Raw genomic sequence first — 114815 nt, 5'->3', positions numbered from 1 at the left:
CAGCTCCTCGAAGCGGTCCTTCTCGCGCTCGGCGAGCGCCGCGTACCGCTCCTGCTCGGCGGCGAGCTCCTCGGCCCGCTGCTCCTCGGCGGCCTTGATCTCCTCGGCGCGCCGCTCGGCGGCGGCGGCCATCTCGTCCGCGTGCCGGGCGAGGGCGGCCTCGTGCTTCTCGGCCAGCTCGTCGTAGGGCCTGCGGTCGGTGAACGTCATCACCGCGCCGACCAGTTGGTCCCCGTCGCGCACCGGCGACGTCGTCAGGTCGACCGGCACCTTGGCGCCGCTCTTGGACCACAGGACCTGCCCGCGCACCCGGTGCTTGCGCCCGGAGCGCAGCGTGTCGGCGAGCGGGGACTCCTCGTAGGGGAACGGCTCGCCGTCGGCGCGCGAGTGCAGGACCAGCGGGTGCAGTTCCTGCCCGCCGAGGTCGCTGGCGCGGAAACCGAGTATCTGGGCGGCGGCCGGATTGACGAGGACGACCCGTCCTTCGGTGTCCGTGCCGACGACGCCCTCGGCGGCGGCGCGCAGGATCATCTCGGTCTGCCGCTGCGAACGGGCCAGCTCCGCCTCGGTGTCCACGGTGCCCGAAAGGTCCCGGACGACCAGCATGAGCAGTTCGTCGCCGGTGTAGCCGTGGTGGTCGTACGCGGTCCTGCCGTCCTCCAGCGGGGAGCTGGTGACCTCGACGGGGAACTCGCCGCCGTCGGTGCGCCGCGCGGTCATCCGCGTCGGCTTGGTGCGCCCGCGCTCGTCGATGGTGTCGGGACGCCGCATGGAGCCGGGGATGAGCCGCGAGTCGAACTCGGGCAGCAGATCGAGCAGTCCGCGCCCCACGAGCGCGGTGCCGGGCGCCTCGAACGCCTCAAGGGCGATCGCGTTGGCGTTCACGACGGTGCCGTTGGCGTTGACGAGGACCAACGCGTCGGGGAGTGCGTCGAGTATCGCTGCGAGGCGAGCAGCGCCTCGGGATGGCCTGCTGCTCACGACGACGCTTCCTCCCTGATTACCGCTGCTTGCCGACACGCTCAGGCCATCTTGCCCCTCGGCCCGTGGCGTGTCACGGGAGGGAGTCTACGGGGAGTGGTTGCGCGCGCGACGCCGGATGAGAGGGAGGTCGCACGCAGAAGATGTGAGTTTTCGGTACCGCCCGGTCACGGGACGGTAGAGGTCGCCGCAGGTCGGGCGGTTCCGGCGAGGCGGTTCCGAAGGTCATGCCGAGGTCGCGGGGAGCACCGGCACGAGGGCGTCCCAGCGGCCGATCTCACAGCCGTTGCTGCGGTCGTACGTCGCGTCCACGGGCCGCCCCTGCCAGGTTCCCGTGATGTGCGCGGTGGCGGGACCGCCGTACTGCATCGTGCACATGGCGTCGGGGGCCACGGGCGCGAACGGGTCGGTCCCCCAGACGGTGACCTCGTCGAGCCGCGCGCACGCGTCGGCCGCGTCGGGGTGGGTGCCGCCCGTCGGGTGGCAGTTCAGCTCGTACGTCCCGTCGCCGGTGCCGCCCGACCCGGTGACCGTCACCGTGAGCCGGTCGGTCGGGGCGACGACGTCCGTGGCGGCGTGCGCGGTGGCGGGCAGCGCGGACAGCGCGGCGACGGAGGCGAAGGCGGTGAGGGCGAGACGGCGCAGCATGGTGGCTCCACTGGGTACGGGTGGGCGCGGCCGGGTGGGTACGGCCGGGCAGGGCTTCCGGACGGGTGGCGGACAGGGGATCCGCCACCTCCTCTAACGCCGTGGGCCGCGTCGCGTTGCGGGCTGCGGCGGCGCTTTGCCCTCGGGGCCGCGTGACTAGTACCGTGGGGGCCGCGATTGGTGACACACCACCTGGCTGTGTCATCATCTGCACGCACCCCCGCGCTCGCGCAGGTGGTGTGCAAGCTGGAGGCGTCGCCTAGTCCGGTCTATGGCGCCGCACTGCTAATGCGGTTTGGGACTTAAATCCCATCGAGGGTTCAAATCCCTCCGCCTCCGCCGCAAGATCCGAAGCCCCGGTCCTCACGGACCGGGGCTTCGGTGCGTCCTGGCCGTCTGCGCGGAGTGCTGAGGGCGGTGTTTTCGCAGCTCACAACGGGTGCGACTAACGGATTTCACATGGCGGCGGCGGTCATGTAATGTTCTTCCTGTCGCCGCGAACGGGCCGCAAGGCCGGGGAGCGAAGGCGGAAAACAAAAAACAGGCACTCGTAGCTTAACGGATAGAGCATCTGACTACGGATCAGAAGGTTGCAGGTTCGAATCCTGCCGAGTGCACAGCTGATCGAAGGCCCCGACGAGAAATCGTCGGGGCCTTCGGTCGTTCTTGTGTGCCTCCAGGGTCGTCTTGACATGGGCAGCACAATGGTCCGGACCAATTGATGTCCGTACCCGAGGGGTGGTTGCCGATGTCCAGGCGAGGCTCAAGAGGTGTGACGGCCGTGCTGGCCGTGTTGTTGGTGCTGGGCGGGCTCGTGTTCGGCGGGGGGCCGGCCGTGGCCGGCGCCGCTGCCGGGGGCGGGGCGTCGGCGCACGAGCCGCGGTTCGTCGTCAGTGAGCGGCAGTTCGAGCGGATGTTCCCGGAGCGGAACTCCTTCTTCACGTACGACGGGCTCGTGGCGGCCACGCGCGCGTACCCGGAGTTCGCGCGCACCGGGGGCAAGGCGCTGCGCAAGCGCGAGGCCGCCGCCTTCCTGGCCAACGTCAGCCACGAGACCGGCGGGCTCTTCTACGTCGTGGCGCAGAACAAGGACACGTATCCGATCTTCTGCGACGAGACGCAGCCCTACGGGTGTCCGGCCGGGCACGACGCCTACTACGGGCGCGGCGCGATCATGCTGAGCTGGAACTTCAACTACAAGGCGGCCGGTGACGCCCTCGGGCTCGACCTGCTCGACGATCCCTGGCTCGTCGAGCGCGATCCGAAGGTCGCCTGGATGACCGCGCTCTGGTACTGGAACACGCAGAGCGGCCCCGGCACCATGAGCGGGCACGCCGCGATGGTGAAGGGCGCGGGCTTCGGGGAGACCATCCGCAGCCTGAACGGGACCGCCGAGTGCGACGGCGGCAACCCGCGGCAGATGCGGCACCGCGTCGACCTCTACGTGGGGTTCACCGAGGTGCTGCACGTCCGTCCCGGGCGGCACCTCACCTGCTGAGACGTGCCACGCCCGACTCCCAGGCCCAGGCCGCGATGCCGACCCGGTTGCGGACCTTCAACTTGCCCTGGATGTTGGCGATGTGGGTCTTCGCCGTGCCCGGTGAGATGAAGAGCGCCGCGCCGATCTCGGTGTTCGTCAGGCCGTCCGCGACCAGGCGGGCTATCTCCTCCTCCCGGGTGGTGAGGGGGGAGAGCGGGGTGGGCGCGGCGTCCGGCGCGGGTCCGGGAGCGGGTGTCGTACGCAGCAGGCGCAACGTGATCTGCGGGCTGATCAGGAGGTCGCCCGCCATCGCGGCGCGCACGCCCTCGATGAGGAGGCCGGGGCCCGAGCGCTTCAGCAGGAAGCCGCAGGCGCCGTCGCGCAGGGCCGTACGGACGTAGTCGTCGTGGTCGAAGGTCGTGACGACCAGGACGCGGGCCGGGTCCGTGACGTCGGGGCCCGCGAGGCGGCGGGTGACCTCCAGGCCGTCGAGGCCCGGCATGCGGATGTCCGCGATGAGCAGATCGGGGCGCAGCCGGTGCGCGAGCTCGACCGCGGCGAGGCCGTCGGCGGCCTCGCCGACCACCGTCATGTCCGGCTGGGAGTCCAGGATCAGGCGGAATCCGCTGCGGACGTCGTCCTGGTCGTCGGCGAGGACGATGCGGGTTCCCGGGGCGGTCGTCGTCACTGCTGCGGCTCCTGGGCGTGGGCGGGTACGGGGGCGGGCGCGGAGGCGGGTGCGGTGGTTCTGGGGAGGGTCGCCGTCAGGCGCCAGCCGCCCGCGCCGTGCGGGCCCGCCGTGAGGGTGCCGCCGAGGGCCTCGGCGTGTTCCGTCAGGGCGGGGAGGCCGAGGCCGCCGCGGGTGGCGCGCCTGCGGGGCAGCGGTACGCGGGGCGTGCCGGGGGCGTCGTTGGACACCTGGAGCTCCACCGAGGCGGGCGTGGGGGTCAGCGTGATGCGGACCAGGGTGGCCGCGGGCGCGTGCCTGCGGACGTTGGTCAGGGCCTCGACGACGATGCGGTACGCGGCCGCGCCCGCCTCGCGGGAGAGCGCTTCGGCGGTCTCCGGAGGCAGCCTGAGCTCGGCATCGATGCCCCCCGCGGCCGTGAACTCGTCGACGAGGGAGGGGAGATGGTCGAGTCCGGGCAGCGCGGCGGCGGGGGAGCGTGCCGGGCCGTGCAGCATCTCCACCGTGCGGTCCATCGACTCCAGGGCGTTCAGGCCCGCCTTCTCGATGCGTTCGAGGGCGAGCACCGCCTGCGCCGGATCCGTGGCGGCGACGAACCGGGCCGCCTGCGCCTGGACGACGATGCCGCTGATGTCGTGCGCCACGAAGTCGTGCAGGTCGCGGGAGAGCTGGAGCCGCTGGGCGCGGCGCGCCTCGGTGACGGCGGCCCTGCGGCGCAGCTCCACGCGGCGCGGGTAGGCGCCCGCCGCTGCCGCGGCGACGGCGGGCAGCAGCCAGAACGCCGCGGCGCCCGTCCGCTCCAGGAACGGCCCGTCGACCAGCGGGAACGGCCACGCGGCGGTCGCCACCGCGGTGAGCGGGGCGACGATCCTGGCCTCGCGCCACGGTGACCAGCGGACCACGGCGGCCAACAGGACCAGCAGCAGCGCGGCCTCCGCGAGCTTCCAGGCGGGGGCGGTGCGCACGCCGGTCGCGGGGTAGCCGAAGGCGGTCGCCAGGGAGAGGGTCGCGCAGATCGCCGCGGGTGTCGCGAGCCGGTCGAGGCGCCCGCGGGCCAGCGGCACGGCCGACGCGCAGAGCGCGGCCGCGATGGGGAGGGCGCCAAGTGCCAGTGCCTGAGCGGACGTTGTCCCCGCCGCGAGTGCTGCCGTCATCCTCGTCCCCCCTGTCGGCCCCTGGTGGGCCCGCTGGTCAGCGTACGAGGGGGAGATCGAGAGGGGCCCTCTGCCGAACGGCATAGCGGCCGGGGTAGCCCTCCTGATCTCTGTGCTGATCGGCGGATGGGCCGGGGCGGGGGCCGCGGGCGAGGCTGTTCCTCGTTCGGCAAGGAGCCGCGACGACAGAGGAGTTCAGCATGCGAATCGATTCCGTACGGGGTTCCCGTGGGGTCCGTGTCATCGGTGCGGCGGGTGCCGTCGCCGTGCTCGCGGGAGTCGTGGCGGCGGGACCCGCCGCCGCGGACGCGGCGGCACACGGCGCCAAGGGCGAGGCGCGGGCGCAGGCACAGGCACAGATACAGGCACAGGCCCGGGTCCAGGGTTCCGGGCAGATCTCGTACGCCTACTCGCCCGACGACACCATCAAGTTCACCGTCGACGCCAAGGCCGCGCCCTTCACCCGGCCCATGCCCGGGCTCTCCCTGCCGGGGCTGCCCACGGACGCCACGGGCACCGTGAAGTTCTCGCACGCGTCGGAAGGCAGGAAGACCGGCTGGAGCCGGGCGCGCGTGGACTGCATGGTCACCGGCGGCGGGACCGCGACGCTCACCGCGATCGTCACGAAGTCGAACGTGGAGAAGGTGGGCAAGCGGTTCGGGCTCAGCGTGCAGCAGGGGCGGGGCGGCGAGCCCGACCGGCTCGGGTTCGGGTGGGACATCGTGAACTTCGAGCCGCGCAAGACCGACAAGAAGGGGAACGCGGTCGAGCCGAGGGTCGGCACCTGCATGGCGCCCGCGCCGTTCGCGCCGGTCGTCAAGGGCGGGTTCGACGTGGTGCACGCCGACCTGCCGCCGCTGCCCGCCTCGGTGGCCGGGGTGGCCGGGGCGGCCGGTGCGGCGCGTCGTGGCTGAGGCACTCGTCGTACCGCGCTGGGTCCGGTGGGCCGCGCACGGTGCCGTGCTGAGCGTCCTGCCGTCCGGGCTGTGGCGGGTCGCCATCGCCTTCGGGTGGGACTCCGGGTTCGACGGGTTCCTGGATCCCTCCCACTTCCCCGGCGCCGGTTCCTTCTACCTGATCGGTCTCAGCCTCTTCGCGGAGGCGCTCGGGCTGCTCACCCTGGGGCTCGTGCACCGGTGGGGCGAGGTGCTGCCCGACTGGGTGCCGGTGCTCGGCGGGCGGCGGATCCCCACGGCGGCCGCCGTCGTGCCCGCCGCGCTCGGGGCGGCCGCCGTCACCCTCGTCACGGCCCTCGGCGCGGTCACCTGGACCGACTCGGAGAACATGGGGTCACCCGACGCTCCCGACGGAGCATTGTGGTGGGTCATGACGCTCTGCTACGCGCCGCTGCTCGCCTGGGGACCGCTCCTCGGGGCCGTCACCGTGGCGTACGCGCTGCGCCGGCGGCGCGGGAGCACGGCGGCGGGACGCGGACGAGGACGAGGGGAACAGCACGGTGGAGTGGCGTTGCGCGGGGCTCGGCTGGCCGGACGGGAGGCCCGTGCTGCGGTGGGCGGGCGGTAGGCGCAGCGACCTGCCGTACGGGAAGGACATCGGGTTCCGGGCCGTCGGCGAACGGCGGTGCGTGGGCGCGCGGGGGAACCCGTGCCCGCATCGGGCCGTGGTGCCGGGCCGCGCTACGCAGGCGCGCTGTCCGGAGTGCGCGCGGCTCGACCGGGCGTTCTCGGTCGCGGCGGACGGGGTGCCCGACGATCCGCGTACGTACCGGGTGTACCTGGCGTGGTTCGGTCCCGGTCTGCTGAAGGTCGGCATCACGGCGGAGGAGCGGGGTTCCGTGCGGCTCCTCGAGCAGGGGGCGGTGGCGTTCTGCTGGCTGGGGCGCGGGCCGCTGATGGCGGCGCGGCGCACGGAGGAGCTGCTGCGGGCCGCGCTCGGCGTGCCGGACCGGGTCTCGTACGACAAGAAGCGCTCGGTGCGGACGGCGCTGCCCGAACGGGCCGAGCGGGCCGGGGAGTTGGCGGAGCTGCACCGGAGGGCGGTCGCGCTCGACGGATGGGCGGAGACGCTGGAGCGGGTGGCGTTCGAGGCCGTCGACCACGCGGATGCCTTCGGCCTGCCGGGGCTCGGGGCGGCCGCGGGGGTCGTCCGGGAACTCGTCGACGGTGGCACGGTCGCGGGCCGCCTCGTCGCGGCGGCCGGACCCGATCTCCATCTGGCGGGCGACGCGGGGGTGTTGGTCGTGGACGCCCGGGTGCTCGTGGGGTGGGAGCTGGCGCGGGCCGACGCGGGGGCGGGCGTGACGGTGCCGGTGCGGGTGGTGCGGGAAGGGGAGGGCGGGAACGGGAGCGGGGGCGAACAGGAGGGGCTGTTCTGAGACCTCGTCCTCCCTGAGGTCCTCCTTGAGGAGGGTGGACAACATCGTCGCCGGGGGCCGAGGGTGGTGGCCATGTGTGATCCGTCGGGGGCGACTGAATCCAGCACCAGCACCAGCACCAGAGCCGAGGCCGAATACGTCCGCCGCTTCGCCGAGCGCCTCGGCGTGCCCGGCCTGATCGACGTGCACACGCACTTCATGCCGGAACGCGTCCTGAACAAGGTATGGGCGTTCTTCGACGGCGTCGACTGGGCCATCACCTACCGGCACGAGGAGGAGCGCAGGGTCGCGTTGCTCCGGGAGTTCGGGGTGCGGGCCTTCACCTCGATGCTCTATCCGCACAAGGCGGGCATGGCGCGGTGGCTCAACGGCTGGTCCGCCGACTTCGCGCGGCGCACGCCCGACTGCCTGCACACCGCGACGTTCTTCCCCGAGCCGGGCGTGGAGACGTACGTACGAGAAGCCGTCGAGTCCGGGGCCCGGGTCTTCAAGTCGCACATCCAGGTGGGCGCCTACGACCCGAACGACGTGCTCATCGACGGCGTCTGGGGCCTGCTCGCCGAGGCCGGGGTGCCGATCGTCATCCACTGCGGCTCCGGGCCCCACCCGGGCAAGCACACCGGCCCCGAGCCGATGGCGAAGCTGCTCGCCCGCCATCCACGGCTGCGGCTCGTCATCGCGCACATGGGCATGCCCGAGTACGCCGAGTTCTTCACGCTCGCCGAGCAGTACGAGGAGGTGCGGCTCGACACGACGATGGCGTTCACGGACTTCAGCGAGCGGCTCATGCCGTTCCCGCCCGGTGAGGCGGGGCGCCTCGCCGACCTGGGCGACCGGGTGCTGCTCGGCTCGGACTTCCCGAACATCCCGTACCCGTACACCCATCAGCTCGACTCGCTCGAACGGCTCGGCCTCGGGGACGACTGGCTGCGGGGCGTCGTGTACGACAACGGGGCGCGGCTCTTCGGGCTGGAGTGACGCCGGGGGCGCCCTCGGCCCCGGACCCCTTTCTCAGGGAATTCACAGGTTCAGAAAAGGGAGCTCTCAGAGCCGCCCAGCAGTCTTTCGGGCATGACCACGACCTCGCCCCAGGCGCGTACCGAACTGCTCAGGCCGGACGGGAGTCCCGTCCGTGTGCTCGTGGTGGACGACGAGGAGTCGCTCACCGAGCTCCTTTCCATGGCCCTGCGCTACGAGGGCCTGGAGATCCGCAGCGCGGGCGACGGTGCGGGCGCGGTGCGGGCCGCGCGCGCGTTCCGGCCCGACGCCGTGGTGCTCGACATGATGCTGCCCGACATGGACGGCCTCTCGCTGCTCGGCAGACTGCGCCGCGAGATGCCGGACGTGCCCGTGCTGTTCCTGACCGCGAAGGACGCGGTGGAGGACCGGATCGCCGGGCTCACCGCGGGCGGCGACGACTACGTCACCAAGCCGTTCAGCCTGGAGGAGGTCGTGGCGCGGCTGCGCGGCCTGATCCGGCGGGCGGGCGCCGCGGACAAGCGCGGCGAGTCGACCCTGGTGGTCGGCGATCTGACCCTGGACGAGGACAGCCACGAGGTGACGCGGGGCGGCGAGGGCATCCACCTCACCGCCACCGAGTTCGAGCTGCTCCGCTACCTCATGCGCAATCCGCGCCGCGTGCTCAGCAAGGCGCAGATCCTGGACCGCGTGTGGAACTACGACTTCGGGGGCCAGGCCAACGTCGTCGAGCTCTACATCTCGTATCTGCGCAGGAAGATCGACGCGGGGCGCGAGCCGATGATCCACACGCGCCGCGGGGCGGGTTACCTGATCAAGGCCGCCGTGCCCGTGCCTACGTGAGACGTGCCTACGTGAGACGTGCCTGCGCCAGACGCCTCGTCGATGCGCGGCGTGCGCGGCCCGCAGGAGATCGGCACCATCGGCGCCGAGGTGCGGGACGGCTCGGTCGGGCGCGCCCTCGTCAGCACCGAGGCCGACGGCGGCAGCGGGAGCCCGCTGCCGGACGCCACGGCGCTGGACCGGGACCAGGTCGCCGCGCCCCCGACGCGCTGCTCGCACTCCTCGCACTCCTGACGACCGTCACGGTGTACTGCGTGCACCACGTGCCTGGTGTGGGCGGGCGTCGCGGTCGGCTTCGCCTTCCTCACCAAGACGCTCCAGGCGTTCCTGATCCTGCCGCCGCTCGCGGTCCTGTACGCGGTGTGCGCACCGGTGCGGCTCCGCAAGCGCCTCGGTCAACTCGCCCTTTCGGCGGGCGTGATGGTGGTCGCGGGCGGCTGGTGGGTGGCGGTCGTCGAACTGTGGCCCGCGTCGTCGCGCCCCTACATCGGCGGCTCGCAGACCAACTCGTTCCTTGAACTGACCTTCGGCTACAACGGCCTCGGCCGCATCAACGGCGAGGAGACCGGCAGCGTGGGCGGCGGGGGCGGTCCCGGTGGCGGTGGCCGTGGTGGTGGCGGTCAGTGGGGCGAGACGGGCATCGGCCGGATGGTCGACTCCGAGATCGGCGGCCAGATCGCCTGGCTGCTGCCCGCCGCGCTGCTCCTCCTGGTGGCGGGCCTCGTCCTCACCCGTAGGGCGCGGCGCACGGACACCGCGCGGGCGGCGTTCGTCGCCTGGGGCGGCTCGCTCCTGATGACCGCAGCGGTCTTCAGCTTCATGGCGGGGATCTTCCACCAGTACTACACGGTGGCCCTCGCCCCCTCCATCGCGGCGCTCGTCGGCATGGGCGCCACGGTCCTGTGGGAGGAGCGGGCCGCCTGGTGGGCGTGCGGGGTGCTGGGCGCGGCCGTCGCGGGCACGTCGGTCTGGGCGTACGTCCTGCTCGGCCGCACGCCGGAGTACCTTCCGTGGCTGCGCCCGACCGTGCTGGCGGTGGGCCTGGTGGCGGCGGGCCTGCTGCTCGCGGGCCGCGCGGGCCGTCACCTCGCCCTGACGGCGGCGGGCCTCGGCCTCGCGGCGTCCGTGGCGGGCCCGGCGGCGTACACCCTCTCGACGGTGGACAGCGCGCACACGGGCTCGATCGTGACGGCGGGGCCCGCGTCGGCGGGGCGGATGGGCGGGCCGGGGGGCCTGGAGGTGGCCCCGGTGGAGGTCGTCCCGGCGGGGGCCAGCAGGGGGCTCCCCAGGGTGCGCCGCAGGGCGGCTTCCCCGGGAGAGCGGGAACCGGAACCGGAACCGGAAACGGAGTCGGAAAGGGCGGCATGAAGGGCGGCATGGGTGGCCTGCTCGACGGCGCGCAGGTCTCCGCCGGGGCTAAGAAGCTCCTGGAGGCGGACGCGGCGGACTACACCTGGGCCGCCGCGGCCATCGGCTCGCAGAACGCGGCGAGCTACCAACTGGCCACCGGCGACCCGGTGATGGCGATCGGCGGCTTCAACGGCAGCGACCCCTCGCCGACGCTCGCGCGCTTCAAGCGGTACGTGGCGGACGGCGAGATCCACTACTTCATCGCGGGCGGCATGGGCGGCATGGGCGGCATGGGCGGGTCCTCCGAGATCACGTCCTGGGTCGAGGACACCTTCGAGAAGGTCACCGTCGGCGGCGCTACCTTCTACGACCTGACGAGCCCCGAGAAGTAGCGCGCGGAGGCCCAGCCGAAAACTGTCTTGTACGCCGTATGGGAACTGCTCTACGGTGTACGTCGCACAGCCTCGTACACCGTAGAAGCAGAAGTACCCGCAGCCTGAGAAGGAGCGTGCATGACGGCGCCGACAGCCGAGTCCCTGACCGCCTCACCAAGGCACCCGCAGCGCTGGCTGATCCTCGGCGTCATCTGCCTGGCCCAGCTCACCGTGCTGCTCGACAACACCGTCCTGAGCGTCGCGATCCCCTCCCTCACCCGGGAGCTGGACGCGTCGACGTCCGACATCCAGTGGATGATCAACGCGTACTCGCTCGTGCAGTCCGGCCTGCTGCTCACCGCGGGCAGCGCCGCGGACCGCTGGGGCCGCAAGAAGATGCTGGCCACCGGCCTGGCCCTGTTCGGCATCGGCTCGCTCTGCGCGGGCCTCGCGCAGTCGTCGGGTCAGCTCATCGCCGCGCGCGCGGGCATGGGCATCGGCGGCGCGCTCCTGATGACCACGACGCTCGCGGTCGTCGTGCAGATCTTCGACGACACCGAGCGCGTGAAGGCCATCGGCCTCTGGGCCACCATCAACTCCCTCGGGTTCGCGGCGGGTCCGCTGCTCGGCGGCTTCATGCTCAACCACTTCTGGTGGGGCTCGATCTTCCTGATCAACATCCCGGTGGCGCTGATCGGCCTGGCCGCCGTGCTCAAGCTGGTGCCCGAGTCCAAGAATCCGCAGGGCGACCGGCCCGACCTGATGGGCGCGCTGCTCTCGACCATCGGCATGGCGTCGGTGGTCTACGCGATCATCTCGGGCCCCGAGCACGGCTGGACGTCGGCGCAGGTCCTGGTCTCCGCGGCGGTCGGCGTCCTCGTCCTCGGCGCCTTCACGTTCTGGGAGCTGCGCATCCCGTACCCGATGCTGGACATGCACTTCTTCCGCAACCAGCGGTTCATCGGCGCGGTGGCGGGCGCGATCCTCGTCGCGTTCGGCCTCGCGGGTTCGCTCTTCCTGCTGACGCAGCACCTCCAGTTCGTCCTCGGCTACGAGCCGTTGGAGGCGGGGCTGCGCACGGCGCCGCTCGCGGTGACCATCGTGGCGCTCAACCTCGCGGGCATCGGCGCGAAGGTGCACGCGAAGCTGGGGACGCCCGCGACGATCCTGGCGGGCATGAGCCTGACCGCGGCGGGCCTCGCGGTGATCGCGCTGTTCGGCGGCGACGACTACAACGGCATGCTGGTGGGGCTCGTCATCATGGGCGCGGGCATCGCGTTCGCCATGCCCGCCATGGCCAACGCGATCATGAGCGCCATTCCGCCGGAGAAGGCGGGCGTGGGCGCGGGCATCAACGGCACGCTCGCGGAGTTCGGCAACGGCCTCGGCGTCGCCGTCCTCGGCGCGGTCCTCAACTCCCGCTTCGCGTCGCTCGTCACGGTCTCCGCGGTGTCGTTCCCCGCAGCCATGGCGGCGGCGAAGTCGACGGGCGAACGGGAGCGGATCGCCGACGCGTTCGCCTCGGGGCTCGAGACGAGCCAGCTGGTGGGCGCGGTGGCGGTGTTCCTCGGCGGCATCCTCGCGGCGGCGTTGCTGCGCAGGGCGGAGCGGGCAGACTCCGTGCGGGAGAACGCGGCATAGCATCGGAGGCGGGCGGAGGAGCACGTTCCACCTGGCTCTCCCCGCCCGCCGATCCGCTCACCCACCGAGGACCTACGAGGAAGGCGCGCCATGGCGAAGACGGCGGCCGCGCGCACGCAGCGGCAGGCACGGACGAGTGTCTGGCTGCAGGAGAAGACGCCACGCGGCCGGGGCCGCAAGGGCGACCAGCCGAACGGTCTCGACAGGGACCGGATCACCAGGGCCACGATCCGCCTCCTGGACGCGGAGGGCCTCGCCAAGTTCTCCATGCGCAGACTCGCCGGGGAGCTCAACGTCACGGCGATGTCCGTCTACTGGTACGTCGACACCAAGGACGACCTGCTCGAACTCGCCCTCGACGCGGCCTGCGGCGAGATGGCGCTGCCGGAGACGGAGGAGGCGACCGGTGCCTGGCAGGAACAACTGCGTGAGCTCGCGGACCAGTACCGGGCGCTGCTGATCCGGCACCCGTGGGTGTCGCCGCTGGTCGGCAAGTTCCTCAACATGGGCCCCAACTGGCTGGCGTTCGCGCTCGCGGTGCAGCGGGCGGTGGCGAACACGGGGTTGCCGGCGCACCGTCAGAACGGGGCGATCTCGGCGGTCTTCCAGTTCGTCTACGGCTTCGGAACCATCGAGGCACAGGTCACCGCGCGGAGCCGGGAGGCGGGTCTGACGCCGGACGAGTACTACGAGGAGGCGGTCGAGGCCGTCCGGGAGGGCCTCGGGGCGCACGAGATCATGGAGAGCGCGGACCGGCTGATGGAGGCGCGGGGCGGCGCCACCGTCGCGGAGATGTGGGACCGCGACTTCACCACGGCGCTCGACCTCTTGATGGCGGGCATCGAGTCGCTCCTGCGCGCGGAGTCCGCCCGGTAGCGGGCCCCACGACCGACGGCGACGCGACGCCCGCCGACCCGCTCCTCAGACCTGGGGCAACGCGTCCCCCTGCACGGCCTGGATGTCCAGCGCCACCTTCAGCGTCGTCCCGATCGCCGAGATCCCCGCCTGCACCACCTGGTTGTAGTTCATCGCGAAGTCCTCGCGCCGCAGCTCGGCCGTCGCACGGAAGGCCGCCCGGGTCCCGCCCCAGGGATCCGCCCCGGTCCCCAGGTAGCTCAGCTCCAGGTCCACGGGGCGTACGACCCCGTGCATCCCCAGTTCCCCGTGCACCGTCCACCGGTCCGTCCCGGAGGGGGTGAGACCGCTGGAGCGGTAGGTGATCTCCGGGTACTGGTCGACGTCCAGGAAGTCGGGCGACTTCAGGTGGCCGTCCCGCATCCCGTTGCCCGTGTCGATCGACGCCGACCGGATGACCGCCTCGACGCGTGACTTCTCGACGTCCTCGGCGATCTCGACCCGCCCGCCGAACTCCGTGAACCGCCCGTGCACGCTGGTGATCCCGAGGTGCTGCGCGACGGCGCCGACCGTGGAGTGCGCGGGGTCGATGGTCCACGGCCCCGGCGGCGGCAGTTCCGTGCCGCCCTGGCGGGCGAGGACCACGTTGCCGACCTCGGCGCGGCCGCTCGCGGTGACGAGCGCGGTCGAGGCGACGGGGGCGTAGCCGACGGCGGTGACGATCACCGTGTACGGCCCGGACGGGAGCACCGTGGCGTCACGGACGACGCCTTCGTCGTCCGCGTCCGCGCGCAGCACCTGCGTCCCCGTCATGTCCGTCACCGTGACGACGGCGTGCGGCACGGCCCAGCCGTCGCGCGTGCGGATCCGAGCGTTCAGTCCCATCCCGTTTACTCCTTGCCCATGCCAAGCTCAAAAAGAAGGGGGCCACAGAACAGCGACCCCGAGAACCGGGCCGCGACCGCGGCCCCGAAAGTCCCCAAAGAACGACCCCCGGCGGCGATGACCGGCCGTCCCTGCCGTGAACGCCACCGCCGGCCCGGGGGCCCCTCCCGCAACCGGCCCGTGGCCACGCCTCCGCTCGGGGCGCGGCCACGGGCCGGGGTCGGTCACTCGCCCGGGTGGGCGAGCTCGATGTCGTGGTCGTCGACACCGCTTCCGGTCACCGTGAGACCGGTGGCCACCGGCGGGTACCCGGTCGCGATGACCGTGTACTCACCGCTGTCCAGGTCGGTGAAGGCGTAGGCCCCGTCCGCCCCGGTGGTCGCGGTGGCGACGACGTTGCCCGCCGCGTCGACGAGCGTGACCCGCGCGTCGTTCAGCGGCCCGTCACCGGCCCGCACGGTGCCGAGCACCTGGGAACCGGAGTTGAGCTCGACCTCGACCCGGGTGACCCCGGCGCCGCCGACCTCGACGGGCAGGGCCAGCGGCCGGTGTCCCGCGGCGTTCACCGCGACGGTGACCGTGCCGGGGACCAGCTCGGCGAAGGTGAACTCGCCCTGCTCACCGGAGACTCCGGTGGCGAGCACGTCGCCGCGCACGTCGGTGACGATGACCATCGCGCCGTGGACGGGCAGCTTGCTGTCCACGTTGCGCACCACGCCGGTGAGCCCGCTGGTGCCGCTCAGGAGGATGTCGTACGCGAGGGGTTCCGTCCCCACGACGACGGTGGACGCCTGCGGCTGGAACCCGTCGGCGGAGGCGATGAGGACGTACGACCCGGCGCCGGGGGCGTCGATCGCGTAGGACCCGTCGCCCTGGGCGACACCGCGGCCCAGCTGCCGCCCCCCGAGGGAGATCAGCGTGACGGCGGCGCGGGGCACCGGCACGCCCTCGGCGCCACGGACGAAGCCGTGCACCGGGATGCCGCCCGTGACCTGCGGGGGAAGCCCTCCGGCCCCGGCGACGGACGCCACGGCCGCGAGCTTCTGGGTGCCCTCGGGCCCGGCCTCGGTGTGCGAGGCGACGGAGGCGAGGACGGGCTCGTCGGCGACGGCGGTCGCGGCCGGAGCGGCGGCCGGAGCGGCGGCACCCGCGGCGTCGGAGTCGGCGGCGGCCTGGGCCAGCGCGCCGGAGGTCCGCAGCGGCACCTCCTTGATGAACAGCGTGATCAGGAAGGCGATGAACGCCAGCGGCGCGGCGATCAGGAAGACGTCGGCGATGCCGTGCCCGTACGCGCTCTCCATGACCGTGCGGAACGGCTCGGGGATCTTGTCCAGGTCCGGGATGCCGCCGCCACCGGTGCCGCCGTGGCCGAACTGCGCGGCCGCCTTCGGCCCGAGGTCGGCGATGCCGTCCTTGACGTAGTCGGTGATGCGCGTGGCCATGATGGCGCCGAGCGCCGAGACGCCCATCGCGCCGCCGAGGGAGCGGAAGAACGTGACGGTGGAGCTGGCGGAGCCGAGGTCCTCGGGAGCGACCTGGTTCTGCGTGCAGAGGACCAGGTTCTGCATCATCATGCCGATGCCGAGGCCCATCAGCGCCATGAAGATCGCGATGTGCCAGTACTCGGTGTCGTACCGGATGGTGCCGAGGAGACCGAGGCCGGCGGTGACGAGCAGACCGCCCGCGACCAGCCAGGCCTTCCACTTGCCGGTCTTGGTGATGACCTGTCCGGAGACGGTCGAGGAGACGAACAGGCCGCCGATCATCGGAATCGTCATGACGCCGGACATCGTCGGGGACTCGCCCCGCGCCAGCTGGAAGTACTGGCTGAAGAAGACCGTGCCCGCGAACATCGCGACACCCACGAAGAGCGAGGCGAGCGAGGCGAGCGTGATGGTCGGGTTGCGGAAGAGGCGCAGCGGGATGATCGGCTCGCTCGCCCTGGACTCGACGAACACGAAGATCAGCGCGAGCAGGACGGAGCCGCCGACCATGGCGCCGGTCTGCCAGGACATCCAGTCGTACTTGTCACCGGCGAAGGTGACCCAGACGAGCAGCAGGCAGACGGCGGCGCTGATGAAGAAGGCACCGGCCCAGTCGACCTTGACGTCCCGCTTCACGACGGGGAGCTTCAGGGTCTTCTGCAGGACGATGAGCGCGATGATCGCGAAGGGCACGCCGACGTAGAAGCACCAGCGCCAGCCGAGCCACGAGGTGTCGGTGATGACGCCGCCGAGCAGCGGGCCGCCGACGGTGGCGACGGCGAAGGTCGCGCCGAGGTAGCCGGAGTAACGCCCGCGCTCGCGCGGGGAGATCATCGCGGCCATGACGATCTGGGCGAGGGCGGAGAGACCGCCGACGCCGATGCCCTGGACGACGCGGCAGGCGATCAGCATCCCGGCGCTCTGGGAGAGCCCGGCGACGACGGATCCGCCGACGTAGATGACCAGGGCTATCTGTACGAGCGCCTTCTTGCTGAAGAGGTCGGACAGCTTGCCCCACAGCGGGGTGGTCGCGGTCATCGCGAGCAGCGAGGCGGTGACGACCCAGGTGTAGGCGGACTGGCCGCCGCCGAGGTCGCCGATGATCTCGGGCAGGGCGTTGGAGACGATCGTCGACGACAGGATCGCCACGAACATGCCGAGCAGCAGCCCGGACAGCGCTTCCATGATCTGCCGGTGCGTCATCGGAGCGTTCTCGTCGTGATGTGCTCCGTGCTTGGCGTGGCTGCCCCGCACACCGGCTGGTGTGGTTGTTGCCATGGGCTTCCTTTTCTTACGTTCTTACGCGGGTGTACGGGTGGTCTCTGGGGTGGTCTGTGTGTCGTGGGGGGAATGGGGCAGCCGGGCCGAAGCCGCGCGGCAGTCCCCGAAGCTGTCGCGCAGGCGCGCGAGCAGCGTGCTGAGCTGAACCACTTCGTCGTCGGTCCAGTCGTGCAAGTAGTGGGTGAGCGTCCGGATGGAGAGCTCGGAGAGCTCGTCCACCTTGGCCTTGCCGCCGGGTGTGAGGCGCAGGATCCGGGAGCGCTTGTCCGCGGGGTCGGGATCGCGGTGGATCCACTCCCTCTCCGCGACGTGGGCGACGTGCCTGCTGGTCACCGACATGTCGACGGCGAGCAGCTCCGCGAGCCTGCTCATCCGCATCTCGCCGTGCCGGTCGAGCAGGATGAGTACGGCGGCGGATCCGGCGGGGCAGTCGTGCGGCAGGCCCCTTCCGAGTCCGCGCTTCACGGCACCGATGGCGCTGAGCTGTCGGGCCAGCTCCTCATACTGACGCTGCGCGGCCACGGCACCTCCTGTGGATTTGTTTGTTGCTTAGGGCAACGATAGGAGCAGTTGGTTGCTGCAGGCAAACTAAAACGGGACCAAGGTCCTAAAGAGTCGGCAAAGGTCTGGAGCCCTGCTCGTAAAGTCGCTGGCCAGAGGGGGTTGGGCCCGGAGCGGTGGATTCGCTAGGGTCCTGCTCCATGGCACACAACCCCCAGGGTCCCCAGGGCAACCCCGACCCCGCCGGCAGCACGCAGATGTTCCGCGCCTTCGTGGACGAGGCTCCGCAGGGTCGACAGCAGGCCGCCGCAGCCCCTTCCGGGCCGCGCGTGGGCCTCATCGTCGGCGTCGTTCTCGCGATCGTCGTCGTGGCAGGCGTGGCTTGGCTCGCGCTTAGTTAAGGGCTTCGCTGCGCGGCCGGTGCGGGTATTTCGTGGCTGGGCGCGCAGTTCCCCGCGCCCCTGCGGGGCGCCCCCTGCGGAGCCGCCTTACTTCCAGTCCACCGAGACGTCCCGCGTCTCGACGTGCATACCGAGCGGAACGCGCCACGCGTCGACGCAGACCGGCCAGGTTTTCTCCTTCTTCTGGCCCGGTCCGATCGGCGCGGGAAGCTCCACGGTCGACTCGATCGTGGCCCAGTCGACGCCGAGCGCGCCGATGATGTGCGTGCCGAAGGTGACCGTGCCCGAACGCACCGGTGAGCCACCGGTGTTGTGGAAGGCGACGGTCACCTTCTCGCACCAGCGCTTGTCGGCGGGCTTGCGCTCCGGGTCGCCGACGGCGAGCTTCGCGGGTCCGCTGGGTGTCGTGGGCCTGTCCGTCCCCGGCCGCGACGGGGTGCCGGAAGGCTCCTTGGTACGACCGGAGTCGCCGGACCCTCCCGGGGAGCGGCCCGACGAGGGCGCGCCGCCGGTCGGGCCGGCCGGGCCCGCCGGGTCCGCCGCGTCCGAACCGCCCTTGCCGCCGGGCGACTTCCCCTCCGTGTCGCCCGCGCCGCTCGCGCTCCCCGCACCGCCCGCTCCGGCGCCGGACGGCGTTCCCGAGCCGCCGCCCCGCTTGCCGTCGCCCTTCGCGCCGTCGCCGCCCGCGTCGAGCGGCACCAGCTTCACGTCGCCGGAAGGGCCCACCGTCTTCCCCGGCGCCCGCTCGGGGGACGCCCCGGCCGGTCCTGTCGCCACATAGCCGTCTCCGCTGTCGCCGCCGCAGGCGGAGAGCAGGCCGCCGAGGCAGAGCACGGCGGCACCGGCACCGAGCACGTTTCGCACAGCACGTCGCATCGCGCCAGTGTGGCTGACGGTCCGTCAATTAGGAACCCCGTCAGCAACACCGGTCACGTACACGGCTGTTGGCGCTCTCAGGGCGACACCAGGCGGCCCTCAGGCCGACCTCAGTCCGCCCTCAGTCCGCGATCAGCCCGTCCCGCAGCTGCGACAGCGTCCGCGTGAGCAGGCGCGAGACGTGCATCTGCGAGATGCCGACCTCCTCGCCGATCTGCGACTGCGTCATGTTGGCGAAGAAGCGCAGCATGATGATGCGGCGCTCGCGCGGCGGCAGCTTGGCGAGCAGCGGCTTGAGGGACTCGCGGTACTCCACGCCCTCCAGGGCCGAGTCCTCGTACCCCAGGCGGTCCGCGAGGGAGCCCTCGCCGCCGTCGTCCTCGGGGGCCGGAGAGTCGAGCGAGGAGGCGGTGTAGGCGTTGCCCACCGCGAGCCCGTCGACGACGTCCTCCTCCGAGACGCCGAGCGCGGCGGCGAGTTCGGGGACGGTCGGCGAGCGGTCGAGCCGCTGGGCGAGCTCGTCGCTGGTCTTCGTCAGCGCGAGGCGCAGCTCCTGGAGGCGGCGCGGGACGCGCACCGACCAACTGGTGTCCCGGAAGAAGCGCTTGATCTCACCGACCACCGTCGGCATCGCGAACGTCGGGAATTCCACGCCCCGTTCGCAGTCGAAACGGTCGATCGCCTTGATCAGGCCGATCGTGCCGACCTGGACGATGTCCTCCATCGGTTCGTTGCGACTGCGGAAGCGGGCCGCCGCGTACCGCACGAGCGGGAGGTTGAGCTCGATGAGCGTGTCGCGCACATAGACGCGCTCGGGGCTGTCCTGGTCGAGCGCGGCGAGCCGCAGGAACAGGGAGCGGGACAGGGTCCTGGTGTCGATGGCTTCCGGGGCCGTTGAGCTGTGAAGCGCGTCGGGCGCGGATTCACTCGGGCTCTTGGTGAGCGTGAGTGTGAGCACCTTCGAGCTGCCCTGGTCTGCGGACATGCCACCCCCTTGAGGTCGCGGACGGTCGCGGCGGGCGCTCCCGTCGGAGGAACGCAGCCTCCACCTGAATACCGGAGGTGGGGCTACGGCAAACGCGGTTCCAGCAGAATGTCACATGTCGGCAACACGCTGTAGTTACTTGTCGACAAACAAGGGTGACATCCGTGCAGGAAAGAGGGGGTCTGGGGCTTTTAACGAAGGAGTGCCGTCGGGAACAGTCCCGACGGCACACCACTCGATACGGTTACGCCTCGATCCGATTTGCGGACCGGAGCCGCGCGAAGCTCCTGGCGAGCAGTCTCGACACGTGCATCTGGGAAACGCCCAGTTCGGCACTGATCTGGGACTGCGTCAGATTGCTGTAGTAGCGCAGGAGCAGGATCCGCTGCTCGCGCTCGGGCAGTTGGACGAGGAGATGGCGTACGAGGTCGCGGTGTTCGACGCCGTCGAGCGCCGGGTCCTCGTAGCCGAGCCGGTCGAGCAGCCCCGGCAGCCCGTCGCCCTCCTGGGCGGCCTCCAGGGACGTCGCGTGGTACGAGCGTCCCGCCTCGATGCAGGCGAGCACCTCGTCCTCGGTGATGCGCAGGCGTTCGGCGATCTCCGCGGTGGTCGGCGAGCGCCCGAAGGCGGTGGTGAGGTCCTCGGTCGCCCCTGTCACCTGCACCCACAGTTCGTGCAGGCGGCGCGGCACGTGGACGGTGCGGACGTTGTCGCGGAAGTACCGCTTGATCTCGCCGACGACGGTCGGCATCGCGAAGGTCGGGAACTGCACGCCCCGGTCCGGGTCGAACCGGTCGATGGCGTTGATGAGCCCGATGGTCCCGACCTGGACGACGTCCTCCATCGGCTCGTTGCGGCTCCTGAAGCGCGCGGCGGCGTACCGCACGAGCGGGAGGTTGGCCTCGATGAGCGCGCCGCGCACGCGGCCGTGCTCGTGGCTGCCCGGTTCCAGCTCCTTGAGCTGCCCGAAGAGGACCTGCGTCAGGGCCCGGGTGTCGGCGCCGCGGGTGCTCCCGGTGCTCGGCGGCGTCGGTGGCGTCGGTGGCGCCTTCACGGGTGGAGCTTCGGGCGCAGTACTGGCCGGCACGGTCAACGCCACCCCTTCTCAAACAAGCACGGTCAAGCTCGGTCGACCCTGATCAACTCATCCGTCAAAAGCGGTCATAGCATCACAAGACATGTGCACTGTGTGCAAGCACCCGATAACTACGTGTTGAGGGAGGAGTTGGGGACCTGAACGCAGAAAAGCCCCTCACCGTTCCGGTGAGGGGCCGACGTGTCGGAGGGGTCAGAACTCGTAGTCCGCGATCACCCACGTGGCGAACTCGCGCCACAGTGCGACGCCCGCCTGATGGGCCGGGTGCTCGATGTACCGCTTCAGCGCATCGGTGTCCTCGACCGCCGAGTTGATGGCGAAGTCGTACGCGATGGGCCGGTCGGTGATGTTCCAGTCGCACTCCCAGAACGTGAGCTCCGGGATCTGCTCGCCGAGCGCGCGGAAGGCCTCGACGCCCTCGACCACGCGCGGCTCGTCGCGCGTGACGCCGTCGTTGAGCTTGAAGAGGACCAGATGGCGGATCACAGGCACTCCTTGGAGAGGACGGGGGCTTTACGGTGTCGGCGGCCCCGGCGACCGCTCAGTCCTTGCCTCCGTTGGCGACCCAGGTCATGAAGTCACCGATGCTCTGAGCGGCGCTCGAAACGCCTTCGAAGCCTATCTGCACGTAGTCCGCGGCCTTGGCGGGGTCGGTGATGATCACATAGAGCACGAAGACGACCACGACGAAGAGGCCGAGCTTCTTCCACTGCACTGCCACGATCTGGCCTCCCCTTACCCGCGCCCCGTGTGACCCCTGTGACGGCGGTGAGTCTAACCCGGAGCACCCTCACGGGGCTTTTAGGGACCAACGGCCCGGCAGCAGAGGCCCTTTGCCCGGCCGTTCCCGGTGGCGCGCGGCGCAGGATGGGTGGTGAGCCCAGCGGATCTGGCAGGAATCCGCGGGCGAAGGGACTGCCCCTACTGCGGGGTCCGCGCCGTCTGCTTTCCCCCCTGACGGCGGCGCTGACTTGAGGGACAGTCCTCGTCGGGGGAAGCGGCTTGTCCCCCCGATGCCGCTTCCCCCGTCCAAACGGGAGAGAGCCCCGGTGCCTTGTGCGGGCGCCGGGGCTCTTCGCGTGCGCGCGTAGCGGGAGAACGGAGAACGACGAAGGGCCCGTCCGCATGGACGGGCCCTTCGTATCAAGAGCGGTAGCGGTGGGATTTGAACCCACGGTGAGTTTCCCCACACTCGCTTTCGAGGCGAGCTCCTTCGGCCGCTCGGACACGCTACCGAGAGGAACTCTAGCCCAAGGTGGGCCGTGGTCAGAAATCCGATCCGCCGAGGGGCTCCGGAGAGCCCCGGTGCCCCTCCCGGAAGAAGCGCTTCAGCAGCTCCGACGCCTCGTCCTCGAGGACGCCCTGGACGACTTCGGGGCGGTGGTTGAGCCTTCTGTCGCGTACGAGGTCCCAGAGCGAGCCCGCCGCGCCCGCCTTGTCGTCCCTGGCCCCGTAGACGACCCGGTCGACACGGGACTGCACGATCGCGCCCGCGCACATCGTGCAGGGCTCCAGGGTCACCACGAGCGTGCAGCCGGTGAGGCGCCACTCCCCGAGCTCGGCGGCGGCCCTGCGCAGCGCGAGCACCTCCGCGTGCGCGGTCGGATCGCCGGTCGCCTCGCGTTCGTTGTGCCCGACCGCGAGCGTCGTGCCGTCAGGGGACAGCACGACGGCACCGACCGGGACGTCACCGCCCCGGACGGCGAGTCCGGCCTCGGCCAGGGCGCGCCGCATGGGCGCGCGCCACCGGTCGCGTACGGGATCGGTCGTCTCCGGTCGCTCTTCCACACCGGGAACCTACGGCAAGCGCGCCTATCGGACGGTCTCCAGCACCTCCGCGGCCCCGAGGATCTCGGCGATCTCGTTGAGCGCGTCACCGCTCTCCAGACCGATGAGGTCCTTCCGCGGCACACCGAGGTCCGCGAGGATCTCCGTGTCGCCGAGCGGACCCGGGGGCACCGCGTCACCGGTGCCGGCGTCCGCGTCGGGATCGTCGGCGGGGTCGGCGTCCGCCGGTTCCCCGTCCTCCGTGCCGTCGAGGTCGAGGGCGTCCAGGTCGTCGGCCGGGTCGTCGGCCCCCGGGTCCCGGCCGAGCATCTCGTCGGTGAGCAGGATCTCCCCGTACGAGCTGCGGGCGGCCGCGGCGGCGTCCGAGACGTAGATGCGAGGGTCCTCCTCGCCGTCCACGCGGACGACGCCGAACCACGCGTCTTCCTGTTCGATGAAGACGAGCACCGTGTCGTCGTCGTAGTCAGCCGTGGCTTCTCGGGCCAGGTCGGCCAGATCCGCCAGGGTCTCCACATCGTCGAGCTCCGTGTCGCTCGCTTCCCACCCGTCTTCGGTGCGCGCGAGCAGTGCGGCGAAGTACACCGTGACTCTCCCACTGGTCATAGGCAGTGCCGGTTGGCGGTTTTGGGGTCCCCCCGGCGAGGTCGGGGAGCGGGGAGTTGCTGTGCCAAGCCCCGCCCATTCGGAATCGTGGCAGAAACAGCGCCGTCAGGAGAGGTCTTCCGCCCGCTGTGTCCGCGTCGCGTTCCTCCCGAGGTCCCGCGGATCCTTCGCGGGACCTGTCGCGCACGGGTCCCGCTACCAGCGGAACGTGCGCATACGCATCGCCCGACGCGCGCGTGCCGCCCGGGCGCGCCGCGGCTTCACGCGCTCGCGCAGCTCGATGGCCTCGGTGCGTTCGCGCAGGAACTGGGCACGACGCCTGCGGCGCTCCGCGTCGGTCTCGTCTTCCGGCTTGCGCTCCGCCATGGGCCACACCACCTCAGTCCGTACGTCCCCACCTTCCCCCCGTCGGCCCGGTTGATGCCAGCGCGGGGCGAGGGGGCCAGTCCCGGTTACTGTTGACGTCATGCGGATCCACGTCGTCGACCACCCGCTGGTGGCGCACAAACTCACCACGCTGCGCGACAAGCGCACCGACTCCCCGACCTTCCGGCGCCTCGCCGACGAGCTGGTCACCCTGCTCGCGTACGAGGCCACCAGGGACGTGCGCACCGAGCAGGTCGACATCGAGACCCCCGTGACGGGGACGACCGGCGTGAAGCTGTCGTACCCCCGCCCGCTGGTCGTGCCGATCCTGCGCGCCGGACTCGGCATGCTCGACGGCATGGTGCGGCTGCTCCCGACCGCCGAGGTCGGCTTCCTCGGCATGATCCGCAACGAGGAGACCCTGGAGGCCTCCACGTACGCGACGCGCATGCCCGAGGACCTCTCCGGGCGCCAGGTGTACGTCCTGGACCCGATGCTCGCCACGGGCGGCACGCTCGTCGCGGCGATCCAGGAGCTCATCAAGCGCGGCGCCGACGACGTCACCGCCGTGGTGCTGCTCGCCGCCCCCGAGGGCGTCGAGGTCATGGAGCGCGAGCTCGCGGGCACGCCGGTGACGGTCGTGACGGCCTCGGTCGACGAGCGGCTCAACGAGCAGGGCTACATCGTGCCCGGGCTCGGTGACGCGGGTGACCGCATGTACGGCACCGCGGAGTAGTACCCGTACCCGTATCAGTACCCGTAACCGTTCCTACGGGTTCAGCAGTTCTTGTCGCCTGACTTCGCGGGCGTCGACCGGGGCTTGGCGAGTTCCGCCAGGGCCTTGTCGGCGTCCGCTTTCTTGGTCAAGTCCTTGAACTTCGTACCGAGGATCAGATCGACCTCGCCGCCCTTGCGCCCGTCGGTCTTCGGCTCGGCGCCCGCGAGCTGCGTGCCGAGGACGGGGAACGCGGTGTCGGCGGCCGACTTGGCGCCGAGCAGTATCCCGGTGCCCTTCACCTTCTTGTCGAACGCCTTCGTGGCGTTGCCGACCTCGCCGATCGCGAAACCGCGCTTCTTCAGCTCGTCCGCGGTGTCCTTGGCAAGGCCGCCGCGGGGCGTCGCGTTGAAGACGTTGACCTTGATCTGGCCCGGCTCTGGCAGTGGCTTCGGCTTCGCCGCGTCGGACGACCCGGCGGGGGCGGCCTGCTTGCGGTCGCGGTCGCGGTCGCAGTCCTTGGCCGCGGGCGCCGCGGCCGACGCCTTGTCGCCGCCCGTGAAGACGTCGATGAGCTGCAGCGTGCCCCAGCCGATCAGGCCCACGGCCACGGCGGACGCGATGACCGCGAGCACGATCCTGCGGCGCCCGCTGGGTCGGCGCATGCGTGGATATTTGTCCCCCGTGATGCGGTACTTGCCGCCCATGCCGGGGGGAGTGAGCATGCTCATGGGCGCAGCGTAGTGCCGGGCGACGGTGATGCCTATTAAATGATCACGGCCCGTCGTTCAGTCCAACCCAAAAGGGCCAATGCGGACTTGAGGCCGGGCTCGCGCGCGGGAGCGGGGGCGTCAGCCCAGTTCGAGTACGCGCGCGTGCAGCACCTGGCGCTGCTGGAGCGCGGCGCGGACGGCGCGGTGCAGCCCGTCCTCCAGGTAGAGGTCGCCCTGCCACTTCACGACGTGCGCGAAGAGGTCGCCGTAGAAGGTGGAGTCCTCGGCGAGGAGGGTCTCCAGATCCAGCTGGCCCTTGGTGGTGACGAGCTGATCGAGGCGGACCGGGCGCGGCGCGACGTCCGCCCACTGCCGGGTGCTTTCCCGGCCGTGGTCGGGGTACGGCCGGCCGTTTCCGATGCGCTTGAAGATCACACGGAAAGCCTACCGGGCAAGGCTCTCCGGGCGCAGCCATGGCGACGGAGTGCGACTCTGGGAAATGACGCCGTAAAGCGGGGCAAAACGGGAACACTCAAGCCGGGAACAGGGGCCGAAGTGAGCGACAGCCAGCCGATGCCGTCCACGTCCGACGAAGGAAACCGCCCGAACGAGTCAGGGGCGGCTGCGGAGGTGACGCGCGGAGGCGAGGGTTCCGTGGCGGAGGGCTCTCCTGGGAGCGGGAGCGAGAGTGGAACCGGGAGCGAGGGCGGGAGTGGGGGCGGGAGTGCCGCTCTGCCCCCGGAAGCCGTGAAGATCGCCGCCGGGTACGCCTTCACGGGCCCCGCCCTCGATCTGGGCGCGCTGCTCTGGGACGGACAGTGCCTCGCCGACGCGCAGATCCGCATCCCGCTGCCCATGCTCAACCGGCACGGTCTCGTCGCAGGGGCCACCGGCACCGGCAAGACCAAGACCCTGCAACTCATCGCCGAGCAACTGGCCGCGCAGGGCGTTCCCGTCTTCCTCGCCGACATCAAGGGCGACGTCTCCGGCATCTCCGCCCCCGGAGAGGAGGGCGCCAAGGTCGCCGAGCGCGCCGCCGACGTGGGGCAGCAGTGGGCGGCCACCGGGTTCCCGAGCGAGTTCTACGCCCTCGGGGGCATCGGCACCGGGATCCCCGTGCGCGCCACGATCACCAGCTTCGGACCCGTACTCCTGTCGAAGGTCCTCCAGCTCAACCAGACCCAGGAGCAGTCGCTCGGGCTGATCTTCCACTACGCCGACCAGAAGGGCCTCGAACTGGTCGACCTGAAGGACCTGCGGGCGGTCGTCACCTTCCTGACGTCCGACGAGGGCAAGCCGGAGCTCAAGGGCATCGGCGGGCTCTCGACGGTGACGGCCGGGGTGATCCTGCGGGCGCTCACCACCTTCGAGGCGCAGGGCATGGCCGACTTCTTCGGAGAGCCCGAGTTCGACACGAGCGAGTTCCTGCGGACGGCGCCGGACGGGCGCGGTCTCGTATCGGTCCTCGAACTGCCCTCCGTACAGGACAAGCCCCAGCTCTTCTCCACCTTCCTGATGTGGCTCCTCGCCGACCTCTACAACGACCTGCCCGAGGTCGGCGACGTCGACAAGCCGAAGCTCGTCTTCTTCTTCGACGAGGCGCACCTGCTGTTCAACGGGGCGTCGAAGGCGTTCCTGGAGTCCATCACGCAGACCGTGCGGCTCATCCGGTCCAAGGGCGTCGGCGTCTTCTTCGTGACCCAGACGCCGAAGGACGTGCCCGCCGACGTGCTCGCCCAACTGGGCAACCGCGTGCAGCACGCGCTGCGCGCCTTCACGCCCGAGGACCAGAAGGCGCTCAAGGCCACGGTGCGGACCTTTCCCGATTCCCCGTACGACCTGGAGGAGATCCTCACCGGGATCGGCACCGGCGAGGCCGTGATCACCGTGCTGAGCGAGAAGGGCGCGCCGACGCCGGTCGCCGCGACGCGGCTGCGGGCGCCCGAGTCCCTGATGGGCCCCGTGGAGGCCGGCGCGCTCGAACAGGCCGTGCGGTCCTCACTGCTCTACTCCCGCTACGCGGACGCGGTCGACCGCGAATCGGCCTACGAGAAGCTGACCGCCCAGGAGGCAGAGACGACGGCCCGCAAGCAGGCGGAGGCGGACGCGGCGGCGGCGGAGAAGGAAGCGCGGGCGGCGGCCAGGGCGAAGCCTCAGGGGGACGGGTCCGTGGTGGACCAGGTGGTGGGGAGCGGGATGTTCAAGTCGCTGCTGCGGTCCATGGGGACGCAGATCGGGCGGGAGATCTCCCGGTCGGTGTTCGGGACGGCTCGGCGCAGACGCTGAGTCTGGCGGGGCGCCTCGGGCGGCGTCTGCGCCGGGTCGGTCTTCTGTGTCAGTCCTCCTCGGGGTCGAGGTGGCGCGGGCGCTCCTCCGGTGCGCTGTGGTGCGGGTTCTGGAGGCTCTCGGTCTTCTCCGGGGGATCGCTCTTGGCGCGGGTCGCTTCGGCGCGCAGGAGCGCTTGAAGGGCCGCGTACGGGTCCATGGGCATGGGGTGTCCTCTGATCTGCGCTTGCTGTGCTTGCTGCGCTTGTCGTGCTTGCTGTGGCTGACGGGGAGGGCGTGTTGGCCCTCTCTCCTGTCAGCAGCGCAGGACCACCGAGCGGGGGGTCGGGACGTGGGGGCGCAGACGCCGGGGCGGCGGGGGCGTGGCGTGGGTGCGTGCTTCCGCCTGTACGAGGACGGGGGTGTAGCGGAGGCGCGGGGCCGGGGCGGGGGAGGGGAGGCGCAGGGCGGTGACGGTGGCGTCCTGCTGCGTCTCGGGGGCTGTTTCGGCGGAGAGGGTGGTGGGTGGGGTGGGAGTGCTCGGTGCGGAGGGGGTGGTGAGGGTGAGGAGGGCAAGGAGGGCGAGCAGGAGGATGAGCAGGGCGTGGAGCCGCGGGGCGCGGTGGGCGGGGGCGGGGGCGAGGGCGGACGGGGCCGTGCTGCTCATGGGGGCCATGTCCCCCGCCCGGACCGCACCTGGACCGTGTGAGACGCAGATCCGCCCTCATGGGCTACGGGGTGGGTGTCGCCTTGGGTTCGTCTGTGGGGCGGGGCCGCGGGGGTATGTGCGTACTCGCCGTCCCAGATGACCGCTACCGGACTTGCTTCCCTGCCTCGTCCACTGATGTGCTCCGTGCGCACATACCCCCACGTCCCCTCGGGCCGTCTAGGCGACTGCGGCCCGTTTTAGGGGCGCGGGGAACTGCGCGAACCCCCGTGTGCCGTCGCGCTGGACGGGGGGATGATGCCGCCACCTCCCCCACCCACCCACGCGCGGTGGGGTCGCTTTTAGGGGCGCGGGGAACTGCGCGAACCCCCGTGTGCCGCCGCGCCGGACGTGGGGAAGATGCCGCCACCGCCCCCACCCACCCACGCGCGGTGGCCCCTTCAGGGGCGCGGGGAACTGCGCAAAACCCCGTGTGCCACCGCACTGGACGTGGGGATGATGCCCCCACCTCCCCCACCCACCCGGCAGGGAACCGCGCGAAACCCCGGGGGACACCAAGCCGGACGGGGCGCTGCGGCGGAGGGGAGAGGTGCCTGCGCCGCGTCGCTGGACTGGTGGTGACCGTAGGTGCGAGGGATCATCGGGGGATGGAGCGGACTCTTCGACTGGCGCAGCAGCCCGACGCCGACGAACTGCTGGGGCGCAGCCCACTCGCCGCCCTGGTGGGCATGCTGCTGGACCAGCAGGTCCCCATGGAGTGGGCGTTCGCGGGCCCGTACACGATCGCCACGCGCCTGAACGCCGATGACCTCGACGCCCACGACATCGCCGCGTACGACCCGGACGAGTTCGCCGCGCTGCTCTCCGCCAAGCCCGCGGTCCACCGCTACCCCGGCTCGATGGCCAAACGCATCCAGCAGCTCTGCCAGTACCTGGTGGACCACTACGACGGCGACCCCGCCGCCGTCTGGGAGGGCGTCCCCACCGGCGACGAGCTGCTGAAGCGCCTCAACGACCTGCCCGGCTTCGGCAAGCAGAAGGCGCAGATCTTCCTGGCCCTGCTCGGCAAGCAGCTCGGCGTAAGGCCCAAGGGCTGGCGCGAGGCCGCGGGGGACTACGGCCCGGCCAAGTCGTACCGCTCGGTCGCGGACATCACGGGCCCCGAGTCCTTGCAGAAGGTCCGCGCGCACAAGCAGGAGATGAAGGCCGCAGCGAAGGCAGAGAAGGCAGAGAAGGCAGAGAAGGCAGAGAAGGCAGCGAAGAGCACCTGAGCAGGGGCTTCTCGGCAGCGGCAGGAAAATGACGTGCGGCGTCGGAGACCTGCGCGCTAGCCTCGTACGCATGTCTACGCCCCGCATCTCCTAGCCAGGACACACGCCTCCACGTCACCCGTGTGTCCATTCGCTATTGCGGAGCGTTACCCCATGATCACCGTACGAGGCATCGACGTGCGCGTCGGAGCCCGACTGCTGCTGTCCGACGTCAGTTTCCACGTCGCCCCCGGCGACCGCATCGGCCTGGTCGGCCGGAACGGCGCGGGCAAGACCACCCTCATGAAGGTCCTCGCGGAGCAGCTCGCGCCCGCCGCCGGTGCCGTCACCCGCACCGGCACCCTCGGCCACCTCGCCCAGGACCCCGGCGCCGCCGACCCCGCCGCCACCGTCACCGACCGCATCCTGTCGGCCCGCGGCCTGGACGCGGCGGTCGCCGCGCTGCGCGCCGCCGAGGCCCGCATGGCAGAGGCGGCGGGCCCGGCCGCCCAGGAGCGGGCCATGGCCGCCTACACCCGCGCCGACGACCTGTTCCAGGCGCGCGGCGGGTACGCCGCGGAGGCCGAGGCCGCCCGGGTCGCCGCGGGGCTCGGGCTGCCCGAGCGGTCCCTGCGGCGGCCCGTCGGCGATCTCTCCGGCGGCCAGCGGCGCCGCGTCGAGCTCGCCAGGATCCTGTTCTCGCAGCACGACACGCTGCTCCTCGACGAGCCGACCAACCACCTCGACGCCGACTCGGTGGCGTGGCTGCGCGGTTATCTCGCCGGGTGGCAGGGCGGGCTCGTGCTCATCAGCCACGACACGGAGCTCCTCGCCGACACCGTCAACCGCGTCTTCCACCTCGATCCCCGGCGTGCCGTCATCGACGTGCACAACACCGGCTGGCACACCTACCTCGCGCAGCGCGCCGCGGACGAGCGCCGCCGCACCCGCGAGCGGGCCAACGCCGAGCGCAAGGCCGCTTCGCTGCGCGCCCAGGCCGCCAAGATGCGCTCCCACGTCGCGACCGCGACCGCCGCGAAGAACATGGACCGGCGCGCCGAGCGGATGCTCGCGGGGACGGAGCCGGTGCGGCGCGGCGAGAAGGTCGCGCGGATCCGGCTGCCCGAGCCCGCCCCGTGCGGCCGGACGCCGCTCGGCGCGGTCAGCCTCACCAAGTCGTACGGCGCCCATCGCGTGCTCACCGGTGTCGACCTCGCCGTCGACCGGGGCAGTCGGCTCGTCGTCCTCGGCCTCAACGGGGCGGGCAAGACGACGCTGCTGCGGATCCTCGCCGGGCGCGAGCGGCCCGACGAGGGGCGGGTGGTGGCCGGGACCGGACTGCGGCTCGGGTACTTCGCCCAGGAGCACGACACCCTGGACGGCGCGAAGAGCGTCCGCGAGAACCTCGCGGGGGCGGCCCCGCACTTGACCGACGGTGAGGTGCGGCGGGTGCTCGGCGCGTTCCTGTTCGGCGGGGACGACGCGGACAAGCCCGCGGCCGTGCTCTCCGGAGGCGAGAAGACGCGGCTCGCGCTGGCCGGGCTCGTCCACTCGGGCGCGAACGTCCTGCTGCTCGACGAGCCCACGAACAACCTCGATCCGGCGTCCCGGGGCGAGGTGCTCGCTGCCGTGGGGACGTATCCCGGGGCCATCGTGATGGTCACGCACGACGAGGGCGCGATCGACGCGTTGCGGCCCGATCGGGTGCTTGTCCTGCCGGACGGGGTCGAGGACTTGTGGAGTCCGGACTACCTGGGTCTCGTGGGGCTCGCGTGAGGTCCGGCGCCGTTGGCGCGGAGTCCGCTCGCGCGGCCCCCGCTAACGTGGCTGAGCATGGTGATCAGTTCTCCTGCGTACGCGGGTGACGACCCGCCCGTGCCGGGGGCGGGCGCGCGGGCCGTCGCCGCGCGGTGCGAGACGCGCGTGAACGTGCTGGCCCGGCGCATGACGCGGGACGCCTTCGCCCGGCTGCCCGGCTACGACGAACTGCCTTCGGACGTGAAGGACGTCGAGATCGCCGCCACCGCACGGCACGGGCTCCGGCTCTTCCTCGACCGGGTCGCCGCGCCGGGCGAGGCGCCCGGTGACTACGAGTACTTCCGGGAGCGTGCCGCCCAGCGCGCGGACGAGGGGATGCCGCTGCGGCTGCTGCTCAGCACGCATCTGCTGGGGACCCAGGTGCTGTGGCGCGCGCTGCGGGACGTCACCCGGCGCGGCGAGGAGGCCGCGCTCGCCGAGCTGGGCGACTTCCTGTTCACCGCGCAGGAGCGCATCGTCGCCGCCGTCACCGAGACCTATCTCGACGAGCGGGCCGCCATCCTCGCTGAACGGCGCGAGGAGCGCCGGTCGTTGGCCCGCGCCCTGTTGGAGGGCGCTCCGGCGGGCGCCGAGGGGGACGCCTTCGGCGAGGGCTGCGTCGTGCTCTTCCTGTCCTTCCCGTCGGGCGGCGCGCGGTCCGTCGCCCTGCGGCGGCTCGTACGGCGCGTGCAGGCGGTCCTCGACCGGGCCTTCGGCGGTGGGGTGTTGACCCTTCTGGACGGGGCGGGTGGGCATGCCGTCGTGCCCGGGGGCCTCGATGTCACCGGCGTACCTGATGAGTTGGGGGTGCTGCTGCGTGAGGCGTGCGGGGGCGCGGTGCGGGTCGGCGCCGTGGGCGCGGAGGGCGTGGACGGGATTCCCGCCGCCGCTCGTACCGCCGAGGAAGTCGTCCGGGTCGCCCGCGCCTGTGGGCGGCCCGCCGGTCTGCACCGGCTCGACGACGTCCTGCTCGAATACCACCTGTCGCGGCCGAGTGCGGGCAGCGAGCGCATCGCCGCGCTGCTCGAACCCGTCCTGGACCGGCCCGAGTTGACCGAGACCCTGCGCGCCTACCTGGAGCTCGGGCAGGACCGCAGGGCCACCGGGCGTCGGCTCAGTCTGCATCCGAACACCGTCGACAACCGGCTCGCCCGGGTCGCCGCGCTGACCGGGCTCGACCTCACCTCGTCGTACGGCACCGCGCTCGCCCTCGCCGCGCTGCTCCTGCGGGAGGTCGGGGGCGAGCCCGGGGCGTGAGGCCCTACTCGATCTCGATGCCCCGCTGCTTGCCGACCGTGGGGCGCTGTTCCTGCTGGGTGGGGCTCAGGTTGGCCCTGACCGAGTCGAGGATCGTCAGGCCCTGGCCGACCAGGCCCGCCGCGATCTCGCCCAGGCCGTCCGCTCCGTTGAGCACGTTCACATTGGCGCCGGACAGGCCCGTCGCGGCCTCCTTGACGATCTGCGGGAGCTGGTCGATCAGCATCCGGTCGAGCGCCACGCGGTCGTACGAAGCCGCCGCCTCGGCCTGGATCTTCATCCGCTCCGCCTCGGCGAGGGCGAGGACGCGGATGCGTTCGGCGTCCGCCTCCGCGGGCTTCACGACCTCGGCCACCAGCTGCTGCTGGCGCAACTCGGCCGCGCGCTGGGCCAGTTCGGTCTTCGCGTCGAGAACCTCCTGCTGGGCGTGCGCCTCGGCGAGCGGGCCCGCCTGGGCCGCCTTGGCCTGGGCGCGGTCGACCTCCGCGTTGTACTCGGCCTGCACGATCGCCGTGCGGCGTGCGTACTCGGCCTGGTTCCGCGCGGCCTCCTGCTCCGCCTCGGCCGACGCCTGGGTGGCCTGCGCCTGGGCGATCTGCGCCTGGCGCTGGATGGCCGCCTTGTGCGGGGCGGACATGGCCTCGATGTAGCCGGTGTCGCCGTCGTCGATCGACTGGATCTGGAGCGAGTCCACGTGCAGGCCGATCTTCGCCATCTCGGACTTGGAGGTGTCGAGGACCTCCGTGGCGAGCTTCTGCCGTTCGGTGACGATCTCCTCGACGGTCATCGAGCCGATGATGGAGCGCAGGTGGCCCGCGAAGATCCGTCCGGTCAGGATCGACATCTGGTCCTGGTCGGAGAGGAAGCGCTGGCCCGCGTTGACGATGCTCTCCGTGTCGTTGCCGACCTTGAAGGCGATCACCGCGCGCACGGTCAGGGCGATGCCCTGGCGGGTCACACAGGTCTCCACGACCTCCGACTCGCACATGGCGAGCGTGAGGAAACGGGTCTTGCGGAACACGGGGAGCACGAACTTGCCGTGCCCTGTCACCACACGGAACGGTGCGCCCCCGAGTCCGCGCCTGCCACCCGAGATCAGCATCGCCTCGTCGGGAGCGGGAACGCGGTAACCGAACATCTTGTTCTCCTCAATGGGCGCCGCCGACCGCCGGGTCGGTCAACGCCTCCAACGGATCGGCCCACTTGATGACGTCGACCTGGCGGGAGCCGCGGGACTCGGTCACGAGCACGGTCGCCCCGCGCGGGAGGGGGTCCGCCGACCAGGCGAGGAACGTTTCCGTACCGCCGCGGACCCGTACGAGGACCTCGCCGGGTCCCGCGTCGCCGCGCGTGCCGAGAACCAGCTCGCCCGTACAGCCGATCACCGCTTCGTCCGGCCCCATCGGCGGCCGCCCCCTTGCCACTTCGGTCTCGTCGCTGACTTTATCCCCCGGCGGGCGGGATCCCCTCTCCTCGGTCGTGCCGTTGTGCTTCCATGCTCCGATGAGACGAGATCGTTCCGCAGGTTCGGCCGACGCCCACCCCGTTCTGCGCATACGGGAGCGGGACGAGACCCGCGACACGGACGCGTGCGTCGGCCTCCTCGCCGAGGTCCACGAGAGCGACGGATATCCGGTCAACTGGCCCGCCGCGCCCGGTGATTGGCTCGCCGGGGACGCGCCTCTCGGTGCCTGGGTCGCCGAGCTCGACGGCCGGGTCGTCGGGCACGTCAGGCTCTCCCCGGCCGAGGCGGACGACGTGGCGCCCGTGCTGTGGAGCGAGCGCGCGGGCGTGGACGTCGGGGCGACCGCGGTGGTCTCCCGCCTCTTCGTCGCCCCGGGCGCCCGCGGCCACGGCATCGGCGCGCTCCTGATGAACCGGGTCGAGCGGGAGGCGCGGGGGCGCGGACTGCACCCGGTCCTCGACGTCGTCTCGACCGACGCCTCGGCCGCCGCGCTCTACGAACGCCTGGGCTGGGAGCTCCTGGACGTCGTCGAGCGGGAGTGGGGACCGGGGCACCTGGTCGCGCTGCGCTGTTACGCGGCGCCTTCGCGGGACGGGTCGGGCAGGGCCGTGGCCCTCGACGTCACCTCCCGCAGCGCGGCCAGCAGCCCGCGCAGTGCCGGTTGAGCCGGGGACGCGTTGCGTACGGCCGCGTGGATCGACCTGACCGGCTCGGGTCCCGCGACCTTCCGTACGACCACGTCGGGGTGGTGACCGCCCGCCAGGGCCAGTTCGGGGAGCAGGGTGACACCGAGTCCGGCGGCGACGAAGCCCTGCGCCGTCGCGTAGTCGCCGCTCTCCACCACGAAGTCCGGGGTGAACCCGGCCGCCCCGCACGCGTCGAGCACCGCGTCCTGGCAGGGGCCCGGTGACTCGCTGCCGACCCACGACTCGCCCGCGAGGTCGGCGAGTTCGACGACCGGCTCGGCGGCGAGGCGGTGGCCCTTCGGCAGCACCGCGCGGTAGCGGTCGTCCAGCAGGTGCAGGAAGCGGACGCCCTCGGCGGCGAACCCGTCGCCGGGCCTGACCACCAGCGCCAGGTCGGCCCTGCGCGCCTTCACGTCGAGCACCGGATCGTCGAGGTCGAAGAGCTTCAAGTCGACCAGTACGCCCGGGTGTTCGCGCCGCAGCGCGGCGAGCGCGGGCGCCACGAGGGAGGCTCCCGCCGTGGCGAAGTACCGCATCGAGACCCGTCCCCGGTGCCCGGCCCGCAGCTCGGCGAGCGCCGTCTCGGCCTCGGCGACGTGCTTGCCGATGGCCGTCGCGCAGTCGCTGAGCAGTCGGCCCGCGTCCGTCGGGCGCACGCCGCGCCCGGTCCTCTCCAGGAGCGGGATGCCCGCCTCCTTCTCCAGGGCCGTCATCTGCTGGCTGACGGCCGATGGCGTGTAGCCGAGGTTCCTGGCGGCCGCGGTCACCGAGCCACTGGTGACCACCGCCCGCAGGATCTGCATGCGCCGCATATCAAGCATGCAGCACAGCTTAATCCTGAGTGCATATCTTTTCGCTTGTCTTACATCGGCTTCCGGGAGACGGTACGAGGACCCCACCCGGCCCGAGAGAAGCAGGAGGCGACCGTGCCCAGCGGTTCACGCGCCACCCTCGTCCGCATGGCCGTCCTCGCCCTGCTCTGGGGCTCCGGCTTCCTCTGGATCAAGCTCGCCCTGAGCGGCGGCATCGCGCCCCTGCACCTCACCATCGTGCGGTGCGCGCTCGGCTCCGCCGTCCTGCTCGTCCTCGCCCGCTCGGCCGGGCACCGCATCCCGAGGGACCGCAGGACGTGGGGGCACCTCGTGGTCGCCGCCTTCTTCTGCAACGCCCTGCCGTTCTTCCTCTTCGGCCTCGGCCAGCAGACCGTCGACTCGGGCGTGGCGGGCGTACTCAACGCCACGACACCGCTGTGGTCCGTGGCCATCGGCCTGCTGCTGCGCACCGAGCGCCGCCTCGGCCCGCTGCGCCTGACCGGCCTGGCGCTCGGCTTCGCGGGCACCCTGTTGATCTTCGCGCCCTGGCAGCAGTCGGGGCTCGCCAGTTGGGGCACGCTCGCCCTGCTCGCCGCCGCCGTCAGCTACGCCGTCGCCTTCGCCTACATGGCCCGCAACCTGATCGGCCGCGAGACCGCGCCGCTCGCGCTCTCCGCCGCCCAACTGCTCACCGCGACGGGCCTCACCACGCTCGCCCTGCCCGCCGCCCCCACGGGCACCTCGTCCCCCACCCTCACCGGAATCCTCGCGCTCGTCGTCCTCGGCACGCTCGGCACGGGCATCACCTTCCACCTCAACTCCCGCCTCATCGCGGACGAGGGCCCCACCGCGGCCGCCACCGTCGGCTACCTCCTGCCGGTCGTCTCGATCGTGCTCGGCGCGGTCGTGCTCGGCGAGGACGTCGGGGTGCGGGTCGTGGCGGGCATGGTGGTGGTGCTCGCGGGCGTCGGGCTGACCCGGGCGGGGGCGGGGACGGGGACGGGCATGCGCACGGCCCCTGGCGGGAGTCAGCCGAGCAGCGAGCGCACCGCCGCGCGGTCGACGCCGGTCAGGGCGCGGATCAGCTTCGGGGTGAGGAAAACGAGCACGGCGCCGACGAGGCCGACCGCGAGGACCTGAGCGGGAGAGGTGATGTAGTAGTGGTGCCGCTCGCCGCCGGACGTGAAGTCGTAGAGGCGGTAGCCGGGCCAGCCCACGTAGTGGTGGAAGACCCAGGAGTACGTCGGGAAGAGCGCGACCACCCAGCCGGTGACCAGGAACGTCACCGAGAGGGTGAAGCTCAGGACGCGCCAGGGGAACATGACCAGCTGGAAGAGCAGCGCCCGCCAGCCCGCGCCGTCGGCGAGGCGGGCCCGCACCCCGGCCCAACGCCCCTTGTCACGCGGCACGTCGAGCGGGGCGGGGCCCGCGACGTCGAGCCCGAGCCCCGTGCGGGCCCGACGTCGTTCGGCGGCGCCGAGCCCCCGCGCCGCGGCGAGCGCGGCGGCGAGGACCGGCAGCCCGAGCACGGTCACGAGCAGCCCCGCCCCCAGCGCGATCGCCGAGACGGCGAAGCCGAACCCGGCGATCGCGACGGGCAGCGAGACCAGCACATGACCGATCTCCCGGTAGGTCACGGCGGCGAACGGCGCCCGCCAGAAGCCGACGTGCTCGCGCCGGGAGGAACCGCGGTCCTGGAGGGGAGCGGCGGCTGACGCGGTGTACGGGAGGGTGCTGGTGCTCATGACGGGCCTCGAATCTTCACGGCGGGGAGGGGGACGAGCGGTGTCCACCAGGCGGCGGGCGCGCACCTGCTGACGTCCTCAACCCTCGCGGATCAACGGGGCGGGCGGCATACGGCAACGTGGTGTCTCGGGGGTGGTGCTAGCCCCCCTATGACCGCCCTATGACCCCTCTATGACCGCCCTATGGCCCTCCCCTATGACCGCCCGAGCCCGCGCAGCCACGCGGCGACCTCGTCCGCGCCCGCCTCCACGGCGATGTCCAGGGGCGTCTTGCCCTCGTATCCGACCCAGGCGGGGTCGGCGCCCCGGTCGAGCAGGTAGCGGGCGGTGGCCAGGTGGCCGCCGTGGCAGGCGCCCCAGAAGGCGCTGGTGAGGTCCTCGCGGTCCGGCGCGCCTGCGCCTTCGACGAGGGACGTCACGCGGTCGAGGAGCCCGAGCGCCGCCGCCTCGTGCAGGGTCGTCCGCGCCCCGTGCGCCAGGAGCCGCCGAGCCGCCCGCCACTGGCCGAAGGCGCAGGCGTCGGTCAGGGGCGTGCCGCCCGCGATGACGGCGCCGTCCGCCTCGATGTCGGCACCGGCGGCGACGAGGGCGTCCACCGCGGCCACGTCGTCGTTGCTCGCGGCCCAGTGCAGTGGCGTCTCGGCGTGGGCGCCGATGAAGCGGGCGTCGGGGTCGGCGCCCGACGCGACGAGGACGGCGATGACCTCGGGGCCTTCGGGGAAGTGCCCCGGCCAGTCCGTGGCGATGTGCAGCAGGCTGCGCGTCCCCGCTGCCTCGCCGTCCTGCCTGATCGCCGAGGCGGCAAGCCCTGGCCGCGCGGCGAGGAGCTCGCGCAGGCCGGGTACGTCACCGCCCCGGATCGCCCCGGTGACCGCCGAGGCCACCGGGTCCCGCACGTCGAGAACAGCCATGCCCGACCTCCCCATCGACTGCTGCCGATTCTGGCAGCGCCCACTGACAACGCGAGGCGGCGGGAGCGGTCTTGAGGAAAAGGGCGAGAAGCATGGCGGCGGCCACCGCCACGAGGTGCTCGCGCCCCGCGAGATTGGGTTCGGCGACGGAACCCACGACCGTCGGAACGACGGCGGCGAGAAAGAGCAGCGGGGCCCGCAGGGTCACCGCGGCGAAGGCGAAGAGCCCGACGATCGCCGCGGAGGCCCCCGTGTCCACCGCGTGCGCGGCATCGGCGGGCAGACCGAGCAGACCGGGGCCGAGGGCGATCATCACGCGCGCGCCGAGGGTCCCGGCGAGCGTGGCGGCGTAGGCCACCACCAGCGTCCGTATGCGCCCGAAGGCGAGTTCGGCGAGCGCGAACGCGAGGAACAGCCGTGGCAGCCCGCCCCACACCGCCAGGTCCTGCGCGGGCACGAACAACGAGACGGGCGTACGCAGCAGGGACAGCGCCAAGGGCTGGTCCGCCCGCACCTCACTGACCACACGGAGCACGGCCGCACCGGTCTCCGTCTGCTGGTAGGCGTGCAGCCCGATCACGGCGACGGTGGCGAACAACGCCAGCGAGACCCCGAGCGGACCGCGCTCCCACAGAGCGCGGAAGGGCCCGACGATGACCCCACGCCACTCACGGACCAAGCTCTCGACCACGACCCGACGGAAACGGGACAGGAACCGGGCGGCAGCGTGCGTCACCAGATGGCCTACCTCTTCGAGAACGCCTCTTCGAGAACACCGAAGGCCCCAACTGCGAACAGTTGGGGCCTTCGGTTGCCCTGACGGGCGAGTGCGGAGGATACGAGATTCGAACTCGTGAGGGGTTGCCCCCAACACGCTTTCCAAGCGTGCGCCCTAGGCCACTAGGCGAATCCTCCGCCGCAAACAATACAAGACGTTGGGGAGTGCTCGCGAACACGATCCCGAGGTCGCCGTCGTGATCGTCTCCGGAGGTCTCCCCGGCCGGGACCGGCGTCGCTTCCGGCCCGGGGGATCCGCTACTGTGGGGGCCAGCCCCTCACGTGGCGCTATCTGACTGAACTCCCCCAGGGCCGGAAGGCAGCAAGGGTAGGTCGGCTCTGGCGGGTGCGTGGGGGGCGCTTTGCGTTGGGGCGGTCCAGGTTGTCAGTGGTCCCCATTAACCTCGTATGCGTGTCGTCTCTCGCGCTGTACCGCCGCTATCGCCCGGAGTCTTTCGCCGAGGTCATCGGGCAGGAGCATGTAACCGACCCGCTGCAGCAGGCGCTGCGCAACAACCGGGTCAACCACGCCTACCTGTTCAGTGGCCCCCGCGGCTGCGGCAAGACGACGAGCGCGCGCATCCTGGCCCGCTGTCTCAACTGTGAGCAAGGTCCCACTCCGACGCCCTGCGGCGAGTGCCAGTCCTGCCGCGACCTCGCGCGCAACGGACCGGGTTCGATCGACGTCATCGAGATCGACGCCGCGTCGCACGGTGGCGTGGACGACGCCCGTGACCTGCGCGAGAAGGCGTTCTTCGGCCCGGCGAGCAGCCGCTACAAGATCTACATCATCGACGAGGCCCACATGGTCACCTCGGCGGGCTTCAACGCCCTCCTGAAGGTGGTCGAGGAGCCCCCGGAGCACCTCAAGTTCATCTTCGCGACGACCGAGCCCGAGAAGGTCATCGGCACGATCCGCTCGCGCACGCACCACTACCCGTTCCGGCTCGTCCCGCCCGGCACGCTCCGCGAGTACCTCGCCGAGGTCTGCGGCCGTGAGGCCATGGCCGTCGAGGACGGGGTGTTCCCGCTGGTCGTGCGCGCGGGCGCGGGCTCCGTGCGTGACTCCATGTCCGTCATGGACCAGTTGCTCGCCGGTGCGGGTGACGCGGGTGTGACGTACGCCATGGCGACCTCCCTCCTCGGGTACACCGACGGGTCGCTGCTCGACTCCGTGGTGGAAGCCTTCGCCTCCGGGGACGGCGCTGCCGCCTTCGAGGTCGTGGACCGCGTCATCGAGGGGGGCAACGACCCGCGGCGCTTCGTCGCCGACCTCCTCGAGCGGCTGCGTGACCTGGTGATCCTCGCGGCCGTGCCGGACGCCGCGGAGAAGGGCCTCATCGACGCCCCCGCCGACGTCGTCGAGCGGATGCAGGCGCAGGCCGGTGTCTTCGGCGGCGCCGAGCTCAGCCGCGCGGCCGACCTGGTGAACGAGGGCCTCACCGAGATGCGCGGCGCCACGTCGCCGAGGCTCCAGCTGGAGCTGATCTGCGCCCGCGTGCTGCTCCCCGCTGCGTACGACGACGAGCGCTCCGTGATGGCCCGCATCGAGCGCCTGGAGCGCGGCGGGAACTTCGTGGCAGGCGGCCAGGGCGCGGCCCCCGCGATGGGGTACGTCCCCGGGCCCGAGGCCCACGCGGGCGTGCAGCAGCCCGGTGTCGCCATGCCCGCGGGCGGGGCAGAGCCGGTTCCGCAGGGGCCGTCGGTGCCGCCCGGCGGTGGCCCCGCGGCCGCGCGGGCCGCGGTCCGCGGCACGGGGGCGCCGTCCCCGGCTCCCGGCGCTCCGGGAGGCGGTCAGCCCGCCCCGGAGACGGCAGCACCGCCTGCCGCCGCCGCTCCCGCCCCTGTCGCTCCCGCTCCCGCCCCGGCACCCACAGCGCCCCCGGCTCCGGCCCCTGCTGCCGCCGCCGAGCGGCGGCCCGGTGGCTGGCCCACGGCGTCCGCGCCGGGCAGCGGCCCCGCCGCCGCGCCCGCGCCCGCGTCCGCCGCGGCTCCGGAGGCCCCGCGCCCGGGGGGCTGGCCCACCGCCGCGTCGGCCGGTTCCGGCGCCCCGGCGCCCCAGCCGACCCCGCACTCGGCCGCACCTGCCCCGCAGACCCCCGCCGCCCCCGCCCCCCTGGCGGCGGCCCCCGCGGGCGGGCCCGACCCGCGCACCCTCTGGCCGAACATCCTGGAGGCGGTGAAGAACCGCCGCCGCTTCACCTGGATCCTGCTCAGCCAGAACGCCCAGGTGGCGGGGTTCGACGGGACGACCTTGCAGATCGGCTTCGTGAACGCGGGCGCGCGCGACAACTTCGCGAGCAGCGGCAGCGAGGACGTGCTCCGGCAGGCGCTGTCGGAGCAGTTCGGCGTGCAGTGGAAGGTCGAGGCGATCGTCGACCCCTCGGGCGGCTCCGCGCCGCCGCCCGCCGCGGTCAACTTCGGCGGCAGCGCCCCCGCGCCCCCGCGCCCCGTGGCCCAGCCGCAGCCGACCCCGTCCCCGGCCGCCCCCGCCCCCAGGCCCCGCCCCCCTCGGCGCCCCCGGCCCCGGACCCCGCCCCCCGGTCGGCGCCCGCCCCGGAGCACGTGTCCCCGGAGGACGACACCCCTGAGGACGACGACCCGGACCTGGTCGAATCGGCCCTCTCGGGCCACGACCTGATCGTCAGGGAGCTGGGCGCGACGGTGATCGACGAGTACCCGAACGAATAGCCGGGCACCCCGCCCCTGCTCCCACCGCCCGGTGCGGAGACAGGGGTGGACGGGTGGGCACGAATCGCCGCGAAGCGGCGGCTTGTCGTCCACTCCGTCGCCGAGGGACTCGGAGGAACGTACAACAGGCCCAGGGGCCAGACCTGGCAGCCCGTACAAAGCCAACACCGCACCCCGGCTAGGCTGACCACCGTGAAGGTCCTCGTCATCGGCAGTGGTGCCCGCGAACACGCCCTGTGCCGCTCTCTGTCCCTCGACCCCGCCGTCTCCGAGCTGCACTGCGCCCCCGGCAACGCCGGCACCGCAGAGGTCGCCGAGGCGCACCAGGTCGATGCCCTCGACGGCGCCGCCGTGGCCGCGCTCGCCAAGAAACTCGGTGCCGGGCTCGTCGTCGTGGGTCCGGAGGCGCCGCTCGTCGCGGGCGTCGCCGACGCCGTGCGCGCCGCGGGCATCCCCTGCTTCGGTCCCTCCGAGGAGGCCGCCCGGCTAGAGGGCTCCAAGGCCTTCGCGAAGGACGTGATGGCGGGCGCGAGCGTGCCGACCGCCCGGTCCTACGTCTGCACGACCCCGGAGGAGATCGACGCCGCCCTCGACGCCTTCGGAGCGCCGTACGTCGTCAAGGACGACGGGCTCGCCGCGGGCAAGGGAGTCGTCGTCACCGATGACGTCGAGGCCGCCAGGGAGCACGCGCTGGCCTGCGACCGCGTCGTCATCGAGGAGTTCCTCGACGGCCCCGAGGTCTCCCTCTTCGCGATCACCGACGGCGAGACCGTCGTACCGCTGCAGCCCGCCCAGGACTTCAAGCGCGCGCTCGACGGCGACGAGGGCCCCAACACCGGCGGCATGGGCGCGTACTCGCCGCTGCCCTGGGCCGACCCGAAGCTGGTCGACGAGGTCATGCGGACGGTCCTGCAGCCCACCGTCGACGAGCTGCGGCGGCGCGGGACGCCGTTCTCCGGACTGCTCTACGCCGGTCTGGCGATCACGAGCCGCGGCGTCCGGGTCATCGAGTTCAACGCCCGGTTCGGCGACCCCGAGACCCAGGTCGTCCTCGCCCGGCTGCGGACCCCGCTCGCCGGTGTCCTGCTGGCGGCCGCGGAGGGCACGCTCGCCGACCTGCCCCCGCTGCGCTGGAGCGACGACGCGGCGGTGACCGTGGTCGTCGCCTCGCACAACTACCCCGGTACGCCTCGTACGGGCGACCCCATCGAGGGCCTCGGCGACGTCGCGGCGAAGGACGCGCCCCATGCGTACGTCCTGCACGCGGGGACGAAGCGCGACGGCGACGCGGTCGTCAGCGCGGGCGGCCGGGTGCTCTCCGTGACGGCGGTCGGCACCGGGCTCGGCGAGGCCCGTGAGCGCGCGTACGCGGCGCTCTCCCGCATCCGCCTCGACGGCGGGCAGCACCGCACGGACATCGCGGCGAAGGCGGCCGCGGAGGAGTCTCCGGAGGCGGGGCAGGCCGCCGGGAACGCGACTGGGGAGTAACTTCCAGCCAATCTCACGCTCGGTGAAGCCCCGGATCTGACACTGGATCCGGGGCTTTTTCGGCAGCCACCTTTAGCCAAAGCCATTCCATCGAGTGACCGGTGGCCCATCCGGCTGACGGGTCCCCGCACCCCAACTAGGGTGCGGCGCAAGCAGTTCAGAGCGCCCAGAGCCAAACAGACCACCGGCATTGCGATGTCGGTGGCGGGTGCCACAGTGGGGGAGTGAGCAACACCAACGCCATTGATGTGTGCCACCGGCCCCGGCCGGTGGCCGAGGAGTAGGCAGCAGGGGGTGCCATCGGTCGTGTCAGTCATGGGTGTGGAGGTGGGTGCGCAGGCCGCGCGCTCGCGGGCTCTCGCCGTGCTGCGTCTGCGCAGCAGGGCGCTGGCCGTCGCCCTGCTGCCCGCGGCCGTCGCCGTCGTGCTCATCGCGGGCGGGGTCACGGGCCACGTCGGCGGCGGGAGTTGGGACGTCGTGCGCTGGGTCGTGTCGGCCGTGGCCGTCGTCGTGCTGCTCTGCGCGGCGGCCGTCGCGCTCGTCGTGGCCAGGGCCAGGCCCGCCCTGAGCCCCACGGTCCCGATCGCCGAGGAGTCGGCCCCCGATCTGTACCGCCTGGTCCGCGACCTCGCCGACCGCCTCGACGTGCCCGCGCCCTCGGCCATAGCGCTCACCCCGGACTGCGACAGCTGGCTGGAGGACCGCACCCACCCGGCCCACGGGCCGCCCGCGAACCGGGGCGCCAAGGGCCCTGCCACGGGCGCCGACGAGGCCGCCGACGGCGTACGAGGCGGTGGCGCGGCGCACCGGGGGACCACCTCCGCACCCGTGCTCGTCATCGGCTCCCCGTTCCTGTGGTGGATGCGGGTCGGCGAGCTGCGCGCGGTCCTCGCACCCGTCGTGGCGGGCACGGGACCCTCCGCGCACCCCGACATAGCGGCGGCCCGGCGCTTCGTACGGGGCCTCGACGCGGCCGTCGCGGTCGCGTCGGCCCCGGGGCGCGGTCCCCTGGCGCGCGTGGTGCTCGGCGGCATCGGCTGGGTCGCGCGCCTGCTCCTGCGCAGCTGCCGGGGGCACGCGGCCGAGATGGAGCGGGGCGTCGCCGCGGCGGCCGCCGAGCGCGCCCAGACCGTGGACTACGGAGTGCGGATCGTCGCCCAGGAGCAGGTCGGCCTCGCGTACGCCGGATGGGACCGCCTGCTCACCAGGGTCGCGCTGCCCGCCTGGCGCATGGGCCGCTGGCCCTCGCGGCTCGACGCGGGCGTGGTCTCCGCGCTCACCGAGCTCTCCCGCAGGGACCGCCTCGCCGAGGGCTTCGCCTCGCGGCTGGGGGAGCGGCCCGCCTGTGACCTCCTGGAGGAGCCGGGTTCCGTGGACGAGGCGGCCTCGCTGCTCGCCGCCAGGCTCTTCCACGGCGGCCCCGCGGAGAACGGCCCGGACTGGGCGCCGGTGGCCTGGCAGGAGTATCCGGACGAGGTCGTGGACCGCAAGTGGCGCATGGACGCCGCCCGGCTGCACCGCGTCCTGGACGCCCTCGGCGTCAGCCACTCCGCCGACCCGACGGCGCCCGACCCCGAAGGCCCGACCCTCGGCCGTGTCCTCGACCACCTCACGACGGCCGACCCGGAGGGCCCGGAGGCGCGGATCGTCGTCCGGGACGGCGAGGCCCCGGAGCACGCCGGATCGCTCTTCCCCGAGGAGACGGACGACGAGGCCGACACGGACAGCCGAGGCGGGATGCTGGCCGCGGGCCTCACCGCCGAGCTCGCCCGCGAGGAGGCCGCGGCGCCGCCCCGCCCCGCGCCCGCGAGCCTCGGCCCCGACGAGGCGCTCTGGGACGACGGCGCGCTCCCGCTCTTCCCCCTGCAACCACCGCGTACGGGGCGTGAGTTGCTGGCCGACCACGTCACGGCGATGGTGTGCTGCGCTGCCGTCGACACCGCGGACGCCGCACCCGGCCTCGACTGGCTCGACGGTCCCTCCCTGCTGGTCGGCGGCGAGCGCGCGGCGGATCTCGCGCCGCGCGTCCTGAGCCTCGTCGAGGACGGCGACCCGCTGCCCCTGCGGGACTGGCTGACCCGCCTGGGCGTCCGCCCGGAGAAGCCGGTGCGACTGGTCTGACGAGCCACACCGCTCCACCCGGAGCCCGCCCAAAAGCCCCACCCACCCCCCTGAGCCCCACCCCGATCCCACCCCCAATTCCGCGCAGCGCCAGCCCTCCTCCAGAGAGAAACCGCAGGCGAACGCCACCCCCCGCGCCACCCCGTGCGGAAGCTTCCGTTCCGTTCACGTCAATTCGCGACGAACGGTGACGGGATGCGTGCGTAATGTGATGTGCTGGGACCGGTCGCCGGGCCGTGCGCGGTAGGGGCGACGTCGTCTCGGGGGGCGCGAGGGAGGGGCAGACACATGGGGTCGGAGCCGATCCGCCGCTGGGAATCGGGCGCACTCGCGCATGCCGTGTCGGACCCTTTCGGCCAGGGCCCGCTGCCCTGGCTGCGCGGACCCGAGCACTACTTCGACGACACCGGAAAAGTCGTTCCCTGGTACATCGACCACGCCCCGGCCCCGGGCGCGAACATCCCGGCCCCCCGCACCGGAGGCCCGCGCACCGCGGACGACGTGCACTGCCAGATCAAGGGCTTCACCTCCACCGGCGCCGCCGCCCCCGGCGAGGCGATCGACTTCCACGTCACGGTGGACCCGCCCCAGCAGTTCAGCGTCGACATCTACCGGATCGGGCACTACGCGGGGGACGGCGCCAGCAAGATCACCACGAGCCCCCGGCTCTCCGGCATCGTCCAGCCCGCCCCGCTCACCGCCGACCGCACGGTCTCCTGTCACCACTGGTGGCTCTCCTGGCGCCTGCAGATCCCGAGTTACTGGAACATCGGGGCGTACGTGGCCGTGCTCACGACCGCCGACGGGTACCGCTCGCACGTCCCCTTCACGGTCCGCGACAGCCACCCCGCCGACCTCCTGCTGCTCCTGCCGGACGTGACCTGGCAGGCGTACAACCTCTACCCGGAGGACGGCCGCACGGGCGCCAGCCTCTACCACGCGTGGGACGAGCGGGGCGGTCTCGTCGGCGAGGGCGAGGCGGCCGTCACGGTCTCCTTCGACCGGCCGTACGCGGGCGCGGGCCTCCCCCTGCACGTGGGCCACGCCTACGACTTCATCCGCTGGGCCGAGCGCTACGGCTACGACCTGGCGTACGCCGACGCCCGCGACCTGCACGCGGGCCGCATCGACCCCACGCGCTACCGGGGCCTGGTCTTCCCCGGACACGACGAGTACTGGTCGCCGAGCATGCGCCGCACCACGGAGCTGGCCCGCGAGCACGGCACGTCCCTCGTCTTCCTCTCCGCCAACACCATGTACTGGCAGGTGGAGTTGGGCCCCTCCCCGTCCGGCGTCGAGGACCGGCTGCTCACCTGCCGCAAGCGCCGAGGACCCGGCCGCCCCGCCCTCTGGCGCGAGCAGGACAGGGCGGAGCAGCAGCTGCTCGGCATCCAGTACGCGGGCCGGGTCCCCGAGCCGCACCCCCTCGTCGTCCGCAACGCCGACCACTGGCTGTGGGAGGCGACAGGGGCGCACGAGGGCGATGAGATCGAGGGCCTGGTCGCGGGCGAGGCCGACCGCTACTTCCCGCGCACGCCGCTCCCCGAGCACCAGGGCCGCATCCTGCTCGCCCACTCCCCGTACACGGACACGGAGGGTGCGACGCGCCACCAGGAGTCCTCGCTCTACCGCGCCCCCTCGGGCGCGCTGGTCTTCGCGTCGGGCACCTTCGCCTGGTCACCGGCGCTCGACCGCCCCGGTCACGTGGACACCCGCGTCCAGCGGGCCACGGCCAACCTCCTTGACCGCATCTGCAAGCGGGACTGATCCTTCCGCCGTCCCCGCCCCAGCCCGCTCCGCCCAACCCCTGGCCAAGACCACACTCCCGATACGGGAGAATCGACAGCACTTGGCCAGAACCACGGGGAGGAACCGTGTCCGGATTCGTAGAAAAGCCCGAACCCCTTGAGGTTCCGGGCCTGGTCCACCTCCACACCGGCAAGGTGCGCGAGCTGTACCAGAACGAGGCGGGCGAGCTCGTCATGGTCGCCAGCGACCGCTTGTCCGCCTATGACTGGGTGCTGCCCTCGGAGATCCCCGACAAGGGCCGTGTCCTGACCCAGCTCTCCCTGTGGTGGTTCGACCAGCTCGCCGACCTCGTCCCGAACCACGTGATCTCCACGGACCTGCCCGAGGGCGCCCCCGCCGACTGGGCGGGCCGCACCCTGGTCTGCAAGTCGCTCAAGATGGTCCCCGTCGAGTGCGTGGCCCGCGGCTACCTCACGGGATCCGGCCTCCTGGAGTACAACGAGTCCCGCACGGTCTGCGGTCTCGCGCTCCCCGAGGGCCTGGTCGACGGCTCCGAGCTGCCCGCGCCGATCTTCACGCCCGCCGCGAAGGCCGCCGTCGGCGAGCACGACGAGAACGTGGCGTACGAGGAGGTCGCCCGCCAGGTCGGCGCGGAGACCGCCGCCCAGCTGCGCCAGACGACCCTCGCCGTCTACGGCAGGGCGCTGGACATCGCGCGCGAGCGCGGCCTGATCCTCGCGGACACGAAGTTCGAGTTCGGCTTCGAGGGCGAGCACCTGATCCTCGCCGACGAGGTGCTGACCCCGGACTCCTCCCGCTTCTGGCCCGCCGACCTGTGGGAGCCGGGCCACGCCCAGCCCTCCTACGACAAGCAGTTCGTGCGGAACTGGCTGACCTCGCCCGCGTCGGGCTGGGACCGCAGGAGCGAGCAGCCGCCGCCCGCGCTGCCGCAGGACGTGGTGGACGCCACCCGCGCCAAGTACATCGAGGCGTACGAGCGCCTGACCGGCACCGCTTGGTAGGGCGGCACACGAAGAAGGCCCCGGTCCACTGGACCGGGGCCTTTCATCTGGAGCGGACGACCAGGTTCGAACTGGCGACCTCAACCTTGGCAAGGTTGCGCTCTACCAACTGAGCTACGTCCGCACTGCGCCGAAGCGCGACGCCTACTATACCCAACCTCGCTCGCGTGCGAGACGCACTGCCGCATGACGGTTCTCGGCACCGACCTTGGTGGCCGCCGACGAGAGGTAGTTGCGGACGGTCCCCTGGGAGAGCGCGGCGCGTTCGGCGATCTCCGCGACGGGCGCGCCGTCGGCGGCGAGTTCGAGCACCTCGGCCTCCCTCGCGGTCAGCGGCGAGTCTCCCGCGGAGATCGCGTCGGCCGCCAACTCCGGGTCCACGTAACGGTTTCCTGCGTGTACGGAGCGGATGATCTCGGCGAGCTTCTGGGCGCTCACGGTCTTCGGCACGAAGCCGCGCACGCCCACCGCGAGGGCCCTCTTGAGATGTCCCGGTCTGCCGTGACTCGTCACGATCATGGTCCGGCACTCGGGGAGTTCGTCGCGCAGCGATGTGGCCACCCTCACACCGTCGGCGCCCGGCATCTCCAGATCGAGCACCGCGACGTCGGGCCGGTGCGCCCGCGCCATGGCGAGCGCCTCGGGCCCGGTCGCCGCCTCGGCGACGACCACGAGGTCGTCCTCCAGGGCGAGCAGGGCGGCGAGCGCGCCCCTGATCAGATGCTCGTCGTCGGCGAGCAGGACGCGCAGGCTCACCGCAGCACCTCCTTCTCGCGGGGGCTGCCGGCCTCCGCGCGGGACAGCGGCACCTCGGCGCTGAGCCGGAACCGCCCGCCTTCGCACGTGAAGTCCAGGGTCCCGTCGACCGCCGCGAGCCGCTCCCTGAGCCCGGCGAGCCCGGACCCGGTGCCGGGCACGGACACCTCGGGCACCCCGTCGTTCTCGACGACCAGCGTCGTACGCTCCCGCGTCACCGCGAGCGTGATCTCGCAGTTCCCCGCGTCGCCGTGCCGCAGCACGTTCGTCGCCGCCTCCCGGACCACCCAGCCGAGGGCCGACTGCACGGGAGCGGGCAGTCCCGCAGCCGAGCCCGTCACCCGGCAGGTGATCCCTGCCGCCTCCAACACGCCCTGCGCGCCGATGAGTTCCACTCCGAGTTCCACATCCCGGTAGCCCCGCACCAGTTCCCGTACCTCTCGCTGCGACTCCTGCGCGATCCGCTGCACCTCGACCATCTGGTCGACGGCCTCGGGCCGCCCGCGCCGGGCGAGCTGCACCGCGAGCTCGCTCTTGAGCGCGATGACCGCGAGGTTGCGGCCCATCACGTCGTGCATGTCGCGGCCGAACCGCAGCCGCTCCTCGGCGACCGCGAGCCGCGCCTCGACCTCGCGGGCCCGGTCGACCTCCCACATGACGGAGAGCGTCCAGGCGCCGCAGCGCGAGGAGAGCAGCGTCATAAGGCCGGCGAGTCCCACGAGGACGCCGAACGCGACGAGCTGGCCGCCGCGCGCCCCCACGGCGGCGAAGGCGCCCACGATCCCGGCGGCGAGGAGCACGAAGCGGGCGAGGAAGGCCCGGATGGTGACGGCGAAGGCGAGCGACTGGCCGAGCGGAATCACGACATACAGGACCGTGAGCCCCATCATGCCGTCCTTGACGCCGTCGATCGCCTGGAGGGCGAGGGCGAGCCCGAGGGCCACGGCCAGGAGCGCGCACGTCACCGCGAGGTCGCGGCGCGGCAGCGGAGCCCGGTGCAGATAGTGGTCGACCGACCGCCGGACCGTGCGGTTGGCGTGCACGCACTGCGCGGCGGCCACGGCGATCAGCGACCAGCCGAGCACCTGCGCGCCGGTCTCGTGCCGCAGGCTCAGTGCGAGCGGCACCGAGTTCCAGCTGAGGAAGAAGATCCACGGCATGGCGTGCCACACGGCCATGCTCTGGAACTCGACCTTCTCGATCTTGGTGCGGCCGTGCCAGCCACGCTGCCAGGCCCGCATCCGGCCGATCAGCACCCCTACCCCTCCCTCAGTGCCGCGGTTCCCAGCGGAACCACCGTCGTACAGCAAACACCGAGAGCAGGGTCCAGACCACCGCGGTGGCGACGGCGGCGAGCACGTCCCCGCCGGAGAGGTGCCCCGCCCAGCCGCCGCGGACCAGCTCGATGACGGACGAGAGCGGGAGCAGCTCGCAGGCCGCGGCGAGCTTGTCGGGCATGACCTCGAACGGGACGAAGAGCCCGGAGCCGAGCATCGACACGAAGATCATCGGCAGGGCGAGGACCTGTGCGGACTCCACGGACCGCGCGAAGCTTCCGGTGACGGCCGCGAGGGCCGCGAACATCACCAGACCCGCGGCGATGCCGAGGACGACGAGGTGGGGCGCGTTCGGCGCCCCCGCGTCCAGGAGGGCCACGCAGCCCACGACGAGGACCAGGGACTGCACGATCCCGATGACGACGGACGGCAGCGCGGCGCCCATCAGGATCTCGTGGTCGCGCAGTTCGCCGGTGCGCAGCCGCTTGAGCACGAGCTCCTCGCGCCGGGCCGCGTAGACGGCGGTCAGCGCCGAGTACACGGCGAAGAGCAGCGAGAAGCCGAGGGCGCTCGGCAGCACGACGGTGCCGACGGAGAGCCCGGTGCCCTCGAGGTCCATGCCTTCGGCGGCCTGCTTCATGCTGAGCGGGATGACGAACGGCACGAACAGTGCCGCGAACAGCGTCCCCTTGCTCCGCCCGAGCAGGGTCAGCTCGGCGCGGGCGAGCGCCCCCATCCGCCGCATCGGGGTCGTGGTCGTGGCCACCGTGCTCATACCGCCATCTCCTTCTCGGTGCGGTGCCCCTGGGGCCCCGCGGTCTCTCCGCGCTGCGCTTCCTTGGCGATCCGCAGGAACGCCTCCTCCAGCGTGGCCGCCCGTACGTCCAGGGAGCCCAGCTCGACGCGTGCGTCGCGGGCCCACAACAGCAGCCCCGTGGCGGCCCGTTGCAGTTCGTCCGTGCGCAGCCGGACGCGGCGCCCGACCGTCTCGTGCCCGCTGACACCGAGCTCGGCGAGCGGCGGCAGGTCGCCGACGAAGTACCCGTCGGGCAGGTCGAAGGAGATGTGCGAGGGCTGCGAGGCGACCACGTCGGCGACGCGCCCCTCGGCGGCGATGCGGCCCTCGTGCAGGATGGCCAGCCGCTCGGCGAGCCCCTCGGCCTCTTCGAGGTAGTGCGTGGTGAGCAGCACGGTGGTGCCGTTGTCGCGCAGTTGCCGGACCAGGTCCCAGGTCTCGCGCCGTCCTTCGGCGTCGAGTCCGGTGGTGGGCTCGTCGAGGAAGAGCACATCGGGCCGTCCCAGGAGCGCCATGGCGAGGTCCAGGCGGCGCTTCTCGCCGCCGGAGAGCTGCTTCACGCGGACGCCGGAGCGCTTGGCGATCCCGACGATCTCCAGGGCCTCGTCGACGGGCCGGGCGCCGCTGGTGCAGCCCGCCCACATCCGCGCGGTCTCCGCCACCGTCAACTCGGCGGGAAATCCGCCCTCCTGGAGCATGACGCCGATGCGCGGCCGCACCTCGGTGCGTTCGGTGTACGGGTCGTGCCCGAGCACCCGCACCCGCCCCGCGGCCGGTGCCGCGAGCCCTTCGAGGAGCTCGACGGTGGACGTCTTGCCCGCGCCGTTGGTGCCGAGCAGCGCGAAGAGCTCACCCCGTCCCACGGAGAAGGAAATCCCTCGTACCGCCTCGAAACCGCCCCCGTACACGCGCCGCAGATCGGTCACGTCGATCACTTGGTCAGTCATGACGTCAGCGTCCCCCGGCCGGCGGGGCCCGAGCAGTGCGCGCTGTCATCGGCCCTCATGACAAATGTCAGAAGCGGCGCGGGCACGAACGCGGGCACGAAGAAGGCCCCGGTCGAATCGACCGGGGCCTCTCATGTGGAGCGAACGACGAGGTTCGAACTCGCGACCTCAACCTTGGCAAGGTTGCGCTCTACCAACTGAGCTACGTTCGCATTGCCTCCGATCGACTCTCATCGATCGGCGCGGGCACCAGCCTACCGCAACCAGAGGACTGGTCCGTAGGCGATGCAGAGCGGGTGACAGGGATTGCACACTGCGCCTTCCCCCTGGAAGGGGGATGTTCTACTACTGAACTACACCCGCAAGACTCCGTGAGGTCCGGCCTTTCGGCCTTGCCCCTCGGCGTGCTCCAGACTTTAGCTGACCAGGAGGGGTGCAACGCAAGTCGGTTGCCGCGAGGGGCCCGGGACCGCGTGGAGCGCGAGGTCAGTTGGCGGCCTCGAAGGCCTCGTAGACCTTCTTCGGGATGCGGCCGCGGGGCGGCACGTCCATCTGGTGCGAGCGGGCCCAGGCGCGGACCGCGGAGGGGTCGGGGGTCACGGCCGTGTGCCGGAACACCTTCCCCGACTTCGACTGCTTGCGGGCCGCCTCCAGGTACGGGGCAAGTGCCGTGCGCAGTTTCTTGGCATTGGTTTGATTGAGGTCGATCTCGTACGACTTGCCGTCAAGACCGAAGGCGACCGTTTCCGCCGCTTCCCCGCCGTCGATGTCGTCAAAGACAGTGACTACGACACGCTGCGCCACGAATATCGGTCCCTTCGTGCGGCCCCACCGCGTTGACGTGCGGCGATGCCGACTGTCCGGCTGTTTAGAGGCAAAGTATCGACTATTGCCATTTCCTTTGTACAGTGCCCGGCATTGCATTGTGAAGCCCGGCCGAATATCTCCGCGTGTCAGGCCGCAATGTTGATCCGTGATCTTTTCCTGGATTCTTGGTGAAGGTGTCCTGTTCGAAACCTGTCCGGGCACCGGAACGTGACCGTCATCACGTAGGTTTCTACGAATCTACGCGAGTAGAAATTTTGTGCCGGTAGTCTGAAGGAACCTGCTCAGCACCATGCAAGCAGCACACGCCAGCACCACACACCGGGAGTGCCAGTGGCACGCGTCGTAGTCGACGTCATGCTCAAGCCGGAGATCCTCGACCCCCAGGGCCAGGCGGTGCAGCGTGCACTGCCGCGCCTCGGTTTCCAGGGCATCTCCGACGTACGTCAGGGAAAGCGCTTCGAGCTCGAGGTGGACGGGCCCGTCGACGAGGCCGCCCTCGCCCGTATCCACGAGTTGGCGGAAACCTTCCTCGCCAACACGGTGATCGAGGACTTCGTCGTAAAGGTCGAAGACGCCGAAGGATCCGAGAAGGTGGCGGGGGCCGCGAAGTGACTGCCCGAATTGGAGTCGTCACTTTCCCGGGAACGCTCGACGACCGCGACACCCAGCGCGCCGTGCGGGTCGCGGGCGCCGAAGCCGTGCCGCTCTGGCACAAGGACAAGGACCTCAAGCAGGTCGACGCCGTGGTGCTGCCCGGTGGTTTCTCCTACGGCGACTATCTGCGGGCCGGCGCCATCTCGCGTTTCTCCCCGGTGATGGAGTCCGTCATCGAGCAGGCGAAGGCCGGAATGCCGGTCCTCGGCATCTGCAACGGCTTCCAGGTGCTCACCGAGACGCACCTGCTGCCCGGCGCGATGCTGCGCAACAACCACCTGCACTTCATCTGCCGCGACCAGAAGCTGCGCGTCGAGAACGCGGAGACCGCCTGGACCGCCGACTACACGGCGGGGCAGGAGATCTCCGTCCCGCTCAAGAACATCGACGGGCAGTACACCGCCGACGAGCGGACCCTGGACATGCTGGAGGCCGAGGGCCGCGTCGCCTTCCGCTACCTGGACATGAACCCCAACGGCTCGCTCCGTGACATCGCGGGCATCACCAACGAGGCGGGCAACGTCGTCGGCCTCATGCCGCACCCCGAGCACGCCGTGGAGCCGCTGGTCGGGACCGGCCGCACCGACGGCCTCGGATTCTTCACCTCGATCCTGAAGAAGCTGGTCAACGCATGACTCTGGACACCGTCAAGCACGCGGCCGAGACGCCCGACGTCAAGCTCCCCTGGGCCGAACTGGGCCTGAAGGAGGACGAGTACGCGCGCGTCCGCGAGATCCTCGGCCGCCGCCCGACCGGCGCCGAGCTCGCCATGTACTCCGTCATGTGGTCCGAGCACTGCTCGTACAAGAGCAGCAAGGTCCACCTGAAGCAGTTCGGCGAGAAGGTCCCCGAGAACGACGCGATGCTCGTCGGCATCGGCGAGAACGCCGGTGTGGTCGACGTCGGCCAGGGCTACGCGGTCACCTTCAAGGTCGAGTCGCACAACCACCCCTCCTACGTGGAGCCCTACCAGGGCGCGGCCACCGGCGTCGGCGGCATCGTCCGCGACATCATCGCGATGGGCGCCCGCCCGGTCGCGGTCGTGGACCCGCTGCGGATGGGCGACGCGCACCACCCCGACACCAAGCGCGTGCTCCCCGGCGTCGTCGCGGGCATCGGCGGCTACGGCAACTGCCTGGGCCTGCCCAACATCGGCGGCGAGCTCGTCTTCGACGCCTGCTACCAGGGCAACCCGCTGGTCAACGCCGGTGCCATCGGCGTGATGCGGCACGAGGACATCCACCTCGCGAAGGCGTCGGGCCCCGGCAACAAGGTCATCCTCTACGGCGCCCGCACGGGCGGCGACGGCATCGGCGGCGCCTCGATCCTGGCCTCCGAGACCTTCGACGACAGCAAGCCGTCGAAGCGCCCCGCCGTGCAGGTCGGCGACCCCTTCCAGGAGAAGCTCCTCATCGAGTGCACCCTGGAGGCCTTCGCCGAGAAGCTCGTCGTCGGCATCCAGGACCTGGGCGCCGCCGGACTCTCCTGCGCGACCTCCGAGCTCGCGTCCAACGGCTCGGGCGGCATGCGCGTCGAGCTCGACGACGTGCCGCTGCGCGACTCCACGCTCACCCCTGAGGAGATCCTCATGAGTGAGTCGCAGGAACGCATGTGCGCCGTGGTCGAGCCCGAGAAGGTCGAGCGCTTCCTCGCGATCTGCGAGAAGTGGGACGTCATCGCCACCGTCGTCGGCGAGGTCACCGACGGCGACCGCCTGGAGATCTTCTGGCACGGCGAGCAGATCGTCGACGTCGACCCGCGCACGGTCGCGCACGACGGCCCGGTCTACGAGCGCCCCTACGCCCGTCCGTCCTGGCAGGACGCCCTTCAGGCCGACGACGCGAACAAGCTGGCCCGCCCGGCGAACGCGGCCGAGCTGCGCGAGCAGGTCCTCAAGCTGGTCGCCGCGCCGAACCAGGCCGCCAAGTCCTGGGTCACCGACCAGTACGACCGCTTCGTGCAGGGCAACACCGTGCTGGCCCAGCCCGAGGACTCCGGGATGATCCGGATCAACGAGGAGACGGGCCTCGGCGTCGCCATCGCCACCGACGGCAACGGCCGGTTCGCGAAGCTCGACCCGTACACGGGCGCGCAGCTCGCGCTCGCCGAGTCGTACCGCAACGTGGCCGCGTCCGGCGCCAAGCCCCTCGCGATCTCGGACTGCCTGAACTTCGGTTCGCCCGAGGACCCGGACGTCATGTGGCAGTTCGCCGAGGCCATCCGCGGTCTCGCGGACGGCTGCCTGGAGCTGGGCACCCCGGTCACCGGCGGCAACGTCTCGCTCTACAACCAGACGGGCGAGGCGGCGATCCACCCGACGCCGGTCGTCGCCGTCCTCGGTGTGATCGACGACGTCGCGCGCCGTACGCCGATCGCCTTCGAGGAAGAGGGCCAGCTCCTCTACCTGCTCGGCGACACCCGCGAGGAGTTCGGCGGTTCGGCCTGGTCGCAGGTGGTCCACGGGCACCTCGGCGGCCTGCCGCCCAAGGTCGACCTGGCGCGCGAGAAGCTGCTCGCCGAGATCCTCATCTCGGCCTCGCGCGACGGCATGATCGACGCCGCGCACGACCTGTCGGACGGCGGCCTCGTGCAGGCCGTCACCGAGTCCTGCCTGCGCGGCGGGAAGGGCGCCAGGCTCGTCGTGCCCGACGGTCTGGACGCGTTCACCTTCCTCTTCTCCGAGTCGGCGGGGCGCGCGGTCGTCTCCGTGCCGCGCAGCGAGGAGCTGCGCTTCACCGACATGTGCGGGGCGCGGGGTCTGCCCGTCACGCGCGTCGGTGTGGTCGACGGCGAGGCGCTCGACGTGCAGGGCGAGTTCACGCTGCCGCTGAGCGAGCTGCGTACGGCCCACGAGGAGACGATTCCCGGGCTCTTCGCCTGATCCGTCCTTCCTGAAGCCCCCGTTCGGACCTGGTCCGGGCGGGGGCTTCGGCGTTTCCGGGGGACGGTTCGCGGGAGTTCGGGCTTGCACGTAATTACGTAACTACGTAATCTTGGCGTCATGGATCTGGAAGAGCGCGTCGCCGAGCTGGAACGGCGCATGGCGGAGCTGGAGAGCGCGGGTCCTGCCGCGCCCGCCGTGGGGGACGGCGACTTCTGGGCCCTCGACGCGCTGAAGGCCCGCCACCCGGTGTCCGACGACGCGGACGGCGCCGTCCTGTTCACCGGCGCGGTGCGCGTCCCGACCGGGCATCGGTACGAGTGGCAGTACGGGCAGTTGACCGAGACCCTGTTCGACGGCGACTGGTCCGAGACGGCCGACTCGTTCGCCGCGCTCGGCAATCCCGTGCGCCTCAGGCTGCTGCGGGAGATCCTCGGCGGGCTGCGCACGGCGGCCGACCTCGCCGCGCTCGAAGGCGTCGGCACGACCGGCCAGATCTACCACCACCTGCGCCAACTGACCGGCGCGGGCTGGCTGCACGTCGCGGGGCGCGGCCAGTACGAGGTGCCCGCCGGGCGGGTGGTGCCGCTGCTCGTGGTGCTCACGGCCGCACGCCCCGTGACCTGACCGCTTTTCGCACGAGGGGGAAAACATGTCCGTGGGACAACGCAAGATCGCCGCTGTCGTCCAGCGCGTGCTGTGGCTGATCTTCTTTGCCCAGGCCGTCGGCGGGACCTTCGTGGACCTGCCGTACAACTACTGGCTCGGCTGGCTGCCCGCGCTCGGCGCGATCGCCATCAGCGTGACGATGTCCCGCTCCGCCCGGCGAAGGGTGGAGTCGGAGGCGCCGGTACCGGTCGAGATCGAGCCTCCGGTGGCCGGGCGCTGGTCCGCCCTCAACAGCCCCGCCGACAAGGTGCCGAGCCACGGCACGCACCACCTCGGACAGACCTACGCCATCGACATCACGGCCGAGCCGGAGGAGGGGCCCGCCCGCCCCGTGCCCGTGTGGTTCTGGCCCGTGGCCCGGCGCGGCGAGGCGTACCCCGCCTTCGGGGCGCCGCTGTTCGCGGTGGCCGACGCCACCGTCGTGCACGCCGAGGACGGCCAGCGCGATCACCTCAGCCGCAGCTCCCTCGCGGGGGTCCTGTACTTCTGGCTGATCGAGGGCGTCGGCAGGTCCCTCGGCGGGAACCGCCGCGTCGTCGGCAACCACGTCATCCTCGACCTGGGCGAGGGGACGTACGCGGCGTACGCGCATGTGCGGCGGGGCTCACTCAAGGTCCGCGCCGGTGACAAGGTCCTCGCCGGTCAGGTGCTCGGCGAGTGCGGCAACTCCGGCAACTCCACCGAGCCGCACGTGCACTTCCAGCTGATGGACGGCCCCGACCTGGACACCGCGCGAGGCGTGCCCTTCCGCTGGCGCGGGGTCGGCGTGCCCGCGAACGGCGAGGTCTTCACGGCCGGACTCGATGAAAAAGTAGTCTGAGTCTAAAATTCATCCTGGTACAGTGCGACCATGGCTGAGGAACCCATGGGGCTGCGCGAGCGCAAGAAGCGGCAGACCGCGACGCGGATCTGGCGGACCGCGCTCGACCTCTTCGTGGAGCGCGGCTTCGACAAGGTGTCCGTCGCGGAGATCGCCGCGGCCGCCGACGTCTCCAAGATGACGGTGTTCAACTACTTCGGCACCAAGGAGGACGTGCTCCTCGGCCCCATGGAGGAGCACGTCGGGGACGCCGCCGACGCCGTGCGCCACCGCGAGCCCGGCGAGTCCGCGGTCGACGCGATCCGCCGCCAGTTTCTGGCCAAGGTCGCCGAGCGCGACCCCTCGATCGGCCTCTCCGACGACCCGCGCCTGCTCCAGCTGCGCCAACTCCTCAGCGACACCCCCGCGTTGGCGCGCCGCGCGATGTTCTTCCAGTTGCGCGGCATCGAGCTGCTCGCCGATGTGCTCGCCGAGGAGACGGGCGACCGGCTGATGGCGGGCATCGCCGCACATCAGCTCGTCGCGGCGCGGGACGCGGTGATCCTGGAGAACCACCGCCGCCTGGTCGCGGGCGACTCGGCCGATGACATGGCGGACGACTGCGCCGCGCTCGCGGGACGCGCCTTCGACCTGGTGGAAAAGGGCCTACAGGGCTATCCGGCGAACGTTTAGGCTCGGCCCCATGCCCCCGGCCAAGAAGCGCACGCGCTCGTACGACTCCGCCAAGATCCGCACCGCCGTGCTCGCGCAGTTCGGCGCCGTACGGGAAGCGGTCGCCACGCTCACGCCCGAGCAGCTGGCCCGGCCGACGCGGCTCGGGGACTGGACCGTCCACGAACTCTCCGCCCACCTCGCGATGGTGCTCGGCACCGTCCACCGCTACCTGGGCCTGCCGGAACCGGCGACGCACGAAGTCCCCCTCATGGACTGGCCGTTCGCCACTGTCACCGCCGCGGCGCAGGTCGACGTGGACACCAGGGAGATCGCGGAGAACGCGGGCACGGAGCTCGACGAGCTGTTCACGCGCACGCTCACCGGCATCGAGGAGTCGCTGGCCGCCGCCCCGGACAGCCGTCTGGTCCCGTCCCGCTTCGGCGCCATGACCCTCGGCGACTTCCTGGTCACCCGCACCGTCGAACTCACCGTCCACACCGACGACTTGAACGATGCGGTGCCGGGCCTGGACGTCCCGTACGACCGCCAGTGCGTGGCCGCCTGCACCCGACTGCTCGCCGACGCGCTCGCGGTGAAGGCCCCCGGGGCATCCACCGAGGTGCGCGTGCCGCCGTACGCGGTCGTGCAGTGCGTGGAGGGCCCGCGGCACACGCGCGGCACCCCGCCCAACGTCGTCGAGACCGACCCGCTCACCTGGATCCGCCTCGCGACGGGGCGTACGGACTGGAAGACGGCGCTCGACGCGGCGAAGGTCAGCGCGAGCGGCGAACGGGCGGACCTCTCCGACCTGTTGCCGATCATGGGCTGAGCCCCGCCAGGCCCGGCACCTGGGGCGGATGGAACCGACACCCCCACTTGTCCCGTCACATTGCCATGCACACGCAGCGTCTGACCCTCACCCTGACCGCGCTGGCCTCCGCCGGGCTGCTGCTCACCGCATGCGGCACCGAGTCCGGGGCCGGCTCAGAAGGCGGCTCCGGCGGCCGTTCCGCGGACACCGGACAGTCCGTCACCGGCGTCCGGTGGAACGTCGAGAGCCTGACCCTGGGCGGCAAGAAGCACGCCGCCCCCGACGACGCCTATCTCAAGATCGGCAAGGACGGCCGGGCCGGCGGCAGCTACGGCTGCAACCACGTGGGCTCCGACGTGTCGGTCGACGGCGACACCCTGGACTTCGGAAAGGCCCTGATGACGAAGCGGGCCTGCGCCGACGAGGACCGCATGGCGTTCGAGAAGAACCTGCTGCGCGCCCTCGGCGAGGGGAAGTTCACCGCGAAGGTCGAGGGCGACCGGATGACCCTCACCAGCGCCAAGGGAGACCACGTGACCTTCACCTCGGGACCCGCCGAGCCCGACACCCCGCTCACCGGCACCAAGTGGACGGTTCGCACGATCGGCGAGGGCAAGATGGCCGCCTCCCTGCCGAAGGCGCTGTCCGGCAAGGTCCATCTCACCTTCGACGACGGCAAGGTGCGCGGCAACCTCGGCTGCAACGACGTCACGGCCAAGGCCGCTGCCAAGGACGGCGGCATCACCTTCGACGCCCCCGCGACCACCCGGAAGCTCTGCCCGGGTGACGCGATGAAGACGGAGCGCGCGCTGCTCAAGCTCTTCGACGGCACGGCGCGCTACGAGGTGAAGCGGGACGCGCTGACGCTCACCGCGTCCGACGGCACGGTGATCAGCGCGAGTGCCGATCAGAAGAATCCCGAGAAGAAGCCCGAGAAGAGTCCCGCGAAGAGGTAGCGGGGTAGGGCAGCAGCTCCTTGTCCGTCCGCTCCCACGCCGCCTTGAGACCGGCGAGCAGCTCGGGCTCGGCGACCGCGCGGTCGGCCTGCTCGCGCAGGTCGTCCGTCAGGTGGAAGAGCTGGTCGGCGCCGTCCTTGCCCCGGTAGTACTTCCAGTCGCCGCGCCGCAGCGCCCGCTCGCCCCGCACCCGCCAGAACAGCTCCCGCTCGGCGATCTCCTCGCCCTTGAGGAGGTAGGGCGCCAGGCTGGTGCCGTCCAGCGGGTGCGCGGGGCCGGGGCGGGCCCCGCCGATCTCCAGGAGCGTCGCCGTCCAGTCCGGGGTGAACACGGGCTCGTGGCTGACCTGCCCGCCGTCGATCCGCGCGGGCCACCGCACGATGGTCGGCACCCGGATGCCGCCCTCCTTGAGCGAGCCCTTGTTGCCGGACAGCGGCCAGTTGTACGAGAAGCGCTCGCCGCCGTTGTCGGACGCGAAGAACACCAGCGTGTCCCGCTCCTGCCCGGACTTGCGCAGCGCGCGCAGGACTTCGCCGATGGACCGGTCCAGGTCCTGCACCAGCTCCGTGTACTTCTCCACGGACCCGCCGTCCTTGTGCCAGAGCGCGCCCTTCTGACCTGCCTTGATCCGCCGTACGATCTCGGCGCTCTCCTCCTCGTCCCCGTCGGCTATCCAGGGCCAGTGCGGGGTGGTGAAGTTCAGGTTGAGCAGCCACGGCTTGTCCCCGTGGTCCCGCTGGATGTACTCACCGGCCCGCTCGGTGAGGATGCGCGTGTAGTAGCGCAGGTCCTTGTACTCGGCATCGCCTTCGTAGAGGTCGTACTCACCGCCGAGACCCAGCTTCGAGTAGTACTCCAGGGCCCCGCCGAAGTTCCCGAAGAACTCGTCCCAGCCCGACCGCGTCGGCGAGTAGTCCGGCAGGTAGCCGCAGTGCCACTTGCCGATCAGCGCGGTCGCGTACCCGGCGTCCCGAAGCAGCGAGGCCAGCGTCGGATGGGTCGGTTCGAGGCCCACGGACCTGTCGGCGATCGGCTCCGCGAGCCCGCCCTCCGTACGCCCGGGAAAGCGCCCCGTGTAGAGGCTGAAGCGGGTGGGCGAGCAGGTCGCGGACCCGGAGTAGGCGTCGGTGAAGCGCACTCCCTGGCGGGCCAGGCGGTCCAGGTTCGGGGTCTTGATGTGCGGCGATCCGTAGGAGGAGAGGTCGGCCCAGCCGAGGTCGTCGCCGAGGACGAAGAGGATGTTGGGCCGCTTGGCCCGCCGATGCGCGGCCGCGCGGAAGGGCCGCTCACGGGCCTCGGCGGCGGCGGGCAGCCCCACCGCGGCGGCGGCACCGGCGCCCACCGCGCCTCCGAAGGCGCGTCGGGACAGGGCGGAACGGTCGTACGAGGGCATGGCTGCGCTCCTGAACCGGGCACGGCGCGACAGCACGCACCCGAAGGGAAGAAAGGAAAGAGGGAGGGGGGAGGTTCAGGCAGCGCGGCGACAGATCGCGCTCGCGACACGGACCAGGTCGACGTGGCGGCGCTCCACAAGCGTGACCTTCAGGCCACGGAGGGACTGCGGGGGCATGGACCAGGAGCTTCACGGGGCGCACGGGACCCTGTCAACGCGCCCGCTCACCTGTTCACAAGGGCTTCGTACTCCCGACGCGCCCCGCCACCGTGCTCACGCTCCGTGCGGGGCCCGTATCCCCAATTCGGACCAGTGGTCGATCTCGCCTACACTCGGTGCCGTGCCACGTGGTGACGGTCGACTCAATCACGATCTGCTCCCCGGCGAGAAAGGCCCCCAGGACGCTTGTGGCGTCTTCGGTGTCTGGGCTCCGGGCGAAGAGGTCGCAAAGCTCACGTACTTCGGGCTCTACGCCCTCCAGCATCGGGGCCAGGAATCCGCGGGAATCGCGGTCAGCAACGGCTCCCAGATCCTCGTCTTCAAGGACATGGGCCTCGTTTCCCAGGTCTTCGACGAAACCTCTCTCAGCTCGCTCCAGGGTCACATCGCGGTCGGTCACGCCCGCTACTCGACCACCGGGGCCTCCGTATGGGAGAACGCCCAGCCGACGTTCCGTGCCACCGCGCACGGCTCCATCGCGCTCGGGCACAACGGCAACCTCGTCAATACGGCCCAGCTCGCCGAGCTCGTCGCCGAACTGCCCAAGGAGAACGGCCGCGCGACGCAGGTCGCAGCGACCAACGACACCGACCTGGTGACGGCTCTCCTCGCGGGCCAGGTGGACGACGACGGCAAGCCGCTGACCATCGAAGACGCCGCCATGAGGGTCCTCCCGGACGTCCAGGGCGCCTTCTCCCTCGTCTTCATGGACGAGCACACGCTGTACGCGGCCCGCGACCCGCAGGGCATCCGCCCGCTGGTCCTCGGCCGCCTGGAGCGCGGCTGGGTCGTCGCCTCGGAGTCCGCGGCGCTCGACATCTGCGGCGCCAGCTTCGTCCGCGAGATCGAGCCCGGCGAGTTCGTGGCGATCGACGAGAACGGGCTGCGAACGTCCCGATTCGCAGAAGCGAAGCCCAAGGGCTGTGTCTTCGAGTACGTCTATCTGGCGCGACCCGACACGGACATCGCCGGCCGGAACGTCTACCTCTCGCGCGTCGAGATGGGCCGGAAACTGGCCAAGGAAGCCCCCGTCGAGGCCGACCTCGTCATAGCGACTCCCGAATCCGGCACCCCCGCCGCGATCGGGTACGCGGAGGCCTCCGGCATCCCCTTCGGCGCGGGCCTGGTCAAGAACGCCTACGTGGGCCGGACCTTCATCCAGCCCTCGCAGACGATCCGCCAGCTCGGCATCCGCCTCAAGCTGAACCCCCTCAAGGAAGTCATCAAGGGCAAGCGTCTGGTCGTCGTCGACGACTCGATCGTCCGCGGCAACACCCAGCGCGCCCTGGTCAAGATGCTCCGCGAGGCCGGCGCAGCCGAGATCCACATCCGGATCTCCTCGCCGCCCGTGAAGTGGCCCTGCTTCTTCGGCATCGACTTCGCGACCCGCGCGGAGCTCATCGCCAACGGCATGACGATCGACGAGATCGCCACCTCCATGGGCGCCGACTCCCTCTCCTACATCTCCATCGACGGCATGATCGAGGCCACGACCATCGACAAGCCGAACCTCTGCCGCGCCTGCTTCGACGGCGAGTACCCGATGGATCTGCCCGACCCCGAGCTGCTCGGCAAGCAGCTCCTGGAGACGGAGCTGGCCGCAGGCCCGGCGTCCACGGCCGCGGCCGACGCGATCCGTCGCCCGTAGGCATCCGCACAAACGACACGAAAGCTCTCAACACCCATGTCTGAGACCACTGGTGCCAGCTATGCCTCCGCAGGCGTCGACATCGAAGCGGGCGACCGCGCCGTAGAGCTCATGAAGGAATGGGTCAAGAAGACCCAGCGCCCCGAGGTCGCGGGCCTCGGCGGCCTCGGCGGTTTCGCCGGGCTCTTCGACGCCTCCGCGCTCAAGCGCTTCGAGCGTCCGCTGCTCGCCTCCGCGACCGACGGCGTCGGCACGAAGGTCGACATCGCCCGGCAGCTGGGCGTCTACGACACCATCGGCCACGACCTCGTCGCGATGGTCATGGACGACATCGTCGTGTGCGGCGCCGAGCCGCTCTTCATGACCGACTACATCTGCGTCGGCAAGGTCCACCCCGAGCGGGTCGCCGCCATCGTGAAGGGCATCGCCGAGGGCTGTGTCCTCGCGGGCTGCTCCCTGGTCGGCGGCGAGACGGCCGAGCACCCCGGACTGCTGGGCCCCGACGACTTCGACGTCGCGGGCGCGGGCACCGGCGCGGTCGAGGCCGACCGCCTGCTCGGCCCGGACCGTATCCGTAAGGGGGACGCGGTCATCGCCATGGCCGCGTCGGGTCTTCACTCGAACGGGTACTCGCTGGTCCGGCACGTGGTCTTCGACCGCGCGGGCTGGTCCCTGGACCGCCGGGTCGAGGAGTTCGGCCGCACGCTCGGCGAGGAGCTCCTGGAGCCCACCAAGATCTACTCCCTGGACTGCCTGGCGCTCACCCGCACCACGGACGTCCACGCCTTCAGCCACATCACCGGTGGCGGCCTCGCGGCGAACCTCGCCCGGGTGATCCCGGACGGGCTGCACGCGATCGTCGACCGCGAGACGTGGACCCCGGGCGCGGTCTTCGACGTGGTCGGCTCGGTCGGCCAGGTCGAGCGCCTGGAGCTGGAGAAGACGCTGAACATGGGCGTCGGCATGATCGCGATCGTCCCCGAGGAGTCGGCGGACGCGGCGCTCGCCACCCTCGCGGACCGGGGCGTGGAGGCATGGGTCGCGGGCGAGATCACCGAGCGCGGCGAGCACACGACGGGCGCCGCCCTGATCGGTGACTACGCCAAGTAGGCAGGCAGGGCAGCACAAAACCCGGTCCGGTGTGGTGACCACCCCGGACCGGGTGAAGTGCAGTCGTTATGAGAACTGCGAATACTGCGTAGGCAACAGAATCAACAAATGCTGCGTATGCAACGAGGTCAAGCGCCGCGGCGCTGCGACGTCGGACCGGACTCTTCGTCCTCGTCCTCGTCGTCGTTATACAGATCCGCGTACTGGGCGTACGGGTCGTCTTCCTCGTCGTCGTCCTCGAACGGCTCGCCATTCGGCGGCTGTTGCGAAGTCGAAGCGCCCAGCTCATTGGCCAGACGCGACAGGTCAGTCCCGCCGCTGCTGTACTTCAGCTGGCGGGCGACCTTCGTCTGCTTGGCCTTTGCCCGGCCGCGCCCCATGGCTCGACCCCCTCGGATATGGGGCTCGGTGGCCCCAGAGTCTTGACACGCGTTCATGATCGGGAACGGGCTCTCCTCGGAGAGACCGGTCCGTAGGGCTTCCACGGTACCTGCTCCTGCGGCCATACGGTACGTCGCCCGCAGGACGCGCCTCGGCGCAGAACCCGCGAGGAGCCCCTTCCTCGCTGGTCAACTGCGATTTTAACCTCTTCTTGGCGGGCGACCCGCCGACGGGGGTGAGTCTTGTCTCCCGAGGGCGCCGGCGGGGCCCTTCCATGCCGTCTCGCGTGGCCGGAAGATCACATTCCGTGAGTTATCGGCGCGCGTCGGCCATGCGCTGCTCGGCGATCCTGTCGGCCGCCGCGGCCGGCGGAATGCCGTCTTCCTTTGCGCGAGCGAATATGGCGAGCGTGGTGTCGAAGATCTTCGCCGCCTTCGCCTTGCACCGGTCGAAGTCGAAGCCGTGCAGCTCGTCGGCGACCTGGATCACGCCGCCCGCGTTCACCACGTAGTCGGGCGCGTAGAGGATCGCCCGGTCGGCCAGGTCCTTCTCCACGCCCGGGTGCGCGAGCTGGTTGTTCGCGGCGCCGCACACCACCTTCGCGGTGAGCACCGGTACGGACTCGTCGTTCAGGGCGCCGCCGAGCGCGCACGGGGCGTAGATGTCGAGGCCCTCGTACCTGATCAGCGCCTCGGTGTCCGCGACCGCCGTCACCGAGGGGTGCTCGTGGACGATCCCGGCCACGGACTCCTCACGGACATCCGTGATCACGACGTCGGCGCCGTCCTCCAGGAGGTGCCTGACGAGGTGGCGGCCGACCTTGCCGACCCCCGCGACGCCGACCGTGCGGCCGCGCAGCGTCGGGTCGCCCCACAGGTGCTGGGCCGAGGCGCGCATGCCCTGGAAGACGCCGAAGGCGGTGAGTACGGAGGAGTCGCCCGCGCCGCCGTTCTCCGGGGAGCGCCCGGTGGTCCAGCGGCACTCGCGGGCCACGACGTCCATGTCCGCGACGTAGGTGCCGACGTCGCAGGCCGTCACGTACCGGCCGCCGAGCGAGGCGACGCAGCGGCCGTAGGCGAGGAGCAGCTCCTCGCTCTTGATCCGCTCCGGGTCGCCGATGATCACGGCCTTGCCGCCGCCGTGGTCGAGACCGGCCATGGCGTTCTTGTACGACATCCCGCGCGCGAGGTTGAGCGCGTCGGCCACGGCCTCCGCCTCGTTCGCGTACGGATAGAAGCGGGTGCCGCCGAGGGCGGGGCCCAGGGCGGTGGAGTGGAGGGCGATGACGGCCTTGAGGCCACTGGCACGGTCCTGGCAGAGCACTACTTGCTCGTGGCCTCCCTGTTCCGAGTGGAACAGGGTGTGCAGGACGCCGTTGTCTGCTTCGGTCACTGTGGTGACTCCCGGTCGAATAGCGGCGGTTGGGCGGGCTCCCGTGCGGGTGGCGGGGGCCCGATGGGCATGAGACTAGAGCCTGCCCACCGCCCTTGACCGCGCAGTGCCGGAGATCACCCTCTCCCGGAGTACGCCGGAGTGGGGCGGAGTTCGGCCATGGCGCGTTCGACCGTGTTTTCCGGCCGGTAGGAGGGGGAGGGAGCAGCAGTGCCCAAGGTGTCAGCGGTGACGGTCCCGTACGCGTCCTACTTGCGTGTGTACGAACCCTTGGCCGCCTTCCCCGAGCCGGAGCGCGGCCACTGGTCGCGCTATGCCCGCCGCGCCGACCGCCCCTCCTACCAGGACGAACTCCGCCGTTCGCTGGCCGATCTGGTCTCCACGCCGCCGGTGCCCGTGCCGGTGCACGAGAGCGGCGACGCCTTCGTCGTGGAGGTGGACGGCGTGCTGTGCGTCTGCCCGTGGCGGACCCGCCTTCGCGGCTGGCAGGCGATGGGGGAGCTGGCCGAACAACTGCCCGCGCCGGTCCTCGACGCGGTGCTCCCGCCGGTGCTCCGCCGCCAGACCGCCGCGGACTACGAGCAGTGGCTGGCCCGCAACCCCGACGCCCGCCCCTGGATCCGCACGTCGACCTGGCAGGTGCCGCTGCACTGGTTCGTCCTCGTCTCCGACGAGGAGCGCGACTACGAGCCGAGCGCGGGCGGGGGCGGCGCCGCGGAGGGCAGCCCCGCCTCGCCGCCTGTCCTGCGCTACCGGACGCCGATGGTGCAGGCCCGGCGCAGGGTCGCGCGCGGCCTGCGGACGCTGCGGGACGCGATGGACGAGGGACCGCTCATCGAGGGCCTGGTGGACGTCGGCCGGTGGCTGGAGGAGTTCCATCCCCGCTCCCTGGTCGAGATCGACTACGGCGGGCTCGTGCACGCGCTCTCCGCCGAGGACCTCGACGGTGACCACTCCGCGGCGGACGTCGCCGAGGGAATCGAGGCGCTGCGCGAGGGCGACGGGGAGGCGGCCGGCGAGGCGTATGGAAGGCTCGTGGAGCGATGGCGGGCGGTCCGGGACCTTCAGTTCGCGAACTGAAGTCCGATGGCCGATCGTCCTGAGGGTCTCTGGTCACCCCGTGCCGGGACGTAGGTCCCGATCCGGGCCTTTGCCTCAAGCGTGACGGACCGCACTTACTGGGCCCTTGCGCCCATCACCCCTCCTCGTGCCAAAATAGGACAAGGAGTCCGGGGAGGGCTCCTTCCGCCCAAGTAAGGGCGGAATGCTCGACATTGCACGCTATGGGGGGTCTGTTGACTCCTGATCGCTCTGTGACTGATCGTCACTGTGACGTGACTGTCCGCTATGGCATGGTCCATCGGCTTCCGTCGGTGATGAACACCTGGGAGGGCAATTCCATCGGTTTGGCCGACGCGGCTGGACGGATGGTGTAGTTGTAGTGCCGAGGACAAGCCGTTCGTCCTATAACCGACTCGACTCGCGTCCGCCATTTCGGGCAACGCGGGTCAAGGTGCAGAATTTAGAGGAATGAACCGAGAAGGTTCGGTTCTCCCGAGGAGGCCGCTCATGACCGCTCGCACCCCTGATGCCGAGCCGCTGCTGACCCCGGCTGAGGTCGCCACGATGTTCCGCGTCGACCCCAAGACGGTCACGCGCTGGGCGAAGGCTGGCAAGCTCACGTCGATCCGCACGCTCGGCGGACACCGCCGTTACCGCGAGGCTGAGGTCCGCGCACTGCTCGCGGGCATCCCGCAGCAGCGCAGCGAGGCCTGAACTACCGCTTAACCAGCAGTAACCCGCACAACTCGGGCGAAGAGCACCACTGCTGCCGGGTCCCCCAACCTGGCCGTACGTGCGACATATAGCTACACACGACGAGGGTCTCGCCCCAACGAGGCCCACGCCTGAACCTCATGGGTGTGTCGTTCGATCGCGCTGGACTCCGCCGGGTCCAGCGCGATCTTTTTTGTGTGCCGAGGGCCCCCTGGTGAGGGGATCGGTGAGCGTCCTTGTTGGTCGCTGAGGGAGTCGGAGGGGCCTGCTCATGGGGTGGTGCAATTGCACATATTAAATTGGCCCGTTGTAGGAAGGGTGTAAGTTCAGGGGTTCCCAAAACTTGTTCGGTGACACCCGTCACACGACGTGAACCTTGTTGGCCGTGATGCCCCTGCGCTAAAGGGGAATCGGCTGCGCCGGGAAGGCCCGCGACACTCAGCCTCCCACCGGGAGGGCGGGGCGCGCGTCGCCTTTGGTCATGGGTTGGGGGGACTTTCGTCCTCGCTCCGGCCGTCCTGTGCGGCGCTCTCCTGTACGAAGCCGGTCTCGGGCGTCTCGTGCTCGCCGGGGCGGCGCTGTGGGCCCTCCAGGGCGAGTCTCAGCAACTGGTGGCAGATCGGGCAGTGCCGGGTCAGGTGGCGGTAGCTGTGGGCCGCGGCGAGGTGGGCGCGCAGCAGGGCGCGTGTCTCGTGTCGCGGAGACGCCGGAAGAGCGGACATGCGTCACCTCCTGGGGAGCCTCCCTCCGACTCCCTGCTGTCTGGGGTACCGGGGGAATGTGACGCAGTCAAGACGCTGGATCGGCAACGGGCCGCGTCCGCGGAGGGCGGGCGAACGCGAGAGAGGGCCGCATCCTTACGGATGCGGCCCTCTCATCTACGGCGGTCCTGACGGGATTTGCCGTGCTGGATCGCGGCTCCGCCGCAGGCGCGGCCGCGGTGCGGGCGGGGTGGCGTGGTGAACGTGAAAGCGGGCCGCACCATTTCGGTGCGGCCCGCTTTCCCTGTGCGGTCCTGACGGGATTTGAACCCGCGGCCTCCACCTTGACAGGGTGGCGAGCACTCCAAACTGCTCCACAGGACCTTGCTTTGCTGCGCCGAGTCGTGCGTTGCGCTGCGAGATGAGACTCTACAGCAGCGCAGGCCCGGCGGTCGAACTCACCCTGCGTGCCCACCCGGTCACGGCGCCAGCGCGTCGATCGCCTTCACGATCCGCTTGTCCGAGACCGGGTACGCCGTGCCCAGCGCGTGCGCGAAGTAGCTGACGCGGAGCTCCTCGATCATCCAGCGGATGTCCAGGACCTCCCGCGGAACGGGCCTGCCCTGCGGCATCTGTTCGAGCAGCCACAGGTACTCGTCGCGCATCTCCAGGACCTTCTCCATGCGGCTGGTGTCCCGCTGGACGTTGGTCGGCATCTGCTGCAACCGCCGGTCCGCCGCCACCATGTACCGCATCAGGTCCCCGAGGCGCCTGATGCCCGTCTCCGTCACGAAACCCGGCTTGATGAGGGAGTTCAGCTGCTCCCGCACGTCCGAGAGGTTCGCGAGCAGCGTCGGGCTCTTCGTCGACTTCAGGCGGCGCTCAGCGGCCTGCCAGGCGGCGAGGACCTGCTGGACCTGGCCGACCGCGCGCACGGTCGTGTCGACGATCTCCGCGCGCACCTTGTCGAAGAGCTTGCGGTAGGACTCCTCGTCCCAGACGGGCCCGCCGAAGTCCGCGATCAGCTTGTCCGCCGCGGCCATCGCGCAGTCGTCGAAGAGCGCCTGCGTGGAGCCGTGCGGGTTCGCGGACAGGGCGATCTTCTGCTGGTTGGTCAGCTTGTCCGAGGCGAACTTGGCCGGATTCACCGGGATGTTGCGCAGGATGAGCCGGCGGGTGCCGCGCCACATCGCCGCGAGCTGCTCCGCCTCGCTGTCGAAGAGGCGCACGGAGACCGTGTCGCCGTCGTCCACGAGCGCCGGGTACGCCTTCACCGGCTGACCCGCACGACGGGTCTCGAAGACGCGCGAGAGCGTGCCGATCGTCCAGTCCGTGAGGCCCGCGCGCTCGACCGACGAGCCGCCCGTGCGCTCCGCCGTCGCCGCGGCCGCCTGCGAGATCGCCTTGCGGGCCTTCGGCTTCAGCCTGAGCTTCAGGGCCTCCAGGTCCTTGTCCTCGGCGAGCTTCCTGCGGCGCTCGTCGGTGATCCTGAAGGTGATCTTCAAGTGGTCGGGTACGCGCGTCAGATCGAAGTCGTCCGGCGCGACCGGCACACCGACCATCCGCTGGAGCTCGCGCGCGAGCGTGACGTGCAGCGGCTCCTGGAGGGGCACGGCTCGCTCCAGGAACGCCGTCGCGTAGTTCGGCGCGGGCACGTAGTGGCGGCGGATCGGTTTGGGCAGGGAGCGGATCAGCTCGATCACGACCTGCTCGCGGAGGCCGGGGATCTGCCAGTCGAAGCCGTCGTCGGTGACCTGGTTGAGGACCTGGAGCGGGATGTGGACGGTGACGCCGTCCGCGTCCGCGCCCGGCTCGAACTGGTAGGTCACCTTGAACTTGAGCTGCCCCTGCCGCCACGAGTCCGGGTAGTCGTCCTTGGAGACGTCCCCCGCCTTCTCGTTGATGAGCATGGAGCGCTCGAAGTCGAGCAGCTCGGGCTCCTCGCGCTGCTTCTTCTTCCACCAGGAGTCGAAGTGCGCGCCGGAGACGACGTCCTCGGGCACCCGCTGGTCGTAGAAGTCGAAGAGCGTCTCGTCGTCCACGAGGATGTCGCGGCGGCGGGCGCGGTGCTCCAGCTCCTCCACCTCGGTGAGGAGCTTGCGGTTGGCGGCGAAGAACTTGTGGTGCGTGCGCCAGTCGCCCTCGACGAGCGCGTTGCGGATGAACAGGTCGCGGGAGACCTCGGGGTCGATGCGGCCGTAGTTCACCTTGCGGTCGGTGACGATCGGGACGCCGTAGAGCGTGACCTTCTCGATCGCCATCACCGCGGCCTGGTCCTTCTCCCAGTGCGGTTCGCTGTACGTGCGCTTCAGGAGGTGCTGCGCGAGCGGTTCGACCCACTCGGGCTCGATGCGCGCGTTCACCCGGGCCCACAGGCGCGAGGTCTCCACCAGCTCGGCCGACATGATGAAGCGCGGAGGCTTCTTGAAGAGGGCCGAGCCGGGGAAGACCGCGAACTTGGCGTTGCGGGCGCCGATGTACTCGTTCCGCCCGCCGCCGCGCTGTTTCGGGTCCTTGTCCTTGCTGTCCTTCGACTCCTTCACGTCCTTCATCCCGATGTGGGAGAGCAGGCCGGACAGGAGCGAGATGTGGACGTGCTGCTCGGGGGCGTCGTCCTCGTTCAGATGGATGCCCATCTGCTTGGCGACCGTCCGCAGCTGCGTATAGATGTCCTGCCACTCGCGGATGCGCAGGAAGTTCAGGTACTCCGCCTTGCACATCCGGCGGAAGGAGGAGGAGCCGCGCTCCTTCTGCTGCTCCCTGACGTACCGCCACAGGTTCAGGAAGGCGAGGAAGTCGCTCGTCTCGTCCTTGAAGCGGGCGTGCTGCTGGTCGGCCTGCGTCTGCTTCTCGGAGGGGCGCTCGCGCGGGTCCTGGATGGAGAGCGCGGCGGCGATCACCATGACCTCGCGCACGCAGCCGTTCTTGTCGGCCTCCAGGACCATCCGGGCCAGGCGCGGGTCGACCGGGAGCTGGCTGAGCTTGCGGCCCTGCTGGGTGAGGCGCTTCTTCGGGTCCTTCTGGGCGGGGTCGAGCGCGCCCAGTTCCTGGAGGAGCTGCACGCCGTCGCGGATGTTGCGGTGGTCCGGCGGGTCGATGAAGGGGAACTTCTCGATCTCGCCGAGCCCGGCCGCGGTCATCTGGAGGATGACGGACGCCAGGTTCGTACGGAAGATCTCCGCGTCCGTGAACTCCGGGCGCGCCTCGAAGTCGTCCTCGCTGTACAGACGGATGCAGATGCCGTCCGACGTACGGCCGCAGCGGCCCTTGCGCTGGTTGGCGCTGGCCTGGCTGATCGCCTCGATGGGCAGGCGCTGCACCTTGGTGCGGTGGCTGTAGCGGGAGATGCGGGCCGTGCCCGGGTCGATCACGTACTTGATGCCGGGGACGGTCAGGGAGGTCTCCGCGACGTTCGTCGCGAGGACGATGCGTCTGCCCGTGTGCTGCTGGAAGACGCGGTGCTGCTCGGCGTGCGAGAGCCGCGCGTACAGCGGCAGGACCTCGGTGAACTTGTAGTTCTTCTTGTTCAGCGCGTCCGCCGTGTCGCGGATCTCGCGCTCTCCGGAGAGGAAGACGAGGATGTCGCCCTTGCCCTCGGCCTGGAGCTCCTCGACGGCGTCCGTGATCGCGGTGATCTGGTCGCGGTCCGCATCCTCGCCGTCCTCTTCGAGGAGCGGGCGGTAGCGGACCTCCACCGGATACGTACGGCCGCTGACCTCGACGATCGGCGCGTCCCCGAAGTGCCGCGAGAACCGCTCGGGGTCGATGGTCGCCGAGGTGATGACGACCTTCAGGTCCGGGCGCCTGGGCAGCAGCTGGGCCAGGTAACCGAGCAGGAAGTCGATGTTGAGCGAGCGCTCGTGGGCCTCGTCGATGATGATCGTGTCGTACGCGCGCAGCTCGCGGTCCGTCTGGATCTCGGCGAGCAGGATGCCGTCCGTCATCAGCTTGATGAACGTGCCGTCCTGGTTGACCTGGTCGGTGAAGCGGACCTTCCAGCCGACGGCCTCGCCCAGCGGCGTGTTCATCTCCTCGGCCACGCGCTCGGCCACCGTACGGGCGGCGATGCGGCGCGGCTGGGTGTGGCCGATCATGCCGCGCACGCCCCGGCCGAGCTCCAGACAGATCTTGGGGATCTGCGTGGTCTTGCCCGAGCCCGTCTCGCCCGCGACGATCACGACCTGGTGGTCGCGGATCGCCTCGGCGATGTCGTCCTTCTTCTGGCTGACCGGCAGCTGCTCGGGGTACGTGACCGCGGGCACGCGGGAGCCGCGCTCGGCCATCCGCGCCTCGGCCTTCGCCACGTCCTCGGCGATCTCGGCGAGGACCGCGGCACGGGCCTCGGGCTTACGGATCCGGCGCGCACCCTCCAGCCGCCGGCCGATCCGGTGCTCGTCGCGCAGCGAGAGCTCGGTCAGGCGGGGGGCGAGGGTGTCCAGGGCGAGGGCAGGCTGCGTAGACATACGGGTCCCAGGATCTCACCCGCGACTCGGCGGTGGCGAACCGATTTCTCCGCCGGAGCGCCGTGGCACGTACGATTCCGGGCATGTTGTCCCGAGCCCGTACGACGTGGTGCCCCCTGGTGGGGGTGCTGCTCGTCGTGCTCGGCCTGTTCTGCGCGCCCGCCGCGGCGGCGCGGGCGGCGGGCCCGACGGCGGCGGTGGCCAAGGAGTCACTGCCGACGCGGTCGGCGGAGGCCGTGGGGGCCGCGCACGTCGCCGAGGGCCGGGAGGCGCCCGGCTGCGGCAAGGGCGGACAGCACGACGCCGAGCAGCGCCCCGCGTCGCCGCCGCGCCCCAGCTCCGCCTACGAACTGCTGCCCGCGCTCGTCCAGGCGCACGGCACGTCCGGCTCGTGGGGCGCCGACCAGGCCGTTCTCGATCTGCATCCGGTGCGCGGTCCGCCGGAACTCGAACCGCCGTCGCCGGTCGACCTCTCGATCCTGCGCGTGTAGGAGGCCCCTGTCTCAGGGGCCCCTTCATCGACGTACAACAGGACAAGAGAGATCGCTCTGATGCCCAAGAACGACAACAAGAAGAGCAGGAACATCGCCATCGGCGCGGGTGTCGCCGTCGCCGCCGTGCTGCTCGGTGTCGCCTCGTACACCGCCACCAAGCCCGACGACTCCACCGGCACGGTCAAGGAGGAGGCCGCGGGCGCGGCGCCCTCCGTCGAGGAGCAGGCCGGTGTCTACCCCGAGCTGGAGAAGCTCGCCCGGCGCGACGCCGAGGACCCGCTCGCGCAGGGGCGCGCCGACGCGCCCGTCGTGATGGTCGAGTACGCCGACTTCAAGTGCGGCTTCTGCGGCAAGTTCGCCCGCGACACCGAGCCGGGCCTCGTGAAGAAGTACGTCGACGAGGGCACCCTGCGCATCGAATGGCGCAACTTCCCGATCTTCGGCGAGGACTCCGAGCGGGCCGCGCGCGGCGCCTGGGCGGCCGGTGAGCAGGGCCGCTTCTGGCAGTTCCACGAGGCCGCGTACGCCGAGGGGTCCAAGGAGAAGGGCTTCGGCGACGCGCGCCTGAAGGAGCTGGCGAAGGACGCCGGGGTCAAGGACGTCGACCGCTTCGTCAGCGACGCGGACAGCGACGCGGCGAAGGCCGCGGTGAAGAAGGACCAGGAGGAGGCGTACGGCCTCGGGGCCACCTCCACGCCGTCCTTCGTGATCAACGGGCGGCCCGTCTCGGGCGCCCAGCCCGACCAGGTCTTCGACCAGGCGATCGAGGCGGCGGCCAAGAGCGCGAAGGACGCGAAGGACGCGAAGGGCCGGAAGGAGGCGGACAAGTGACCGCCGACGTCGGGTACTTCGCCGCCTTCCTCGGTGGGCTGCTCGCCCTGGTCAGCCCGTGCAGCGCGCTGCTGCTCCCGGCCTTCTTCGCCTACTCGATCGACTCGACGTCCCGGCTCGTCGCGCGCACCGGCATCTTCTACGCCGGGCTCGCCACGACCCTGGTGCCGCTGGGCGCCGCCGGGTCCTACGCGGGACGCTTCTTCTTCGGCCACCGCGACCAGCTGGTGCTCGCCGCCGGCTGGCTGATCATCGGGCTCGGGGTCCTCCAGATCCTCGGCATGGGGTTCGCCTCGCGCAAGATGGCCGAGCTGTCGGGGCGGATCAGGCCGACCACCGCGTTCTCCGTGTACGCGCTCGGCGCGGTGTACGGGCTCGCCGGGTTCTGCGCGGGGCCGATCCTCGGCAGCGTCCTCACGGTCGCCGCGGTGAGCGGGAGCCCGGTGTACGGGGGACTCCTGCTCGCCGTCTACGGCCTCGGCATGGCCGTGCCGCTCTTCCTGCTCGCCCTGCTCTGGGAGCGGTTCGACCTGGGGCGGCGGCGCTGGCTGCGCGGCCGGACGTTCACGGTGGGCCGGTTCGAGCTGCACACCACCTCGCTCCTGTCCGGGCTCTTCTTCATCGGGCTCGGCGCGCTCTTCCTCGCGTACGACGGGACGACCGCGCTGCCGGGGCTGCTCGACGTGGACGACTCGTTCGCCGTGGAGCAGTGGGCGGGCGGCGTCGGCCGCGCCGTGCCGGACGCCGTGCTGCTGATCGGGGTCGTGGTGCTGGTGGGAGCGGTGCTCGGGATCCGGTGGTGGCGGGGCCGGAGGACCGGCTCCGTGGAGGCCCCGGAGGGGTAAGTCCCTTTTGGGTGCTTTAGCGTGGTCGTATGTCTGATCACGGTGCGCACGGGCGGGTTCCTACGCGGAGCGAGCGGTGGGGTGCCTTCAAGGAGTCGCCCTTCCTGCCCGCCACCGTGCTGGTGTTCATCCTGGCGGCCGCCGCCGGGCTCTTCGCGGGGTCGTACACGTACTCCATGGCGAATCCGACCCCGCACCACATCCCCACGGCCGTCGTCGGCGCGCAGGACTCGGCGCGGGGCAAGGCGTTCCTCGGCGGCATGGAGAAGGCGCTGAACGCCTCCCTCGAGGTGCGCGGGTACGACAGCGTGGCGGCGGCCCGGCAGGACGTGGACGAGCAGCAGGTCTTCGCGATCGTCGACGCGCGCCGGGGCGACGGGGTCACCCTCGACGTCTCCGGGGCGTCCGGCGCCTCGGTCGCCCAGGTGCTCGCGGAGACCGCGCCGAAGGTGGGCGCGGAGGTCGGCGTCCCGGTGACGGTGAAGGACATCAAGCCCTTGCAGGAGGGGGACCCGCGAGGGCTCGCCATCTTCTACATCTCGCTGGCCGCCGTGATCATCGGCTTCGTCGGGGCGATCCAGCTGAGCGTGCACGCGCGGGGACTCAACCCCGCCGAGCGGATCGGGTTCACGGCGCTCTACGCGCTGCTCGGCGCGTTCGTCATCGCCGCGGTCGTGGACTGGTGGCTGGGCGCGGTGGACCTGCCGTTCGTGGAGTCCTGGCTGATCCTGGCCCTGACGATGTTCACCTCGGGCATGGTCTTCACGATGTTCAACACGCTGTTCGGGCGCTGGGCGATGATCCCGACGTGGGGCCTGATGGTGCTGCTCGGCAACCCGTCGTCGGGCGGCGCGGTCTCGTGGCCCCTGCTGCCCTCGGTGCTCGGCCACATCGGGCGCTGGCTGCCGCCGGGCGCCTCGGTCAACGCGCAGCACACCACGGTGTACTTCGGCGGACACCAGCACGCGTTCCCGTTCCTGGTGCTCGCGGGCTGGGCGGTGCTTTCCAGCGCCGTCTTCTGGGTGTGGCGCCACCGGCATCCGGGCGGGCGTGAGTCCGCGCCCGCGCACGCGGTGGCTCCTGCGGGATGACACCGGAAACGACGGAAGCCCCGCCTCGATGAGGCGGGGCTTCCGGAAGAAGTGGCTGGGGCCGGGATCGAACCGGCGACCTATCGCTTTTCAGGCGATCGCTCGTACCAACTGAGCTACCCAGCCACGCAGTTCACCGAGGTGATCTGCAAGCGGTCCTGACGGGATTTGAACCCGCGGCCTCCACCTTGACAGGGTGGCGAGCACTCCAAACTGCTCCACAGGACCAAGCATTGTGCGAGCACTAGTCTCGCACAAGGTGTTGCGTGCCCCCAACGGGATTCGAACCCGTGCTACCGCCTTGAAAGGGCGGCGTCCTGGGCCACTAGACGATGAGGGCTAAGAGGCCCGCCTGGGCGCTTTGCAGCGCGTCGGGGACGTGAGAAGCATATGGGATGCGGGGAGGTATCGCCAAAACGGTTTAGGGGGAGGGGCTCGGAGCGGTCGGCGAGGGGGGTGCGCCGGGGCGGTTCTCCTTGGGGAGATGACGGCTGACCTCCGCCTTCGTGAGGCCGAGGCCGCCCAGTTTGATCTCGTCCCAGGCCTGCAGCCGCTTGGTCGTACGGTCCAGGTAGAGCACCGACGCCTGCACCGGGTCGGGGTACTTGTCATCGACCGCGCGCAGTCCGCTGCCGCCCGTCGACCCCTCGATGCGCAGCCGCGTGCCCTCCTCCATGACCTCCATCTCCTGGTGGTGGACGTGGCCCGCGAGGACCAGGGGGACCTCGCCGTCGGTCTCCCGCGCCGCCGTCGGGTTGTGGGCGACGGCCACGTCGACCGGGGTCCCCGCCGCGCGCTCGGCGCGCAGGGCCGACGCGAGCCGGATGCCCGCCAGGTGCTCGACCGTGTCGCCCTCCGCCTTCACCGAGCGGTCGGGGGTGTACTGCGGGTCGCCGATCCCCGCGATGCGCAGGCCCGCGACGGTCTGCGCCCTGCCGTCGTCGAGGACGTGGACGTTCTTGAAGCGCTCCAGGTAGCGCTGGGTGGTGTGCGAGTCGTGGTTGCCGCGCACCCAGACGTAGGGCACGCCCAGGTCGGCGATCGGGTCGAGGAAGGCGTTCTCGGTGGCCGAGCCGTGGTCCATGGTGTCGCCGGAGTCGACGATGACGTCGATGTCGTACTGCTCGACGAGCGAGGCGATGATCTTCCAGCTCGCCGGGTTGAGGTGGATGTCGGAGACGTGCAGGACCCGCATCGTGGTGGGGTCGGGCTGGTAGGCCGGGAGCGTGGACGTCACGTCGTAGAGCTTGGTGACGTTGGTGACCAGGCGCGCCAACTCCTGCTGGTAGACGTCGAATTCGCTGACGATGCTGCGGGCGTTGCCGACGACAGAGGGGGCGCTGCTGAGCAGCCCCGAGAACTTCGGCTCCAGGACGGACTTCGGGTTCCAGGTGGCGTACGCGGCGGTGCCGGACGCCGCGAGCAGGGTGAGGGCGAGGCCGCCCGCCGCCAGGGCGCGGCGCGGGCGGCGGTAGACGGCGAGGCCGAGGGCGGTGGCGCCGGAGACGACGGCGACGCAGGAGCGCACGGCCAGGTCGAGCGTGCCGTGGCCGACGTCGCGCGCCACCTCCTCCTGGAGTCCGGCGAGCCGCTCGGGGTGGTCCACCAGGGCCTGGGAGCGCACCGGGTCCAGGCGGTCCACGTCCACGTCGAGGCGGATCGGGGCCGTGTGCGAGCGGAGTTCGAGAGCGCCCAGCGGGGAGACGTTGATCTTCGTGCCGCCGGACAGGGAGGGGCGCAGCGTCATCCGAGTGTCCATCGGGCCGACCGGCGCGCGCACGCTGCCGACGATGAGCAGGCCGAGCCAGGCGCCGAGCAGCACGACCGTGACCAGGCCGAACGCGCGGGCATAGGGGTGCGGAGGGCTGATCAGTTCGCCCACGGGGTGGGCGCGGCGAGCTCGGTAGTGGCCTACGAGGGCGCTGCCGACCCTGCGTACGCCCTGGAGGACGACGGTGAAGTCGCGGGCCATTGGTCCCGTATGCCCAATTGCGGGGTCGGGTATGCCGGGACGGGGCGGACGGCGTGGTCGACAATGGGGGTGTGCTGGAGATGACGCGTGAGGAGTTCGAGGAACTGGTCGCCGAGGCGCTCGACCGGATTCCGCCGGAGCTGACCCGGCTGATGGACAACGTGGCCGTCTTCGTCGAGGACGAGCCGCCGTCGGACGATCCCGAACTGCTCGGGCTCTACGAGGGGACGCCGCTGACCGACCGGGGCGAGTGGTACGCGGGGGTCCTGCCGGACCGCATCACCGTCTACCGGGGGCCGACGCTGCGCATGTGCGAGTCGCGCGACGACGTGGTCGCGGAGACGGAGATCACCGTGGTGCACGAGGTGGCGCACCACTTCGGGATCGATGACGAGCGGCTGCACGCGCTGGGGTACGGGTGAGGTGACGCGGGGCGGCGGCGCGGACGGTCGCTGTTCGGGTACGGGTGAGCGGGGGCCGTGCTCGGGTGCGGGTGGGCGGCCGGGCGCGGGTGGCGCTCCGTGTCCTCTTGCGGGCCGTGGGAGTTGGGCAGGGCGTCCCGATCCTCAGCGCCTCGGAGGTGCTCGGCCGTGCGCCAGTTGTACGTTTATGCCCGTTGGGCCGCCGTCGCGGTGGCCGTCGCGGCGACCGCGGGCTGCATGAGCGTCAGTGACGACGGGAACGCGCCGGGGCCGGGGCGCTCCGCGGGGCACCGGGGCGGGGCCGCGGCGCCCGACGGCGGGCCCGTGACCCAGGGCGGCGACATCGCCGCGGGCGGCGACCACGAACAGGGCAGCGGCAAGCGGAAGGGCAAGGGCAAGGGGAAGCGCGGGGACGACGACGCGTCGGTGAAGGCCGGTGGGTCGGCGTCGGACGACGCGAAGCCGTCCGCGTCCTCATCTGGGCAGGCATCGGCCAAGCCGACGAAGCCCGGCAAGCCGGAGAAGCCGTCGCCGACGAAGCCGAAGCCGACACCGACGCGGGACACGCCCACGCCCACGCCGCCCAAGCCGACGCCGACCCCGACGCCGGATCCGACCACTCCGGAGCCGTCGTCGTCGGCGCACGAGGAGTCCGGGCAGGACGCGCAGCTCCAGCGGCGCGAGGGGGACGTCGGGGGGCGCGAGCCGTCGCCTCAGGTGGGGCCCCGGTAGCTCGCGGTGGGCTCGCCGGGCGGGGTTGGTGGCGTCGTTTTCGCAGGTGGAGGGGGTCCCGGGGGTAGCTCAGGGGATGGCTGGGGGGAGGGCGGTTTGCCATTTGGGGTGGAGGGTGCGTATGGTGGTAGATCGTTTGATCCCATTTGCCCGGCGCCGACACAGAAGAGCGCCGCGTGGCGCGTACTCTCCCTTGCCGTGGCTGACCGCATAGAGGCGGTCCATTGCGAAATCACGGAGTTGACGGGCGCGTGCCGAGACTCCGGAAGGTTTCGCATTTCGCATGTCCATTTTCAGTTCTGACCACGCCGTCCTGCCCGAGAACGAGTCGGTCGAGGCCGTCGAGAACGACGCCGTAGAGGCCGTCGCCGAGGCCGTCGAGATCGTCGAGTCGACCGAGATCGTCGAGTCGGCCCCGGCCGAGGACGTCACCGAGGTCACCAACGACGCCGACGCCGAGTCCGTCGAGGCCGACGCCGACGCGGAGCCCGAGATCACCTTCGGTGACCTGGGCCTGCCCGACGGAGTCGTCCGCAAGCTCGCGCGCAACGGCGTGCACACCCCCTTCCCGATCCAGGCCGCGACCATCCCGGACGCCCTGGCCGGCAAGGACATCCTGGGCCGCGGCCGCACCGGCTCCGGCAAGACCCTCTCCTTCGGTCTGCCGATGCTGGCGACCCTCGCCGAGGGCCACACCGAGAAGAAGAAGCCCCGCGGCGTCATCCTGACCCCGACCCGTGAGCTCGCGATGCAGGTCGCGGACGCCCTCCAGCCGTACGGCGACGTGCTCGGCCTGAAGATGAAGGTCGTCTGCGGCGGTACGTCGATGGGCAACCAGATCTACGCCCTGGAGCGTGGCGTCGACATCCTCGTCGCCACCCCCGGCCGCCTGCGCGACATCATCAGCCGCGGCGCCTGCTCCCTGGAGAACACCCAGATCGCGGTGCTCGACGAGGCCGACCAGATGTCCGACCTGGGCTTCCTGCCCGAGGTCACCGAGCTGCTCGACCAGGTCCCGTCCGGCGGCCAGCGCATGCTGTTCTCCGCCACGATGGAGAACGAGATCTCCACGCTGGTCAAGCGCTACCTGAACAACCCGGTCACGCACGAGGTCGACGCCGCCCAGGGCGCCGTCACGACCATGACCCACCACATCCTCATCGTGAAGCCCCGCGACAAGGCGCCCGTCACGGCCGCCATCGCCGCGCGCAAGGGCCGCACGATCATCTTCGTCCGCACGCAGCTGGGCGCCGACCGCATCGCCGAGCAGCTCTGCGAGTCCGGTGTGAAGGCCGACGCGCTGCACGGCGGCATGACGCAGGGCGCTCGTACGCGCGTTCTTGAGGACTTCAAGAAGGGCTACGTCAACGCGCTCGTCGCGACCGACGTCGCCGCCCGAGGCATCCACGTCGACGGCATCGACCTGGTCCTGAACGTGGACCCGGCCGGTGACCACAAGGACTACCTGCACCGCTCCGGCCGTACGGCCCGCGCGGGCCGCTCCGGCACGGTCGTCTCGCTGTCCCTGCCGCACCAGCGCCGCCAGATCTTCCGCCTCATGGAGGACGCGGGCGTCGACGCCTCGCGCCACATCATCAACGGCGGCGGCACCTTCGACCCGGAGGTCGCCGAGATCACCGGCGCCCGTTCGATGACCGAGGTGCAGGCCGACTCCGCGGGCAACGCCGCGACCCAGGCCGAGCGTGAGGTCAAGGACCTCACCAAGGAGCTGGAGCGCGCCACCCGTCGCGCCTCCGAGCTGCGCGAGGAGGCCGCGCGCCTGACCGCGCGTGCCGCCCGTGAGCGCGGCGACGACCCGGAGACCGCGGTGGCCGAGGCCGCCGCTGCCGCCGAGGCCGCCGTCGAGGCAGCCGTCTCCGTCCCGGAGCAGCCCGCCGCCGTGCGCGAGGAGCGCCGTCCGCAGCGCGACGAGCGCGGCAACTACGAGCGTGAGCGCCGCGACGACCGCGGTGGCCGTTCCTTCGAGCGTCGTGACGACCGCGGTGGCTCCGGCTTCCGTGGCGGCGACCGTCGTGAGGGTGGCGACCGCGGCGGCTTCAACCGCGACCGCGGCAACGACCGTGGCGGCCGTTCCTTCGAGCGCCGTGACGACAACCGTGGCGGCGGCTTCAACCGTGACCGTCGCGACGACCGCCCGTCGGGTGGCTTCAACCGTGACCGTCGTGACGACAACCGCGGTGGCGGCTCCGGCTTCCGCCGTGACGACCGTCCCTCGGGCGGCTTCCGTGGCGGCGACCGTCGTGACGACAACCGTGGCGGCGGCTCCGGCTTCCGCCGTGACGACCGCCCGTCGGGTGGCTTCAACCGTGACCGTCGTGACGACAACCGTGGCGGTGGCTCCGGCTTCCGTCGCGACGACCGCCCCTCCGGCGGCCACCGCGGCAGCGACCGTCCGTTCAACCGTGACCGCCGCGACGACCGCCCCTCCGGCGGCGCCCGCTCCGGCGGCCACGACCGCCCGTCGTTCAACCGCGACCGCTCCGGCACGGGCACCGGCTCCTTCGGCCGCCGCGACGACAAGCCGCGCTGGAAGCGCAACGGCTGATCCTCGGCCTGAGTGACTGATCGAAGGGCCCGTACGACGCATACGTCGTACGGGCCCTTCGGCGTATGCGGACGTCGGCGCGCGTGCGTTCCGCGTATCGATGTCAGTACGCGCTGTTACCTTCGGGACCGATGGAAGTGGTGGTCCGGTGGGGAGCCGGACCGACAGGGAGGGGATCCCGTGGTTCGTCATGCCTTCGTGCGCTGCGCAGTCGCTGCCGCACTCGCCTCGTCCGCCGTCGTGGCCATGCCGGTGGCCGCCGTGGCCGCGCAGAACAGGGCGCCGGACCAGCCGGTGCGGGCCGAGCTGGAGACCGGTGGCGAGCAGTGCGCGACCGGCGAGGACAGACCTTACGTACGGACGAGACCGCAGCTGAGCGCGGTGCTGCGCGACCAGGACGCGGTGCCGCCCGTATACGTGCGCCTGACCGGTGAGTTCGAGGTCTCGTGGCAGGACGCCGCAGGGGAGCGGCAGGTCCGAACGGGGCAGACGGGCTTCGGGACCAGCGGCCGTCCCGTCACCTGGACCGTTCCCGGCGACGTGCCGCCCGCCACGGAGGTGAGCTGGCGGGTGCGGGCCTTCGACGGCGAGGCGTGGGGGCCGTGGAGTTCCGACGGAGGCAAGGGCGCCTGTGAGTTCGTCTACGACGACGAGTCGCCCGCGAAGCCCTCGGTGTCGTCGCCCGAGTACCCCGACGACACCCAGTGGCGCGACGGCGTGGGCGTGCGCGGCACGTTCAGGGCCGCTTCCTCCTCGAAGGACACCGTGGCCTACGTCTACATCTTCACGGGAGAGTCGCCCAAGACCGTCGAGGCCGAACGGCCCGGCGGTCCCGCCGAGTTGAGCTGGCTGCCGGAGCGGGCAGGCCCGGTGACGGTCTCCGTGCAGGCGAGGGACCGCGCGGGGAACAGGAGCGAGCCGACGACGCACCGGTTCCGGGTGAGCGAGGGCAGTGGGCCCGCCGCCCACTGGAAGCTCGCCGATCGGGCGGGCTCCGCCGAGGGGGCCGACGCGGCGGGCGGCACGGCCGCGAAGGCGGGCGACGGCGTCACGTTCGGCGCCGAGGGCCCGTCGCGCACGGAGGTGAGGTCCGCGGCCGAGCTGGACGGATCGGCCGGTGCGTATCTGACGTCGGGCGCCCCCGCGGTGGACACCGGAAGGGCTTTCGCGGTGAGCGCCTGGGTGCGGCCCGACGAGGTGGGCCGGGGCATGGCGGCGGTGAGCCAGGACGGAGAGGGCGTGGCCGCCTACCGGCTCGGGACCGATGGCGACGGGGACTGGTCCTTCGCGCTCGGCGGGCGGGACGGAACCGTCGTGCGGGCGAAGGGTGGCACTCCGGAGCGCGGGGAGTGGGCGCACCTGACCGGTGTGTACGACCCGGCGGTGAAGACGGCCCGGTTGTACGTGAACGGACGGCTCGTCGACACGGCGGAGAACGCCCCGGCTCCCTGGGGCAGCGGTGCCGCACAGATCGGCCGGGCGCTCGAGGGGAGCGGGCAGGGCCGGAACTGGGACGGCCGGGTGGCGGACGTGCGGGCGTGGCACCGGGTGGTCGTCGCGGACGAGGTGGCGGGCCTTGCGGCGCGCACGGCCGAGCGCCAGGGACAGTGGCGCCTGGACGAGGCGTCCGGGTCAGCGAGCCCGGAGCGGGACGGCGGACAGCCGCTGGCCCTGGGCGGCGACGCGCGGATCCGCCACGACGACCAGGCGTGCGACCCGCTGGACCCCGAGTGCGGTCCGGGCAATCCCCCGATGGTGGGCGCGGGGGAGCTGGTCCTGGACGGCGCGGGTGACTTCGCGGCGACGGGCGCCCCGGTCGTGGACACCGGCGAGAGCTTCTCGCTGGCCGCGCACGTGCGCCTCGACCCGTCGGCCGAGGACCGGACGATGACGGTCCTCTCGCTGCCCGGTGAGCACGCCGGTCTCGCCACCCTGCGCTATACGCCGCAGCGGCAGATATGGGAGCTGGCCCTGGCGCACGAGGATCGGGCGGGCGCGGAGACGACGACGCTCAAGGCGGAGGGCGACTGGGCGACGAGCGGCTCCCCGCACCATCTGGCGGTGGTGTACGACGACGGGGCCGACGAGGTCCTGCTGTACGTCGACGGCACGGTGGCGGCGCGGGCGCCGTTCCACCACGCCTGGCGGTCCACGGGCGGACTTCAGGTCGGGCGGGCTCCGGTGGCGGACGCGGCGGACGGTTGGGGCGAGCATCTGTACGGGGCGGTGGACGAGGTGCACGCCTTCGCCGGTGCGCTCAGTGAGCACGAAGTGGCGGTGCTGAGAGCGGGCGTCTGACGGTCGGGACGACGTCGGTCGGGGCGGGGGCATTTTTTGGCCAGCCCTGGCGCATGTCGTGCCCCCGGCGAGGGAATCGCTGGGGGCATGACAAAAGAATCGCGTGGAGTGCCCAACTCGCCGCCTCCTGAGGCGGGTTCGGACGAGGAGCGGCTCGCTCAGCTCGGCTATACGCAGGTTCTGGCGCGCCGGATGTCGGCGTTCTCCAACTACGCCGTCTCGTTCACGATCATCTCGGTGCTCTCCGGGTGCCTCACGATGTATCTGTTCGGCATGAACACCGGCGGTCCCGCCCTGATCACCTGGGGGTGGGTCGGGGTCGGACTGATGACGCTGTTCGTGGGGCTCGCGATGGCGGAGATCTGTTCCGCGTATCCGACGTCCGCCGGTCTCTACTTCTGGGCGCACCGGCTCGCGCCCGCGCGCTCCGCGGCCGCGTGGGCGTGGTTCACCGGGTGGTTCAACGTGCTCGGGCAGGTCGCCGTGACCGCGGGGATCGACTTCGGTGCGGCGTCCTTCCTCGGGGCGTACCTCAATCTCCAGTTCGACTTCACCGTCACCGAGGGGCGCACGATCCTGCTGTTCGCGGCGATCCTCGTGCTGCACGGACTCCTGAACACCTTCGGCGTACGCATCGTGGGGCTGCTCAACAGCATCAGCGTGTGGTGGCACGTGGTCGGGGTCGCCGTCATCGTCGGCGCGCTCGCGTTCTCGCCGGACTCGCACCAGTCGGCGTCGTTCGTCTTCACCGAGTTCGTGAACAACACCGGGTGGGGCAGCAGCCTGTACGTCGTCCTCATCGGCCTGCTCATGGCCCAGTACACCTTCACCGGCTACGACGCCTCCGCGCACATGACCGAGGAGACCCACGACGCGTCGACCGCGGGGCCGAAGGGCATCGTCCGCTCCATCTGGACCTCCTGGATCGCCGGATTCGTCCTGCTGCTCGGCTTCACCTTCGCCATCCAGTCGTACGACGGCGCCCGCGAGTCCGCGACGGGTGCGCCGCCCGCGCAGATCCTGCTCGACGCGCTCGGTGCGAGCGCGGGCAAGCTGCTCCTGCTCGTCGTGATCGGCGCGCAGCTCTTCTGCGGCATGGCGTCCGTGACCGCCAACTCCCGCATGATCTACGCCTTCTCGCGCGACGGCGCGCTGCCGTTCTCGCACGTCTGGCACTCGGTCAGCCCGCGCACCCGCACCCCCGTCGCCGCGGTGTGGCTCGCCGCGCTCGGCGCGCTCGTGCTCGGCCTGCCGTATCTGATCAACGTCACGGCGTACGCGGCGGTGACCTCGATCGCCGTCATCGGGCTCTACATCGCGTACGTCATCCCGACCCTGCTGCGGCTGCGCCGAGGCGACGCCTTCGAGCGGGGACCCTGGCACCTGGGCCGCTGGTCACGCCCGGTCGGCGTGATCGCGGTGGGCTGGGTCGGTGTGATCACCGTCCTGTTCATGCTGCCGCAGGTCTCGCCGGTCACCTGGGAGACCTTCAACTACGCCCCGATCGCGGTGCTCGTCGTCCTGGGCTCCGCGGCGGCCTGGTGGTGGGCCTCGGCCAGGCACTGGTTCCTCAACCCCGAGCACGAGCGCACCCTGGCCCGCGAGGCGGCACGCTCCGGACAGCCGGAACCGCTGGATCCGTGACCCGCGACGGCCCTCGACGGTGATACCCGATCGGACGGCGGGGTCCCTCCCGCTATGCTCGGGGGTGCACCGACGAGGACCGTTAGCTCAATTGGCAGAGCAGTGGACTTTTAATCCATTGGTTGTGGGTTCGAGTCCCACACGGTCTACCGGAAAGAACGGCCCCTGGCCTGCGCGGAAGCCGCAGGCCAGGGGCCGTTCCGCTGCCTGGGGCGCCCGGTGGGAGGGGGCGCGCCGGGCGCGCGTCGGGTGGCAGGGCGCGCCCAGTGCATCAGTACGCGAAATTGCCAGGTGTGATCGCGCCGATAGGGGAGAACCCGGGGTAGCGGAGTAATAGCAAGGTGTGTCCAGCGTCCGCATGTGGAACTTCGAACCGCCCGAGGGGTGTGGCCATGTCTCTTGCCGTGCATGACCTCTCCATGGCGCCGGCCCTGGTCGCCCTGGCCGCCGCGTCGCCCCATGGGGAGAGCGACGAACAACTGCTGCGGCGCCTGGCCGCGACGGCCGCCCGCATACCCGGGGTGGACGCGGCCGGTTGCAGCACCGTCGACGAGACGGGGCGGCCCGAAGAGACGGCCGCGTCCAGTGATGTCGCCACCGACCTGGAGCGGGTGCAGGGGGAGCTTTCGGAGGGGCCGGGGCTCGACAGCCGGCGGATCCGCAAGACCCTGGCCAATGTGGAGATGCCGCATCCGCACAGCCGCCTGCGCTGGCCGCACTTCGCCCCGCGGGCCCTCCAGGCGGGCTACCCCTTGGTGACCACGCTTCCGCTGTGCCATCACGGCCGTGCCATCGGCTCGCTCACCCTGTACTGCCGGGGCGGCGCCCTGCGGCCCGAGCAACTGCGCTGGAGCGCGCTGCTCGCCGACGCCACCGCCGCGGGACTCGGGCACCGGGACGCCCTGCGGCAGGCGGACATCCGGGAGCAGCAGCTCCAACACGCCCTGAAGAGCCGGGTGTTGATCGAGCAGGCCAAGGGTGTCCTCGCCGAGCGGCTCGAATGCACCGTCGACGACGCGTTCGACCTGCTGCGCCATCACGCCCGCCGCAACCGGCTCAAGCTGACCCAGGTCGCGGGCGAGATCGTCAACAGCCCCGCCACCGCTGGGCCGTTCCCCCGTCAGGTGCGCTGAACCAGGGCCTTCCCCGAGCCGCCGACCACCCCGTAGGGCACGAGCATCGGTGAATGGTGTTCGCGTATTGCGCACACCGTGCGCTGTGCGTACAGTGTTCGCAACGAGAGCACGCCGTACGCAGCGGGTGTGCCGTCTAGGTCGTGAGGGGTCCCACGATGGAAGCCGTGCTGGAAGAACGCCGTCATCCGCGCCGCTGGCTCATCCTGATCGTGCTCTGCCTGAGCACGCTGGTCCTGGTCGTCGACAACATGGTCCTGACCGTGTCGGTGCCGCCGATCGCCGAGGACCTCGGCGCGGACGCGCAGGACATCCAGTGGATCATCGAGTCGTACATCCTGGTCTTCGCCGGTCTCCTGCTCACCGCGGGAAGCCTCTCCGACCGGTTCGGGCGGCGCCGGATCATGGTCGTCGGGCTCGCGCTCTTCGGCGCCGCGTCGCTGCTCGCCACCGTCGCCCAGAACCCCGAACAGCTCATCGCGGGGCGGGTGTTGATGGGCGTCGGCGGCGCCCTGATCATGCCGAGCACGCTGTCGATCCTGATCACCGTCTTCGATGACGAGGAGCGAAGGAAGGCGATCGGCGCCTGGAGCGCGGTGGCCGTGGTCGGCCTGGTCGGCGGGCCCGTGCTCGGCGGGGTCCTCATCGCCCACTTCTGGTGGGGCGCGGTCTTCCTGATGAACGTCCCGATCGCGCTCGTCGCCATCGTCGCCGCGCTCGTCCTGATGCCCGAGTCCAAGGGCCCCGCCCGCAAGGCCGATCCGCTGGGCATGGTCCTCTCGATGATCGGCATGACCGCCCTGGTGTGGACGATCATCGAGTCCGCGGAGGTCGGACTCGGCGACCCGAGCACGCGGCTCTCGCTCGGTGTGGCCGTCGTCGCCCTGGCCGCCTTCGGTATCTGGGAGCTCCGCACCGAAGCGCCGATGGTCCCGCTCGCCCTCTTCCGCGACCGCGTCTTCAGCGGCGCCAGCTTCTCCCTCGTCCTGCTGACCTTCGCCAACGGCGGCCTGATGCTGGTCCTGACCCAGTACCTGCAGTTCGTCCTCGGCTACTCGCCCTCCAAGACCGGCATCGCCTTCGCCCCGATGGCCGTCGCCACGCTCGTCTTCAACGGTCTCGGCGCCACCCTCGGCAACAAGATCGGCAACCGCGCCATGACCGCGGTCGGCCTCACCGTCATCGCCGCCGGGTTCGGCGCGCTGGCCTCGCTGCCCTCGGACGCCGGGTTCGGGATGCTCGCCTCCGCCATGGTCCTGATCGGCATCGGCGGCGGCCTCGCGATGCCCGCGGCGACCGCGGCCCTGATGAGCGCGGTCCCCGCCGAGCACGCCGGGGTCGGCTCCGCGCTCAACGACACGGTCCAGCAGACCGGCGCGGCCCTCGGCGTCGCCGTACTGGGCACGGTCCTCTCCCGCACCTACACCGGCTCGATGCCCGAATCGGCGCCCACCGCCGCGAGCCACTCCGTCTCCGACGCGCTCGCCCTGGCGGGCACGACCGGCGACGGCGCGCTCGCCACCGCGGCCCGCGAGGCCTTCACCGACGCGATGTCCGCCGCCTTCTGGGCCGGTGCGGCGGGCGTCCTGGCCGCGGCGGTCCTCGCCCTGGTCCTCATCCGGGACCGCAAGACCCCCGCGGGTGACGGGGAGCCGGCCGATGAGACCACCCACACCGGTGAACTGACGACGGCGGCCTGACCTCTCCCCGGGCCTTGGACAGGGGTCTGGACACGGCGTACGACACCACGGCGCCCCGCACGGCTTCGGCCCCGCGGGGCGCCGTGGTGTTGACTGGCCGACTTCCGCCCCGAGTCAGGAGTGATCGCCGTGCCGCAGCCGCCGCGCCTGGGCGTCGTCGTCATCACGATGGGCGACCGTCCCCGAGAACTCGACGCGCTGCTCGCGTCCGTGGCCGCGCAGGACGTGCCCGCGGACCGCGTCGTGCTCGTCGGCAACGGCTCGGTCCTGCCCGCGCTCCCCGTGCTGCCGGGCGAGGTGACGACTGTGGAGCTGGACGAGAACCTCGGCTGTCCGGGCGGCCGCAACGTGGCCATCGAGCGGCTGATGGCCTTCGGCGACGTGGACGTCGTCATCGAGCTCGACGACGACGGGCTGCTCGTCGAACGCGACGTGTTCCGGCGGATCCGCGATCTGTACGCCGCCGATCCGCGCCTCGGCATCGTCGGATTCCGCATCGCCGACGAGACGGGGGAGACCCAGCGCCGCCACATCCCCCGGCTGCGTGCCACCGACCCGATGCGCGGGGGCCCGGTGACCGCCTTCCTCGGCGGCGGGCACGCCTTCTCCATGACCATGCTGACCCGGACGGGGATCTGGCCCGCGCAGTTCTTCTTCGGCCACGAGGAGACCGACCTCGCCTGGCGGGCCGTGGACGACGGCTGGCAGATCCTCTACGAGCCCGCCCTGCTGCTCCAGCACCCCCGGACCTCCCCGGCCAGGCACGCCGTCTACTACCGCAACACCGCCCGCAACCGCGTCTGGCTGGCCCGCCGCCGCCTCCCGCTCCCGCTGATCCCGGTCCACCTGGGCGTCTGGACCCTGCTCACCCTCCTGCGCACCCGCTCGCTGCCGGGCCTGCGCGCCTGGGCGGGCGGCTTCGCCGAAGGAGTCAGGACGCCGTGCGGCGAGCGCGGACCCATGCGGTGGCGCACGGTGTGGCGACTGACGCGCCTGGGGCGGCCGCCGGTGATCTGAGGCCACCCTCCCGCCCGAACGGAGCACCTCCGCCGTGCGCCCTCCCGGCCCCCGGGCCACGCTGAACTGTCAGGGCAGTCGGCCCGACCCGGAGGTGCAGCAGTGGCAGCAGCCGTGTGTGGCAGAGGGCGGCGCGTTCTCGTGCTGATGGCCGTGCCCCTCCTCGTGCTGGCCGTCGCCTGTGGTGGCGGATCCGGGGATTCCGGTGGGGCGGACACCCGGACCGCTGCCGCCCGGCCGCTCGACCGGGCGTTCAGACACCCCGGCGTACTCGTCAGCGGGGCGCAGCTCAAGCGGGTGCGGGCGCGCGTCGAGGCCAAGGAGCAGCCGTGGCTCGCCGCGTTCGAGCAGATGCGCGGGAGCAAGTACGCGGCGGACGACTATCAGGCCACTCCGTACGCCGTGGTGGAGTGCCCGCCCGACACCCGGCCGGGACGGGGGTGCGTGGAGGAGCGGGAGGACGCGCTCGCCGCGTACACGCAGGCCCTGCTCTGGAACATCACCGGCGAGCGCGCGCACGCCGAGAAGGCCGTGCAGATCATGGACGCCTGGGCGAAGGTGATCACCGGGCACACCGAGGCCAACGCCGGGCTCCAGACCGCCTGGGCCGCCTCCTCGTGGGCGCGGGCCGCCGAGGCCGTGCGGTACACCTACGACGGCTGGAACGACGGACAGCTGCTCCGCTTCGAGCGGATGCTGCGCAACGCCTATCTGCCCCAGGTCCGGGACGGGTCCGCCGACTTCAACGGCAACTGGGACCTGGTGATGGCCGACGCGACGATGGGCATGGCCGTCTTCCTCGACGACCACGCCACGTTCGAGAAGGCCGTGCACCACTTCAGGACGCGGGTGCCCGCGTACTTCTACCTGAAGTCCGACGGGAAGCTGCCCGTCTCGCCGGAGGGCAGTGACATCGACACCGCCGCCGAGCTGAAGAAGTACTGGTTCGGGCAGGGCACCTTCGCCGACGGGCTCTCCCAGGAGACGTGCCGCAACTTCAAGCACGCCAGTTACTCGCTCGCCGCGACCGCGCACATGGCGGAGACCGCCCACCACCAGGGCGTCGACCTGTACGGCGAGGTCGAGGACCGGCTGCGGGCCGCCTTCGAGTTCCACTCCACGTACCAGCTGGGCGCCAAGGCGCCGGACTGGCTGTGCGGCGGCAAGGTGCGGCGCGACATGGGGCCCGACACCGAGGTGGGCCTGAACCACCTGCGGGGGCGGCTGAAGCTGGCGATGCCGCAGACCGAGAAGTACACGGAGCAGCGGCGGCCCGAGGGGACGGACGACCTCTTCGTGGCCTGGGAGACCCTCACGCACGCGGGCAACACGTAAGTGGTTCGAACCACCCCTCCGGATGGCGTAGAGTTGTGTTCACCGACGCGGGGTGGAGCAGCTCGGTAGCTCGCTGGGCTCATAACCCAGAGGTCGCAGGTTCAAATCCTGTCCCCGCTACTGAAGGCCGAAGGCCCGGAACCATGAAAATGGTTCCGGGCCTTCGGTGTTTTCCCGCGCCGCCGATTTGGCGCATTGTCGCCTTTGCGCTGACACGTGTGCGGTGAGTAGTTTCGTGTTCACTATGGGTCGCGTGGGCATGGTGGGTTCGGTGAGGCCGAGGCGAAGGCCGGGGCGAGGGTTCGTCCTCGCGCTGCTGTTCGCCGTGTGCGCGCTCTTCCTCGGCGTCTGCCACGGCCACCTGAACGTCACCCCCGCGGGCGCCCCCGTCAGCGCCGTCGGCCAGCACGAGTGCCCGGGGTCCGGGCACGGCGCGCACGCCGAGGCCGACGGGCAGGTCGCCGCGCAGCCCGTGGACCGTGCCGTGCCGGACGGGGTGGGGGCGGGCCGCGTCGAGGTCTCGTCCGCCCCGCCCGGCGGCGGCCGCTCGCTCGCCACCCGGACCAGGGCAGGACCGCACGTCGCGGGCCACTCACTGCTCATCGCCATCGGGATCGACAGGAACTGAGCGCACACGGAGCCCGACCACTCCGTCAGTGCCCTCATCCGCGTACCCGAAGGACGTCAGCTACATGATCAGCAACTTGCAGCCCGCGGCGGCCGCCGTGGGAAACACCCCCGTGCTCTGGATCGACGAACCGTCGGACGACGGCGGCCGGGGCTTCTGGGCCAAGCTCGAAGGCTTCAACTTCGGCGGCATCAAGGACCGCGCCGCCCTCTACATGGTCGAAAGGGCGCGTGCGCGCGGCGAGTTGAGGCCCGGCGCGCCCATCGTCGAGTCGACGTCGGGCACCCTCGGGCTCGGCCTCGCGCTCGCCGGGGTGCGGTACGGCCACCCCGTGCACATCGTGACCGACCCGGGCCTGGAACCCATCGTGGAGCGCATGCTCACCGCGCACGGCGCCCGCATCCACCTCGTACGCGAACCGAGCGGCCGGGGAGGCTGGCAGCAGGCGCGCGTCGACTGGGTCGCCGAGCTCATGGCGGGGCCCGAGCTCGGCGGCGGCGCGTGGTGCCCGAACCAGTACCACAACCCGGACAACCCGGCGGCCTACGGCCCGCTCGCGGCCGAACTCGTCGGGCAGCTCGGCCAGTTCGACGTGCTCGTGTGCGCGGTCGGGACCGGCGGGCACTCGGCGGGGATCGCGCGGGCGCTGCGCGGCGGCGCGCTGCCGGGGCTCGAACTGGTCGGCGTGGACAGCGTCGCTTCGACCATCTTCGGCCTGGACGCGGGCCCGCGCCTGATGCGCGGCCTCGGCTCCTCGATCCACCCCGGCAACGTCGACCACGACGCCTTCGACGAGGTGCACTGGGTCGGGCCCGCGGAGGCGGTGCGGTGCGCGCGGCGGCTCGCCGAGCGGCAGTTCGCCACCGGCGGCTGGAGCGTCGGCGCGGTGGCGCTGGTGGCCGGCTGGCTGGCCAGGACGCGGCCGCGCGGCACCCGCGTCGCCGCGGTCTTCCCCGACGGACCGCAGCGCTACTTCGACACGGTCTTCAGCGACGAGTACTGCGCGGCCAAGGGCCTGACCGGCGGCGCGGTGCCGGACAAGCCCCGCGAGGTGACCGGGCCCGAGCAGGGCATCACCGAGTGGTCCCGGTGGGCCCGCAGCACCAAGGGTGCGGTGCTGTGACCGGGATCTGGCGCCGGGCCAGGGCGTTCGAGCCCGCGGTGCAGCTGCTCTTCGTCAACCAGTTCACGATCAACCTCGGCTTCTACATGCTGATGCCGTACCTGGCGGCCCATCTGTCGGGCCAACTCGGGCTCGCCGCCTGGGCGGTGGGCCTGGTGCTCGGGGTCAGGAACCTCTCCCAGCAGGGCATGTTCCTGGTCGGCGGGGCGCTCGCCGACAGGCTCGGCTTCAAGCCGATGATCGTCGCGGGGTGCGCGCTGCGGACCGTCGGCTTCGGGGCGCTCGCCTTCGCCGACACGCTGCCGGTGCTGATCGCCGCGTCGGTGGCGACCGGGCTCGCGGGGGCGCTCTTCAATCCGGCGGTACGGGCGTACGTCGCCGCGGAGGCGGGGCCGCCCGAGCGCCGCGTGGAGGCGTTCGCGCTGTTCAACGTCTTCTACCAGACCGGCATCCTGCTCGGGCCGCTCGTCGGACTCGCCCTGACGGGGTTCGACTTCCGGCTGACCTGCGCGGTGGCCGCCGTGCTGTTCGCGGCGCTCTCGGTGGTCCAGATCCTCCGGCTGCCCGCGCGGCGGCGCACCGAGGCCGCGGCGGAGGCGGGCGGCCAGTGGCGCGTGGTGCTCGGCAACCGGACGTTCTGGCTCTTCTCGCTCGCCATGACCGGGTCGTACGTCCTGTCCTTCCAGGTCTACCTCGCGCTGCCGCTGTCCGTGGAGCGGCTGCTCGGCGAGGGCACCGCGGGCACCGTCGCGACCAGCTCGCTCTTCGTGGTGTCCGGGCTCGTCGCGCTGCTCGGGCAGCTGCGGATCACCGACTGGTGCCGACGCACCTGGACGCGCGAGCAGTGCCTGGTCGCCGGGCTCGGCCTGATGGGCGCCGCGTTCCTGCCGCCCGCGCTCGGCGGCTCCCGGTACGTCGGGGTCGCGGGCCTGCTCCTGTGCGCGGCGGCGCTCGCCGCGGCGACCGCCGTGCTCTACCCCTTCGAGATGGACACCGTCGTCTCGCTCGCGGGGGACCGCTGGGTGGCCACGCACTACGGCCTCTACAACACCGTCTGCGGCATCGGCATCACCGCGGGCAACCTCGGCATGGGCGCCCTGCTCGACGCCACCCGTGACCTGCCCGCACTGCCCTGGCTGGTCCTGGCCGCCCTCGGCGCGTGCTGCGCGGTGGCGCTGCGCGGACTCGCCAGGTCGGGGCGGCTCGCACCCGTCCCCGCGGTGACCGGCGCCTAACCCGGTCGGCCCACACCAGGTCGCACCCTCACCGCGCTGCGGGAAGCCTGAGTGCAGCGCGGTGAGGTGCTGGGCGCGCACAGTCGGCGGGAGAGCGAGCGGTGGGGCAGCGAGGAGGACGTGACGGTGGCCGTGGGGGGAGACGCGCCGACCGGATCGACGACAGCGGCGCCACCGCGCACGAAGGGACCTTCGTGCGGGCACTGCCCGTCCTGCTGCTCGTCGTCGGAGTGGTGTACGACGCGCTGACACCGCCCGAGTTCACCGCGGCGCCCCTGTTCACCGCGGCCCCGCTGATCGCCGCCCCCTTCTACTCGCTGCTCAACACCGTCCTGACCGGCGCGGCGGCGTCGGCCGCCGTCCTGCTCCTGCACTACGGAAACTCGTTCGACAGCACGGTCGAGACGGTCACCGAGCTGATCACCGTGCTGACGGTCGCGGGGCTCGCGGTCGTCATCAACCGCGTGGTGCGCCGGGGCAACGCCAGGCTCGCCACCGCGCGCACCATCGCGGAGGCCACCCAGCGCGCCGTCCTGCCCGAACCGGATCCGCGCATCGGCGGCCTGGACATCGCGGCACGGTACGAGGCCGCGCAGGCCGACGCGTTCATCGGCGGGGACCTCTACGCCGTGCAGGACACCCCGCACGGCGTACGGCTCATCGTCGGCGACGTACGGGGCAAGGGCATGGGCGCGGTCGCGGCCGTCGCCGTGGTCATCGGCGCCTTCCGGGAGGCCGCCGAGCAGGAGGCCACGCTGGAGGCGGTGGCGCAGCGCCTGGAGCGCGCCCTCGCGCGCGAGGGCACCCGGCGCGAAGGGCTCGACGCGTTCGAGGGGTTCACCACCGCAGTCCTCGGCGAGATCCGGCACGGCGAAGGCGTCGTACGCCTGATCAACCGGGGGCACCCGGCCCCGCTGCTGCTGCGCGGGGACGGTCGCCTGCGCGTGCTCGCGGCGACCGAGCCCGCGCTGCCGCTCGGCATGGGAGATCTGGGGGCCTGGCCGGACCGCGCGGACGAGTCGGAGTTCCCGCCGGGCGCGACGCTGCTCTTCTACACGGACGGCCTCTCCGAGGCGCGGGACGCGGCGGGCGTCTTCTACGATCCGGCGGCGCGCCTCGGCGGCCGGATCTTCCCGGGCCTGGACGGCCCGCACGCGCTGCTCGCCACGCTCGTGCAGGAGGTGCGGCGGCACACCGGGGGCGGGGCGACGGACGACATGGCGCTGCTCGCGGTGCGGCGTCCCGTCGTACACCAGGCGGAGGTCACCGACGGGGAGGTCACCGACGGTGAGTGAAGCGCGCCCCTCCGCATAACAACTGACGCACTGTCAAGAGAATGTGAAGTTCCGGTGTGGGCGGTTCCGGGGTCAACTCGCCCCGTTCCTCACCCCCGTGTCCCGTTAAGTACAGGCCAAGGGCGTTAACGATCAGTCGGAACGGCTTGGAATCCGCCCCCGCTGTCTATTAACGTTCGATAACGCAGCGCGGTCGTCCCAGCCGTCACTAGAGGCGGCTCCGTGCGCACGCGCCTAATCCCGCAAGGGAGCCGGGGAACCACCAACTTGGGGTGAATCGGACCTCTGCGCATCCGTGCCAGATGTCCGTAGGAGACCTTCCTGCTCCGAACCCGTCAGCTAACCCGGTAGGCGAGAAGGAAGGAAAGGAGTGCGCCCCAGTGGCGTCCAACCGGCCTGCCCCCCAAGCCCCGTATGTGCCGAATGACGACGACTTCGGTGGATACGACCCGGAGTCCTGGGAAGAGTGGAACCCCACCGAGGAGTCCATCCGTCCCGTCCGCGGCAGGCACCGCGTGCACAAGAAGGGCGGCGGGCTCGCCCGTAGCTCCACCGTTCTCGGCGTCGGCGTCATAGCCGCGGTCGGCGCGGGCGGCATCGCCACCGCGCAGGGCGGCAAGCCGCCGGTCGCCATATCCATGCCCGACCTGCCGGGCGTCGGAGCCGTCGCCGACTCGCTTCCCGACGCCAAGTCCCTGCCGGGCGTGGGCTCCTTGATGTCCGACGACTCGTCGGACTCCTCGGACGCGAGCGCCCGCACCGCCGCCGCGCCGCTCACCGCCGCCGGTGTCAGCACCACCGACGCCGAGCAGGGCACCACCGACGCGGGCGAGGCGCTGCGCAGCCGCATCATGCGGCAGGCCGAGAACCAGCAGCACCAGGCGGACGACGCGGTGCGCGCCGAGGCCGAGCAGGCCGCCGCCGAGAAGGCCGCCGAGGAGGCCGCCGCCCAGCAGAAGGCGGCCGAGAAGGAGGTGGCGGCCAAGGCCGCCGCCAAGAAGAAGAAGGAGGAGGAGGCCCGCAAGGCCAAGGCGGAGGCCGAGCGCCTGGCGAAGCTCGCCAAGAGCTACGTGATCCCCACCTCCTCGTACACGCTGACCTCGCACTTCGGCGACTCCGGATCCATGTGGTCCTCCGGCCACCACACCGGCCTCGACTTCGCGGCGCCGACCGGCACGCCGCTCAAGGCCGTGCACACCGGCACCGTCAAGGAGGCGGGCTGGGCGGGCGCTTACGGCTACCGCACCGTCCTGGAGCTCGAGGACGGCACGGAGATCTGGTACTGCCACCAGTCCTCGCTCAACGTCAGCGCGGGCCAGAAGGTCTCCACCGGCGACGTCATCGGCCGCGTCGGCGCGACCGGCAACGTGACCGGGCCGCACCTCCACATGGAGGTCCACACGCCCGACGGCACCGGGATCGACCCGCTCGGCTGGCTGCAGGGCAAGGGCCTGAACCCCTGACGCACCACCAGAACCCCGGAGGTCCTGGCGACAACCCCCCGACGTCAGGGCCCCGGTTTGGTGGGGCCTACACGGAATTCCGTTTCCCGTGGGCGCGTTGAGCAGCACATGACTTCTCTTCGCACACTCGGCTCCTCCGACCTCGAGGTCTTCCCGCTCTCCCTGGGCGGCAACGTCTTCGGCTGGACCGCCGACAGGACCGCGTCCTTCGCCGTCCTGGACGCCTACGCCGCGGCGGGCGGCAACTTCGTCGACACCGCCGACGCGTACACGGCCTGGGTCGACGGCAACAAGGGCGGCGAGTCCGAGACCCTCATCGGCGAGTGGCTCACCGAGCGCGGCAACCGCTCCGACATCGTCGTGGCCACCAAGGTCGGCGCCCACCCCGACTACAAGGGCCTCTCCGCGACGACCATCAAGGCCGCCGCCGACGCCTCCCTCCAGCGCCTCGGCACCGACTACATCGACCTCTACTACACGCACTTCGACGACGAGTCGGTCCCCGTCGAGGAGATCATCGGAACCCTCGACGAGCTGGTGCGGGCGGGCAAGGTGCGGGCCATCGCCGCCTCGAACATCAGCCCCGAGCGGCTCCAGGAGTCCCTCGACCTCTCCGACCGCGAGGGCCTCGCGCGCTACGTCGCGCTCCAGCCGCACTACAACCTCGTCTCCCGCGACACCTACGAGGGCCCCCTCCAGGAGGTCGCCTCGCGTTCCGGTCTCGCCGCCGTCCCCTACTTCGCGCTCGCCGCGGGCTTCCTCACCGGCAAGTACCGCCCGGGCACCAAGGTCGAGAGCGCGCGCAGCGGACGTGCCGAGGCGTACGTCGGCACCGAGCGCGGCGACCGCGTCCTGACCGCGCTCGACGAGATCGCCCGGACGCACGGCGTCCAGGTCCCCACCGTGGCCCTCGCCTGGCTCGCCGCCCAGCCCACCGTGGCCGCGCCGATCGCCTCCGCGCGCACGCTCGAACAGCTGCCCGCGCTGCTCGCGGTGGCGGACCTGGAGCTGACGGAGGCCGAGCTCGCGGCGCTGACCGCGGCCTCCGCGTAGGGCCGCCGTGCCTCAGGAGCGGTAGGGGTTGTACGCCGGGTGCCCGTACGCCGGATAGGGCCCCTGCTGCCCGTACGGGTACCCGTAGGTGGCGTACGGCATCGGCGGGTGCATCGGCAGGACGACCGGTGCCGTGGCCCGCGCGGCGTACGCGAGCGAGGGCCTGGCGAGTTCGCGCCGCTCCCAGAGCTGTTCGAGCAGCTCCCGCTCCCGTACGACGAAGTCGGCCCCGGCCCGGCCGGACCTGCCCCGGTGCCGCAGGCGCGCGAGCGACGTCGCGTACGCCTCGTACTCCACGACGGCGCGCGCCGCGTCCTTGCCCCAGGTGTACGAGGCGTAGTCGCGGGCCAGGCCGCGGGCGCGCATCGAGCCGAGTGCGAACGGCTCGGGCGGGGTGAGCCAGCCCGCCGCCACGTACACCGGGAGCTCGGCACGGATCGTGCGCAGTTCGCGCTGCCGCGTCCAGATCGCCAGCCAGGTGAGCAGCCCGAACGAGGGCAGCATGAACACCGCGTACACGGTGAAGAAGCCGTACTGCCCGAAGACCGCCGAGCCGTTCCACAGCGCGTGCATGCCCATCGCGAGCAGCAGCCCGGCGGGCGGGAGCAGCACCTTGCGCACCCGCTGGCGGTCGGCGCTGAGCGCGGCGATGCCGAAGCCGATGCCGGTGAAGACGGTGAACAGCGGATGCGCGAAGGGCGACATCACGACGCGTACGAAGAAGGTCGCCGCGGTCACCGATGCCAGGCCGCTCTCGCGGCTGAGCTGGTCGGTGACGAAGGCGTTGCCCAGGTAGAGGATGTTCTCGGTGAACGCGAAGCCGGTCGCGGTGACCCCGGCGATGACGACGCCGTCGACGATGCCGGTGAAGTCCCGTCTGCGGAAGAGGAAGACGAGCAGCACGGCCGCCGCCTTCGCGCTCTCCTCGACGATCGGCGCGATGACGGTCGCGCCCAGGGTGTCCGCGCTGGTGGGGTCGGCGGTGGCGGTGGCGATCCAGCGGATCGCGAAGCTGTTCGCCACGATCGCGATGAGCGCGGCCGCGCAGGCCCCCCAGGAGAAGGAGAAGAGGAGGTTCCGCCAGGGCCCTGGCGCCACCCTGTCCAGCCAGCGGAACGCGCCGACGAGCAGCGGCACGGGGACGACCGCGAGGCCGAGCCCCACCAGGAAGCCCTCGGTGCCGGTCTGCTCCCTGACCAGGGCGAGGATCACCAGGCCCGAGAGGGCGAGCAGCGTGACGAGCGCGCCCACGCGTATCGCGCGCCGCTGCCACCAGTGGGCGCGACGGAGCTCCCCCGGGGCGGGTGCCCCGGCGGGGAGGGATATCGGATACGGAGGACTGGTGGCCACGTCGTTGACCCTAACGAGGGATGCGGGTGGCCGCGACGGTGCCTCGGTCCCGCTCGGCCGCGAGGGTGCCTCAGTCCCGCTCGGCCGCGACCTTGCGGAAGAGCAGGTCGTGGACGACGTGGCCCTTGTCCAGGCCCTGGCCCTCGAAGCGGGTGAGGGGCCGGAAATCGGGCCGTGGCGCGTATCCGCCGTCGGCCTGGGTGTTCTCGAAGTCGGGGTGCTCGGTGAGCACCTCCAGCATCTGCTCGGCGTACTCCTCCCAGTCCGTCGCGCAGTGCAGCAGCGCGCCGGGCTTGAGGGAGGGCGCGGCCAGCGTCAGGAACTCCGGCTGGATCAGGCGGCGCTTGTGGTGGCGGGCCTTGGGCCAGGGGTCGGGGAAGTAGACGCGAAGCCCGTCGAGGGACTCGGGCGGGAGCATCTCGCGGAGCAGGATGATCGCGTCGCCGTTGGCCACCCGGACGTTGCTCAGGCCGCCCCGCTCGGCGAGGCCGAGGAGGTTGCCCTGGCCGGGGGTGTGCACGTCGACGGCGAGGATGCCGGTGTCCGGGTCGTCCCCGGCCATCTGGGCGGTCGCCTCGCCCATGCCGAAGCCGATCTCCAGGACGACGGGCAGGCCGGACGGCGTGCCGTCCTCCGCGGCGAACAGCTCGGCGAGGTCCAGCGTGCGCAGTCCGTCGATGTCCAGGCCCCACTTGGGCCAGAGCCGACGCAGGGCGTCACCCTGACTGGTGGTGACCCGGCTCCGCCGGGGCTGGAAGCTGCGGATCCGCCGCTCGTGGTGCGACCCCGCGGGATCGGGCTGCGGCCCACCGGGAAACCGCGGCGCGGCCTGCGGACGACCGGGCGGCCGGGGGGCTTCGGGGGCATGGGATGAGTCAGACACAGTGAGCCGATTTTACGGTGCCGATGGTGGGGCTTCGCCAGGGACGCGGCGCTGGGGCGCCCCGTAAGGGGCGCGGGGAGCTGCGCGCCCGGCCCCATCGGACCCGCAGGGAAGCCGCCCCGGCCCGCCCCGCAGGGGCACTGCGCAAACCCCGTGAATTACGCCCCCCGCAACGCGACAAGCGCCCGCCGCGCGACTTCCCTCCCGATGGGGAGAGACGCCGTCGCCGCAGGCGAGGGCGCGTTCAGCACGTGCACCGTCCGCGGCCCCTCCCGTATGAGGAAGTCGTCCACCAGCGTCCCGTCCCGCAGCACCGCCTGCGCCCGCACCCCCGCGGGATGCGGCACCAGGTCACCGGGATCGACCGCGGGCAGCAGCCTCCGCACCGCCTCGGTGAACGCGGACTTGGAGAGGGAGCGCCGCAGCTCACCCGCCCCGTACCGCCAGTGGCGGCGGGCTATCTGCCAGGATCCCGGCCACGCCAGGGTCCCGGCGAGTTCACGGGGGTGCACGACCGGCCACCGGTACCCCTCGCGGGCGAGCGCGGGCACCGCGTTCGGCCCCACGTGCACGCCTCCGTCGATGCCCCGGGTGAGGTGTACGCCGAGGAAGGGGAAGGCCGGGTCGGGCACGGGATAGACGAGGCCGCGCACCAGCTCGGGCCTGGTCAGTTCGTAGTACTCCCCCCGGAAGGGCACGATCCGCATCTGCGGGTCGTCGCCCGTGCGGCGCGCGATCTCGTCGCAGTGCAGCCCCGCGCAGTTCACCAGGGCCCTGGCCCGCACCACCGCCCCGTCGGCCGTGCGCACCGCGACACCGAGCTCGGGGCGGCGGTCGATGTGGACGGCCTCACCGCCCGCTCCGTAGCGGATATCGGCCCCGGAGGCGTCGGCCAGGTGCGCGGCCACCGCTCCGTAGTCACAGATCCCGGTCGTGCCGACGTGGATGGCGGCGAGACCGCGGACCTCCGGTTCGTACTCACCGATCTGGGCGGGGCCCAGCTCGCGCACCGGAATGCCGTTCTCCCTGCCGCGCTGGACCAGGGCGTGCAGCCGGGGGAGCTCGGCGCGCTCCGTGGCGACGATCAGCTTGCCGGTGACCTCGTGCGCGATGCCGTACTCCGCGCAGAACTTGATCATCTCGGCGGCGCCGCGCACCGCGTACTTCGCCTTCAGGGAGCCGGGGCGGTAGTAGATCCCGCTGTGGATCACTCCGCTGTTGCGCCCCGTCTGGTGCGTGGCCGGGCCCTGCTCCTTCTCCAGGACGGTCACCCGGGTGCCGGGAGCGGAGCGCGTGAGGGCATACGCCGTCGACAGGCCGACGATCCCGCCGCCGATCACCAGCACATCGCAGTCGTACGCGACCTTCTTCACCGCGCCTCACCTCCCACCACAGATAGTGCCCTGCGCCACTGACATCGCCCTCAAACCTGGGAGACCGGATCCTCTCCGGCCGATCCGCGCGGGTTAACTCGGGCCCACCCCTTCGTTCACGTGCGGGCCGGGTCCGCGCCGGGTGCCCGGGGGAGCTTCCCCGGGCACGGCGGCGGCCCCTCAGGCCGGCGCCATCAGCAACGGCCGCGCCCGCTCGCGCAGTTCCACCACACGCGGCTCGTCCCCGTAGGGCTCCAGGCGGTGCAGCAGGTCCCGCACGTACTCCGTGGTCCGCGCGGAGGAGATCCGCCCGGCGACCTCCAGGGCCCGCGTCCCCTGCTCGCACGCCGCGTCGAGGTTCCCCGACTCCAGCTCGGCGACCGCCGACACCACCAGGCGTAAGCCGTGGGAGCGCACGAACTCCTCCGTGGGCCGGGAGAGCGCCTGCTCGGTGAAGCGGCGCACCTGCCGGGGTGCCTTCAGGTCGCGGTAGCACTCGGCGGCGTCGGCCGCGAAGCGGTCGTAGGAGTAGAAGCCGAGCCAGGACGGGTCGTTGTCGCCGTCGCGGGCCCGCTCCAGCCAGCCCTCCGCGGCCCGCAGCGCGGCACCCGCGGCCTGCGCGTCGTTGGCACGCGCGTGTGCCCGCGCCTCGACGAGCCGGAAGAAGCTCATGGTCCGCGCGGTGGCCAGGCCGCGGTTGCGTTCGAGCGCGGCCTGCGCGAGGTCGACCCCCTCGTCGCCGAAGCCCCGATAGGTGGCCTGGAGGGACATGGAGGCGAGCACGTATCCCCCCAGGGGCACGTCCGCCGCCGCGCGCGCGAGCCGCAGCGCCTGGATGTAGTAGCGCTGGGCGGCTTCCTGCTGGCCCGTGTCGAAGGCCATCCACCCGGCGAGGCGGGTCAGCTCGGCGGACGCCCCGAACAGGGCGCGGCCGACCTCGTCGGAGTACGACCCGAGGAGCAGCGGCGCCGCCTCGACCCGCAGGCACTCGGGGACCATCGACGAACGCCAGTCGCCGCCGCCGTACTTGGAGTCCCAGCGCCGCGCGTCCTCCGCCGCCTCCCGCAGCTTCAGTACGTCACTGTGCCCGACCTTGAGGGGCGCTCCGTTGTCGTCGGGGGGCACGGGGTCCTTGGAGACGTCACGGGCGACCGAGCTGTCGGCAGGCGTTATCAACCAGCGTGAGGCGGGCGTCGCGTACGCGCTCACCGCGAAGGATCCGGCGAGGGACTGCCAGATGCCGCCGCTGCCCGCGCGGCGGCCCGCGAGATCGAGGCGGTAGAGCTCCGTCGCCGACTTCACCGCCGCCCCCACGTCACGCGGGAAGGCGAGGCCCACCTCGGGGGCGGGGTCCGCGTCCGCGAGACCGATCTCGTGCAGCGGCACCGGTCGGCCGAGCTTCTGCCCGATGGCCGCCGCGATCAGATGGGGCGCGGCTCCCTGGGGCACCATGCCCTTGGACACCCAGCGCGCCACCGATGTCTTGTCGTAACGAAGCGTCAACCCGCGTTGAGCGCCCAGGTCGTTGACCCGGCGCGCGAGTCCCGCATTGCTGATTCCCGCGAGGGCGAGAACGGTGCCGAGCTTTTCGTTCGGCCCGCGTTGCTCCCTGGACATGCGCCACCCCTCGACACAGACGGCTGCCGGGCAGTGGCTGGACCGCGCGGCATTCGTGCTGCGTTCCCCCGAAGGCAGCGGCACCCGCGGCCACGCGCACCGTGACGTGAGCCCCGGTCGTCGTGGCCGGAATCCCGGCCGCAAGAGCGTTTGGCCGATCCTCCAGGTATATGCCTCCGCGAAAACATCAGCACACACAGCGTAGTTCGCCGCATCCCAAGCGTTAAGAGGCCCAGTTCCGTATGGCGAGATTGTTGTCCGTACGGAAGTGCGGCGTCGTCACTGCGTGCTCCCGGCGTGTGGCCGTGCGCCTGTGTGTGCGCTCTTCTCCGGCCATGACGGGAGCGCTTCCATTGGCGATGCGTGGGTCGGCCCGCTGCGCTGGAGTCAGTGGGCTGGGGGACACCGCCGCCTCCATCCCCGCGGGCGGCGGACCGGTCCGGGAGGCGAACACCGCCTCCCGGACTGTGTGTTGCCTTCGAACGGTCCCTCCGTGGGCGCATCACAGGCCGATTTGGCCGAAAAGCGCCGGTCGAGAGAAGCGGGCATTTCGCCCATTCGTCAGGGGAGCGCAAGGCGAAGGGTATCGTTCTGCCCTTCAACTACTGCTCGCCCAGGGCGCATTCATCGCCGTGCGAGCGGCCCCGCAGGCCCTCCCGCGCGCCTCCTTCGTGGCAGCATGGGACCCCAGTTCTTCGGCGCACTGTCCGGCGCACTGGTCGTCCCGAACTCCGTCGACACCTTCGCCGGTCCCGTCGACGGTTTGTCCACAGCCTGTGGAGGCAGCGATGCGGTGGTTGGTGGGGTGGAGCAGTACCGCCGCGAGGGCCTCGGTGGTGGGCTCGGCCGGAGCCACCGGAGAGAACGGCGAGACCGTGCACCCGGTGGGCTCCCAACTCCTGTGGGGCGACCCCGATCCGCTCTGGGCGGTCGGCGACTGGCGCGCCGACGAGGTGCGGACCGTGACGGCCGACGAACAGACCCGGATCGCGGTGCTCGGCACCTGCGGCGCATCCGACGAGGAGCTCCGGGTGGGCCTGTTCGCCGCGCGCGGCGGCGCCCTGCGGCACCTGACCGCGTGGTCCGGCAGCTACACCGCGGTCGTCCAGGTCGGCCGCCGCATGATGATCGCCGGTGATCTCGCGGGCGCCCGCCCGGTGTTCTACACCCCGTGGGCGGACGGCACGGCCTACGCGACCGCCGCACTGCCCCTCGCGGACCTCATCGAGGCCCACCTGGACATCGGGCACCTGGCGGCCCTGCTCGCCGCCCCCGACGTCCCCGAGGCGCTGCACGACTCGACGCCCTACCAGGGCGTGCGGCGCGTGCCCCCGGGGCACGCGCTGATCCTGCGCGCGGGCGCACGGGAGGTCGCCGGATACGAGGCCGTCGCCTCGCTCGCCGTCGCCGCCCCCTCGGCCGACGCCGACAGCGCGGTGGACGGCGTGCGCGACGCCCTCGTGGAGGCCGTGCGCGCCCGGCTCACCGCGCCGCGCCACGTGCCCGGCATGGACGTCGACCCCGGCCCGGTGCCCGGCATGGGCCCCGCGGAGCGGCGCGCGGCCCGCGGCATGCCGGTGCCCGGCATCGGAGCCGACCTCTCCGGAGGACCAGCCTCGGGAACCCTCGCCCTTCTTGCGGCCGGTCTGCCCGGCATGCCCGGCACGGTGCTCGGCCACGGCACGGGCGCGGGGGAGCGGCTCCTCGCCGTCACCTTCAACGACCTGGCCGTCAACGGCCGCGAGGCCGAACTGGAACGCGCGGGCGCCATCGCCGCCAACCCCCGGCTGCACCACGTGGTGGTCGCCGCTGGCGAGGACGCCCTGCCGTACGCCGACCTGGACGGGCCCCTGACGGACGAGCCGAGCGCCACCCTGGTGAGCGCCCAGCGCCATCGCGCCCGGCTCTCCTCGGGCAGCGCGGACCACTTCACGGGCTACGGGGCCCGGCAGGTGCTCGACGCCCATCCGGCCCGCCTCGCCGACCTCCTGATGGACCGCAAGCGCCGCCATCTGGTCCGCCCCGTGGCCGCGTTGGCGAAGGCCGACGGCTCGGTGATGGTCCCCGCGCGCGTGTACGGCGCGGCCCGCAAGCTCGCCAGGATGCCGCACCGCGCGGGCGTCGAGTCGCTCGCCGACCGCCTTCTGCAACGGCGCTTCGACGAACCGGGGGGAGCCGTGGGGGCCTCGCTCGCCGCCCTCGCCTGGGCCAGACCGGGACCCGCCGCGCGCTGGCTGACCGGCGAGGCCCTCGCTGAAGTATCGGTTCGCCTCCAGGACACCCGGATGCGGCCCGGCGGCAACCCGGGACAGCGCCCCGGCGACTTCCGCGCGCGGGCGGCCCTCGCCCGGCACGCCGCGGACCTCCGCATCCTGGAACAGGCCGCCGAGGTCCGCTTCCAGCGCCTGCACGCGCCCTTCCTGGACAACCAGGTGGTCCGCGCCTGCCGCGCGCTCCCCGAGGCCCTGCGCGTCCAGCCCGGAGCCCGCGCCGCGATCCTGCGTACGGTCCTCGAAGGCGCCGGAGTCGCCGATCTGCCGCCCGGCTGGGGCGCCCCGTCCCACGCGTCGAACGCGGCCGCGGCCCGCACCGGGCTGCGCATGGCGGTGGACGACCTGATCGCCCTCTTCGACACCCCGCTCCTCGCCCAGGCGGGACTGGTCGAGGCCCGGGTCGTCCGCAAGGCCCTGCGCTCGGCGGCCGAGGGCGAGCCTCTGCCGCTCGACGGCCTCGCCGACCTCGTCTCCACGGAACTGTGGCTGCGCCGGCTCCTGTCGCGAAGAGGAACGTGCTGGACGGGGACTCCAGCACGGCAACGGGCGGTTCCTACGGGGACCGTGGTTCCGCAACGAGGGGCCCTGGGGGCCGGGCGCTGAGGGCGGGCCCTAGGCCCTGTCGTCACACTCCCGTCTGCCCGCGACGTCTGGCACGCACGCTCGCGGCGTTGCCGGAATGCCCGAGCAGGCCCACTACGAGGACATCCCGGCGCCTTGCGATCGCACGCACCAGACGCCGCGGGGCCGCCCTTCGGGCGACGACGGGAGTGTGACGACAGGGCCCAGGAGCCCGCGCCACCCGGCAGAAGGGAAACCCCGCGCCCCGGGGCACCGCTCCAGGGAGAATGGGCCGGTGCGGTACGGAATCCTGGGCGCCACCGAGGCGTATGACGAGCAAGGCACCCCCCTGTCGGTGGGCGGCCCGCGGCTGCGCGCCCTGCTGGCCGCCCTCGCGATGCGTGCCGACCGGACGAGCGCCGTGGACGCGCTCATCGACGAGGTCTGGGCCGACACCGACGACCCACCGGCCGACGCCCCCGCCGCCCTGCAAGCCCTGGTCGGCCGGTTGCGCCGCGCCCTCGGCAGGGACGCCGTCGCCTCGGAACCCGGCGGCTACCGGCTCGTCGTCGCCCCCGACGACGTCGACCTGCACCGGTTCGAGCGCCTCGCGCGCGAGGGCGGGGCGCTGCTCGACCGAGGGGAGCCGGAGAGCGCCGCGCGCCTCCTGCGCGCGGGTCTCGCCCTGTGGCGCGGGCCCGCGCTCGCCGACCTGCCCGACCGTTCCGCCGCCACCCGCCCCGAGGCCAGGCGCGCCGAGGCCGTCCGCGCGCGGATCGAGGCGGACCTGTTGCTCGGGCACGCCCCCGACGTCGTACCGGAGTTGCGGGAACTGACCACCGCCCATCCGTACGACGAGCCGCTGCACGCCCTCCTGATCCGCGCCCTGCGCGACGCCGGACGCGGAGCCGACGCGCTCGCCGCCTACGAGGAGGTACGCCGCACGCTCGCCGACGGGCTCGGGGCCGATCCGGGGGCGGAACTGCGGGCGTTGCACGGGGAGTTGTTGCGGCTGCCGGAGGGGGACGGAGCGGGGCGGGCCGCGCGCCCCGGGCGGCCCGAGCAGCGCGAGTGGCGGGAGAGCCCGGATGGCCGGGAACGCCGGGACCACTCGGACCACTCGGACCACTCGGATCACCTGGAGGGGTCCGAGCGACGCGAGCGCCCCGGCCGGTCGGAACGGTCCGGGCGCCCCGGCCCGGCGGAACGGCCGGAGCGCCACGAACGCCCCGAACGCCCCGCGTGGAACGGGAACATCCGCACCCGCTTGACGTCTTTCGTCGGCCGGGAACCCGAGCTCGACGCCATCCGTTCCGACATGCACAGGGCCCGCCTCGTCACCCTCACCGGACCGGGTGGCTCCGGCAAGACCCGCCTCGCCGAGGAAGCCGCCGCCGGGCATCCGAAGGCATGGCTGGCCGAGCTCGCCCCGCTCGACCACCCCGAGGCGGTGCCAGGCGCCGTCGTCAGCGCGCTCGGTCTGCGCGAGACCGTTCTGATGACCAGCGAGCTGGCCGCCCCGCAGGACGACCCGGTCGCCCTGCTCGTCGAGTACTGCGCCCCGCGCAGCCTGCTCCTGATCCTTGACAACTGCGAACACGTGATCGGCGCGGCGGCCGAGCTAGCCGAGACCCTCCTCACCCGCTGCCCGGACCTCACCATCGTCGCCACCAGCCGTGAACCCCTGGGCGTACCGGGCGAGTCCGTGCGCCCCGTCGAGCCGCTGCCGCCCGACCCTGCGCACCGGCTGTTCACCGAGCGGGCCGCCGCGGTGCGGCCGGGCTTCGACCTCGCGCAGGACGCCGAGGCCGTCGCCGAGATCTGCCGCCGTCTGGACGGTCTGCCGCTCGCCATCGAACTGGCCGCGGCCAGGCTGCGGATGCTCACCCCGCGCCAGATCGCCGACCGCCTCGACGACCGCTTCCGGCTGCTCACCAGCGGCGCCCGCACGGTGCTGCCCCGCCAGCAGACCCTGCGGGCCGTCGTCGACTGGTCCTGGGACCTGCTCGGGGAGGCCGAGCGCACGGTGCTGCGCGAGGTGTCCGTCTTCGCGGGCGGCTGGGACCTGGAGGCCGCCGACGAGGTCTGCACGGGCCCGGCCACCGACCTGATCGGCGCGCTCGTCGACAAGTCCCTGATCGTCGCCACCCCCTCGGACGAGGCAGAGGGCGACGGCATGCGGTACCGCATGCTGGAGACCATCCACGAGTACGCGAGCGAGCGCGCGGCCGAGACCCCCGAGCTGCTCGCCGCCGCACAGGCCCGCCACCGCGCGTACTTCGGCGGGCTCGTCGCCAAGGCCGAGGCCCAGCTCAGGTCCGCGGCGCAACTGCCGTGGATCCAGCGCCTGGAGACCGAGCTCGACAACATCCGCGCGGCCCTCCAGCGGGGCCTCGACGCCGGGGCGGTGGGGGAGACCATCCAACTCGCCCTGAACACCGCCTGGTTCTGGTGGCTGCGCAACTACCGCAGGGAGGGCGCCGACTGGCTGTCCCGCCTCCTGCGCCTCGCCCCGCAGGTCACCGCCCTGCCCGAGGACGATCCGCTCTACTGGCCGTGGATGCAGGCGCGGCTCCTCCACCTGTTCCTGGTGGAGGAGTCCAGGATGTCGGGATCGATCCTCACCGAGGGCGCGGAGCGGATGGAGTACGTGGCGCAGGTGCGCCGCGCCTTCGACAGGGAGGGCCCCGAGTCCGCCCGCTTCCCCGGTCTGATCTGGCCGTTCACCATCTTCTTCACCGGCGGCCTGCCCAAGGACGCCCGACCCGCCCTGGACCGCTCGATCGCCAACTGCCGGACGTACGGCGGCGACTGGGAGCTCAGCGTCGTCCTGATGTTCCGTACGCACATGGCCGTCGACACCCCGGGCCACCTCTCGGGCGTCGACGAGGACCTCGAAGAGCTCAGGACGCTGAGCCGCCGGGCGGGCGACCGCTGGCTGCGCGCGCAGGTCAGCAGCGCGAGGGGCGAGGCCGCGTTGGCCCGCAGTCACTACGAGGAGGCGCGTGCCGCCTTCGAGGAAGCACTGCGGCTCGCCTACGAAGTGGGTGCCTTCGCGGAGACGTCCTTCCTGATGGCCAGGCTCGCCGAACTCACCTACTACGAGGGCAGCTCCGCCATGGCGTCGAAGATGCTGGACGAGGCGACCGCCGAGGCCGACCGCTACGGAGTGGCGGACTCACGCGCCTTCGTACGGATGCTGCGGGCGATGATGGCACTGGACGAGGGCGACCCCACGCTCGCCCGCGAGCTGTGCGCGGAGTCCCGCCACGAGGCCGGGATCGGCTCCCCGCCACCGCAGGTCACCGCGGTCCTGAGCGGCCTCGAAGCGCAGGTCGTCGCCCTCAGCGAAGGCCCGGACGAGGGGCTGCCGATCCTGGTGGACGCCCTGCGGGCCGCCGTGGACACGCAGTGCTCCGAGGTGGTCGTGGCGTCCCTGGTGGACACCGCCGCCAGACTCCTGAGCGAGCTCGGCGACCACGTGCGCGCGGTGCGCGTGCTGGCCGTCGCCACCCGGCTGCGGGCGGGCTACCGACGCCCGGCGCGGGCCGCGGCCGACGCGAAGCAGATCGAGGTGGCGGCCCGCGCCGCCCTCGGCGCCCGACGGTACGAGGCCGAGGCGGCCACGGGCGCCACGCTCACGACCGAGGACGTCCGCGCGGAACTGATCGCGTCGACGGCCACGGACGCGGGCTGACGTCTCACGCGACCCGGGCGGCTCAGGTGCAGCGCAGCCGGGACTGCGCCCAGTCCGCGAGCGCCACCGAGTCGAAGGGCGTGTGCGGCTCGACGACGAGCCGGACCGTCTTGCGCCCGGTCAGGTTCACCTGCACGGGCACCGCGGGATCGCCGCCCTTCATCAGCGGCGACTGCCACATCCGCGCGCCGTCCGCGTACACCGAGAAGCGCACCTGACCGAGCCCCATCGTCATGTCGTCGACACCGACGAGCGCGTCGTACGTCGAGCAGCTGCGGTTCAGGTCGATCGTCACGGAGGACTCGCCGTGCACGGTCACCCCGTGCCCGTACTCCTTGTCGGCGATCGACAGACCCCAGCGCTGCCACACCCAGCTGCTCTCGCCGAGCCGCATCTCGGGCTTGGTGCCGTCACCGAACGCGCCGTACCCCAGCTCGTTCCACTGGTAGACCTTCGGCGCCGGAGTGGGGGTCGGGGTCGGCGTCGGAGTCGGGGTGGGCTTCGGCGGGGTCGGCTTGGGCTTGGGCGGGGGCGGCGGCTTCGGCTTGGGCTTCTCCTTCGCGGGAGGCTTCGGCTTCGGCGTGGGGGTGGGCGTGGGCTTCGGGGTCGGCTCGGGCGCGCGCGGCGGCGGTGGCGGCTTGGGCTTCGGCTCCGGGGACGGCGGCTTCTGCGGCACGATCGACTCGGAGACCGCGGGCTCCTTGGCCTTCGGCGGCGGATCCGCCTTGGGCTTGCCACCGCCACCGGTCAGCGCGATCGCCGCGGCGACCCCGGCCGCCACGACGACGCTCGCCGCGATGCCCGCCTTCGCCGGGGCCCCGAGGCCCTCGGACGCGGCGGCACCACCGCTCGCCGCCCCTCCGGACGACGACCCGCTCGCCGCGGCCGCGGCCCCGGCCGCACCGGCGCTCACCGTGCCGCCGCCGATGAGCGCGGCCACCTTCGCGTACCCGGCGGCACCGAACCAGCCGATGACCGCGATCGGGACGACCGCCGGGATGCCGCTGGCGACTTCCTTGATCTGGCCCGCCGCGAGGCGGCACTTGGCGCACTCCTCCAAGTGCTTGCGCAGGCCGCGCTCGGCTCGGGTGCGCAGGCCGCCGCGGGCGTAGGCGCCGAGCCGGTCGGCGTAGCGCGCGCACTCCTCGCTCTCGGTGAGCGTGGTGCTCACGTGCGCCTGCAGATAGGCCTGCTTGAGGCCCTCGCGGGCCCGGCTCGCGAGCACCCGCGTGCCGTTCGCGTCCAGGCCGAAGAGCGTGGCGACCTCGCTCGGGGACTCGTCCTCGATCTCCGTGTGCCACAGCACGGCCTGCCAGCGCTCCGGCAGGCTCCGGAACGCCTGCATGGCCATGGACTGCTCGGCCTCGTGCATCGCGCGGACGTCCGCGCCCAGGTCCAGCGTGTCGTCGTCGGAGACCTCGGCGCCGCGGGCCGCCTGCGCGGCGAACACCGCGAAGTCGTCGACCAGGTGCTCGCGCTTGGCCGATTTCGTCCACCCGGCGGCGACGCGCCTGACCGTGGTCAGCAGATAGGCGCGCACCGCGTGCTCGGGCCCGCTGCCGCCGCGCACCGCCTGCAGCATGCGGGCGAAGACCTCGGCGGTGAGGTCGTCGGCGGTGTGCGCGTCACGGCAGCAGGTGCGGGCGTACCGCCGGACGGCCTCGGCGTGCCTGCGGTACAGCTCCTCGTACGCCGAGTCGTCGCCCGCGCGCATGCCCGCGATCAAGTCGGCGTCGGGAAGTGGCGTTTCACCGCCTGCGGGCGGCAGCACTCCCGCGCCGCCCTCCCGCTGCGAGGGCACGCTCGGATCGGCCTCCGCCGCCGGGTCCGCGGGGCCCGTCGAACCCGCGGAGGCACCGGCACCGGCCGGATGCGCCGCGCCGTCGCCGGGCGGCCCGCCCTGGCTCGGCACCTGCCGGGAGGGCAGCCCGCCGGTCTCCGTGCCGCCGCTTCCCGCGGGGGCCTCCTCGCCGAAACCTGCGGACGGCTCGTCCCGACCGTCAACACTCATCGCGGAACGCCCCCGGTTGCACACTCAGACCCGACCACCGGGAAAGAGTGCCACACGGCCGCGCTCAGACCGACAGCGATGACGGGCAACCACCCGTCCGGGGCGACTTCCCGTAATCGAGCACTACCGTTCACCCATTCGGGGAAGGCTCAACAGTCGCTGCGATCACTGGAGTTGAGCCTCCACCGCATGGAGCGAGCGGACAGGCGAACCGATCCGGCTACGCGGGCCGCGAGCGCAGCCCTTCGAGCAGGATGTCGAGCAGCCGCGAAGAGGCCGCCGCCTGCTGTGCCGCGTCCGGCAGCGAGGGCGCCGCCGTCGCTATCACGAGGAGCACGTCCGACACCGTCACGTCCGGACGCAGTTCGCCCGCGGCGCGGGCCCGGTCCACGAGGCGTCCGACGACGTCGAGCAGCGTCGCCGCCCCCGCGTCGTCACTCATGGCCGCGATCGTCGACTCCTCGACGGGCGCCTGGCGCTGTTCGATCAGACGCAGCTCGGGAGAGTCGGGGACCGACTGCCGCTGCTGCGGCACCCGCGCCTCGTCCTCCTGAGGGGCGCCCTCCTCGACGCCCACCCGCAGCACCTGCGGCGGCAGCAGCCTGCCCGCCCCCGATGCCACGGACGTCCGCAGGAAGCGCGAGAGCGCCGACCACGGCTCGTCCTCCTGTCCGAGCGCCGCACGCGCCTGGTCGGTCAGCCGGGAGGTCTCCTCCTCGGCTATGCGCCGGACCAGCACGTCCTTGCTCGGGAAGCGTCGGTAGACAGTGCCGACGCCGACCCGCGCGCGACGCGCGACGTCTTCCATCGGCGCGCCGTACCCCAGCTCGCCGAAGACCTCGCGTGCCGCCCGAAGTACATGTTCGAGATTGCGCTGTGCGTCGACACGCAGTGGCGTCGTGCGCGCTCCTTCCCCCATGTCACGTCCGTTCCCGCTCGGGCCGACGGCTGATGCCGATGCGGCAGCGGAAGTCCAGTGGGTCTCCTGAATGTGCATACACGTTCCCCCGGTAATGACGTCTCCCCCCGGAGACACTCCCCGCCATTGGCTACCGGCGTGTGAGGAGCGAACCCTTCCGCGAGCCCGAATTCTCGGCTCGACGAGTGCATCCCCCGACACCCCGACGTCACACGAACATAGTTGAGCCAGAGTCAATTCAGAAGAGGCGGGTTCCGCACAGGGTTCCCCCCGATCGGAGTACGCACCTTTTCAGGCCGTATCGCACCCCACCCCCGTACCCCCTCTCCACGCGCTGACCTGCATACCTTTCCCGAGCCGCGACGGGCCCGCGACCGCCCGCCACGCGCCGCCTCCGGTCACACAAATTGCCGGGCCTGTGGACAAACTCGGGAGCCGGGTGCGTCATGGGATGGTGAAGGCTGCGATCTCCCGGGGGACGACCCCCGCATCCCCGGACCCTGTGCGCGTCCTCGTCGTCGGCGGCGGCTACGTCGGCATGTACACCGCGCTGCGCCTCCAGCGGAAGCTGAAGGCGGAGCTCAAGCGGGGTGAGGTCGAGATCGTCATGGTCACGCCCGATCCGTACATGACCTATCAGCCGTTCCTGCCCGAGGCGGCCGCCGGATCCATCTCGCCGCGCCACGTCGTCGTCCCGCTGCGCCGCGTCCTCGACAAGTGCCGCATCGTCATCGGCGAGATCCGCTCGGTCGACCACGCCAAGCGCACCGCGTCCTTCACCACGCTCGCCACCGACGAGGAGGGCACGGGAGCCGTCGACATCGCCTACGACGAGATCGTCATGGCGCCCGGCTCCATCGCGCGCACCCTGCCCATCCCCGGACTCGCCGAGTACGCCATCGGCTTCAAGACCGTCGAAGAGGCCATCGGGCTGCGCAACCACGTCATCGAACAGATGGACATCGCCTCCTCGACCCGCGACCCCGCTGTCCGCGACGCCGCCCTGACCTTCGTCTTCGTGGGCGGCGGCTACGCGGGCGTCGAGGCGCTCGGCGAGCTGGAGGACATGGCCCGCTACGCCTCGCGGTACTACCACAACGTCAAGGCCGAGGACATGAAGTGGATCCTCGTCGAGGCATCGGGCCGGATCCTGCCCGAGGTCGGCGAGGAGATGGGCAAGTACACCGTGGGCGAGCTGCGACGGCGCAATATCGACGTACGCCTGGAGACCCGCCTCGACTCGTGCGAGGACCGGGTCGCGGTGCTCAGCGACGGCGCGCGCTTCCCGACCAGGACCGTCGTGTGGACCGCGGGCGTCAAACCGCACCCCGTCCTCGCCGCCTCCGGACTGCCGCTGAACGAACGCGGCCGACTCAAGTGCACCGCACAGCTGACCGTCGAGGGCACCACGCACGCGTGGGGCGCGGGAGACGCGGCCGCCGTCCCCGACGTCACCGCCCCCGGCAAGGAGTGCGCGCCCAACGCCCAGCACGCGGTACGCCAGGCCAAGGTCCTCGGCGACAACATCACCGCGGCACTGCGCGAGCAGCCCCTCCAGGAGTACACGCACGCATACGTCGGCTCCGTGGCGTCATTGGGACTGCACAAAGGTGTCGCGCACGTCTACGGACGCAAGCTGAAGGGCTACCCTGCCTGGTTCATGCACCGCGTCTACCACTTGAGCAGAGTGCCGACCATCAACCGCAAGTCCCGTGTGCTCGCCGAATGGACCCTGTCCGGCCTGTTCAAACGCGAGATCGTCTCCCTGGGGTCGCTCGAACATCCCCGTGCGGAGTTCGAACTCGCGGCCGGGGGCAAGCGCCCGAAGGAGTCCTCCTGACCGGAGTCAGGAACTGCCCGCACAGGACCGGCGTCTGACGGATGTCAGTCCGGTCGGCCAGACTGTTCGTGTGACCATGGGCGGGCCGTCAGGCCGACACCGGGGCCGTTCGCCCCTCGACATGCTGTGTTTCCGATCCAGAAGCGACACCACGAGGCCTACCGCAGTGAACTTCACGCGCTGGAGCGCCCGGCTCCCCGGAACGCAGCGCCGCGCAGCAGCGCGGACCGAACAGGGGACCTCCCCGGCACCGCGGGGCGAGAGCTCCGTCCCGGCGGCCCGCGTCGAGCGGCCCGCCGAAGGACCGGATCCGCTGCCCGTCGGCGAGATCGACGAACTGCCCGCGCGCGAGGTCCTCGACCACATCCCGGCCCTCGTCGCTCTCGTGCACGGCGCCGACCACCGCATCGCGTACGTCAACGACGCGTACGTCGCCGCCTTCGGCCCCCGCCCCGTGGGCGAGCCCGCGCGCGCCGCCCTGCCCGAGCTCGACGAACTGGGCCTGCTGCCCCTCCTCGACCAGGTCCTGCGCAGCTCCAAGCCACGCACCGTCAAGTC

At 71.8% G+C, this 114815-nt stretch carries 99 protein-coding genes, 13 tRNA genes, 1 other RNA gene, 2 pseudogenes and 1 riboswitch (2 of these 116 running past the window's edge); of the genes and pseudogenes, 63 read left to right on the top strand and 52 right to left on the bottom strand.

Annotated elements, in window-relative coordinates; translation table 11 throughout:
- Positions 1 to 981, bottom strand: the start of a protein-coding gene (locus KY5_RS20025) for a PAS domain-containing protein (RefSeq protein ID WP_098243537.1). Its footprint begins 3141 nt before the window's first position; only the first 981 of its 4122 coding nucleotides appear in the window; the start codon lies at positions 979 to 981; its stop codon lies off the left edge, out of view.
- Positions 982 to 1206: 225 nt separating this feature from the next.
- A complete protein-coding gene (locus KY5_RS20020; RefSeq protein ID WP_199843162.1) occupies positions 1207 to 1629 on the bottom strand; it encodes an SSI family serine proteinase inhibitor in 423 nt (140 codons plus the stop codon).
- Between the two features lie 248 nt (positions 1630 to 1877).
- On the opposite strand from KY5_RS20020, the gene KY5_RS20015 reads away from it, so the two are divergent.
- The 3 genes from KY5_RS20015 to KY5_RS20005 all read left to right on the top strand — a co-directional run bounded on the left by KY5_RS20015 (position 1878) and on the right by KY5_RS20005 (position 3127).
- A tRNA-Ser gene (locus tag KY5_RS20015) sits at positions 1878 to 1968 on the top strand.
- A gap of 205 nt (positions 1969 to 2173) precedes the next feature.
- Positions 2174 to 2246: transfer RNA gene (locus KY5_RS20010), tRNA-Arg, on the top strand.
- 131 nt (positions 2247 to 2377) lie between these two features.
- The gene (locus KY5_RS20005) at positions 2378 to 3127 is read left to right on the top strand and encodes a chitinase (RefSeq protein ID WP_098243535.1); all 750 of its coding nucleotides are present in this window, start codon (positions 2378 to 2380) and stop codon (positions 3125 to 3127) included.
- Here KY5_RS20005 and KY5_RS20000 read toward each other — a convergent pair.
- Entirely contained in the window at positions 3117 to 3797 is a 681-nt protein-coding gene (locus KY5_RS20000; protein WP_098243534.1) for a response regulator, read from the bottom strand. The two genes, KY5_RS20005 and KY5_RS20000, sit on opposite strands and share 11 nt — an antisense overlap.
- Positions 3794 to 4951: a sensor histidine kinase gene (locus KY5_RS19995; RefSeq protein ID WP_098243533.1), complete on the bottom strand. Its 1158-nt coding sequence runs from the start codon at positions 4949 to 4951 to the stop codon at positions 3794 to 3796. The genes KY5_RS20000 and KY5_RS19995 overlap by 4 nt, the downstream gene beginning before the upstream one ends.
- 200 nt (positions 4952 to 5151) lie before the next feature.
- Between KY5_RS19995 and KY5_RS41460 the strand changes: the two genes are divergently transcribed.
- From KY5_RS41460 to KY5_RS19950, 9 genes and pseudogenes are all read left to right on the top strand, one after another.
- A complete protein-coding gene (locus KY5_RS41460) occupies positions 5152 to 5865 on the top strand; it encodes a hypothetical protein (protein ID WP_107645703.1) in 714 nt (237 codons plus the stop codon).
- Positions 5858 to 6475: a hypothetical protein gene (locus KY5_RS19980; protein ID WP_324963212.1), complete on the top strand. Its 618-nt coding sequence runs from the start codon at positions 5858 to 5860 to the stop codon at positions 6473 to 6475. Before KY5_RS41460 ends, KY5_RS19980 begins: the two co-directional genes overlap by 8 nt.
- Positions 6408 to 7286 (top strand): DUF2797 domain-containing protein, encoded by an 879-nt coding sequence (locus tag KY5_RS19975; protein WP_098243530.1) that lies wholly within the window; start codon positions 6408 to 6410, stop codon positions 7284 to 7286. Before KY5_RS19980 ends, KY5_RS19975 begins: the two co-directional genes overlap by 68 nt.
- A gap of 72 nt (positions 7287 to 7358) precedes the next feature.
- On the top strand, positions 7359 to 8264 hold the full coding sequence (locus tag KY5_RS42230; RefSeq protein ID WP_199843160.1) for an amidohydrolase family protein: 906 nt from the start codon (positions 7359 to 7361) through the stop codon (positions 8262 to 8264).
- A gap of 93 nt (positions 8265 to 8357) precedes the next feature.
- The gene (locus KY5_RS42225; RefSeq protein ID WP_199843158.1) at positions 8358 to 9107 is read left to right on the top strand and encodes a response regulator transcription factor; all 750 of its coding nucleotides are present in this window, start codon (positions 8358 to 8360) and stop codon (positions 9105 to 9107) included.
- Between the two features lie 18 nt (positions 9108 to 9125).
- Positions 9126 to 9341: a hypothetical protein gene (locus tag KY5_RS41835; RefSeq protein WP_159072561.1), complete on the top strand. Its 216-nt coding sequence runs from the start codon at positions 9126 to 9128 to the stop codon at positions 9339 to 9341.
- Positions 9323 to 10849, top strand: a pseudogene (locus tag KY5_RS19960) (glycosyl transferase); the annotation flags it as partial. The gene KY5_RS41835 and the pseudogene KY5_RS19960, both read left to right, overlap by 19 nt.
- 120 nt (positions 10850 to 10969) lie before the next feature.
- A complete protein-coding gene (locus KY5_RS19955) occupies positions 10970 to 12472 on the top strand; it encodes an MFS transporter (protein ID WP_098243528.1) in 1503 nt (500 codons plus the stop codon).
- A 90-nt stretch (positions 12473 to 12562) separates the two neighbouring features.
- Positions 12563 to 13348, top strand: coding sequence for a TetR/AcrR family transcriptional regulator (locus KY5_RS19950; RefSeq protein ID WP_098243527.1), 786 nt, complete (start codon positions 12563 to 12565; stop codon positions 13346 to 13348).
- 45 nt (positions 13349 to 13393) lie between these two features.
- Here the strand turns inward: KY5_RS19950 and KY5_RS19945 are convergent, their stop codons facing one another.
- The 3 genes from KY5_RS19945 to KY5_RS19935 form a co-directional block, all read right to left on the bottom strand.
- Complete coding sequence (locus KY5_RS19945) at positions 13394 to 14212, bottom strand: YceI family protein (protein ID WP_098243526.1); 819 nt, start codon at positions 14210 to 14212, stop codon at positions 13394 to 13396.
- 224 nt (positions 14213 to 14436) lie between these two features.
- Positions 14437 to 16974, bottom strand: coding sequence for an MFS transporter (locus tag KY5_RS19940; protein ID WP_098243525.1), 2538 nt, complete (start codon positions 16972 to 16974; stop codon positions 14437 to 14439).
- Positions 16975 to 16995: 21 nt separating this feature from the next.
- Positions 16996 to 17499, bottom strand: a complete 504-nt coding sequence (locus tag KY5_RS19935; protein WP_098243524.1) for a MarR family winged helix-turn-helix transcriptional regulator — start codon at positions 17497 to 17499, stop codon at positions 16996 to 16998.
- A 179-nt stretch (positions 17500 to 17678) separates the two neighbouring features.
- Here KY5_RS19935 and KY5_RS19930 point away from each other — a divergent pair, with 179 nt between their 5' ends.
- Positions 17679 to 17879, top strand: coding sequence for a hypothetical protein (locus KY5_RS19930; protein ID WP_098243523.1), 201 nt, complete (start codon positions 17679 to 17681; stop codon positions 17877 to 17879).
- A gap of 87 nt (positions 17880 to 17966) precedes the next feature.
- Here KY5_RS19930 and KY5_RS19925 read toward each other — a convergent pair whose 3' ends face one another.
- The 9 genes from KY5_RS19925 to KY5_RS42220 form a co-directional block, all read right to left on the bottom strand.
- Positions 17967 to 18755, bottom strand: coding sequence for a hypothetical protein (locus tag KY5_RS19925; RefSeq protein WP_098243522.1), 789 nt, complete (start codon positions 18753 to 18755; stop codon positions 17967 to 17969).
- 121 nt (positions 18756 to 18876) lie between these two features.
- Complete coding sequence (locus KY5_RS19920) at positions 18877 to 19740, bottom strand: RNA polymerase sigma factor SigF (protein ID WP_098243521.1); 864 nt, start codon at positions 19738 to 19740, stop codon at positions 18877 to 18879.
- Positions 19741 to 19984: 244 nt separating this feature from the next.
- Positions 19985 to 20839, bottom strand: a complete 855-nt coding sequence (locus KY5_RS19915; protein WP_098243520.1) for an RNA polymerase sigma factor SigF — start codon at positions 20837 to 20839, stop codon at positions 19985 to 19987.
- A 189-nt stretch (positions 20840 to 21028) separates the two neighbouring features.
- Positions 21029 to 21322 carry a Dabb family protein gene (locus KY5_RS19910; RefSeq protein WP_098243519.1) on the bottom strand — a complete coding sequence of 98 codons (294 nt, stop codon included), beginning with the start codon at positions 21320 to 21322 and terminating at the stop codon, positions 21029 to 21031.
- A gap of 55 nt (positions 21323 to 21377) precedes the next feature.
- The gene (locus tag KY5_RS19905; protein ID WP_055553710.1) at positions 21378 to 21557 is read right to left on the bottom strand and encodes a hypothetical protein; all 180 of its coding nucleotides are present in this window, start codon (positions 21555 to 21557) and stop codon (positions 21378 to 21380) included.
- A gap of 429 nt (positions 21558 to 21986) precedes the next feature.
- Positions 21987 to 22071: transfer RNA gene (locus KY5_RS19900), tRNA-Ser, on the bottom strand.
- Between the two features lie 31 nt (positions 22072 to 22102).
- Positions 22103 to 22570, bottom strand: a complete 468-nt coding sequence (gene tadA / locus KY5_RS19895) for a tRNA adenosine(34) deaminase TadA (protein ID WP_098243518.1) — start codon at positions 22568 to 22570, stop codon at positions 22103 to 22105.
- 78 nt (positions 22571 to 22648) lie between these two features.
- A complete protein-coding gene (locus tag KY5_RS19890) occupies positions 22649 to 23206 on the bottom strand; it encodes a hypothetical protein (protein WP_098243517.1) in 558 nt (185 codons plus the stop codon).
- A gap of 216 nt (positions 23207 to 23422) precedes the next feature.
- Entirely contained in the window at positions 23423 to 23593 is a 171-nt protein-coding gene (locus tag KY5_RS42220) for a hypothetical protein (protein WP_169801280.1), read from the bottom strand.
- Between the two features lie 100 nt (positions 23594 to 23693).
- Between KY5_RS42220 and upp the strand changes: the two genes are divergently transcribed.
- Positions 23694 to 24329 (top strand): uracil phosphoribosyltransferase, encoded by a 636-nt coding sequence (gene upp / locus KY5_RS19885; protein ID WP_098243516.1) that lies wholly within the window; start codon positions 23694 to 23696, stop codon positions 24327 to 24329.
- Positions 24330 to 24370: 41 nt separating this feature from the next.
- On the opposite strand, the gene KY5_RS19880 is transcribed toward upp, so the two are convergent.
- Both KY5_RS19880 and KY5_RS19875 read right to left on the bottom strand, forming a co-directional pair.
- A complete protein-coding gene (locus KY5_RS19880; RefSeq protein ID WP_159072560.1) occupies positions 24371 to 25039 on the bottom strand; it encodes a LytR C-terminal domain-containing protein in 669 nt (222 codons plus the stop codon).
- 120 nt (positions 25040 to 25159) lie between these two features.
- A complete protein-coding gene (locus tag KY5_RS19875; protein WP_003955420.1) occupies positions 25160 to 25456 on the bottom strand; it encodes a type II toxin-antitoxin system VapB family antitoxin in 297 nt (98 codons plus the stop codon).
- Positions 25457 to 25594: 138 nt separating this feature from the next.
- Here KY5_RS19875 and KY5_RS19870 point away from each other — a divergent pair, with 138 nt between their 5' ends.
- On the top strand, positions 25595 to 27307 hold the full coding sequence (locus tag KY5_RS19870; protein WP_098247369.1) for a helicase HerA-like domain-containing protein: 1713 nt from the start codon (positions 25595 to 25597) through the stop codon (positions 27305 to 27307).
- Positions 27308 to 27356: 49 nt separating this feature from the next.
- Here the strand turns inward: KY5_RS19870 and KY5_RS42215 are convergent, their stop codons facing one another.
- Both KY5_RS42215 and KY5_RS19865 read right to left on the bottom strand, forming a co-directional pair.
- Complete coding sequence (locus KY5_RS42215) at positions 27357 to 27512, bottom strand: hypothetical protein (protein WP_199843156.1); 156 nt, start codon at positions 27510 to 27512, stop codon at positions 27357 to 27359.
- A gap of 90 nt (positions 27513 to 27602) precedes the next feature.
- Positions 27603 to 27953 (bottom strand): hypothetical protein, encoded by a 351-nt coding sequence (locus KY5_RS19865; RefSeq protein WP_098243514.1) that lies wholly within the window; start codon positions 27951 to 27953, stop codon positions 27603 to 27605.
- A 647-nt stretch (positions 27954 to 28600) separates the two neighbouring features.
- On the opposite strand from KY5_RS19865, the gene KY5_RS19860 reads away from it, so the two are divergent.
- The 3 genes from KY5_RS19860 (at position 28601) to KY5_RS19850 (ending at position 32257) form a co-directional block, all read left to right on the top strand.
- Entirely contained in the window at positions 28601 to 29224 is a 624-nt protein-coding gene (locus KY5_RS19860; RefSeq protein WP_098243513.1) for an HhH-GPD-type base excision DNA repair protein, read from the top strand.
- A 153-nt stretch (positions 29225 to 29377) separates the two neighbouring features.
- Positions 29378 to 30979 carry an ABC-F family ATP-binding cassette domain-containing protein gene (locus KY5_RS19855; RefSeq protein WP_098243512.1) on the top strand — a complete coding sequence of 534 codons (1602 nt, stop codon included), beginning with the start codon at positions 29378 to 29380 and terminating at the stop codon, positions 30977 to 30979.
- Positions 30980 to 31036: 57 nt separating this feature from the next.
- Positions 31037 to 32257 carry a PucR family transcriptional regulator gene (locus KY5_RS19850; protein ID WP_098243511.1) on the top strand — a complete coding sequence of 407 codons (1221 nt, stop codon included), beginning with the start codon at positions 31037 to 31039 and terminating at the stop codon, positions 32255 to 32257.
- A 4-nt stretch (positions 32258 to 32261) separates the two neighbouring features.
- On the opposite strand, the gene KY5_RS19845 is transcribed toward KY5_RS19850, so the two are convergent.
- Positions 32262 to 33395: a flotillin family protein gene (locus KY5_RS19845; protein WP_098243510.1), complete on the bottom strand. Its 1134-nt coding sequence runs from the start codon at positions 33393 to 33395 to the stop codon at positions 32262 to 32264.
- Positions 33396 to 33405: 10 nt separating this feature from the next.
- Positions 33406 to 33660: a hypothetical protein gene (locus KY5_RS19840; protein WP_098243509.1), complete on the bottom strand. Its 255-nt coding sequence runs from the start codon at positions 33658 to 33660 to the stop codon at positions 33406 to 33408.
- A gap of 100 nt (positions 33661 to 33760) precedes the next feature.
- Here KY5_RS19840 and KY5_RS19835 point away from each other — a divergent pair, with 100 nt between their 5' ends.
- Complete coding sequence (locus tag KY5_RS19835; RefSeq protein ID WP_098243508.1) at positions 33761 to 34387, top strand: GNAT family N-acetyltransferase; 627 nt, start codon at positions 33761 to 33763, stop codon at positions 34385 to 34387.
- Here KY5_RS19835 and KY5_RS19830 read toward each other — a convergent pair.
- Entirely contained in the window at positions 34294 to 35229 is a 936-nt protein-coding gene (locus tag KY5_RS19830) for a LysR family transcriptional regulator (RefSeq protein ID WP_098243507.1), read from the bottom strand. The two genes, KY5_RS19835 and KY5_RS19830, sit on opposite strands and share 94 nt — an antisense overlap.
- A 138-nt stretch (positions 35230 to 35367) precedes the next feature.
- On the opposite strand from KY5_RS19830, the gene KY5_RS19825 reads away from it, so the two are divergent.
- A complete protein-coding gene (locus KY5_RS19825; RefSeq protein WP_098247368.1) occupies positions 35368 to 36360 on the top strand; it encodes a DMT family transporter in 993 nt (330 codons plus the stop codon).
- Here the strand turns inward: KY5_RS19825 and KY5_RS19820 are convergent.
- The 4 genes from KY5_RS19820 to KY5_RS19805 form a co-directional block, all read right to left on the bottom strand.
- On the bottom strand, positions 36249 to 36965 hold the full coding sequence (locus tag KY5_RS19820) for a sensor domain-containing protein (RefSeq protein WP_098243506.1): 717 nt from the start codon (positions 36963 to 36965) through the stop codon (positions 36249 to 36251). The two genes, KY5_RS19825 and KY5_RS19820, sit on opposite strands and share 112 nt — an antisense overlap.
- Before the next feature lie 194 nt (positions 36966 to 37159).
- Positions 37160 to 37876: an ankyrin repeat domain-containing protein gene (locus KY5_RS19815; RefSeq protein ID WP_098243505.1), complete on the bottom strand. Its 717-nt coding sequence runs from the start codon at positions 37874 to 37876 to the stop codon at positions 37160 to 37162.
- Positions 37812 to 38567 carry a hypothetical protein gene (locus tag KY5_RS19810; protein ID WP_159072559.1) on the bottom strand — a complete coding sequence of 252 codons (756 nt, stop codon included), beginning with the start codon at positions 38565 to 38567 and terminating at the stop codon, positions 37812 to 37814. Before KY5_RS19810 ends, KY5_RS19815 begins: the two co-directional genes overlap by 65 nt.
- Before the next feature lie 139 nt (positions 38568 to 38706).
- Positions 38707 to 38791: transfer RNA gene (locus KY5_RS19805), tRNA-Ser, on the bottom strand.
- Between the two features lie 131 nt (positions 38792 to 38922).
- On the opposite strand from KY5_RS19805, the gene ffs reads away from it, so the two are divergent.
- From ffs to KY5_RS19775, 6 genes and pseudogenes are all read left to right on the top strand, one after another.
- An RNA gene (gene ffs / locus KY5_RS19800) (signal recognition particle sRNA small type) lies at positions 38923 to 39021 on the top strand.
- 44 nt (positions 39022 to 39065) lie between these two features.
- Positions 39066 to 41344, top strand: a pseudogene (locus tag KY5_RS19795) (DNA polymerase III subunit gamma and tau).
- A 192-nt stretch (positions 41345 to 41536) separates the two neighbouring features.
- Complete coding sequence (gene purD / locus KY5_RS19790) at positions 41537 to 42832, top strand: phosphoribosylamine--glycine ligase (RefSeq protein ID WP_098243503.1); 1296 nt, start codon at positions 41537 to 41539, stop codon at positions 42830 to 42832.
- 315 nt (positions 42833 to 43147) lie between these two features.
- Positions 43148 to 44953: a hypothetical protein gene (locus KY5_RS19785; RefSeq protein ID WP_098243502.1), complete on the top strand. Its 1806-nt coding sequence runs from the start codon at positions 43148 to 43150 to the stop codon at positions 44951 to 44953.
- A 288-nt stretch (positions 44954 to 45241) separates the two neighbouring features.
- Entirely contained in the window at positions 45242 to 46720 is a 1479-nt protein-coding gene (locus KY5_RS19780; protein ID WP_098243501.1) for a N,N-dimethylformamidase beta subunit family domain-containing protein, read from the top strand.
- A 107-nt stretch (positions 46721 to 46827) separates the two neighbouring features.
- On the top strand, positions 46828 to 47724 hold the full coding sequence (locus tag KY5_RS19775; protein WP_098243500.1) for a phosphoribosylaminoimidazolesuccinocarboxamide synthase: 897 nt from the start codon (positions 46828 to 46830) through the stop codon (positions 47722 to 47724).
- A gap of 48 nt (positions 47725 to 47772) precedes the next feature.
- Here the strand turns inward: KY5_RS19775 and KY5_RS19770 are convergent.
- From KY5_RS19770 to KY5_RS19735, 8 genes are all read right to left on the bottom strand, one after another.
- A tRNA-Gly gene (locus KY5_RS19770) sits at positions 47773 to 47848 on the bottom strand.
- Between the two features lie 23 nt (positions 47849 to 47871).
- Entirely contained in the window at positions 47872 to 48480 is a 609-nt protein-coding gene (locus tag KY5_RS19765) for a response regulator transcription factor (protein WP_098243499.1), read from the bottom strand.
- On the bottom strand, positions 48477 to 49736 hold the full coding sequence (locus tag KY5_RS19760) for a sensor histidine kinase (RefSeq protein ID WP_098243498.1): 1260 nt from the start codon (positions 49734 to 49736) through the stop codon (positions 48477 to 48479). Before KY5_RS19760 ends, KY5_RS19765 begins: the two co-directional genes overlap by 4 nt.
- Positions 49737 to 49749: 13 nt before the next feature.
- Positions 49750 to 50532: an ABC transporter permease gene (locus KY5_RS19755; protein WP_098243497.1), complete on the bottom strand. Its 783-nt coding sequence runs from the start codon at positions 50530 to 50532 to the stop codon at positions 49750 to 49752.
- Entirely contained in the window at positions 50529 to 51500 is a 972-nt protein-coding gene (locus KY5_RS19750) for an ABC transporter ATP-binding protein (RefSeq protein WP_098243496.1), read from the bottom strand. Before KY5_RS19750 ends, KY5_RS19755 begins: the two co-directional genes overlap by 4 nt.
- Positions 51501 to 51636: 136 nt before the next feature.
- Positions 51637 to 51712: transfer RNA gene (locus KY5_RS19745), tRNA-Gly, on the bottom strand.
- Positions 51713 to 51791: 79 nt separating this feature from the next.
- Positions 51792 to 51863, bottom strand: a tRNA-Gly gene (locus tag KY5_RS19740).
- Between the two features lie 123 nt (positions 51864 to 51986).
- Positions 51987 to 52304 carry a histone-like nucleoid-structuring protein Lsr2 gene (locus tag KY5_RS19735; protein WP_098243495.1) on the bottom strand — a complete coding sequence of 106 codons (318 nt, stop codon included), beginning with the start codon at positions 52302 to 52304 and terminating at the stop codon, positions 51987 to 51989.
- 354 nt (positions 52305 to 52658) lie between these two features.
- Between KY5_RS19735 and purS the strand changes: the two genes are divergently transcribed.
- The 8 genes from purS to KY5_RS19695 all read left to right on the top strand — a co-directional run bounded on the left by purS (position 52659) and on the right by KY5_RS19695 (position 59773).
- Positions 52659 to 52940, top strand: coding sequence for a phosphoribosylformylglycinamidine synthase subunit PurS (gene purS, locus KY5_RS19730; protein WP_098243494.1), 282 nt, complete (start codon positions 52659 to 52661; stop codon positions 52938 to 52940).
- Entirely contained in the window at positions 52937 to 53617 is a 681-nt protein-coding gene (purQ, locus tag KY5_RS19725; protein ID WP_098243493.1) for a phosphoribosylformylglycinamidine synthase subunit PurQ, read from the top strand. The genes purS and purQ overlap by 4 nt, the downstream gene beginning before the upstream one ends.
- Positions 53614 to 55863 (top strand): phosphoribosylformylglycinamidine synthase subunit PurL, encoded by a 2250-nt coding sequence (gene purL / locus KY5_RS19720; protein WP_098243492.1) that lies wholly within the window; start codon positions 53614 to 53616, stop codon positions 55861 to 55863. Before purQ ends, purL begins: the two co-directional genes overlap by 4 nt.
- Positions 55864 to 55983: 120 nt before the next feature.
- Positions 55984 to 56490, top strand: a complete 507-nt coding sequence (locus KY5_RS19715; RefSeq protein WP_098243491.1) for an ArsR/SmtB family transcription factor — start codon at positions 55984 to 55986, stop codon at positions 56488 to 56490.
- Between the two features lie 25 nt (positions 56491 to 56515).
- On the top strand, positions 56516 to 57352 hold the full coding sequence (locus tag KY5_RS19710; protein WP_098243490.1) for a M23 family metallopeptidase: 837 nt from the start codon (positions 56516 to 56518) through the stop codon (positions 57350 to 57352).
- 30 nt (positions 57353 to 57382) lie between these two features.
- The gene (locus KY5_RS19705; RefSeq protein ID WP_098243489.1) at positions 57383 to 58024 is read left to right on the top strand and encodes a TetR/AcrR family transcriptional regulator; all 642 of its coding nucleotides are present in this window, start codon (positions 57383 to 57385) and stop codon (positions 58022 to 58024) included.
- Between the two features lie 10 nt (positions 58025 to 58034).
- Positions 58035 to 58835, top strand: a complete 801-nt coding sequence (locus KY5_RS19700; RefSeq protein ID WP_098243488.1) for a maleylpyruvate isomerase family mycothiol-dependent enzyme — start codon at positions 58035 to 58037, stop codon at positions 58833 to 58835.
- Positions 58836 to 58900: 65 nt separating this feature from the next.
- The gene (locus KY5_RS19695) at positions 58901 to 59773 is read left to right on the top strand and encodes an META domain-containing protein (protein ID WP_098243487.1); all 873 of its coding nucleotides are present in this window, start codon (positions 58901 to 58903) and stop codon (positions 59771 to 59773) included.
- On the opposite strand, the gene KY5_RS19690 is transcribed toward KY5_RS19695, so the two are convergent.
- Positions 59709 to 61166, bottom strand: a complete 1458-nt coding sequence (locus tag KY5_RS19690; protein ID WP_098243486.1) for a sulfatase — start codon at positions 61164 to 61166, stop codon at positions 59709 to 59711. The two genes, KY5_RS19695 and KY5_RS19690, sit on opposite strands and share 65 nt — an antisense overlap.
- Positions 61167 to 61241: 75 nt before the next feature.
- Positions 61242 to 61343, bottom strand: a complete 102-nt coding sequence (locus KY5_RS43245) for a putative leader peptide (RefSeq protein ID WP_418952799.1) — start codon at positions 61341 to 61343, stop codon at positions 61242 to 61244.
- A gap of 163 nt (positions 61344 to 61506) precedes the next feature.
- Here KY5_RS43245 and purF point away from each other — a divergent pair, with 163 nt between their 5' ends.
- Positions 61507 to 63033, top strand: coding sequence for an amidophosphoribosyltransferase (gene purF, locus KY5_RS19685; RefSeq protein ID WP_098243485.1), 1527 nt, complete (start codon positions 61507 to 61509; stop codon positions 63031 to 63033).
- A gap of 36 nt (positions 63034 to 63069) precedes the next feature.
- Entirely contained in the window at positions 63070 to 64143 is a 1074-nt protein-coding gene (gene purM / locus KY5_RS19680; RefSeq protein WP_098243484.1) for a phosphoribosylformylglycinamidine cyclo-ligase, read from the top strand.
- A gap of 128 nt (positions 64144 to 64271) precedes the next feature.
- Here the strand turns inward: purM and KY5_RS19675 are convergent, their stop codons facing one another.
- Positions 64272 to 64523, bottom strand: a complete 252-nt coding sequence (locus tag KY5_RS19675) for a DUF3073 domain-containing protein (RefSeq protein WP_098247367.1) — start codon at positions 64521 to 64523, stop codon at positions 64272 to 64274.
- A 313-nt stretch (positions 64524 to 64836) separates the two neighbouring features.
- Positions 64837 to 65916 carry a Leu/Phe/Val dehydrogenase gene (locus tag KY5_RS19670; RefSeq protein WP_098243483.1) on the bottom strand — a complete coding sequence of 360 codons (1080 nt, stop codon included), beginning with the start codon at positions 65914 to 65916 and terminating at the stop codon, positions 64837 to 64839.
- A gap of 210 nt (positions 65917 to 66126) precedes the next feature.
- Between KY5_RS19670 and KY5_RS19665 the strand changes: the two genes are divergently transcribed.
- On the top strand, positions 66127 to 66996 hold the full coding sequence (locus tag KY5_RS19665) for a hypothetical protein (RefSeq protein WP_098243482.1): 870 nt from the start codon (positions 66127 to 66129) through the stop codon (positions 66994 to 66996).
- Between the two features lie 489 nt (positions 66997 to 67485).
- Positions 67486 to 67692, top strand: coding sequence for a developmental transcriptional regulator BldC (gene bldC, locus KY5_RS19660; protein WP_003949541.1), 207 nt, complete (start codon positions 67486 to 67488; stop codon positions 67690 to 67692).
- Positions 67693 to 68171: 479 nt separating this feature from the next.
- Here the strand turns inward: bldC and KY5_RS19655 are convergent, their stop codons facing one another.
- From KY5_RS19655 to hrpA, 3 genes are all read right to left on the bottom strand, one after another.
- Complete coding sequence (locus KY5_RS19655) at positions 68172 to 68414, bottom strand: DUF6274 family protein (RefSeq protein ID WP_199843733.1); 243 nt, start codon at positions 68412 to 68414, stop codon at positions 68172 to 68174.
- A gap of 288 nt (positions 68415 to 68702) precedes the next feature.
- Positions 68703 to 68777: transfer RNA gene (locus KY5_RS19650), tRNA-Asp, on the bottom strand.
- A gap of 95 nt (positions 68778 to 68872) precedes the next feature.
- A complete protein-coding gene (hrpA, locus tag KY5_RS19645) occupies positions 68873 to 72856 on the bottom strand; it encodes an ATP-dependent RNA helicase HrpA (RefSeq protein ID WP_098243481.1) in 3984 nt (1327 codons plus the stop codon).
- A gap of 83 nt (positions 72857 to 72939) precedes the next feature.
- Here hrpA and KY5_RS19640 point away from each other — a divergent pair, with 83 nt between their 5' ends.
- The 4 genes from KY5_RS19640 to KY5_RS19625 are packed head-to-tail and all read left to right on the top strand — an operon-like array spanning position 72940 to position 76117.
- The gene (locus tag KY5_RS19640) at positions 72940 to 73347 is read left to right on the top strand and encodes a hypothetical protein (RefSeq protein ID WP_159072558.1); all 408 of its coding nucleotides are present in this window, start codon (positions 72940 to 72942) and stop codon (positions 73345 to 73347) included.
- A 60-nt stretch (positions 73348 to 73407) separates the two neighbouring features.
- Positions 73408 to 74181, top strand: coding sequence for a DsbA family protein (locus KY5_RS19635; protein WP_098243479.1), 774 nt, complete (start codon positions 73408 to 73410; stop codon positions 74179 to 74181).
- Positions 74178 to 75026 carry a cytochrome c biogenesis CcdA family protein gene (locus tag KY5_RS19630; RefSeq protein ID WP_098243478.1) on the top strand — a complete coding sequence of 283 codons (849 nt, stop codon included), beginning with the start codon at positions 74178 to 74180 and terminating at the stop codon, positions 75024 to 75026. The genes KY5_RS19635 and KY5_RS19630 overlap by 4 nt, the downstream gene beginning before the upstream one ends.
- A 29-nt stretch (positions 75027 to 75055) precedes the next feature.
- The gene (locus tag KY5_RS19625) at positions 75056 to 76117 is read left to right on the top strand and encodes a hypothetical protein (protein ID WP_098243477.1); all 1062 of its coding nucleotides are present in this window, start codon (positions 75056 to 75058) and stop codon (positions 76115 to 76117) included.
- 52 nt (positions 76118 to 76169) lie between these two features.
- Here KY5_RS19625 and KY5_RS19620 read toward each other — a convergent pair.
- The 4 genes from KY5_RS19620 to KY5_RS19605 form a co-directional block, all read right to left on the bottom strand.
- A tRNA-Phe gene (locus KY5_RS19620) sits at positions 76170 to 76243 on the bottom strand.
- Between the two features lie 27 nt (positions 76244 to 76270).
- Positions 76271 to 76345, bottom strand: a tRNA-Asp gene (locus KY5_RS19615).
- Positions 76346 to 76384: 39 nt separating this feature from the next.
- Positions 76385 to 76457 (bottom strand) — tRNA-Glu (locus tag KY5_RS19610).
- Between the two features lie 81 nt (positions 76458 to 76538).
- Positions 76539 to 78089: a metallophosphoesterase family protein gene (locus KY5_RS19605; protein ID WP_098243476.1), complete on the bottom strand. Its 1551-nt coding sequence runs from the start codon at positions 78087 to 78089 to the stop codon at positions 76539 to 76541.
- 71 nt (positions 78090 to 78160) lie between these two features.
- Here KY5_RS19605 and KY5_RS19600 point away from each other — a divergent pair, with 71 nt between their 5' ends.
- The 17 genes from KY5_RS19600 (at position 78161) to KY5_RS19520 (ending at position 97733) form a co-directional block, all read left to right on the top strand.
- Positions 78161 to 78511, top strand: a complete 351-nt coding sequence (locus tag KY5_RS19600; protein WP_199843154.1) for a metallopeptidase family protein — start codon at positions 78161 to 78163, stop codon at positions 78509 to 78511.
- Positions 78512 to 78679: 168 nt separating this feature from the next.
- The gene (locus KY5_RS19595) at positions 78680 to 79243 is read left to right on the top strand and encodes a hypothetical protein (protein WP_098243475.1); all 564 of its coding nucleotides are present in this window, start codon (positions 78680 to 78682) and stop codon (positions 79241 to 79243) included.
- Positions 79244 to 79526: 283 nt separating this feature from the next.
- Positions 79527 to 81809, top strand: coding sequence for a DEAD/DEAH box helicase (locus KY5_RS19590; protein ID WP_098243474.1), 2283 nt, complete (start codon positions 79527 to 79529; stop codon positions 81807 to 81809).
- Between the two features lie 198 nt (positions 81810 to 82007).
- Complete coding sequence (locus tag KY5_RS19585) at positions 82008 to 84107, top strand: LamG domain-containing protein (protein WP_098243473.1); 2100 nt, start codon at positions 82008 to 82010, stop codon at positions 84105 to 84107.
- An 87-nt stretch (positions 84108 to 84194) separates the two neighbouring features.
- Positions 84195 to 85751: an amino acid permease gene (locus KY5_RS19580; RefSeq protein ID WP_098243472.1), complete on the top strand. Its 1557-nt coding sequence runs from the start codon at positions 84195 to 84197 to the stop codon at positions 85749 to 85751.
- Positions 85752 to 85827: 76 nt separating this feature from the next.
- A tRNA-Lys gene (locus tag KY5_RS19575) sits at positions 85828 to 85900 on the top strand.
- A 243-nt stretch (positions 85901 to 86143) separates the two neighbouring features.
- A complete protein-coding gene (locus KY5_RS19570; RefSeq protein ID WP_098243471.1) occupies positions 86144 to 86884 on the top strand; it encodes a GAF and ANTAR domain-containing protein in 741 nt (246 codons plus the stop codon).
- Between the two features lie 158 nt (positions 86885 to 87042).
- Entirely contained in the window at positions 87043 to 88584 is a 1542-nt protein-coding gene (locus KY5_RS19565) for an MFS transporter (RefSeq protein WP_098243470.1), read from the top strand.
- 129 nt (positions 88585 to 88713) lie between these two features.
- Positions 88714 to 89601, top strand: a complete 888-nt coding sequence (locus KY5_RS19560; RefSeq protein WP_267894285.1) for a glycosyltransferase family 2 protein — start codon at positions 88714 to 88716, stop codon at positions 89599 to 89601.
- Between the two features lie 147 nt (positions 89602 to 89748).
- Positions 89749 to 90936 carry an alginate lyase family protein gene (locus KY5_RS19555; RefSeq protein WP_098247364.1) on the top strand — a complete coding sequence of 396 codons (1188 nt, stop codon included), beginning with the start codon at positions 89749 to 89751 and terminating at the stop codon, positions 90934 to 90936.
- A 46-nt stretch (positions 90937 to 90982) separates the two neighbouring features.
- A tRNA-Met gene (locus tag KY5_RS19550) sits at positions 90983 to 91056 on the top strand.
- A 151-nt stretch (positions 91057 to 91207) separates the two neighbouring features.
- A complete protein-coding gene (locus KY5_RS19545) occupies positions 91208 to 91564 on the top strand; it encodes a hypothetical protein (RefSeq protein WP_159072556.1) in 357 nt (118 codons plus the stop codon).
- Positions 91565 to 91628: 64 nt separating this feature from the next.
- A complete protein-coding gene (locus KY5_RS19540; RefSeq protein ID WP_098247363.1) occupies positions 91629 to 92687 on the top strand; it encodes a PLP-dependent cysteine synthase family protein in 1059 nt (352 codons plus the stop codon).
- A complete protein-coding gene (locus tag KY5_RS19535) occupies positions 92684 to 93922 on the top strand; it encodes an MFS transporter (RefSeq protein ID WP_098243468.1) in 1239 nt (412 codons plus the stop codon). Before KY5_RS19540 ends, KY5_RS19535 begins: the two co-directional genes overlap by 4 nt.
- A gap of 194 nt (positions 93923 to 94116) precedes the next feature.
- Complete coding sequence (locus KY5_RS19530) at positions 94117 to 95217, top strand: PP2C family protein-serine/threonine phosphatase (protein WP_098243467.1); 1101 nt, start codon at positions 94117 to 94119, stop codon at positions 95215 to 95217.
- Positions 95218 to 95438: 221 nt separating this feature from the next.
- Positions 95439 to 95586, top strand: a riboswitch (cyclic di-AMP (ydaO/yuaA leader).
- 11 nt (positions 95587 to 95597) lie between these two features.
- On the top strand, positions 95598 to 96680 hold the full coding sequence (locus tag KY5_RS19525; protein ID WP_098243466.1) for a M23 family metallopeptidase: 1083 nt from the start codon (positions 95598 to 95600) through the stop codon (positions 96678 to 96680).
- A 108-nt stretch (positions 96681 to 96788) separates the two neighbouring features.
- Positions 96789 to 97733 (top strand): aldo/keto reductase, encoded by a 945-nt coding sequence (locus tag KY5_RS19520; RefSeq protein WP_098243465.1) that lies wholly within the window; start codon positions 96789 to 96791, stop codon positions 97731 to 97733.
- Between the two features lie 12 nt (positions 97734 to 97745).
- On the opposite strand, the gene KY5_RS19515 is transcribed toward KY5_RS19520, so the two are convergent.
- From KY5_RS19515 to KY5_RS19500, 4 genes are all read right to left on the bottom strand, one after another.
- Positions 97746 to 99083, bottom strand: a complete 1338-nt coding sequence (locus tag KY5_RS19515) for a PrsW family intramembrane metalloprotease (protein ID WP_098243464.1) — start codon at positions 99081 to 99083, stop codon at positions 97746 to 97748.
- Positions 99084 to 99153: 70 nt separating this feature from the next.
- On the bottom strand, positions 99154 to 99966 hold the full coding sequence (trmB, locus tag KY5_RS19510; RefSeq protein ID WP_098243463.1) for a tRNA (guanosine(46)-N7)-methyltransferase TrmB: 813 nt from the start codon (positions 99964 to 99966) through the stop codon (positions 99154 to 99156).
- Between the two features lie 158 nt (positions 99967 to 100124).
- Complete coding sequence (gene lhgO, locus KY5_RS19505) at positions 100125 to 101339, bottom strand: L-2-hydroxyglutarate oxidase (protein ID WP_098243462.1); 1215 nt, start codon at positions 101337 to 101339, stop codon at positions 100125 to 100127.
- 180 nt (positions 101340 to 101519) lie between these two features.
- Positions 101520 to 102956: an MFS transporter gene (locus tag KY5_RS19500; RefSeq protein WP_098243461.1), complete on the bottom strand. Its 1437-nt coding sequence runs from the start codon at positions 102954 to 102956 to the stop codon at positions 101520 to 101522.
- A gap of 788 nt (positions 102957 to 103744) precedes the next feature.
- On the opposite strand from KY5_RS19500, the gene KY5_RS19495 reads away from it, so the two are divergent.
- Together KY5_RS19495 and KY5_RS19490 are read left to right on the top strand one after the other, a co-directional pair.
- On the top strand, positions 103745 to 105832 hold the full coding sequence (locus tag KY5_RS19495) for an asparagine synthase-related protein (protein ID WP_098243460.1): 2088 nt from the start codon (positions 103745 to 103747) through the stop codon (positions 105830 to 105832).
- 253 nt (positions 105833 to 106085) lie between these two features.
- Positions 106086 to 109487, top strand: a complete 3402-nt coding sequence (locus KY5_RS19490; protein ID WP_234362789.1) for an AfsR/SARP family transcriptional regulator — start codon at positions 106086 to 106088, stop codon at positions 109485 to 109487.
- 22 nt (positions 109488 to 109509) lie between these two features.
- Here KY5_RS19490 and KY5_RS19485 read toward each other — a convergent pair whose 3' ends face one another.
- Together KY5_RS19485 and KY5_RS19480 are read right to left on the bottom strand one after the other, a co-directional pair.
- Positions 109510 to 111498, bottom strand: a complete 1989-nt coding sequence (locus KY5_RS19485) for a sigma-70 family RNA polymerase sigma factor (RefSeq protein ID WP_098243458.1) — start codon at positions 111496 to 111498, stop codon at positions 109510 to 109512.
- 220 nt (positions 111499 to 111718) lie between these two features.
- Positions 111719 to 112495, bottom strand: coding sequence for a TetR/AcrR family transcriptional regulator (locus tag KY5_RS19480; protein WP_098243457.1), 777 nt, complete (start codon positions 112493 to 112495; stop codon positions 111719 to 111721).
- A gap of 373 nt (positions 112496 to 112868) precedes the next feature.
- On the opposite strand from KY5_RS19480, the gene KY5_RS19475 reads away from it, so the two are divergent.
- Both KY5_RS19475 and KY5_RS19470 read left to right on the top strand, forming a co-directional pair.
- Entirely contained in the window at positions 112869 to 114257 is a 1389-nt protein-coding gene (locus tag KY5_RS19475; protein WP_098243456.1) for an NAD(P)/FAD-dependent oxidoreductase, read from the top strand.
- A 166-nt stretch (positions 114258 to 114423) separates the two neighbouring features.
- Positions 114424 to 114815, top strand: partial view of an ATP-binding SpoIIE family protein phosphatase gene (locus KY5_RS19470; protein ID WP_098243455.1) — the 5' end (the start) only. The gene runs 1282 nt beyond the window's last position; only the first 392 of its 1674 coding nucleotides appear in the window; it begins with the start codon at positions 114424 to 114426; the stop codon falls past the right edge of the window.

Source organism: Streptomyces formicae (assembly GCF_002556545.1).
Lineage (GTDB): Bacteria > Actinomycetota > Actinomycetes > Streptomycetales > Streptomycetaceae > Streptomyces > Streptomyces formicae_A.
The sequence above is the reverse complement of the archived record's forward strand: the minus strand, read 5'-3'. Positions and strand labels throughout refer to the sequence as shown.

Bases quoted from the DNA above. Each gene is read 5' to 3' on its own strand.
- KY5_RS20020 (WP_199843162.1), bottom strand. From the start codon at position 1,629: ATGCTGCGCCGTCTCGCCCTCACCGCCTTCGCCTCCGTCGCCGCGCTG.
- KY5_RS20005 (WP_098243535.1), top strand. From the start codon at position 2,378: ATGTCCAGGCGAGGCTCAAGAGGTGTGACGGCCGTGCTGGCCGTGTTG.
- KY5_RS19995 (WP_098243533.1), bottom strand. From the start codon at position 4,951: ATGACGGCAGCACTCGCGGCGGGGACAACGTCCGCTCAGGCACTGGCA.
- KY5_RS41460 (WP_107645703.1), top strand. From the start codon at position 5,152: ATGCGAATCGATTCCGTACGGGGTTCCCGTGGGGTCCGTGTCATCGGT.
- KY5_RS42230 (WP_199843160.1), top strand. From the start codon at position 7,359: ATGTGTGATCCGTCGGGGGCGACTGAATCCAGCACCAGCACCAGCACC.
- KY5_RS42225 (WP_199843158.1), top strand. From the start codon at position 8,358: ATGACCACGACCTCGCCCCAGGCGCGTACCGAACTGCTCAGGCCGGAC.
- KY5_RS19955 (WP_098243528.1), top strand. From the start codon at position 10,970: ATGACGGCGCCGACAGCCGAGTCCCTGACCGCCTCACCAAGGCACCCG.
- KY5_RS19950 (WP_098243527.1), top strand. From the start codon at position 12,563: ATGGCGAAGACGGCGGCCGCGCGCACGCAGCGGCAGGCACGGACGAGT.
- KY5_RS19945 (WP_098243526.1), bottom strand. From the start codon at position 14,212: ATGGGACTGAACGCTCGGATCCGCACGCGCGACGGCTGGGCCGTGCCG.
- KY5_RS19940 (WP_098243525.1), bottom strand. From the start codon at position 16,974: ATGGCAACAACCACACCAGCCGGTGTGCGGGGCAGCCACGCCAAGCAC.
- KY5_RS19930 (WP_098243523.1), top strand. From the start codon at position 17,679: ATGGCACACAACCCCCAGGGTCCCCAGGGCAACCCCGACCCCGCCGGC.
- KY5_RS19925 (WP_098243522.1), bottom strand. From the start codon at position 18,755: ATGCGACGTGCTGTGCGAAACGTGCTCGGTGCCGGTGCCGCCGTGCTC.
- KY5_RS19920 (WP_098243521.1), bottom strand. From the start codon at position 19,740: ATGTCCGCAGACCAGGGCAGCTCGAAGGTGCTCACACTCACGCTCACC.
- tadA (WP_098243518.1), bottom strand. From the start codon at position 22,570: ATGCGGCGCGCCCTGGCCGAGGCCGGACTCGCCGTCCGGGGCGGTGAC.
- KY5_RS42220 (WP_169801280.1), bottom strand. From the start codon at position 23,593: ATGGCGGAGCGCAAGCCGGAAGACGAGACCGACGCGGAGCGCCGCAGG.
- upp (WP_098243516.1), top strand. From the start codon at position 23,694: ATGCGGATCCACGTCGTCGACCACCCGCTGGTGGCGCACAAACTCACC.
- KY5_RS19880 (WP_159072560.1), bottom strand. From the start codon at position 25,039: ATGAGCATGCTCACTCCCCCCGGCATGGGCGGCAAGTACCGCATCACG.
- KY5_RS19870 (WP_098247369.1), top strand. From the start codon at position 25,595: ATGCCGTCCACGTCCGACGAAGGAAACCGCCCGAACGAGTCAGGGGCG.
- KY5_RS42215 (WP_199843156.1), bottom strand. From the start codon at position 27,512: ATGCCCATGGACCCGTACGCGGCCCTTCAAGCGCTCCTGCGCGCCGAA.
- KY5_RS19865 (WP_098243514.1), bottom strand. From the start codon at position 27,953: ATGAGCAGCACGGCCCCGTCCGCCCTCGCCCCCGCCCCCGCCCACCGC.
- KY5_RS19860 (WP_098243513.1), top strand. From the start codon at position 28,601: ATGGAGCGGACTCTTCGACTGGCGCAGCAGCCCGACGCCGACGAACTG.
- KY5_RS19855 (WP_098243512.1), top strand. From the start codon at position 29,378: ATGATCACCGTACGAGGCATCGACGTGCGCGTCGGAGCCCGACTGCTG.
- KY5_RS19850 (WP_098243511.1), top strand. From the start codon at position 31,037: ATGGTGATCAGTTCTCCTGCGTACGCGGGTGACGACCCGCCCGTGCCG.
- KY5_RS19845 (WP_098243510.1), bottom strand. From the start codon at position 33,395: ATGTTCGGTTACCGCGTTCCCGCTCCCGACGAGGCGATGCTGATCTCG.
- KY5_RS19840 (WP_098243509.1), bottom strand. From the start codon at position 33,660: ATGGGGCCGGACGAAGCGGTGATCGGCTGTACGGGCGAGCTGGTTCTC.
- KY5_RS19835 (WP_098243508.1), top strand. From the start codon at position 33,761: ATGAGACGAGATCGTTCCGCAGGTTCGGCCGACGCCCACCCCGTTCTG.
- KY5_RS19830 (WP_098243507.1), bottom strand. From the start codon at position 35,229: ATGCTTGATATGCGGCGCATGCAGATCCTGCGGGCGGTGGTCACCAGT.
- KY5_RS19825 (WP_098247368.1), top strand. From the start codon at position 35,368: ATGGCCGTCCTCGCCCTGCTCTGGGGCTCCGGCTTCCTCTGGATCAAG.
- KY5_RS19820 (WP_098243506.1), bottom strand. From the start codon at position 36,965: ATGAGCACCAGCACCCTCCCGTACACCGCGTCAGCCGCCGCTCCCCTC.
- KY5_RS19815 (WP_098243505.1), bottom strand. From the start codon at position 37,876: ATGGCTGTTCTCGACGTGCGGGACCCGGTGGCCTCGGCGGTCACCGGG.
- KY5_RS19785 (WP_098243502.1), top strand. From the start codon at position 43,148: ATGGGTGTGGAGGTGGGTGCGCAGGCCGCGCGCTCGCGGGCTCTCGCC.
- KY5_RS19780 (WP_098243501.1), top strand. From the start codon at position 45,242: ATGGGGTCGGAGCCGATCCGCCGCTGGGAATCGGGCGCACTCGCGCAT.
- KY5_RS19755 (WP_098243497.1), bottom strand. From the start codon at position 50,532: ATGAGCACGGTGGCCACGACCACGACCCCGATGCGGCGGATGGGGGCG.
- KY5_RS19750 (WP_098243496.1), bottom strand. From the start codon at position 51,500: ATGACTGACCAAGTGATCGACGTGACCGATCTGCGGCGCGTGTACGGG.
- purL (WP_098243492.1), top strand. From the start codon at position 53,614: ATGACTCTGGACACCGTCAAGCACGCGGCCGAGACGCCCGACGTCAAG.
- KY5_RS19715 (WP_098243491.1), top strand. From the start codon at position 55,984: ATGGATCTGGAAGAGCGCGTCGCCGAGCTGGAACGGCGCATGGCGGAG.
- KY5_RS19710 (WP_098243490.1), top strand. From the start codon at position 56,516: ATGTCCGTGGGACAACGCAAGATCGCCGCTGTCGTCCAGCGCGTGCTG.
- KY5_RS19705 (WP_098243489.1), top strand. From the start codon at position 57,383: ATGGCTGAGGAACCCATGGGGCTGCGCGAGCGCAAGAAGCGGCAGACC.
- KY5_RS19700 (WP_098243488.1), top strand. From the start codon at position 58,035: ATGCCCCCGGCCAAGAAGCGCACGCGCTCGTACGACTCCGCCAAGATC.
- KY5_RS19695 (WP_098243487.1), top strand. From the start codon at position 58,901: ATGCACACGCAGCGTCTGACCCTCACCCTGACCGCGCTGGCCTCCGCC.
- KY5_RS19690 (WP_098243486.1), bottom strand. From the start codon at position 61,166: ATGCCCTCGTACGACCGTTCCGCCCTGTCCCGACGCGCCTTCGGAGGC.
- KY5_RS43245 (WP_418952799.1), bottom strand. From the start codon at position 61,343: ATGCCCCCGCAGTCCCTCCGTGGCCTGAAGGTCACGCTTGTGGAGCGC.
- purM (WP_098243484.1), top strand. From the start codon at position 63,070: ATGTCTGAGACCACTGGTGCCAGCTATGCCTCCGCAGGCGTCGACATC.
- KY5_RS19675 (WP_098247367.1), bottom strand. From the start codon at position 64,523: ATGGGGCGCGGCCGGGCAAAGGCCAAGCAGACGAAGGTCGCCCGCCAG.
- bldC (WP_003949541.1), top strand. From the start codon at position 67,486: ATGACCGCTCGCACCCCTGATGCCGAGCCGCTGCTGACCCCGGCTGAG.
- KY5_RS19655 (WP_199843733.1), bottom strand. From the start codon at position 68,414: ATGTCCGCTCTTCCGGCGTCTCCGCGACACGAGACACGCGCCCTGCTG.
- hrpA (WP_098243481.1), bottom strand. From the start codon at position 72,856: ATGTCTACGCAGCCTGCCCTCGCCCTGGACACCCTCGCCCCCCGCCTG.
- KY5_RS19640 (WP_159072558.1), top strand. From the start codon at position 72,940: ATGTTGTCCCGAGCCCGTACGACGTGGTGCCCCCTGGTGGGGGTGCTG.
- KY5_RS19635 (WP_098243479.1), top strand. From the start codon at position 73,408: ATGCCCAAGAACGACAACAAGAAGAGCAGGAACATCGCCATCGGCGCG.
- KY5_RS19625 (WP_098243477.1), top strand. From the start codon at position 75,056: ATGTCTGATCACGGTGCGCACGGGCGGGTTCCTACGCGGAGCGAGCGG.
- KY5_RS19605 (WP_098243476.1), bottom strand. From the start codon at position 78,089: ATGGCCCGCGACTTCACCGTCGTCCTCCAGGGCGTACGCAGGGTCGGC.
- KY5_RS19590 (WP_098243474.1), top strand. From the start codon at position 79,527: ATGTCCATTTTCAGTTCTGACCACGCCGTCCTGCCCGAGAACGAGTCG.
- KY5_RS19580 (WP_098243472.1), top strand. From the start codon at position 84,195: ATGACAAAAGAATCGCGTGGAGTGCCCAACTCGCCGCCTCCTGAGGCG.
- KY5_RS19570 (WP_098243471.1), top strand. From the start codon at position 86,144: ATGTCTCTTGCCGTGCATGACCTCTCCATGGCGCCGGCCCTGGTCGCC.
- KY5_RS19565 (WP_098243470.1), top strand. From the start codon at position 87,043: ATGGAAGCCGTGCTGGAAGAACGCCGTCATCCGCGCCGCTGGCTCATC.
- KY5_RS19555 (WP_098247364.1), top strand. From the start codon at position 89,749: ATGGCCGTGCCCCTCCTCGTGCTGGCCGTCGCCTGTGGTGGCGGATCC.
- KY5_RS19540 (WP_098247363.1), top strand. From the start codon at position 91,629: ATGATCAGCAACTTGCAGCCCGCGGCGGCCGCCGTGGGAAACACCCCC.
- KY5_RS19520 (WP_098243465.1), top strand. From the start codon at position 96,789: ATGACTTCTCTTCGCACACTCGGCTCCTCCGACCTCGAGGTCTTCCCG.
- KY5_RS19500 (WP_098243461.1), bottom strand. From the start codon at position 102,956: ATGTCCAGGGAGCAACGCGGGCCGAACGAAAAGCTCGGCACCGTTCTC.
- KY5_RS19495 (WP_098243460.1), top strand. From the start codon at position 103,745: ATGCGGTGGTTGGTGGGGTGGAGCAGTACCGCCGCGAGGGCCTCGGTG.
- KY5_RS19485 (WP_098243458.1), bottom strand. From the start codon at position 111,498: ATGAGTGTTGACGGTCGGGACGAGCCGTCCGCAGGTTTCGGCGAGGAG.
- KY5_RS19480 (WP_098243457.1), bottom strand. From the start codon at position 112,495: ATGCACATTCAGGAGACCCACTGGACTTCCGCTGCCGCATCGGCATCA.
- KY5_RS19475 (WP_098243456.1), top strand. From the start codon at position 112,869: ATGGTGAAGGCTGCGATCTCCCGGGGGACGACCCCCGCATCCCCGGAC.